Below are 115,343 nucleotides of genomic sequence, written 5' to 3'. Positions count from 1 at the left end.
GGTGGTTTCAATATCTTTGATGGGGTACCCGATGCGGCCCGTTGCCCGCTCCAGTATACGACCAGCCGCATTATGCTGGTTGCGGCAGAGCGACTCAGCCGATTTAAGATTGCCCTGCTGAATAAAATCTTTTACGTTATCCACAAATCCCTGCTCGATCTTGCCGTTGGCGTTGATCGCCAGGAAGCGCTCAATGATCAGAAAAAGTGTTCCCAAAAACAGAAAACCCAGAGGAAGCATAACCCAGCCCCCTTTCATAAGAAGGTCTATGACAGAAAGTCCTTGCCCGGCCGCCTGTGCCGTCGTGGTAGTGTCGGTAAGTGCTTGAAGAAGCATCATAGGAACAGTAAAAGTGAATTAGTAAGAGTAAAAAAACAGATCGACTAAGCTAAACAACTTCTGACAATAAACGGAAGACACCCGCTCTTATTGTTCTAAGGTCAAAGATAGAGAATTTACTTTTTCGGGAAGAATTTAAACGGCTCTTTCCTCAGCACCTGCCCCAAAAAGCCGCCCAACTTTGAAATTAGGGTTATTTTCTGCAAATTAAGCCCCACCCTATTTTCGCCACAGTTATGAAACAATTTTTTACCCCTAACCTTGTACGCCAGCTGCCGGTTGCGGTCATAAGCGGTGGCCTCATCGCCATGATCGGCTTTAAGAGCCAGACGGTCCATATTCCCTTCTTAATCAATGTTGTGCTGAGCCTGGGGCTGGGTTGGCTACAGCCCCGTAAAGGCTGGCTGCTGGCCCTGCTCCAGACGCTTACCATCCTGGTTACCTATTCGCTGTTCAGCAATAGCAGCCTGCTGGTACCCGCCCAGCCGGAAGTAGCCCGCTTTGCGGCGCTGCTGGCGGTATTCCCTACCCTGACCGGCGCGTTTATGGGTGCCTTGCTGGGCCGTACGATCAAGGATAAGCAGTAGGCGGGCTGTTAGTTTTATTTAAAAATTCCAGGTTTTTATTAATCACCTGCAACTGTGTTGCATATAATTAAACCTTGTAGTAGATTTGGTACTGAAAAGAGGCAGAGGAAGCATTATATTGAATTACATTATTTACTGTCCACACCTACTCCATTACTTACTACCTCCATGAATAAACACTTACGGCTCCTGCTTTTTCTCCTCATTACTGGCACCACCCTTAGTTGCTACGACTGCGGCCCTATGGGCGAGCCTCTTGTTGACATAAGCCTATCACCAAGAAATCAATTAGTGCGAGTAAGTGCATTAGGTGCCAGGTCTGACTCGATATTTAACCGGGATACCCCGTCACCATTCAGTTACTATAATAAAATTCCCATTTCCCTGCTTCAGGATAGCACTACCTTTCTTTTCTATTCAAAAGATAAAGTAGATACTCTCACGCTTTACTATAAAAGGGTATTTGATACAAGCAAAAGGTGCGGGTACTATAATGACATTAAAGCTCCGGAGCGGGGCCCTTACTACCGGAGTACCTTTCCGATGGTCGAGGTAGAATATTATTCGTACCTGGGAGCACAGGAACCCAAGCATTACGGTCCGAGAGGCATATCTATCCGAATTCAGAACAACAGATGAAAACACTTGTACATAAACAACTGTGGACGCTGCTGTTGCTACAATTCCTGATTGGGCAAGAAGTTTATGGGCAAGTAATTGAGGTAGACACCAGCTCAAAAAGTACCTTAACCGCTCCTGCCGTAAGCCAGTATTCGGTAGGTATTGACGTATTCAAGAATATCCCCTTCTGGATGCAGGGTAACAAAGCGCCTATTATTTCGTATGACTTAGGTACTCAACGTAACCGGGGCATTTATGAAATCACGTTTCGTAAAAAAATAGACCCGTACTATCACTTTGTTGGTCTGCTTGGCTATACTCATTTAATGATTAGCTACCCGAGTGGCACAGAAGAGGCCAACCGGATTAATGGGTGGTATCTGAAAGCAGGCAGGGAACGCGCAACCGGCAACCGGCAGCGAACCCATTTCGGACTACTTGGTACCGCTACCTTTTGTCAGTACCGCACTGACCTCCGCTACCCGGGCCCTACCTACGGTGACTATACGGAGCACCGCATCATTAATAACCTGGGCGTTGGTATAGAGCCTTACTTTGCTTTTGACTTTTTCCCACAGTCCCGCTGGATGCTTCGCTGGGTTACCCGCCTTAACTTTCAATACCGCCTGTTTGGCGAGGGGTATACTCCCTACTATCCCGGCCTTGGTATTACGAATGGCTACAACCTTGTCACATCGGGGGGTACTACCCTGCAGCTGCACTACCGTTTCCGCGCCCGATAGGTAGGTAGTCAGGTATCCAGGCTGTTTTCTCCCATTTTTTAGGTACCTTTCTCCTGCACACATAACCCTCCTCCTCTATGACCCCCGACCAGGCTTTTCAGTTGGCCAGTACGCTGGTACTGCCGCAGTGGCTGCTCATGATAGTGGCGCCCCGCTGGCGCTATACGCAGTTGCTTGTCAGGTCTTTTATTATTCCGGTGCTGCTGGCGGTTTTATACGGCTACTATCTCTTTGTCGGCGGCCCGGTTGACTTCGGCGCTTTCGGAACGCTTGAGGGCGTAAAAGGCCTGTTTCAGAACGGTGGCGACGGCGTTATACTGGCGGGCTGGATTCACTACCTGGCCTTTGACCTGGTGGTTGGGAGCGTGGTTCTGCGCGACGCGCAGGAGCGGGGCATTGCGCATTGGCTCATTATAGTACCGCTCTTGTTCTGCTTTATGCTGGGGCCGGTGGGTCTGCTGCTGTACTGGCTCATCCGCCTGGTAAAAGTTCGGGCTTTAGTATAAGTACTACCGCTTCACAATATCGCCGCCGCCGGAGGCACTGGTGGTTAGTTTCCTTGGATTTCCGTAGTAGTAAATACTACTGCCCCCCGAAGCGCTGGCGTTTAATTCCATGTCGGCGTAAACGTGGGCATCGGACCCGCCCGAGACTACCACCACAATGTGGTCGCCCCGCAGGTCTTTGGCCTTGATATCGCTGCCGCCCGTGGCCGTGGCCTTCAGCGAAGCTACCAAACCACTCAGGTCGGCATCGGAGCCCCCGGAGGTAGTTACCCGCAGGTCCTTTACGTCCAGCTGTAGCTTCAGGTCACTGCCGCCCGAGGCGTTACAGCTAAGCTTCTCAGCCCGTAGTACCGACTGGGAGTAGACATCCGAACCACCCGATGCATCCAGCCTATTAATAGCCCTGACCGTAAGGTAAGCTCTCAGGGATTTGGTACGCATGAAGTTTTTGTCGTGGGTAATCAGCAGGGTACTTCCCTGTACTTTGGTCGTAATATGTTCCAGCAGGTTTTCATCGGCTTCCAGGGTGAGCCTTTCCTCCTCTCCCTGCGAAATATAGAGGTCGATTCCCCGCTCTACCCGCACCTGTGAGAAATTACCCACGGTACGTTCCTGCTTTGTTACGGTTCCATTGCCCCGTATAGCCGCCCACTGAGCCTGCGCCGTAGTAGTCAGCAACAGCAGCAGGATACCAAATGATACAATATAGTGACGCTTCATAAGCAATTAGTATAGGTTTTGTTTCAGGAAGTAGATGCTGATTCTTCCCAGGAAGTTGCACCACGGGGCCTACTTTTTTTTCCCTCTTACTCAGACAGCTCCCCTCAGATTCCGCTCCTGACTTTTTTCTTTGTAACTTTGTAAATTGTAAAAGCCCCGCCGTCGAAAAACATCGGTCAGGGGTTGGGGTTAAAATGAATAACTGACGATTTATTATTATACATCCATGTTTGAAAGCTTACAGGATAAACTCAATAACGCCTTTCGTACCCTAAAAGGAAAGGACCGCATATCGGATATTAACGTAGCCGCTACGACCAAGGAAGTACGCCGGGCACTGGTCGACGCCGACGTAAACTTCAAAGTAGCCAAGGAAATTACGGACCGGATCAAAGAGAAGGCGCTGGACCGCAAGATTCTGATTTCGGTAGAGCCGGGTCAGATGTTCGTAAAAATTGTGCAGGAAGAGCTGACCGAACTAATGGGCGGGCAGGCCGAAGGTATTAACATCAAAGGCGACCCGGCGGTGATCCTGATCGCTGGTCTGCAGGGGTCGGGTAAGACTACCTTCTCCGGCAAGCTGGCCAGTATGCTCAAAAAGCAGGGCCGCAACGTACTCCTGACCGCCTGCGATATTTACCGTCCGGCGGCCATTGAGCAGCTTAAGGTACTTGGTGAGCAAATTGGCGTGGAAGTTTATTCCGAACCGGAAAACAAAAACGCGGTAGATATAGCCCAGAATGCTATGGCCCACGCCCGTAAGACCGGCAAAAAGATCGTGATCGTGGATACGGCGGGTCGTCTGGCGGTGGACGAGGTGATGATGCAGGAGGTAGAAAATATCAAGAAAGCCGTAAAGCCTACGGAAATTCTGTTTGTGGTGGACTCCATGACCGGGCAGGACGCGGTCAATACAGCCAGAACCTTCAACGAACGCCTGAACTTTGACGGTGTGGTACTTACCAAGCTGGATGGTGATTCCCGTGGTGGAGCGGCTCTGTCTATCCGACAGATCGTGGATAAGCCCATTAAGTTTATCAGTACGGGTGAAAAAATGGAAGCCCTCGACGCCTTTCACCCCGACCGGATGGCGAGCCGTATCCTGGGTATGGGTGACGTTATATCCCTGGTGGAGCGCGCGCAGCAGGCCTTTGACGAAGACGAAGCCAAGCGTATCAACGCTAAAATGCGTCAGAACAAATTTGATTTTGACGACTTCCTGGGGCAGCTGCAGCAGATCAAGAAAATGGGTAACGTCAAAGACCTGATCGGGATGATTCCGGGTATGGGCAACGCCATGAAAGACATGGAAATTGATAATGATTCTTTCAAGCCCATTGAGGCCATTATCCAGTCCATGACCAAGAAGGAGCGGGAGAATCCGGATATTATTGATGGCAGTCGCAAAAAACGGATTGCTACCGGAAGTGGTACTTCTATCCAGCAGGTCAATAACCTGCTCAAGCAATTCGACGAAATGCGCCGGATGATGAAAAAGATGAATACCATGCAGGCGGCGGGCCGCGTCGGTAAAATGATCAAACGCTAACTCGCTTTCTTAACCATACAGACCTCCAACGTTACCTCAACTTTGGAGGTTTTCTTTTTATCTATATGAAACGATCTCTGCTCCTGCTTTGTCTGGTACTTGCTTCCCACGGTATAATGGCGCAGGCTTCGGTAGGGTACTATCCCTGGAGCGGCCTGTTGTCGGTCAGTACCAACCCCCGGCGAATCCTGTGGCTGGACACCCGCGTGCAAACCAACTCCTTGTTCAGTAGCCTGAACCTGGACCTGTTGCCACTTATTAACATCCGGCGGGGCGAAGTAGCTCAATGGTACCTGGGAGGCGGCCTCCGGCTGAACCCGCTCTACCGGATCGTTGACCCCAAAGCCAAGGTTATTACACTGGATGGCTACTCGCTGAATGTTGGCGTACGCGCGGCCCCTTTTGCCAGTGACCGCCGTATTCAGGTAGCACTGGAGCTAAACCCCTACGTCCGGAATGACCTGGCCAATGGAGTACTTAAAAGCCACTTCGGGCTGGTGTACCACTTTGCTGAAAGAAAGAGGGAGTAGTACCTGGTACATCCCACTCCTCCTTTACCGTTTTGTTTATCGGGTTGCATTCATTTTTTAAGTAATAGCTTTTTGCGAATGAACTGGGTTTATCTCATAATAGCAGGCCTGTTTGAGATAGGGTTTACTACCTGCCTCAAGCTGTCCAACAACTTTACCAACCCAAGGTGGAGTATCGGATTCGTAGTGTGTATCAGCCTTAGTTTTTACTTTCTGAATAAAGCCATTCAACAAATCCCGATGGGTACAGCCTACGCGGTATGGACGGGCATCGGTGCGGTGGGTACGGCGGTACTGGGTATTGTTCTTTTTCAGGAGCCAGCCGCCTTCTGGAGAATCTTTTTCATTACTACCTTAATAGCCTCGTTGGTTGGTCTGAAGCTGGTAGCCTCCTAAACAAGAAAAGGGCAGCGCTTTCGCGCTGCCCTTTTCTTATCTGAATCTTTCTATTTACTCTACTTTCTTGGGCAGGTTCAGGCTACTGAAATCACCTCTTTCCAGAGCATGGTTATTTCCTGACGGGCATATTTGCCGCTACTTGCTTCTGCCATTTTTTCAGTAGCGCGGTCAGCTCCTGTTTTTTGGCGGGCAGGGCCGCAGACAGATCCTGGCTTTCTTTGGTATCCTCCCGTAAGTTATAGAGCTCCATTTCTCCGGTTTCGTAGCTTTCGGTAAGCTTAAAGTCACCCAAACGAACGGCCCCGCCCGGGCGGCCCATCTGATTACTAAAATGCGGGTAATGCCAGTACACGGGCCGGTCAGTCAGCGATTGGCCCGGACGCAGCAGGACTGGAAGTAGGCTACGGCTGTCCATCTCAACTTTGGGAAGCGGGTGGTTAAGTAACTCACTGAAGGTAGCGAAATAGTCTACGTTGCTGAAATACTGGTCGCTCGTCTGGCCGGGCGTAATGACTCCTTTCCAGAAAGCTATGGCCGGAATACGAACTCCTCCTTCGTAAATGTGGCCTTTCCACTTGCGCAGAGGCTCCATCGAAGTAGGCACAGGGCCTAGTTCGTCCAGTCCCACACCGCCGTTATCTGACGTAAAAATAACGAGCGTATTTTCCAGCAGGCCTTTGCTTTGCAAGGCCTGCATTACGCGGCCTACACCTTCATCCATGCTTTCCACCATAGCGGCGTAGTTTGGGTTGTACTTCCCTTCGTACTTGTTGTATTTCATGAAGTACTTCCGCAGTTTGTCGCCCCGGGGTACCAGCATGACGTGCGGCGCGGAGTAGGCCAGGTACAGGAAGAAAGGCTTCTGCGCATTATTCTCCACGAACTCTACGGCGTAGTCGGTTAGCTTGTCGGTCAGGTACTTGCTACCATCGTCTTTGAATTCTTTTTTATAACTATCTTCAAAAATGCCGTAGTTGTAGTAGTCAAGCCCATTCCGGCCGATCATGCGGGTATGATCAAAGCCCTGCGACCAGGGAGCCAGACTATCCTGGCCGCCCAGGTGCCATTTACCGATCATGGCTGAGGTATAGCCCAAAGGCTTTATCCACTCGGACAGCGTAGTGGCCGAAGCGGGCAAAAAGGGATTCCAGGGAGCCGGATTAACGGGAGAGGCCTCGTCCGTGCGGTTGCCGGCAATAAAGTTGGTCAGCCTGTACCGCGCCGGGTGACGGCCCGTCAGGATAGCGGCCCGGGAAGGCGAGCAAACCGGACTGGCCGAATACGCCTGCGTAAACCTAAGTCCGTGCCGGGCCAGCGAATCCAGATGGGGTGTTTCGTTGTAGGGATTCCCATAGCAGCCCAGATCGTAGTACCCGAGGTCGTCGGCCAGGATGTATACAATGTTCGGACGCCGCAGAGTACCCGACTGAGCCCAAGCTCCGGCAGAGAGAAGTATTAACCACAGCACGCAGGAAAGCTTTTTCATTCAGGTCGCTTGTTTACATCAAAAGCACCTGTTTTTGGTATTCTACCGTCACAAAAAAATCCCCGCTACGATGTGCAACGGGGATTGGAAGCTTAATCAGTTACAGAAAAGGGATTACCTTACTCGGAACCGCTTTCATGTATATTACTCTACTTTCTTGGGCAGATTCAGGCTACTGAAATCACCCCTTTCCAGCGCCTCGGCTTTGCTGAACTGGTGCAGGGCTTCCCGATAGATGTTATCGGTAGGGTTAATGACCTGGTAAATTTCGTTGCTGAGTCCATCCTTACGCTGACGCCCCCATATATAGCGGCCAATAAGAGCCTTGGTTTGGGCTACAATAACCGGTCTGGACTGAGCCAGTTCTTTGCTGTTTGGCTTGATACCCGATTTGGAAGCATCCTGTACCAGCTCAGTAACCATGGCATCTGTTACCGTAAAGCCAGTCAGGTATTCGTTGAACTTCATCTTCTCGAGTTTCTTCTGGTTGGTATTGGCATAGCGTAGCGCGTACTCGCGGATGATGTTCTTGGCGTACAACTCAAACAGGTACTTGCTGTTCATGCTGGTGTCACGCGGTACAAATACGTCCGGCATAATACCTCCCCCGCCGTATACCACGCGTCCGCCTTCGGTTTTGTAGCGCAGCTTGGGATCAAACTTAATACTATCCTGCACAAACAGCTCGCCGCTTTCAAAGCGCTTGGACATATCTTTCTCGTATTCTTCACCTTTGCCCAGCTCATAGGGCTTCTGAATACTGCGGCCACTCGGTGTGAAGTAGCGCGAAATGGTCAGGCGAAGCTCAGAACCATCCGATAGCTTAACCGGCATCTGAACCAGCCCCTTGCCAAACGTACGGCGACCTACTACCAGCGCCCGGTCGTGATCCTGCAGGGCTCCGGCTACAATCTCGGAGGCCGAAGCACTTCCTTCGTCTACCAGTACTATCACCGGTCCTTCTTCAAACATACCCGTAACATGAGCGCGGGTCTGGCGGTCAAATCGGCTATCCTTGCCGTCGGTATATACCAGGAGCTTATTTCCGGAGAGCATTTCATCGGCAATACTGGTAGCCCGCTCCATGTACCCGCCCGGATTGCCCCGCAGGTCAATAATCAGCTTTTTCAAACCACTGGCTTTCAGAGAAGAAAGCGACTTTTTAAACTCGTCGTAGGTAGTTTCCGAGAACCGGCTTACCTTAATATAGCCAATTTCCTCATCCACCATATAGGCGGCATCGACCGAGTAGGTTGGAATCCGGTCACGTTTTACATTGAACACCAGGTTTTCTTTCACCCCGGTCCGGCCAATTTCCATTTTTACCTCCGTTCCGCGCCGGCCGCGCAGCAGCTTATATACCTTGGCGTTGGACGCACCAGGTCCTGACAACTGCTCCCCGTTTACCTTCAGGAGCCGGTCGCCGCTTTGAATCCCCGCCGTTTCGGAGGGGCCTCCGCTCAGGGGCGTTACCACGTATACGGTATCATTGTATAGGTTAAATTCAACCCCGATTCCGTCAAAGCCTGACTCCAGTTGCGAGCGGGCGGCCGTAGCTTCCTCGGCATTGAAGTAGGACGTATGGGGGTCGAGCTTCTCGAGCATTTTTTCAATGGAATAATCCACTAACTGGTCAGTATTGACCGAGTCCACGTAGTTATTCTCAATGAGCATCAGGACTTCCCTGAATTTTGCGGAGCCTTTGGCTAAATCTGTAAGATTTTTGCCTCCGCTAAAAAAAGTAGCGCCCAGCAGCATACCGGCCGCCATGGTTATACTTAAGAGTATGGGCAAACGTACTACAGTACGTGAATTCTGAACCGGTTTTCCGGGTGTAGGTTCGTTCATGCTATCTTCGTTTCCTTTCGTCATAATCACTAACTTCCCTTTATTACTTTTCTTAACGAGATTTCCGGCGTTTTCGTTGCGAAAAAATAAGATCTTCCCGGCAAAAAGCCCCAAATACTCTTTGGCCGGAAATTCAATCAACAAATTTTTCTCCCGCCATCTCTACAAACACATCCAGTACCTCTGGGTTTCGCATGGTATCCCGGCTGACGACCCGGGCCGGATCATGCCCCAGGAGTATCTTCTTCACCGGGGCTTCCAGCTTTTTCCCGCTGATTGTATAAGGTACTTCCGGTATTTCCAGAATAGCATCGGGTACATGGCGGGGGCTGAACTGCGTTCGAAGTTCATGATTGATACGCCCCCTGAGTTCATCGGTAAGAGTTACCCCCGGGGCCGGTACCACAAATAGAGGCATATAACCACTGCCATCTTCCCGCTCTAGGTAGATAATAAGGCTGTCTTTGATCTCCGGTATGCCTTCGACGGCGCTATAAACCTCAGCGGTACCGATGCGCACCCCTCCGCGGTTGAGGGTTGCGTCGGAGCGGCCGTAAATTATTACGGAGCCGCGCGAGGTAATCTTGATCCAGTCACCGTGGCGCCACACGCCGGGGTACATTTCAAAGTAGCTGCTCCGGTAGCGCTCGTTGCCCTGGTCGTTCCAGAAATAAATGGGCATGGAAGGCATAGGTTGCGTAATGACCATTTCGCCCAATTGATTAAAGACCGGCTGCCCCTCGTCGTTGTAGGCTTCGAGTCTGCAGCCCAGCATCCTGCACTGTATTTCACCCGCGTATACCGGCATAATGGGACAACCGCCCACAAAAGCGCTGCAAACGTCGGTACCTCCGCTGAGGGAAATCAGCCACACGTCTTTTTTTACGTGCTGATAAATCCATTCGTACGCTTCGGGAATCAGGGGCGAGCCCGTAGAACCGATGGTCTGCAGCTGACGAAGGCGCTCGGTAGGTATAGGTACCTCTTCTTTCATGCAGGCAATGAAGTAGGCCGCCCCGCCGCCAAAGTGACTAATCCGGGCCCGGTCGGCCAGCGTCCAGAGTACCTGTAGGTTGGGATAAGCCACCGCACCATCGTATACTACCAGCGTAGCCCCCACCAGCAGGGAGGCCACCGAGTAGTTCCACATCATCCAGCCGGTAGTGGAGTACCAGAAGTAGCGGTCGCCCGCTTTGACATTCTGGTGAAGAGCCAGGGCCTTGTAGTGCTCAAGCAGGCAACCGCCCACACTGTGGGTAATGGCCTTGGGCTTACCCGTAGTACCCGATGAGTACAAGACCCAGATGGGATGGTCAAAGGGAACGGCTTCAAATTCAATGGCGGGGGCTGGCCCTTCCAGTATATCGTCCCAAAGCGTTACCCCTTCCAGGTCGGCTTCTTTGTCGAGGTAGTTGACCAGCACGGGCTCTGCCACTGTGGGCAGGGCATTTAACAGGTCGCGGAGCGAGGAGGTTTTGTCGTAGGACTTGCCGTTATAGGTATAGCCGTCGGCGGCAATAAGTACTTTAGGCTCAATTTGTCGGAAGCGGTCCACTACACTGGCGTGCCCGAAGTCAGGCGAGCAACTGGACCAGACCGCTCCCACCGCGTTAGTGGCCAGAAAAGCGACCACTGCCTCCGGAATATTGGGAAGTACCGAAGCGACGCGGTCGCCGGGCTTGACGCCGCGCTTGCGGAGCCAGGCTGCTACGGCGGCTACCTGTTCTTCAAGCGTAACCCACGAAATTTCGGTCAGTAAGTGCCGCTCCGACTGGAACAGCAGCGCCGGCCGGTCTTTGGTTTTGTTACGAAATATATGCTCCGCATAGTTGAGCGTAGACCGCGAGAACCAGCGGGTCCCTATCATATCATTCTCGTTGGGCCGACGCAGGACCTCGAGGTATATATCGTGCGGCTTTACCTGAAAGTACTGCCACAGGCTTTCCCAAAAGTCTTCAATATCGGTTACCGACCACTCCCACAGATCGTTATAATCACGAAAGTAAAGGCCTTTTTTTACGAAGAGCCAGTCCATGTATTTTTTAAGATTAGACTGCTCTATAAAGGAACCTCTGGGCTTCCAGAGCGGTTGTACGGGTACATGCTGAGACATAAGGCTGGTGTAGGTCAGGGGTAGATTAGGTACTGAATCCAAATTCAGTTATTACTAACGCTGCATATTTGATTTTCGGATAAAAAGGAATAGAAAATTCTTCGTAAATAAAAATCCCCTAACTTTGCTGGCCCGTTACAAAAACAGATACAATTTTCTGAAAATCAGCCTGGTTTACAACAACTACTTCCAGTCAAAAAGTTAAAAACCTATCAATAGTATTCTCCCTGCTCAATTACCAAACAAACAGTTGCAAAAAGGATAATTCATCCAGTAGTGATACTGCATTCCTATGAAAAAACAAAATCGTAATTCAAAGAACACAAGAGCTGCGGGCCCTCGCAAAACGGGTTTTTCTCCTGCTCCGGAAAGCCGGTTCAGTAAGCCGAGTATTAAAAAATCAAGTCTTAAAGCAGGTACCCCGCCTGCTCCCCGCCCGGCGGGAGAGCGCAGCGACCGACCGGCCCGAGATTTTGGAAGTCGCCCGGAGGGGCGTCCAGCAGGCGATAAGCGCTTCGGAAAGCCTGGCTTTGGCAAACCAGGTTTCTCCAAACCGGGTTTCTCCAAACCGGGCTTTTCTAAATCGGGATTCGATAAGCCGCGTTTTGGCAAACCGGGCTTCGATAAACCACGTACAGAGCGCCCTGCCCGTTCCTTTGATCGGAATGAGGGCAACCCTGATAAGCCCAGAGGCGAGTTCCGGCCCCGCCGGGAAGAAGGTACTGACCGGCCACCCCGCTCCTTTGACCGAGGTACGCCTGACAGGGAAAGTAGCAGCCGCGGTCCCAAACGGGAGGGCGAGTTTCGGCCGCGTCGGGAAGAAGGTACTGAGCGGCCACCCCGTTCCTTTGACCGGGGCACGCTTGACCGGGGCACGCCTGACCGGGAAAGAGACAGCCGTGGACCAAGGTCCGAGGGAGACTTCAGACCCCGTCGTGAAGGTGGAGAAGGTAGCTACGATAAACCCAGATTTGGGAAGCCGGGCTTCTCTAAGTCGGGCTTTGGCAAACCAAGCTTCGATAAGCCGCGTTTTGAACGTAACGATCCTGATAAGCCCAGAGGCGAGTTCCGGCCCCGCCGGGAAGAAGGCTCTGACCGCCCGTTTGACAGGGAAAGAAGCAGCCGCGGCTCCCAACGGGAGGGCGAGTTCCGACCCCGCCGGGAAGAAGGCACTGACCGGCCTCCCCGCTCCTTTGACCGGGTCACGCCTGACCGGGTTACGCCTGACCGGAAAAAAAACAGTCGTGGTCCCAGGTCCGAAGGGGATTTCAAACCCCGGCGTGAAGGTGGAGAAGGCAGTTACGATAAACCCAGATTTGGAAAGCCGGGCTTCGACAAGCCGGGCTTCGCTAAGCCGCGTTTTGAGCGGCAGGAAAGCGACCGTCCGGCCCGTAGTACTACCGACGATGATACCGCCGGCGAAGGTCCCAGCCGTCGGGTAGGACGTTTTGACCGGGCACCCCGCTATGACTTGAGTCGGTATGAGGAGGACAAACCCCGTACCAAGCGTCCGGCTGGTGAAGAAGATCTCATGCGCCTCAACCGCTACATATCCAACGCCGGTATTTGCTCACGTCGCGAAGCCGATGATCTGATTGCCTCCGGGCAGATTTCCGTAAACGGCAAGACCATTACCGAAATGGGTTATAAGGTAAAACCTACGGACGTGGTGAAGTACGGCAAGAAAGCACTGAATCCGGAGCGGATGGTGTACATGCTGCTAAACAAACCTAAAGACTATATTACGACTACCGAAGACCCCGAAGACCGCAAGACAGTACTTGACCTTATTGAGGGCGCGTGTCAGGAGCGGGTGTACCCGGTTGGGCGCCTGGACCGGAACACGACCGGACTGCTGCTGCTCACCAACGACGGCGAACTGGCCGAAAAGCTAACGCACCCGTCGAGCGGTGTTAAGAAAGTATACCAGGCTGAACTTGACAAACCCATTACAACGGAAGATTTTGAAGCGCTGCGTGCGGGTGTCGAACTGGAAGATGGTTTTATCAAACCCGATGATGTAGGTATTGTAACCCCGGACGCCCAGGTAATTGGCCTTGAAATCCATAGCGGACGCAACCGTATCGTACGCCGCATGTTTGAACACCTGGGCTACGAAGTCAAAAAACTGGATAGAACTACGTTTGCCGGTCTTAATAAAAAAGATTTACCCCGGGGTAAGTGGCGCTTCCTGACCGAGAAGGAAGTCGTGCGCCTCAAGTACCTATTGTAGTTACCTACCTCCCCTCATACAGAAAGCCCCGGCACAGTGTGTCCGGGGCTTTTCTTATTTTATGACAAGATTATTATTGAACTACTTCGCGCTTACTATTTCTACTTCAAAGGCCATAGGAGCAAAAGGCGGAATGACGTACTGTCCGGTTTGCTGGTTTACCCGGCCGGTACGGCCATAACCCAGGGAAGAGGAGAATATCATTACCGCTTTCTCACCTACCCGAAGCTTGCGAATACCCTGGTCAAAACCGGGAATCATACTACCACTACCGGTAATGAATTCCAGGGTTCCTTTGTCAAACTCAGTCCCTGTCAGTAGTTTTCCGGAATAGTTTACCTTAACCGACTTGCCCCGACCTATGCTGTCACCGCTCACGGTATTCAGGCGTATAATGTGAAGATTAGCGGCTACTTTGTCTGACACGGTGTACTCCTTCTTTACTACATAGTCTTCTATTTGCTTCGCTTCCGAACGTAGTCCGGCCAGCTGCATTTCAATCCGAATTACCGAATAGGCAGGTATATCCTCATAGGCGGTATTGCCCCAGGCCAGGTAGTAAGGCAGTAGAAAGGTAGCCTTTTCGCCGGTACGTATCAGACTCAGGGCTTTTTCCATACCAGGGAGCAGCAGGCTCGTACCCACCGGTATTACCAGCGGCTTCTGCTTGGAGGTTTCGGTACTATCTACCAGGGCTCCGTTCAGGGTATACATCCGGTAGTAAATGCTGGCTTCGTCACCTACTTTGGCCTTTTGACCGGAAGGATTTGCCTGATTAATAATATAATACAAACCAGTTGAATCCTGAGTGGCGCTCAGATTATTTCCTTTCAGATATCTTTGAATCTGCTCTTCATTTTCCTGAAGCTTATTGGCATCCTCGTTCTCCAGAAAACTAGTACAAGCACCCAGCATCACTGCCAGAGCCATACACGCTGCTACTGTCCACTTTTTAAGCATAAAATAATTTGAAAAAAGTTAATAAAAATAAATTGGGTTGATGTTACCGTATTTGGGGGCTCTACTACTTTACGCGGCTGCGTTAAAGGTTGTTGCAAACCCGTTCCGAAATATCCTGCTGGTGCGTACCCTAACCATAAGAGCCCTGTGTGGACAGTATAGTTGGAAACAGCCCCAAAAATTATTCAAAGATTTTCTTCTTTTTCTGCTGCTGCTCGAAGTACTTACAAATAGGAGTCAGCGGGCACTCGTGGCATTTGGGGCTGCGGGCTAGGCAGATATACCGGCCGTGCAGGATCAACCAGTGGTGTGACTTGGGTACCAGCTCCCTGGGTATATAGGGCATGAGGCTTTTCTCTACCGCCAGCGGGGTAGTAGCTGTGCGGGGTACCAGCCCCAACCGGTGCGACACGCGGAATACGTGCGTGTCAACCGCCATAGTAGGTTGATTAAATATAATGGAGGTAATAACGTGGGCGGTTTTGCGGCCTACGCCCGGCATACGCTGTAGCTCCTCCACGGTAGCCGGTATTTCGCCCCCAAACTCCTCCACCAGCATACGGGCCATCCCGACCAGATGTTTACTTTTATTATTAGGGTACGATACCGAGCGTATGTACGTAAATACCTCTTCGGCCGTCGAAGCCGCCAGCGACGGCGGGTCCGGGAAGCGTTCAAACAGCTTGGGAGTAATGGCGTTGATGCGCTTGTCGGTACACTGGGCCGACAGGATCACCGCCACGAGCAGCTCGTAGGCGTTACTAAACTGAAGTTCGGTCTGGGGCTGGGGAAAATGAGTAGTAAAGTAATCGAGGAATAATCGAAAGCGTTCTTTCTTCTGCATGCTAATTGACTAAAAGCAATAAAAGTCTATCTGTCTGCTTGCAGATAGGCTGCAGCAGACAGATAGCCCTAAAAAGAAATCAACCGGTCAGGAATTATCTAAACAGACAGTTCGACCGGTTGAGTAATATGGTAATTACAGGAGTAATTCAGAGCCCGATTAATAACCCGGTCAGAAGGTACCCTAACAATTCGGTTCATCTGCTGCTGCAGTTCGAGCGAATCAAGGTAAAAATTCATCAGGTTGTCGTCAAGGGCGAGTGCCTCAACAATCAGAGCGTTTTCCTGTTGGGTTGTTTCGGCATATAAATACCGTACAACATCATCGTAAGTAAAAGTTTTTGTCATATTGCGGAGTACGTTGGCTAAATTGCTTGCGCAAATTAATCAGCGCGTAACGCATCCTCCCCAATGCCGTATTAATGCTCACACCCGTAGCGTCGGCGATCTCCTGAAAGCTCATGTCCTCATAGTGGCGCATGATGAGTACCTGCCTTTGCACATCGGGTAACCGCTGGATCATCTCCCTCAGTTGTTCATGTGTTTCCTGACGAATCTGGATTGACTCTACCGAGTCTTCCGAAAAGTCAAGTGTATTAAACACACTGCTTCCATCTTCAAACACTACATTGGGGTAGCGTTTATCACGTCTGAAATAATCAATTGCGAGGTTGTGAGCGATTCGGATAATCCATGGCAGAAACTTACCCTCTTCGTTATATTTACCTGACTTTATAGTATCCACTGCCTTGATGAGCGTATCCTGCATCAGATCTTCGGCAACGTATTGGTCTTTTACAATCAGATAAATAGTCGTATAAACTCTGGACTTATGGCGTTGAACCAGCTTTTCAAAGGCTTTTTCGTCTCCACGGATGTACAGCGAAATCAACTCACTGTCGCTAACTTGGACTTTATTATCCATTCTATGTATTCGATTTAGTTAACGTAGAGCCGTGTGTCGATATTGTTCCTCCTTTCTTTTTTAACTGAGTTCCGTATGAAGCTTATTTTATTGTGTCTATTTCTTAGATATATCAAAGAAATATATTTGCTCAATGATTTGCAAGTATTCTATTTGGTTTTTTTCGGGAAATACCGAGGATTAACAATTGTTAACAAGTTTAATCCCGTTTTTGGCCTTTTTTTTCCGATCTATAAAGGTAGACACTATCAATGAAAAAGTTGAACTATTCTACCATTTTTCTTAAAATAATAAACTCTTATTACCCCAAAGTAGTTCAGAAAATCTGACGCAACAATAAAAACTATTTAGTGAACGGTCAAAAAAAAGATACTTTTTTAGATTGATCAGTAGTTAGGACAGGATAAAGTCGCTGGCTGCTGGTCTGTTGGTACCCATAATCCACCGTGGTTTCACTACCTTTGGCTGACTAGCGTTTGGTATACATACGTTGATATATCCAGAAAAGATTATCCTTTATTTATATTAGTAGCATTTATTTGTATTAGTAGCACTTGCTACCTTACCTTATTTACAAATTCTTATGAAGTATAGTAAACACGTATTCGTTTGTACCAACCAGAAAGATGCTCCCAAAAAATGCTGCGGTCGCGAGCACGGACTGGCGCTGGTGGACGCCTTCAAGACATCCATGAAAGAGCGTAAGCTAATGCCCGAAATGCGCGCGCAGGGTACAGCCTGCCTGGATATGTGTGCCTTTGGGCCGACTGTGGTTGTGTATCCCGAAGGTATTTTTTACGGTAACGTACAGCTTTCGGATGTGGAGGAAATTATTGAAAGCCATCTGGTTAATGGAGTACCTGTTGAGCGGCTGAAGCTGGATGTGTAAATAGGGAGTTGTTTTTGCCCCGGGAAGAAAAGAATGAGGAGTTAAAAGTCTGATTTGTGAAGTACAAACATCTTTTTTTTGATCTGGACCACACTCTGTGGGACTTTGAGCGCAATTCATCCGAATCCTTACTGGAAATTTTTGACCGGTTTGCGCTAACCGGACACGGCGTAACATCCTGTGATGAATTTATCAGCACCTTTTCGCGGGTTAATCTGGCGTTGTGGAAGTCTTTTGACCAGGGTACCCACCCCCATTCCTACATCCGGGAAAATCGCTTCCGGATGGTTTTTGAAGCCATGGGACTGGGAGAACCTTCCTGCTGCACGCAGCTCGGGGAAGCCTACCTGGAACTACTCCCCCGGAAGAAGTACCTGCTTGAAGGCGCCACCGAGGTACTGGACTATGCTGCCGGGCGAGGCTACGTGCTGCACATTGTCACCAACGGCTTTGACCATATTCAGGCCAGTAAAATGCAGCATTCGGGTATTCTGCACTATTTCAAAAATATCATTACCAACGAAAAAGCACAGGCCAAGAAACCAGACCCGCGCATATTTGCCTACGCGCTGGAAATGGCCCGCGCCCGGCACCAAGAGTGCATCATGATTGGCGACAACTGGGAAGCGGACATACTGGGAGCCAAGCGCTTTGGTCTGGATACCGTTTACTACAATCCTGTCGGACTCTGCTTTGAGGAAGTACCTACCCACGACATCCGTCAGCTGAACGAACTTAAAACTATTTTATAAAGGAGCGGCTTAACTGGCCGCTCCGTTTATTTCGTTTATCTGCCCCACCCGAAACTCCATAATAGAGGCAATATTCTGGGCACGTACCTTGACTTCGCTGGCTTTGTCTCCTTCAAAGAGTTCATCGGCCGTTTGGTAAAACAGCGCCAGCCACCGTTCAAAGTGGTGGGCTTGTAAGGGATGCTGCTGGGTAAGCCGAAAGTGCGGCGGCATGGGTCGCCCGCGGTACTGCCCCGTTCCGAATAGGATACCTTCCCAGAAATCGTACATTTTGGGCAGGTGCAGGTCCCAGTTGACCCGGGCTACTTCACTAAACAGCGGCCCTATTAGTTCATCCGCTCGCACTTTATTATAAAAAGTATCAACCAGCCGCTCTACGTCGGCCCGGGTAGTTATATCGGAAAGCATAGTTTTTGAATAAATTGTCCGGTACTACTGCCGGAATAGTCTTTCTGTTTTCTGAACATGGCAAAGGTACCTTTACGTTCGGAGCTAACGAATGAAATTGGTCAGTTACGGCGGCGGTTCGGCAAAAAGGTGGGGTTTGTGTACCTTTGTGGCAGTTATAACCATTCCTAATACAGTACCCTATGTCTCATACTCTTCTGGTCGTCAAAATCGGCGGCAACGTCATTGACAACCCCGATGCCTGCACGCGTTTCCTTGCGGCCTTTGCCCAACTCCCCTCTCCCAAAATACTCGTACATGGGGGCGGAAAAGTAGCTACACAGGTAGCCGAACGCCTGGGAGTAAAAACCAAAATGGTCGATGGCCGCCGCATCACTGATCAGTCTATGCTGGACGTAGTGACGATGGTCTACGCCGGACTGGTCAATAAAAACCTGGTAGCCCAGCTGCAGCCTCTGAGCTGCACTGCCATTGGCCTGACTGGTGCCGATGCGGGCATTATACGGTCTGTAAAGCGCCCGGTCCAAGACGTTGATTATGGATATGTAGGTGATATTGTGCAGGTAAGCAAACGGCAGATACGGGCTCTGCTTGATATGTACCTGGTGCCCGTTATTGCGCCGATAACCTACAGCAGCGAGGGCTTGCTGCTCAACACCAACGCCGATACCATGGCTTCAGCTATAGCAGTCGAGATGACCTATTTCTATAAGGTAGAGCTGGTTTATTGTTTTGAGAAAAAGGGGGTACTTTCCGATCCCGACGACGATGCAGCTGTTATTTCTTCGCTTACTCCAACCTCCTACGCCGAATTTAAAGCAAGCGGCGTTATTAACAAAGGCATGATTCCCAAACTGGATAATGCATTTAAGGCCCTGCGCGAAAATGTCAGCCGCGTGACCATCTGCCATGCCGATGACCTGATGGCCGCCACCAGTGGTGAGGCTGGTACCTTACTGTCGCTGGATGAATAGCGGCTACCGTAACGTGTCGTCTACCGCAGCTGATTTTCCAGCAGAATCACCCCCTTATTCTCCCGGTTCCAGCGCTCCTTTATTGCCTTTGGAGTAGGCGTAATGGTCAGCGAGAACGAACCCAGCAGTATATCCAGGTCACCGTCCTGGTCTACATCAGCCACGTCCATGGTCAGCCAGCGGCCCACATTAGGGTCGCTGAAGGTGCGCGGCAGGTATTTGCCGTTCCCCTGATTTTCCAGATAAACAAAGCTCTCCGCTGATTCCTGGTCATAATCTGGAAAGAATGCAATGGCAGCAATATCCAAATCACCGTCCTGGTCAAAGTCGCGGGCCAGCGCCTGGGTAGCGCCGTGCATGGGATAGAAAAAGGTTTCTCTAAACACACCCGATCCGTTATTCGTAAAGATACGGATTCCGTGGTAGGGCTTTTTGGTCTGGGAATGGTCGGCATTGTCGCCGTTGGCGTACAGAATATCCATGTGCCCATCCTTATTAATATCTACCAGCTCAAAGTACCCCGAGCCGTACACGGGCGAAAAACGCAGCAGCACTTTCTTGATGAGGTTACCTCTGCCGTTGTTGAGGTACACGGCAATCTGCTCGTCGCCCTGCGCCCACAGTACCCACAGGTCCTTGCGGCCATCACCGTTGTAGTCGTGCCAGTAGGTTTGGCGGGCACCGGGCTGGTTTTCAATGATGTGCATCCGTGTACTATCGTTCGGCAGATTTTCGTACCAGGCCAGCCGCCCGATGTAGTTGCCGTACTCTGACACGACCATGTCTTCGCGACCGTCGTCGTTGATATCTGCAAAGGAAGCGTGCACCGGACGTTGCAGCCCCTCTACCAGTGGTTTAGCAACCCACTGATTACCCTTTTTGCTAATCCGGATCCAGTCGCCGGTACTTTTATCGTTAGGGTCCATAATTCCCATACTTAACAAGTCCCACTCATTTTTTCGGAAACGTATATCGGAAAAAGGGCTACGGGAGCGAAACAGGGAATCGACCGGCCGAAGGTTTTTATCCAGCACGTAGGTAACTCCCGACCGCAGGCCCGCCCAGACCTGCTGGTGGAGTGAATCGTAGCGTACCGCCGTCACCATAGCCGGTACCGGTTGCCGGGGCGTACGTACCCGAAAGTTCGTCAGAGGCAGCAAAGCTGCCTTCCGGACCGTATCCGGCAACTCATCGGGAGCATTTTTGAGGTAGTAAGCTACTATGCTTTCCCACTCCTGCTGGCTGACCACTGGTTCCACCGGAAATACACCCGCATCCACTACCTGCTGCTCATTGGTACTTTGCAGACTATCCAAATCCATACCCCGATAGGAAATACCCAGACGGGCCGCCATGTGCGGCAGTACTCCTTCGTCCCATACTTTTTGGGGAAGCAGCGAAGGCTCGGGAAACAAGTGACACCCGCCACAGTGTGTACGGGCCAGGACTTCACCGCGCTGCTGAGAGCCGGTACTACAGGACCAATAGCCAATAGCTCCGGTACTAAGTATGACCAGAGCTAACCAAATCTTTCTAAAAGAAATCACGCGTTAAGGAGGTTTTTAAGAGCAGTTTCTACTTTATCAAATCTAAAACGCGAAAGCTCCTGTTCCATGCGCGTTCTGATTGCTTCATTTTGCAGATTTCCTATGCTTCCTTCGTGCGTGTGCTGTAACACGCGCGGAGCCTGATAAGTACCTTCGGCTATTTCCTTTCCCACCTGACGGTAAGCATCGCGGAAGGGTACTCCCTGCATTACCAGCTCATTGACCCGCTCCACGCTGAACAGCAGATCGTACTTTTCGTCTTTCAGCAGGTCAGGCTTCACTTGCATGTGTTCCAGCATAAAAGCGGCGATATCCAAACAATTCAGCATTTCTTCGAAGGCCGGCATGAGTATCTCCTTCAGCAGCTGCATATCGCGGTGGTAACCCGACGGCAGGTTACTAAGTACCAGCGTTACCTCCATCGGCAGAGCCTTCAGGCGGTTGGTCTTGGCACGGAGCAGCTCGGCTACGTCCGGGTTCTTTTTGTGGGGCATAATACTACTTCCCGTTGTGAGGTCGTCGGGTAGGACAATGAAGCCAAAGTTTTGGCTGTTGTACAGGCATACATCCATCGCCAGGCGTGACACCGTGGCCGCCAGCGAGGCGATAGCTGTCAGGGCCGCCTGCTCGGTACGTCCGCGGCTCATCTGGGCGTACACTACATTATGATGCATCCCTTCAAAGCCCAGTAGCTGAGTAGTAAGGGTACGGTTGAGCGGAAAGGACGAGCCGTAACCGGCTCCCGATCCCAGCGGGTTACGGTTAGCTAGCCGATAGGCGGCATTCAATTGCACTACATCGTCAATGAGCGCCTCGGCGTAGGCGCCAAACCACAGCCCAAATGACGACGGCATGGCAATCTGAAGGTGCGTGTAGCCCGGCAGCAAGTCTTCCTTGTGTTGATCAGAACGACGGACGAGTACATCAAACAGATTCTGCGTAGCCTGCACTACCTCCGTAAGCTGGTCCCGGACGTAGAGCTTCATATCGACCAGTACCTGATCGTTGCGGGAACGCCCGCTATGTATTTTCTTACCGACATCGTCCAACTTTCGCGTCAGCATCAGCTCCACCTGCGAGTGTACGTCTTCCACCCCTTCCTCTATCACAAACTCGCCACGCTGTACCTGCTCATGGATAGCTTTGAGTTCGGTACGCAGTGCGGCCAGATCGTCAGAGGTCAGCAAACCTATAGTTTCGAGCATGGTCGCGTGAGCCAAATTGCCCAGCACGTCGAATTCGGCCAGGTGGAGGTCCATCTCACGGTCGCGGCCGACGGTGAAGCGATCTATTTTATCGGAGGTAACGGTATTTTCTTTTTGCCAGAGTTTCAAAGTACTTCTTGAATTACAGATGAGTAGTTAATAAATCGCAAATTTCGGAAGGTTTCAGGAATATAGACGAATTAGTTTTCAGATTGTTGTTCATTAGGTCCCAGTGTCAGTTTACTAAAGTACCCGTGCCACGGTTCAAAACCGTGGCACGGGTTAAGGGGTTAGAGTAAGATTACCATCTCAGGACACATCCAAATGCTTTTAGCAGAAGGTCACCTTTACCATGTTTATAATAGGGGGAATAATAGGCAGCCTATTTTCTTCAAGCCTGAAAACTATCTGTACTTTCTCCGGAAGTTTCGGACCCACCTGCTGCCGCACTGCGATGTACTAGCCTACTGCCTGATGCCTAACCACTTTCACTTTCTGATTCACGCTAACTCAAATACTATAAAAAGCACAAAAAATCACTCTATCAGCCGTAATGTATTTAGTGAAGGTCTTCGCACTTTATTAAGCACTTACACACAGGGCATCAATAAACAGGAGAACAGAACCGGCTCCCTATTTACCCAAAATACCCGCTTCAAATGCCTCACTGATACAACGCATAAAGAGTTATATAGTACCACCTGCTTCCATTACATTCATCAAAACCCAATGAAAGCACAGCTTGTTAATCGTTTGGAGGATTGGGATTTTTCGTCTTTCCGTGATTACGCTGGTTTACGAAAAGGGACTCTTTGTAATCAGGAACTGAGTCAGCAGGTCCTATTGGTTAACTTTGATACCTTTTATGAGGAATCATATCAGGTAATTCAGGATGACCTGGTTAAGCAAATTTTGTAAAATACACCTTATGTCATTATCTATGGCACTGTTTGAAACTGTGCCATAGATTTCAATAGATTTCATAATCACTAACTCTATGAACAACACTTCATCACAGCAACTACAAACCCTGGATACCGTACTGGAAGGGCTCATGGGCCGTTATCAGGAGCGGGTACCTGATGTAAAAGCCATCATCAACGCTATGATTGCCGAAGGCTTAATTGAGAAGCCTGACGATATTGAAAACGACCATATTGCTTTCCGGACTATGGGGGTGCCCCACCTGGGTATTCAGTCATTCGAGAAAATATTCCTGCACTACGGCTACCAGAAGCGCGACTACTACTACTTTGAAGGCAAAAAACTGGATGCCTACTGGTACAGTCCACCGCAGCCGCACTACCCACGGATATTCGTGAGCGAGCTACGCGTGGGTGAGCTGTCGGAAGAAGCCCAGCGCATTATCCGTAGCTATACCGACGAGGTAACCACTGACCCGGTGGACAGCCTGGACCTGGACAACGGTGCTGCCGTGGATGGATTTCTGCACCAGCCCCTCTGGCGTACCCCTATTCTCAGCGATTACCTGACGCTGCTCAAAGAAAGCGAATACGCAGCCTGGGTTATCTACAACCGTTACTACCTCAACCACTTTACCATCAGTGTTCACAACCTGCCCGAAGGGTACAACACGGTAGCCGAATTTAACCAGTTCCTGGAAAAGAATGGCTTTAAGCTCAATGACTCCGGCGGAAAAATAAAAGAAAGCCCCGACGGAGGACTGCTGCAAAGCTCGACCGTGGCCGAGATGCTCGAAGCGGAGTTTGCGGGGGGCGAAAAGCATCGTATTTCTGGTTCCTACGTAGAATTTGCGGAGCGGCGGGTACTTCCTGAGTTTGCGCACCTCCCCACCGAGCAGATAAAGCGTCAGCACCGCCGCGATGGCTTCGAAGCGGGTAACGCCGACAAGATTTTTGAAAGTACCTACACCAGTCAGACTGGAAAGCAGTAGGCTGTATGCCTTAGGCTGTAAGCTATTTACAATGAAAGCCTATTGCTTACAGCATATAGCCTGAAGCATTCATCATTCATTCACCAGAAAATGCACAATCCGGCAAGCGTTCCCCGTGCTTGCCGGATTTTTTGTGTCGGCAATTGTCAGTTTCAGCCTGTGCTTGCCTGGTTTCAGTTCATCGGCCAGCATCAGGTACCAGGGCAGGTGCAGTTGCGTACTCCACTGCGTAAATAGGTCGAGCGTCTGCGGTTTTTTGCCGTCGATGCTGTACGAGATAGTACCAGCGTCAGGACCGGATACTACGGCTATGCCAACGGCCTTGCCTTTAAAATCAAAAGTAAAAGTAGCGCCGGCTTCTTCACCCGTCAGTACAGGTACCTCCACAAATCCGGCCCGGGTCCCGCCGACTCGCGTTCCTACCTTGTCCTGAGGTATCCAGGAAGGATTTATAGTAAAGCCCGGTGAATCTCTGGCTTCACTAATCGGATAGTACCTACCTTTTTCATAGGCGAAGGGGTCCAGCGGCGCGGGCAGTGTGGGGGTTTGAACCGAGGTATTGGCAGAAGGCTCCTGTTTCAGCAGTTCCTTCATAGTCTGAAAGTAAATCTCCTGTCCGAAGGGCGACGGGTGCAGGTCTTTGAAATCGTACTTCCACGAGAATTCCCCCGCCTCCGTACGGTCATATACCTCCCGCGCCAGGTTAATGAAAGGAGCGCCGTAATGCACTGCCACCCGCCGGTGTACCGCTACCTCTACGGGCTCTTTGCCCTGTTTATAATCCCCAAATTTATCCGGGTCAGCGAAGGCCATTAGTACCACGTTCATAGCCGGATTGGCCGCGTAGGCCTGCCGGAGGATACCTTCCAGCGCCCGTACCTGGGCCTGCTCGCTAAATCCGTTGGTGCGGTCGTTGACGGCTGATTCTACAAACAGCAGGTCGGGAGTACCTTTCGCCAGTACATCGCGCTGAAAACGAAAGGCATGCGGTGTACTCCCCAGCGAGGGAATACCTGCGGCAATGAAGGTAAATTGTGTAGTTGGAAAACGCTCCTGCAGGTACTTGTCCACTTTATCCCGCCAGCCCGGATTATGGGTAATTGACCCTCCTAAAAAAGCCACAGTACCTTTGCCTGTAGAGGTGAAAGTCTGGTAGGCGCTAGCAAGACCTTTGTTAGGTACCAGGTAAGTGGCAGAAGGTAGTACCTTCCGCACGGGTACTGAATGCTGGTATATAAAATCCGCAAATCCTTCCGGTTGCTCAATGGGGAAGTGGTGGCCTTCCAGCTTTTGCTCACCCCGCGTCATGGGATACACGCTGATGGGACCGCCCAGCGTCAGGTAGTTCTGCACCAGCGGAAAGGTATTCTCCTCGGGCGGTACAATTTTATCTTTCAGCCCTATGACATGGACAATGGGTACTTTGAAAGCTGCCAGTCCGGCCAGATCATTGAGGGGGATGTCTTTAAACTCAGCCGCCTGCTCCTCAGTCAGGCCGTACAGCTCCCGCCAGCGGGCCCAGTCTTTGGGGGAGCCGCTCCCCTGCCCTTTGCCGCCCGGCCAGCTCTTCGGGTCGAGAACCGGCGCTTCGGCGTAGATACAGCTGACCCGAGCCGGATTGCGCTTGGCCCAGCCGTACACGTACAGCCCGCCCCGGCTTACGCCTTCCAGCGCTACTTTGGGAGCAAAGCCTTTCTCCCGCGTCAGGTAGTCGTAGAACCGGTCCCATAGCAGCATGGCTTTCGGGTGGCCGAACTGGTCGTTGGTATTAATATAGGCCACGTGGAAGCCCCGGCTGAGCAGGATGCTGTCCATCTCGGTATGCCAGGTAGGGAAGTGCGCCCGCCATACCCACGGCTTGCCCGGCAGCGCCTGCTTCGGCTTGACATACCAGGCGGGGGTACTTTGAAAGGTAAAGTCAACCTTTTCAAAGCCTTTCCAGGAGGTGGTGGTTTCGGTGGACTGGGCGTGGGCACCCGTAATTAAGTAAATCAGCAGAAGGTATATGATTGCACATCTTTTCATAGTTTCAGTTTAAAATATATCAGATTTTACTCCGATATAGTACGTATCGTTGGTGTTGAAGAAAGAGGAATTGCTGAAGTACTTGCCTTTAGGAATAAGGAAAGAAGCGGCTGATTGATATAGTAGTTGCTACGTCCAATTTTCTGCTTTATTACAAATCCCTTTTCGGTAAGTAATTCCAGATACCGTGTAGCAGTAATACGCGTCACCCGCAGGTCGTCCATCAAAAATTCAATTTTGGTGTAGGGGTGTTGAAACAAGTTGTTTAGAAGGTCCTGGCTGTATAGCTTAGGGAAATGCCTGCGTAGCTCTTGCTTGTAGTGCTGCATCAATTCTCGAATCTCCTGTACCAAAATAATGGTTTCTCGTGCGGTCTGCTCTACTCCGTCCAGCATGTACAGTATCCAGTTTTCCCAATCCTGCCTATCCCGAACTGCTTGCAGACATTGGTAGTAACCAACCTTATGCTGGATAATATAACGGCTGAGGTACAGTACAGGCAGGTTTAGCAACTCCTTCAGGACCATATACAAGATATTAATAATCCGGCCCGTGCGGCCATTTCCGTCGTAGAATGGGTGAATACTCTCAAACTGATAGTGAATCACTGCCATCTTTACCAGCGGGTCAGCGTCAAGTAAAGAGTCATCATTAATGAAGCGTTCAAGATTCCTCATAAGTTCTACTATCACCTGAGGCTCCTGTGGAGGAGTATATACTACTTCCCCCGTTTGCTGATTTCGGAGAGTTGTCCCTGGCAATCGTCGGAACCCTGCCTGATTATGTTCCAGCTCTTCCTGAATAGCAAGTATATGCCGTTGGGTTAGTAGCTTCTGCTCCCTTACTAGAGCAAATCCTTTCTTTAAGGCACTGGCATAACGCTGCACCTCCTTTGCAGCAGGACTAGTAAGCAAATCCGTAAAAAGCTCGGCTTTAAATAGCTCATCATGGGTAGTAATGATATTTTCAACGGCTGAACTATCCTTGGCTTCTTGTAAGACTAACGTATTTATCAAGATAGACTCATTGGGTATCGTGGCTGCAACTCCTTTTAACTCTGCTAAGTAGCGATGGGCGGAGGCCGCTTTGCGAAGTACAGCACGCGTTTCTAACTCTATGGATGGAGGTAAATGGGGTAGCGTAAAGCTCATAGTAAGTAAAGTCGTCAAAAGCTGCTGAATATATATAGAAAAAGCCTATTTTCTATATATATCCATAGCAACATATATAGAAAATGCTCATTTTCTATATATGTCCTCAACCAGTTGCCGGAATCTTTTCTACTTTAGGGCTACATTCTTAACCTACACTACATGAAACGCGCTTTACTGCTAAGTACCCTCCTCGCTCTTCACTTCTCATTTTTAACTTTTCACTCCCACGCCCAAACCATCCCTGTCATCCTGAAAGAACAGGAACGGGCCCGCGTGGTGGACGAGGTGCTGGAAGACCGCTTCGAAAACCTGCTACCCCAGCTCATGCGGCGCGAGGGTATAGATATGTGGGTGATTATCTCGCGCGAATACAACGAGGATCCGGTTATGCGTACCATGCTGCCCAGTACCTGGCTGTCGGCGCGGCGGCGGACCATCATGGTGTTCTTTGACCCCAGCGTGGATACGCCTGGGGCGGGTAAGCCCCTGGATAAACTAGCCATAGCCCGCTACGACGTAGGTACTTTGCTCAAAGGTGAGTGGGACCTCAGCTCCAACCCCGACCAGTGGGACGCGCTGGTGAAGGTTATCCAACAGAAAAATCCGAAGAAAATAGCGCTCAACTATTCCAAAAACTACGCCCACGCCGACGGCCTGACGCTGACGGAGCATACCGAGCTGATGGAAAAGCTGCCCAAAGTGTACCAGCAGCGACTGGTGTCGGCCGACCGGCTGGCGGTGGCCTGGCTAGAAACCCGTACCGAAAAGGAGATGGCCATATACCCCATGATTTGCCGCATTTCGCACCAGCTTATTCAGGAGGCTTTTTCGGAGAAGGTCATTCAGCCGGGCGTCACGACTACCGACGATGTAGTATGGTACCTGCGCCAGCGCGTGACTGACCTGGGCCTGGGTACCTGGTTTCACCCGACGGTTGATATTCAGCGCGCCGACGCTACCAACTTCGACCATCTGCGGACCTTCGCCAAGCGATCCGGCCAGCAGGTCATCCTGCCCGGTGACCTCATCCATACCGACTTTGGCATTACCTACCTGCGCCTCAACACCGACCAGCAGCAGCACGCCTACATTCTCAAAACCGGCGAAACCGACGTACCCGACTACCTCAAAAAAGCCTTCCGGCAGGGCAACCGCCTGCAGGAAATCCTGACGGAGCAGTTTAAGCCGGGCAAATCAGGCAACCAGATTCTGGCCGATGCGCTGGCGCAGGCCCAGAAGGAAGGTATCAATGGTACCATCTACACCCACCCCATTGGTTTGCACGGCCACGCCGCCGGACCCACCATCGGCATGTGGGACAACCAGGGGGTTACCAAAGGCGCGGGCGATTATCCGCTGTTCGAGAACACCGCCTACTCCATCGAGCTGAATGCCGCCGTCAAAATAGACGAGTGGAACAAGACCATCCGCATCATGCTGGAAGAAGACGGGTACTTCGACCGGAACGGCTTCCGGTACATCGACGGGCGGCAAACGGAGATCTATACCATACCGAGGAAGATTGAGTATGTGCGGTAGGGTACCTGGCTCTTTGTCGCGTCGCAGACGCTACTTGATTCAACGCCTAATTACAAATCGGGGTTAACGAGGAGAATCCTGCATAAAAATTGTTACTTTAATAGAGCATTTTTCAACAGACTTACTAAACCAGATCATAGAGCAATGAAAGACAAGAAAGAACTACTGAGCCGGGTGAAAGCCACTGTCAAAGCAACAGACCCTACGGCCACAGTAATTTTATTCGGCTCTTACGCTCGGGGTGACTACAGGGCAGACTCAGATCTTGATTTGTTAATTCTGATAGATAAGGATACTATCAAACCAGCAGATAAGAAAAAGATAACCTACCCGCTCTACGACATTGAATTTGAAACAGGAACGCTGATTAGCCCCCTGGTTTTCTCGAAAAAGGACTGGGAGTCCCGAAAGGGAAAAACTCCTTTCTACGAAAATGTAAGGAAGGAAGGAAAGATTCTATGAAATCACAAGATCGGATCGAGTTATCTAAATATAGAATCAGGCGAGCCAGAGAAACTTTCGGTGAGGTATCGATCCTGATAGAAAATCGGTTATGGAATACGGCCGTCAATAGGCTCTATTATGCTTGTTACTACGCTGTGATCGCCTTGTTGATCAGGAATGAAATCAGTGTAAATACGCATGCGGGAGTAAGGCAGATGTTCGGTCTTCACTTTGTAAAAACAGGTATCATTGATAACGAGTTAGGGAAGTTTTACTCTAACATTTTCACTACGAGGCAAAGTGCCGACTATGAAGACTACTTAGATTTTTCCGAAGAAGACGTCTTGGATTTGCTGAAACCTGCGGATGAATTGATACAAAAGATTGAAGAACTATTGAAATAGGTGAATAGTACCGAATCCTCCGCATCTTACCGGAAGAAGACGGGTACTTTGGTCGTTATCGCGTCGCAGACGCTATTTGATTCAACGCCTAATTATAAATTAGGGTTAGCAGGTAACTCATTTTATTTACAAAATTCCAAGGTTATGGTGATATTCAAGAAAGCTCTCGTTGTATTGTTATTATGCACGGCAAGCATAGTCAAGGCACAATCAGACTCTACTAGTAGAGATGAATGGATGATATTCGCCGTTGAATCAATGCCTCATTACTCTGGAGGAGTAGAAAAGCTTCAAAAATTTATTCAAAGTCAAATAAAATACGATTCACTTGTAAATTTTGAAAGAGAAGAAATAGTCTATATTTCTTGTTGGGTTGATACTGTTGGTAATACACATTCTCATACTATTATGATGGGGTTTAGAGATGATTTGGACCAAGAGGCTTTACGGGTTAGCCGATTAATTAGGTTTGCTAAGCCTGCCAAGCAAGGGGGAAAACCAGTTGAAGTGAAATATTTTTTTCCTATCAGGTTTAAATTAAAAACGGCTATTAAAGGATAAAGAGATGATGTAATAGCTTAATTATTTTATATTGGTTTAAATACAATTTTTAATGTTTTAGTAATGAAACTTACTTTATTTATAGCCCTGGTTATCTCCTTTACGGGAGCCTGGGCCCAATCCAAAAAAGAGGCCGCCTCCTCTGATGCAGAGGCGAAAGAGCTGCTTAAAATAGATAAAGACAAAAAGGTATACATGCTGACTTACTTTCGTCAGCGCTATCCGACGCGCATTGAGATTGATGCGCAGGGAAAAACCGTGGAGGTACCCCTGGAGAATCCTATGCTGGTAGCGAAGCTGCACATAGCCTTATCCACCGATGGACGGCATTGGACTGCTTTGAACGACAATAACCCGGTATGGGAGCAGCAAATGCGTGACCCTTACGTTCGTCGGGGACCTGATGGGCTTTGGCGCCTGCTGGCAACCGGCGGGGGAAGAGGTAACGACCGGGAGAAAGTAGGGCCAAGCTGTCTTTTTGCCACTTCCAAAGATTTGGTTAACTGGCAGGTTGAGGGCGCTTTGCCCCTGATGAAAGACGCACGGGATGAGTCAGGAGCCTTAGCCAGAAATATCTGGGCGCCCGAATGGTTTTATGACGACGAAACAAAAGAGTATACCCTGGTCTGGTCTTCATCCTATAAAGATGCGGGATGGAAAGAGAGCCGACTTTGGTACTGTAAGACCCGTGACTGGAAAACCTTTTCACCGGCCAAAGAGCTTTTCAATCCCGGGTATTCGGTAATAGACGGAACAATACTGAAACACGAAGGTACCTACTATCTTTATCATAAGGAGGAGGAATTTGGTGCCAGAACTGGTGAAAGGAGAGCCCTCCGGGTAGCTACGTCCAAAAACCTTGAAGGTCCCTACACCATTATAGATGGACCCCTGAATAAGGGGCAGATTGTTCCGGTAATCACCGAAGGCCCAACCGTCATGGCAGATCCCCTCAAACCAGGATGGCTCTTACTCTATGACTACTGTATGACTAACCGTTTTGGCGCTTCTTACTCACCCGATTTAATAAACTGGAAAGTGGAAGAGGACGTCAGCTTTCCGTCGGAAGCCCGGCATGGTTGCGTTTCGCTGTTAACCCCTGAAGAAGCCAGGACTTTGGTTAAGGCTTATGCAGGTACGAGTGGAGATAAATGACCATTCAAAAAATTGGAGTCAAGAGTCATTTAGAGAGCAATAAAAAAACAGGGTGGCCCGCTTCCGGGCCACCCTGTTACTTATAAGCCAAAAAGGTACTGCAATCAGGCCAGGTCAAAGCGGCCAAGATTCATCACCTTGGCCCAGGCGGCTACGAAGTCCCGCACAAACTTCTCCTGTGAATCACTGCATCCGTACACTTCGGCAATGGCGCGTAGTTCGGAGTTGGAACCAAAGATGAGGTCTACGCGGGTACCGGTCCATTTAGGTTCTCCGGTTTTGCGGTCACTCCCTACGAACACCGTCTGCGCATCGGAAGTGGCCCGCCAGGTAGTACTCATGTCGAGCAGGTTCACGAAGTAGTCGGTAGTAAGCGTTTCGGGGCGCTGGGTAAATACGCCGTGCCTCGAATGATCAAAGTTGGTATTAAGTACCCGCATACCGCCCACGAGCACCGTCATTTCGGGCACAGTCAGCGTCAGCAATTGGGCTTTATCGATCAGCATCTCCTCGGCCGCAGACTTGTGTTTGGTGTTCGCGTAGTTGCGGAATCCGTCGGCAGCCGGTTCCATAGCATCAAAGGAGAGCACGTCGGTCTGCTCCTGCGAAGCGTCGGTACGTCCGGGTGTAAAGGGTACCGTCACCTCATGGCCGGCATTACGGGCCGCCTGCTCCACAGCGGCGCAGCCGCCCAGGACAATCAGGTCAGCGAGCGACACCCGCTTACCGCCGGACAGCGTGCCGTCCAACTCCTGTCGGATCACCTCAAGCGTTGCCAGCACGGTCGCCAGCTGAGCCGGGTTATTAACTTCCCAATCCTTCTGCGGAGCCAGGCGAATGCGGGCCCCGTTAGCACCACCACGCTTGTCGGAGCCACGGAAGGTAAAGGCAGACGCCCAGGCGGTTGATACCAATTGGGATATGGATAGTCCCGAAGCCAGTATTCTGGTCTTGATAGCAGCAACATCCTGATCGTCAATCAACGGATGGGCAACGGCCGGGACGGGGTCTTGCCAAACCAACTCTTCGGTAGGTACTTCCGGACCGAGGTACCTTTCTTTGGGGCCCATGTCGCGGTGCGTCAGTTTGAACCAGGCGCGGGCAAAGGCGTCGGCAAACTCATCCGGATTCTCATGGAAGCGTCTTGAAACTTTCTCGTAGTCAGGGTCAAATCGTAGGGCGAGATCGGTGGTGAGCATAAAGGGCGCGTGGCTCTTCGACGGATCGTGCGCGTCGGGAACAGTACCGGCGCCAGCGCCATCCTTGGGTTTCCACTGATGCGCTCCACCCGGACTCTTACTCAATTCCCACTCAAAGCCGAACAGGTTATTGAAGAACTCGTTGCCCCACTTCGTAGGCGTAGTGGTCCAGGCACCTTCGAGACCACTGGTAATGGTATGGGCACCGTGGCCAGGACCGAATGAGTTCTTCCAGCCTGTGCTTTGCTCTTCGATGGTAGCTCCCCCAGGCTCTGAGCTCACGTATTTGTTAGGATCAGCGGCACCGTGGGTTTTACCGAAGGTGTGTCCACCGGCAATAAGGGCCACCGTTTCGTAATCATCCATGGCCATGCGGCCGAAGGTCTCACGAATATCATGGGCAGCAGCAGCCGGATCGGGCTTTCCGCCCGGACCTTCGGGATTTACGTAGATAAGTCCCATGTGCGCGGCCCCAAGCGGATGCTCAAGGGTACGTTTATGTTCTTTGCTACCCGCGTAGCGTACCTCGTCACCCAACCATTCGGTTTCAGATCCCCAATACACATCTTCTTGAGGCTCCCATACATCCTCGCGTCCACCACCAAAGCCGAACGTCTTCAGGCCCATGGATTCAAGAGCGCAGTTACCCGTCAGGATCAACAGATCCGCCCAGGAAAGCTTACGACCGTACTTCTGCTTGATGGGCCACAGCAGCAGGCGTGCCTTGTCGAGGTTGGCGTTGTCGGGCCAGCTGTTGAGGGGGGCAAAGCGCAACGTACCGGCACCTGCCCCGCCCCGGCCATCGCCAATGCGGTAGGTACCCGCGCTATGCCAGGCCATCCGGATAAAGAATGGTCCGTAGTGACCGTAATCTGCGGGCCACCAGTCCTGTGATTGGGTCATTAGATCGAAGATATCCTGCTTTACGGTAGCCAGGTCCAGGGTCTTGAACTCCTCGGCGTAGTTGAATCCCTCGTCCATTGGATCAGAAAGAGACGAGTGCTGACGCAGGACATTCAATTTCAGTTGATTGGGCCACCAGTCGCGGTTGCGCGTGCCACCGCCTGCGGCCTTGTTAAGGGCTCCACTAGTGAAGGGGCACTTGCCTACGGTGTTGACTTTGCTTTCGTCATTAACCTCCCATACATTTGTGTTTGGACCTATACTATTTGACATTTTTTGGTAGATTTATGGTTTCCGATGAGACAAATTTAAACTAATCTTTTCAATAGCTTTTATTTATATTTTTTATAGATTCATAGAAAAAAGCTATTATATTAGTTACGTGAATAAATGTAGATTATAAGGAATGCTGGCCTGATACTATTCGAAAGGTATTCTTTTCAAATGCGCTGGGGAGAACCAGGCGCTTTCGGGCTTTTTAGAATAAAACATAACGCTCCCTTTCATGAAAAGCTGGAAAGCCACCCGAGAAGCCATAGCTTCACTACCTATCGTAAAGCTCCTCGTCCCCGGCCTAGTAGCCGTTCTTGTTCTCGGAGCGTTTATAGCCCGTACTCCCCCTGAAACCGCGCCACCGGCGCAGCCCATGAACGTCCTGTTCATTGCCGTGGATGACCTGCGGCCCCAGCTGGGTGCCTATGGTGATAAACTGGTAAAATCGCCCAACATAGACCGGCTGGCGGCCAATGGACTGCTGTTTGAGCGGGCGTACTGCCAGCAGGCGGTTTGCTCCCCCTCGCGTACCAGTCTGCTGACGGGCCTGCGCCCCGACTCCACCCAGGTATACGACCTGGTAACGCACTTCCGCACTACCGTACCCAATGTAGTAACCCTTCCCCAGCACTTCAAGAACAACGGCTACCAGACCGCCTGGTGGGGAAAATTATTTCATGCGGGCCTGCTCGATACCCTTTCCTGGACGCAGCAGGGGCATGCACAGGAACCGACATCCAACTGGCGGTCCTACGTCACCGACGAAAATATAGAAATAGCTTCCCGGAATAAAGGCGCCGGCCCGGCCTTCGAAATGGCCAATGTACCCGACAATGCCTATCCGGACGGACAGATCGCCGAGAAAGCCATCCAAACCATGCGCCAGCTCAAGGGCAAACCGTTCTTCCTGGCCGTGGGCTTTTTCAAACCGCACCTGCCCTTCAACGCGCCCAAAAAGTACTGGGACCTGTACAATCCATCGGACTTCACCTTACCAGCCTACACCTCTCCGCCCCAAAATGCACCCGCGATGGCTTCAACCGGTTGGGGGGAGCTGCGAAACTACGCCGGACTCCCTGCCGAGGGACCGGTATCAGACGAGCAGGCGCGGCAGTTGATTCATGGCTACCACGCCTGCGTCAGCTACACCGACGCACAGATTGGCAAGGTACTGGACGAGCTAAAGCGACTGGGACTGGACAAGAATACGGTAGTAGTACTATGGGGCGACCACGGCTGGAAGCTGGGCGAATACGGGCAGTGGGCCAAGCACACCAACTTCGAGATCGATACCCGCGTTCCACTGATAGTAAGTACCCCCGGTATGAAAGCACGCGGCAAAAAGACCCGCGCACTGGTGGAGTTTGTAGACATCTATCCTTTTCTGTGCGATGCCGCAGGACTACCCAAACCCGCTCACCTGCAAGGTACCAGCTTTGCTCCTCTGCTCAGCAAACCAACCATGGCGTGGAAGAAAACCGCGTTTAGTCAGTACCCCCGCGGAAAAGTTATGGGGTACTCTATGCGCACGGACCGCTACCGCTACACCAAGTGGCTCCAGCCCGACGGCACCGCCGTAGCTACCGAACTCTATGACCTGCTGAAAGATCCTCACGCTACTGTGAACGTAGCGCAGGACGCCGCCTACGCCAGCGCTCTCCCCGAACTGGATGCTTTGTTCGAAATGAGAAATAAGAAACAAATCGCCTCAGCCAGGTGATCTACTACTTACAGCCGGTACCTGACCTGAAAACTTACATTATTCCCGACAATGGGGTAGTCCGGGAAGATGAACGAGCCTACTTTGACACCGATGAGAATATGGCGGGTAAGGGGAGTGTAGGCTTCGGCAGAAAGGGGAAAGCCTAAATCTGTATTGGAGGTATAGAGGTAGCTTGAGGAGCCATTGCTGTAGTCAATCGCTACTTCCTGTCCCATGGTAAACAGGCCAGCACCCAGGCCAAGCTGCACAGTAAGTACCTTTTGATTTACCACTTTGTATTTGGCCATAAAGTTAGTCTGTATCTCTCCACCACGGTTGATGGGTATCCCACTTAAGGTAGAAGAGCGTGAACCATCCAGCCGGTAGTGGTACTGGGTCGTCAGCAGTCCGGCCGAGAATGCCCACCGCCGGTTGTGGTGGTACTCAAACTCGCCATTAAAAAACTCACCACCAAAAACAGGTACCCGGGAAGGCGTAGCGTAGTAGCCACCGCCTACGACTATGTCAAATTGCTTATTCTGCGCAAAAGCAGTAGAAACGATTAGTAAAAGAAGGAAGACAAGAAAGGTTGTTTTCATGGTTGTAAGAGGTAGAGAGTTTGTCAAAGTTATTGTATAGTAATGTTTTAAAACTGCACGTCAACCCCCACTCAAGTTTAAAACCGGTATCCCACGTTCAAGCCTATGTTAGCTACCGTTTCGCCACTGGTATAATTTTGGAAAGAAGCCCTTATGCCAGTGCTCCACCCGCGATCAAGAGTTAATTCACCTTCAAGTGCTACAGTATATCCCACTGCCCAATAGCTCATGGGACGCATATAATTCAAATTAAAGGCATAAGTGGCCTGTTCAGTGGGATCATCTGGAAGTGGGCCAACTAGAGAATACCCATAGGAAGAAGGCAATGAACTGGATGTATAGCGTAGTGAAGGCCCAATACCCAGACGGATCTTGCTCCGATCAAACCGCATGGGTGATACAAAAAAATTAGGATCAAGAGAGATAGAAGCCTTCGTGAATCGTGCATATCCCTCATCTCTGATGCCGTACCCCACGTGCAGGGATGGAGCAATGGTCATATATGGGTTAAGGCTGTGGTTATATTCGTTGTAGTAATTAATCCCTACCAGATCACCACTTCCAAAAAGTACATAGGATACACCTGCTTTGACACTACTGCGGGTACCCATTTGACAAATACCCCAATAGCTATTAAGTAAAAGTGCAATAACGAGAAATAGCTTTTTCATAAAATAGATTTCGTTGGTAATCTATGTATTTAGTTGAAAGTACTGTAGTATGACGAAATGTATGCTATTCTCTCAAAATTGGCCCACCAGCTGCGTCTGGAGGCTGTACTGTACTGGAAGGTACGCGTAAGACGTAGAGGCATCATTCAAAAACGATTAAAATTTGACTCTACGAAAACTTCGAGGGCAAGTAATCATTTTTGAATCATTTTTGAATCATTTTTGAATCATTTTTGACAATTTATTTTCGTAAAATTTATCATACGGTACCTAAAATATTTTCGGTCTACTACATCCGGGCTTCCGACACATAATTAAGTGTCAGAAGCCCGAATACTGGTTACAGCCCCGCGTCGTCCGAGGCACCCTGTGCAAGAGCGGTCCAGTCGAGGTGGACACGGCCTTTGGCCTGGGCCGAGATGAGGCGGTCGCGGAGCAGGCTGGCCAGGGGCATGGGTGCCTGTACCTCCGCGGCCGTTTGCAACACCAGGTTAATGTCTTTCAGGCCCAGGGGGAGCTTGAAGCCCACGGGTTCGTAGGTATTTTGCGCAATCATGCGCCCGTAGTTCTGGAAGATGGGCGAGGCAAAGAGCGTCTGCGTGAACATCTCGTAAACAGCCTGCCGGGCTACTCCTTCTTTTTCGGCCATCGTAAAGGCCTCCGCCATTAGCTCCATGCTGGCGGCTATCATGAAGTTACCGGCCAGCTTCACCACGTTGGCCGCACCTACTTCTTCGCCAAAATCAAACACGCCTTTTACCAGCGGCCCTACCACGGCCCGGGCCCGCTCCTTCGCCGCCGCTTCACCCGATAAGCACAGCGCGCCCATCCGGGCCGAGACCGCATCAGGACGGGCAAAGATGGGGGCCGCTATGTAGGCTACCCCGTACTGCGCGTGCTGCTCGGCAAGCCGACGGGCCGTAGCGGGGGCAATGGTACTCATGGAGATATGCAGGCTACCTTTACCCAGCTTTTTCAGTACCTCTTTACTCATGGTCTGCTCCACGGCGGCATCATCAGCGAGTACCGATACGACTACCCCGCCGGGACTCACGGCTTCTTCGGGACTACCGGCTTCTCTGGCTCCGGCATCCAGCAGTGACTGCGCTTTTCCCTTGGTACGGTTCCAGGCGGTGAGTTCGTGACCATCCTGGATGAGGTTGGCGGCAATGGGGGTACCCAGGCTTCCCAGGCCCATGAAGGCGATTTTTTCGGACATGGTATTTAGGTATTAATAGTTAGCAGGTAGTTGTTAGTTTAAAAAAGATGAAAATGGCAGCAAGGCTACTGCAAGTTTAAAACGGACCCGTGCCACGGTTCAAAACCGTGGCACGGGTAAAGCAGATCTATGGCACTGTTCAAAACAGTGCCATAGGTATCTACACCTGGATAGCCCCTACGTTAAACCGCTGCGTGATGGGCGCGTGGTTAGCGGCTTCGATTCCCATGGAAATAATTTGTCGCGTTTCGCGCGGGTCAATAATGCCATCTACCCAGAGGCGGGCAGCGGCGTAGTAGGGCGACAGCTCCCGGTTATAACGGTCGGTGATTTCTTTCAGTAGTTCCTGCTCGGCTTCGGGCGTAATGACCTCCCCTTTGGCTTTGAGCGAAGCGGTTTCAATTTGCAACAGGGTTTTGGCCGCCGAAGCTCCGCTCATCACGGCCATCTGGGCCGTAGGCCAGGCGTAAATCAGGCGGGGGTCGTAGGCTTTGCCGCACATGGCGTAGTTGCCGGCGCCGTAGGAGTTGCCCACAATAAAGGTCAACTTAGGTACCACCGAGTTGGCTACGGCGTTCACCATCTTGGCCCCGTCCTTGATGATGCCGCCCTGCTCGGCCCGGCTCCCCACCATAAAGCCCGATACATCGTGGAAGAACAGCAGCGGTATCTTTTTCTGATTACAATTCATGATAAAACGGGTCGCCTTATCAGCCGAGTCGGCGTAGATCACGCCGCCCATTTGCATTTCGCCTTTGCCCGACTTAACCACCTTGCGCTGGTTGGCCACAATACCCACCGCCCAGCCATCCACCCGGGCGTAGGCGCAAAGGATGGTTTTGCCGTAGTCGGGCTTGTATTCGTCCAGCTCGCCTCCGTCGACAATACACTCCAGTACCTGACGCATGTCGTAGGGCTTCATGCGGTCGGCGGGTAGCAGGTCGTAGAGTTCCTCCGGCTGTCGCGCGGGCGCTACCGGCTCCACGCGATCAAAGCCAGCTTTGTCGGAATGTCCTATTTTGTCCATGAGTTTTTTAATGGCGTCGAGGCAGCTCTGGTCGTCGGGGTACTTGTTGTCGGTGACGCCGGATATTTCGCAGTGCATGGTAGCGCCGCCCAGCGTTTCGGCGTCTACGTCTTCACCAATGGACGACTTCACCAGATACGGCCCCGCCAGAAACACCGACCCGGTACCTTCCACGATCAGCGCCTCGTCGGACATGATAGGCAGATAGGCCCCGCCCGCTACGCAGCTGCCCATGATGGCGGCAATCTGCACAATACCCTGGGACGACATGTGGGCATTGTTCCGGAAAATGCGCCCGAAATGTTCCTTGTCCGCAAATACCTCCGACTGCATGGGCAGGTACACCCCCGCGCTGTCCACCAGGTAAATAATCGGCAGGCGGTTTTCCATGGCTATCTCCTGCGCCCGCAGGTTTTTCTTGGCGGCTATGGGAAACCAGGCCCCGGCCTTGACGGTGGCGTCGTTGGCTACCACCACGCACTGCCGGCCCGACACGTACCCGATACCTACCACTACCCCACCCGACGGGCAGCCGCCTTCGGCTTCGTACATACCTTCGCCCACAAAAGCTCCTACTTCCACAAAGCCCGCGCCGGAGTCGAGGAGATAGTCAATCCGTTCGCGGGCGGTGAGTTTTCCTTTTTTGTGCTGGGCTTCTATCTTTTTGGGTCCTCCTCCCAGCTTTACGGTTTCGTAGCGCTGGTTTAATTCTTCAAGTAGTTGCTGAATTATCTGCTGATTGGTCATTGGACTTAATGAAGTGTAATTGGAATACAATACTGAGCTACGGCTCGCATAAGGTACTATACAGTAGTTATACTATAAAACGATATGCAGTACCATTGTTCTAAAAATAAGAAGACGTTCGGTTCCCACCAAACGTCTTCTCCAGGTCAATATCGTATTTTTCTAAAAGCGCAACGCGCGCTCCTCTGTATTTACTGCTGCGGATCGAGCGACTTAATCTGTACGGTTGTATCTATGGCAGCTTCGGCAGTACCTTTATCTTTCTTTCCAAATACCGAGAAATGAAGGTAGCGTTTGGGGTTTTCGCGCAGGTTGGTCATCAGCTTATTCATACTGATGAGCGTATAATTAATATTATTGTACAAAGCCTGATCCGTAGCCAGCTTGCCCAACGTACCATCTCCGCCCTTGATATCCGTCAGCAGGCCCTTCATTTCGGTAATAGTCTGGCGGGTGGCGGTCAGGGTTTCGCCCAGGCGCAGGGCGTTGAGCGAATCAGCGAAGGTGTTGGTTTTGGCCAGTAAAGGTTTCAACTGCTTTTCGGTTTCGGCCAGGGAGGCCGTCAGTTGATTGAGGTTGGCGGTCAGGGCCGCTATGTTGGCGCGGTTTTCCTGTAAAGTACCCCGCAGTACCTGCCCGGTCTGGTCGTAGTTGCGCAGTACCTGGTTCAGTATAGCTCCGGTATCTTTAAAGCCCAGAGCTACCGCGTTCAGGTGAACCATCAGCGAATCGGCCTGCTCAAGCACGGGTAACGCTTTTTCCTGTAAAACCGCCGAGATTCCCGCTTCTTTTCTGGCAATAAGGGTATCGTTGGATGCCAGTACCGGCCCGGAAGGGCTTACCTGTAGCTGTATAACTTTGCCTCCCAGCAGTCCGCCGTCGTCCAGAACGGCCATACTACCCCGGCGTACCTGAATATCTTTCCGGATGTCCAGCGTAACCAGCAGCTGGTTGCCCCGGTCCTGTAAAATTTCGATTGCGTGCACCCGGCCCACGGAGAGGCCGTTGAGCACAACCGGATTAGAGACCGTTAGACCGTCAATATTATCGTAAACAACGAGGTACTTATTGGAGCGGGAAAAAAGATTGGAACCTTTTAAAAAATTGAAGCCGAAGTACAGCATCGTCATTGCGACGACAGCCAGTAATCCGACTTTTGCTTCCTTTGATAATTTCATGGACAGATAGAGATAACAGAACGAATGCTATTTTCGCTACGAAAATACGACTAATATCGTTCCATCTCACTTTTGTATTGCTTAAAAGCACTGAACAGCGACTCGGCTACCTGGTCCTGTCCCCGCTCCGAATTGAGGTAAGCCTCTTCGGTAGGGTTGCTGAGAAATCCGGTTTCTACCAGGGCGCTGGGCATGGTAGTACGCCACAGTACCAGAAAACCCGCCTGCTTAACGCCCCGGCTGGCCCGCTGGGTAATGGTCTGAAACTGGTGTTCAACGTGGTCGGCAAAGCGCAGGCTGCTGGTCAGGAAGGCGCTCTGGTAGTTGGCCAGCATGATGTGGGCCAGCGGTGAGTCGGGGTTGAAGCCCTTGTATTTTTGCTGGTAGTCGGCTTCCTGTAGGATTACAGAGTTCTCACGCTTGGCTACCGCCAGGTTTCCTTCCGACTTGTGTAAGCCCATTACGTAGGTTTCGGTACCCTTAACCCGGCTCGAGCCGGGCGCATAGTTGCAGTGAATGGAAACAAACAAGTCGGCCCGGTTCTTATTGGCGTAGGCCGAGCGGTCGGCCAGGTCCACGAAAACATCGGAGGTACGGGTATAAAGTACTTTTACTTCCGGCATTTCCGCCTTGATTTTGCGCCCCAGAGCCAGGGCTATTTTCAGGGTAGTTCGCGACTCGCGGGCTACGCGGCCGCGGGTACCAATGTCATGACCACCGTGGCCGGCGTCTATTACAACTACATCAATTTTCCGCGGGTCGTTTTCTTGTTCGGGTTCTTTTTGAAAAGCAAAGGCTACACTCATCATCAAACAACCTGCTGCGCCTACGATTTTAAGAACTTTTAACATTAATTTTGGGGTTGGTGCGTTACTTGATAGAGAATTGTCTGCTAATTTTGGCTTCTTATTGCAAAAATAATCTAATTGTACAACTGAAAAAATCTGTAATTATTTTATGGCTGAGCCTGCTGATGGCTTTGTTGTCCGGGCAGGTAAGTGCCCAGCAGCGTTCCCGTCCGCCTGGCAATTCTCGTCAGCCTCCCGTAAACCGTCCGGTCATTAGCCCGACGGACAGACTGGTTGTACCCCGGACGGATGTACCCCGTTCCGACACGCTTCTACCGGATACCAGCCGCAACCAATCGGGCGTTGCCATCACCGCCGATTCTACCCAGGCCGACACCCTGGCTTCTGAGAGCGACTTGCAGTCGGTGGTAGAATATTCCGCTCAGGACTCCACCATCATGGATGTGGAAGGAAAAGAGGTACACCTGTACGGTGAGGCCCAAGTTACATATGGTACCATTAAATTGCAAGCAAGTTACATAAGACTTAACTGGATTACCAACGAAGTTTTTGCCCGGGGTACCTACGACTCCACCGCTAAAAAAGAAATTGGAGAGCCGGTTTTTCAGGATGGTCCCGAAACCTTCAATAGCCGCGAACTACGCTACAACTTCAAGAGCAAGAAGGGAATTAGCCGCGGGGTAGTTACCCAGCAGGGCGAGGGTAATATCCGGGGCGACCGGGTTAAAAGGGACAACGAGGGCAACCTCTATATCCGGGGGTCAATTTATACCACCTGTACCCTCACCCACCCGCATTTTCATATCAATGCGCCCAAACTGAAAGTGATTGAAAACAAGCAGGTTGTGTCGGGGCCGTTTAACCTGGTCATAGCCGATGTACCGCTACCGATTGGTCTGCCCTTTGGCTTTTTCCCTTTTCCCAAAAAGAAAGAAATAGGTACGTCGGGTATCCTGTTTCCGCAGTACGGGGAAGAGCCCAACGGCCGGGGCTTTTTTCTGCGCGACGGTGGCTACTACTTCGCCATCAGTAAGTACATCAATGCGGCCATTACCGGACAAATTTACTCCACGGGTAGCTGGGGAGCGGGGGTAGCCTCCAACTACATAAAGCGGTACCGCTACAACGGTAACTTTGCGTTCCGGTTTAACCGCAACCGCTCCGGCGACGAGATCGACCGCATCCTGAGAGTACCCGGCCGTAATGATTTCAGCCTCCTGTGGTCGCACGCGCCGGTACCCCGGGGCAACTCTACCTTTTCGGCTAACGTGAACATTACCAGCAACAGCTTTAACCAGTTCAATGCCATTGAGACCCAGCGGTACATCTCCAACATTGCTACCTCGTCGGTCCAGTACAACCGGTCGTTTGGGCAGTACGCCCGCGCCGGAGCCAGCGTGCGCGTCAATCAAAACTTCGGACGGGTTGATGAGCGAACCGGTATTCGGGAGGGAGGCAAAACCGCCGTGTCGTCGGACTTCAACTTCGGGGTAAACCAGATAGCGCCCTTCGCCCTCAACGGCGGTACCGGACGCTGGTACGAAAGCTTCCGCCTGGGTATGGAGTTCCTGGGAAACTACACCGTCTCCAATACCCTTACGCCCATTGATACCTCTTTCTCGAGGCTTGGTTTTATTATTGCCAATCCGGTGGATACGGCGCGAATCAGGAGCAGTGAAATTGTAATACCGTTTGAATTTGCCAACCTGCCCACTATGTTGCGCGACGCGCAGTTTGTAGGCCGGTACTCGCTGCCTATTTCGCTGCCTAACTTCAAGCTACTGCGTTTTATTAACCTTACACCTAATATTTCGCTGCAGGGAGAAGTATTTACCAAGAAGTACAACTACGAGTACCTGGGTGGCAACCGCATCCGGATTGATACCGTCAATGCCATTTCGACGGAATACACCTATGGTTTCGGGGCGGGTATGAATACCCGTTTCTACGGTACTTTCTTTGTGGGGGGGCGCCGGCTGGAAGCCATCCGGCATACGGTTATTCCGTCGGTATCATTTAACTACACGCCTGATTTCTCTACCAACAGTGGTTTTTACCAGCGCGTAGCCATCAATGACATTGGCGACACCCGTCTGTTATCGCGCTTTCGCGGATTGAACAGCGGTTTTGGGGGTATTGGCGGAGGGGGGTCGCGCGCGTCGGGTGTGGTTTCATACAGCCTCAACAACTCCTTTGAAATGAAGCTACGATCCAAGAGCGATACCGCGGCTACCCAGTTTGAAAAAGTGTCCTTGCTGGACAACCTTAGCGTCGGGGGGGCCTATAACCTACTGGCTGACTCGCTTAACCTGTCAAACATCAACGTGAATGCCAACGCCCGGATCGGACAGAATCTGAACCTGAACTTCAACATGAACTTTGACCCCTACGCCTACATACCCGATACGCGTGGCTCCTTTATAAGTAATACCGGGATCAAGATCAATGAGTTTGCCATTACCAGGGGACAGGGCCTGGCCCGGCTTCAGAACCTGAACCTGGCCCTGGGTACCAGTTTCTCCCCAAAGAAGAGGAACGAAAACCCTCAGCCCCAGCCCAACACCAGTGGTACTACCCTGGCTACCGAAGAGCAGCTGGAGTTCATAGACCGTAATCCTGACCTGTACGTTGATTTTAACATACCCTGGAACGTAACGCTGAACTATAACTTTGGGTTGTCCCGCATTGGCCTGCAGCAGCCTTCCCTGGTGCAGACGGTAAACATAACGGGCGACCTGAGCCTGACCCCCAACTGGAAAATCAGCGCCCAGTCGGGCTTTGACTTTGTGGCCTTCCGGCCTTCCATTACCACCCTTACGCTCTACCGCGACCTGCACTGCTGGGACATGAGCTTTAACTGGACTCCCTTTGCCGGTAGCCAGTTCCGGGCCAGTAACTACAGCTTTACCCTGAAAGCGAAGTCATCTATCCTTCAGGATCTTAAGCTGACCCGCCGCCGTTCCTTCTACGACCGGGGCGGATTCTAGTACTTAAGTAGCTATTAGAAATTAGCTTTTAGTGGTTAGTTCTCTAAGTTGCTGTATAAGACCGGATTGTAAATAATTCTAATGCAAAGTAATTTTGCGCAAGTTCTTATAAGTTTAAAACAGCCCCTGTATACGAAGAGCGGCCTCCCACCCGGGAGGCCGCTCTTCGTATAAAACTTTATTATTTTTTATTACTTCTGAGTAGAAGGTTTGGCAGCCTGCGCCTTGGAAATTACTTCACCTTTCAGGAATAGTGTAATGGTGGGCGACTCGGCATTGCTGAATACGGTCACTGATTTGTTGAAGGCACCCATGGCAGCGGCGTTGTAAGTAGCCTTAATAGAACCTGTTTTACCGGGCAGTACGGGGTCCTTGGTGTAGCTCGGGGTAGTACATCCGCAAGAAGCACTTACATTGGAAATAACAATAGGATCAGTACCGGTATTGGTAAAAGTAAATTCATGCGTGACCGGTTTGCCCTGCTCAATCTTACTAAAGCTGTGCGTCTCTTCCTTAAACTTCATGACGCCCTTCTGGGCAAAGCTGAATGTTGCTACTGACAACAACACGACCAAAACTGAAAAAAATTTTTTCATGATACCCTCAAAATTTAATTGTGAAAAATTTGTTTGCTAGGACAACAACTGGTTAGTATGCAAAAGATTTGCCAAATTTTTATCTATTTTGGCACTTTCCCAACAAAGAAACGTAAGAATTCGTTTTTTTGAAAGGAGAAAATTTTTAATTTATTTTTGACGTAAAACGTTTAAAGACGTATATTAACTACGGATTAAAGAACCGTGCTGTTTCTGGAAATACTATGCTAATAAACGATATTTTGCCCGAAAATAGTGTACTGAGTCAAGAGAAAATACTTGAAGATTATCGCCTGGTGTGCGAAAGTCGACAGGTAAGTTTGCTGGGGCGAAAGGATGTGATGGGTGGCCGGGGAAAGTTCGGAATATTCGGGGATGGAAAGGAAGTAGCGCAAGCTGCTATGGCACGGGCCTTTCACCTGGGTGACTTTCGGTCGGGTTACTACCGCGACCAGACGGTCGAAGCTGCACTGGGAAACCTGACGTGGCAGCAGTTCTTCGCACAGCTTTACGCCCACGTTGGGATTGACAACGACCCCCATACGGGAGGGCGCTCCATGAATGGACACTATGCTACCCGCTGGCTCGACGAAGCCGGCCAGTGGCGCGACCAAACCAAGCTATACAACGCAGTATGTGATATATCCCCAACGGCCGGCCAGATACCGCGCTCGCTGGGCCTGGCCTATGCTTCCAAGCTGTACCGCCACAACGACGCCCTGCACCAGTATACTACTTTTTCGGACCGGGGCAGGGAGATAGTATTCGCTACTATTGGCGATGCGTCTACTTCGCAGGGGATGTTTTGGGAAACCATGAACGCCGCCGGTGTTTTACAGGTACCGCTGCTCATGTCCGTCTGGGACGATGGCTACGGTATTTCGGTCCCTATTAAGTACCAGACCACCAAAAGCAGTATTTCAAAAGCGCTGGCGGGCCTGCAACGGACCAAAAACGAAGCCGGCATTGAAATATTTACCGTAGCAGGCTGGGACTACCCGGCGCTTATCGACACCTACCAGCGGGCCGCTGCGCTCTGCCGCGACGAACAGGTACCCGTACTGGTACACGTGCAGGAGCTTACCCAGCCGCAGGGCCACTCTACCTCCGGCTCCCACGAGCGCTACAAAAACAAAGAGCGCCTGCAGTGGGAAGCCGCCCACGACTGCAACCTGAAATTCAGAGACTGGATTCTGGAAAATGGCTACGCTACCGAAGAAGAGGTGAACGCCATTGAGCAGGAGGCCAAGGAAACCGCCCGGGAAAGCCGTAATAAAGCCTGGAAAGCCTTTCGTCAGGAAATTGAAGAAGAACAGCAACAGGTAGCCGAACTTATTGAAAAAGCCGCCCGGGAAGTACCTAATGGCACCCCTTTGCGGAACCTGGCTACCGAGCTTCGGAAAACGTATCAGCCCCTGAGGCGGGACAATGTTTCCATAGTTCGTAAGGCCTTACGCGAGCTGGGAACGGCCACCACGGCCGGCCGTCAGGAGCTGCAGGACTGGCTCGGGCAGGAACTGGAAAAAAATGCGCAACGCTACGGCTCGCACCTGTACAGCGAGTCGGAGGAGTCGCCCCTGAAGGTAGAGGCAGTACCTCCTGTATATGAGCAGGACGCCCCGGTACTGGACGGCCGTGATATAATTCGTGCCTGCTTTGATGCGCTCTTTGCCCGGGATGCCCGCGTGGTAGCCTTCGGGGAAGATGTGGGGTACATAGGTGACGTAAATCAGGGCCTGGCCGGATTACAGGAAAAATACGGCGCCAGTCGTATTACCGATACCGGAATTCGTGAAACTACCATCATTGGACAGGGAATAGGCCTGGCTATGCGGGGTCTTCGCCCCATTGTAGAGATTCAGTACTTCGACTATATATTTTACGCCCTGGCTACCCTCACCGACGACCTGGCTACTCTTCGTTACCGTACGGCGGGCGGGCAGAAAGCCCCTCTGATAGTCCGCACCCGGGGACACCGCCTGGAAGGCATCTGGCATTCGGGCTCTCAACTGGGCGCTATGCTGGGTAGTTTGCGGGGAATGCACATACTGGTACCCCGTAATTTCACGCAGGCCGCCGGTTTTTACAATACGCTGATTCAAGGCGACGACCCGGCTCTGGTGATAGAGCCGCTGAACGGCTACCGCCTCAAGGAGCGCCTGCCCGCCAATATTGCAGAAATGTGCCTGCCCCTGGGCGAGCCCGAGGTACTGCGCCCCGGCACCGACCTGACCATAGTAACCTACGGCTCTATGTGCCGTATAGTCATGGAAGCCGCCGCGCAGCTTGAGCAGATGGGTATTGAGGTTGAAGTAATTGACGTACAAACCCTCCTGCCTTTCGATAGTAATCATCGGATTGTTGAATCAATTAAAAAAACCAACCGGGTCTTGTTTGCGGACGAAGATGTACCCGGCGGGGCCTCGGCTTATATGATGCAGCAGGTGATAGAGGGTCAAAACGCCTACCGCTGGCTCGACTCCGCTCCGCAGACGCTGGCGGCTAAGGAGCATCGGCCAGCCTACGGCTCCGATGGCGACTACTTTTCAAAACCCAACATTGAGGATATATTTGAGGCCGCTTATGCCATTATGCACGAAGCCGATCCCCGGCGTTTTCCTTTTTTGTACTGAGCCGGATTAGGTATGTACCAAACGTTTGGTAAAAGACTACTAGATAGTACGGCGGCGGCGACAGGACTCTTTTTCCTGTCGCCGCTTTTTCTGTTACTTACCTTGCTGCTGTGGTTTGCCAACGGCGGTTCTCCGTTTTTCCGGCAGCCCCGGCCCGGTCGGCACGAAAGGCTATTTACCCTGATCAAATTTAAAACCATGAACGACCGGCGCGATGCGCAGGGTCAGCTGCTTCCCGACGCCGAGCGATTGACCAGACTGGGGAAGTTTGTTCGTAAAACCTCACTTGACGAGCTGCCTCAGCTCTGGAACGTACTGGCGGGAGACATGAGCCTCGTTGGGCCGCGCCCCCTGCTGGTCGAGTACCTGCCCTTGTATAGTACCCGCCAGCGCCGACGCCACGAAGTACGCCCCGGTATAACCGGCTGGGCGCAGGTCAACGGCCGTAATACCCTTAGCTGGGCGCAAAAGTTCGACTATGACCTGTGGTACGTAGAGCATCTGTCGCTGGCGCTGGACCTGAAAATCCTTTTCCTGACCCTTGGCAAAACGGTACGCAGTGAAGGCATAAGTTCTCCCACCGCCGCCACCATGGAAAAGTTTCAGGGTAATGGATGAAAATAATTCTGATTTTTTGAATGATGAATTCTGAATTATTTAGTTACTACCATAAAGAGTCAGGTGTATTTACAGAATACATTCATAACTCCGAATCTATTAATTCATAATTCTACCCCTATGCTTCTGTACGGTGCCAGCGGCCACGCAAAAGTGATTATTTCCTGCCTTCACTCCAACGGAAGGACGGTAAAGGCTATCTTTGACGATGATCCGGCCAAGAAAGTACTTGGAAATACTCCGGTAGTAGGGGCGTATAATCCCGATTATGAACACGAACGGGCCATTATTATCGCTATTGGTTATAACGATGTCCGCCGAAAGGTAGTCGGGCAAGTACAGCATCCGTTTGGCCGGGCGGTTCATAGCTCGGCGCTGGTAGACCCCAGCGTGAAGGTAGGCGAAGGTACCGTTGTTATGCACGGCGTTGTGGTGCAGGCTGACACTACCGTGGGGCGTCATGTTATTATCAATACTTCCGCCTCCGTTGACCACGACTGCCGCCTGGCCGATTTTGTTCACGTTGCTCCGGGCGCTGTTCTTTGTGGTAACGTGCAGGTGGGTGAAGGTACCCTCGTGGGAGCCGGCGCAGTAGTGGTACCCAACCTGACCATAGGGCGGGGCTGTAAGATAGCCGCCGGTACTGTAGTAATTTGTGACTTGCCCGATGGCGCAGTAGTACGGGGTAATCCGGGTAAAATAATTGAAATAGCAGATGAGTGGTAGCGGTCAGGAGTCTATTCCTGGTTCAGCGGTACCATTCCCCTCTAATCAACGCCTCATGACTCAGGAAAAAATATGGCTTTCGTCCCCGCATCTGGGCGATAACGAACTGCGGTACGTACAGGAAGCCTTTGCTACCAACTGGATAGCGCCGCTGGGGCCCAACGTCAACGCTTTTGAAGAAGAGTTAGCTACCTACGTAGGTACCGGCCACGCGGCCGCCCTTTCGTCGGGTACGGCAGCGCTTCACCTCGCGCTGGTTATGCTGGGTGTAAGCGCGGGCGACCTGGTACTTTGTCAGTCGTTTACCTTTGCGGCCAGTGCTAATCCTATCGTGTACCAGGGAGCAACGCCCGTATTCATAGACAGCGAGCCTACTACCTGGAACCTCTGCCCCGAAGCGCTGGAAACGGCCCTGAAGTACTATACGGGTAAAGGAAATAAGCCCAAAGCCGTAATAGGGGTACACTTGTACGGTATGCCCGCCCGGCTGGATGAGGTACTTGCCCTCTGCGAAAAATACCAGGTACCCTTTGTTGAAGACGCCGCCGAAGCGCTGGGTTCCAGCTACCGGGGCCGCAAGCTGGGCTCCTTTGGTACCATGAGTCTGCTTTCCTTCAATGGAAACAAAATTATTACGACTTCCGGAGGTGGAGCATTGTTGTCTGCGGATGAATCCCTGGTCAATCAGGCTCGTTTTCTGGCCACTCAGGCACGCGACCCGGCTCCGCATTACCAGCACTCCCGGATTGGCTATAACTACCGCCTCAGCAACGTATGCGCGGGTATCGGGCGCGGACAACTGGAAGTACTCGACGAGCGGGTAGCGCAGCGACGGGCCAACTACGCCTACTATGTCCAGGCAATAGGTACCTTACCGGGTGTACGTTTCCAGCCGGAGCCGGAGGGTTCCTTTTCTAACCGCTGGCTCAGCTGCCTTACCATTGACCCTACTGCCGCAGGTACTACGCGGGAACGGGTAAGGCTCCGGCTGGAACAGGAAAATATCGAGTCACGCCCACTCTGGAAGCCCATGCACCTGCAGCCGGTATTCCGGGAGGCGCCCTACGTGGGGGCACAGGTAGCCGAAACGCTGTTTGAGCAGGGGCTTTGCCTGCCCTCCGGCTCTAACCTTACGGATGCTGACCGGAGCCGAATTGTGGAAGTAATTAGGGAGGCTTTCGTATAAAAAAAGCCCGGCTCTAAGGCCGGGCTTCCGCTGGGTATTTTATATCACTTCTACTGATTCGTTACCAGGCTCTTGCCAATGCTGATGAGCGTTTCGGGCGACTGGTAGCCAATTACCTTTTTGATAACTTTTCCGTTGGGGTCAATAAAGAATAAGGTAGGATACGCTTCCAGGGGGAACATGCGAGCCAGCTGAGGGCCTTCGCCCCGCTCCATATCAACCTTTACATTTACAAAGTTTTTATTAAACAGCTCGCCTACGTCCGGACGGGTGAAAACATTTTTTTGTAGCAATTTGCACGGACCACACCAGCTGGCGTAGGCATCCAGAAAAATGATTTTCTTCTCGGCTTTGGCTTTTTTAACGATTGCCCCCCAGGCAGCTTCTGTAAATTCTATTCCCTTTACAGTGACTATCTTTTCAGGCTTTTTATCTCCCTCAGCCCAGGCCGCTGTAGCTACCAGTAGTACCAGCCCCCCTATCCAGGCTACTTTTTGAAACGTCTTCATTACATTAAGTTTGGTTTAATACTGCTTCAAGTACTCCTATAACGCCTGTACCCGGTCTTTCGTTTTGTCCGGACCAAATTCTTATTTTCAGCCTACAGTCCTGGCTGTATCTACAACAGTAACACCAAGTTATGAAATATGTTTTTACTAGTACCAAAAGTACAAGTACCTTCTCCACCCGCCCAGGAGAGCCCGGTGCGGGGTTAGGGCAAAATCATGTACCTTTGCGTCCAACAAAAAAGGGTGTACCATGAAGATCAAAGAAGCGGTATTTGTAACAAGTAACACGGATTACCTCAAGTGTCCGGCCCCGGATTTGCCGGAATACGCTTTTATCGGCCGTTCCAACGTGGGGAAGTCTTCGCTCATAAATATGCTGACAGCTCGAAAAAATCTGGCCAAAACCTCACAGCAGCCCGGCAAAACCCAGTTGATTAACCATTTTCTGATCAATGGCTCCTGGTACCTCGTAGACTTACCCGGCTACGGCTACGCCAAGGTCAGTAAGGTAGATCGCGAAAACTGGCAGCAGATGATCGATAACTACCTTCGCAACCGCCCCAACCTGGTCTGTATTTTTGTCCTGATAGACAGCCGCCACGATCCGCAGCGGGTTGACCTTGAATTTATGGAGAAGCTGGGGCAGGAAGAACTGCCTTTCCATATTGTATTTACCAAAGCCGATAAACTAAAGAAAAGTAATCAGGTCACTACCCACATAGAGCGCTACCGGCAAAAACTACAGGAAACCTGGGAAGAACTGCCCCCTATGTTTATAACCTCGGCCGAAAAGGGAGAAGGACGTGACCCTCTGCTCGAGGCAATAGAAGCCTACAACCAGGCGTTTGAAGAAGCAGGGCCGCAGTAAAGTTGCTTACCGCCTAATCTTTCCTTTATTTTGTGGGCGCAAATCAAAATCTAAGCCTTGTTTATTGGTCTTAAAGAGGAATATATACAAAGTCTGGTAGTTTCTAATTAATAATTGTTAAGTGTAAAAGTAGCATCTGTACGTATGGATTTGTTAAAAGAGATTGCCAATGTTTCGGGAAAAAGTGGCTTGTTTCGTATCCTCAAACCCAGCCGCGCTGGTGTCATTGTGGAAAGCCTGAACGAAAAAAGAGAGAAAACAATGATCGGGCCCACCGCGCGGGTATCGGTACTGAAAGATGTGTCAGTATTTACCGAGGGTGCGCAGGACTCGGTACCCCTGGCTGAGGTATTCATGCAAATCCATGAAAAGTACGGCAACGAAGTAACCCTGGATACCAAAACAGCCTCAGAAAAAGAACTGGTAGAGTTTCTGGACGATATACTTCCCGAGTTTGACCGCTCGCGCGTGTATGTGTCGGATATCAAAAAGATTATTAGCTGGTATAACCTGCTGGTTCAGTACGCTCCTGAGGCTTTCGTAGCGCCGGAAGAAGATACAACTACCGAGGAAACAGCCACTGTGGACGCAGCCGCTGTTTCGGCAGAGGCAGAAGAAACTACCAATACCGAAGAGGCAACCACAGAAGCAACCAGCAAAGCCGAAAAAACCGGTACTAAAGGCGCAAAAGCTAAGAAAAGCAAATCCTGACAACAGGTTAACCGGCCCGCGCCGAACGATAGACACCACGAAAGCCCCGTCGGCCAGACGGGGTTTTTGCATTATCTTTATTAGTTAAAGAGTGCATCCGTATGAATAGCTTGTCTTCCCATATTGACCACACACTACTGAGCCCTACCGCCAGTGAAACAGACGTCCGGAAGCTTTGTGAAGAAGCCTGGATTCACCAGTTCAAGGCGGTATGTGTGGCACCTACCTACGTAAGCTATACCCGGGATATGCTGGAGTTTTGTCCGGTACGCATTGAGATAGCAACTGTGATCGGATTTCCGCTGGGCTACTCCACCACCGATTCAAAACTCCGGGAAGCAGAAAATGCCCTACACGACGGAGCTACCGAACTGGACGTGGTCATGAATGTTTCGCAGTTTAAGTCAATGGCCTACCTCAGCGTCCGCGAGGAACTCCGGCAGCTGACTACCCTGGCGCGTGACCGCAGCGCGTTACTGAAAGTAATCATCGAGACCGCCTACCTAGACCTTTTTGAACTTCATACCGCCTGCGAAATTTGCGTAGAAGCCGGCGCTGACTTTGTCAAAACCTCCACCGGGTTTGCCCCGCAGGGCGCTGAGGTAGCAACCGTCCGGCAAATGCGCTCCCTGCTGCCCCCTTCGGTCAGAATTAAAGCATCGGGTGGTATCCGTAACCGCGAACAGGCGCTGGCGTTTATTGAAGCCGGAGCGGACCGGATCGGAACATCCGCCGGTGTGTCCATAGTTACCGAAGCATGAGGCCTGCCATCCTTCTTCTCAGTACTGTACATCCGCCCACTGACCCGCGCATTGTTTATAAAATAGCACCGGCGCTGGCCCGGACCTACCAGGTATACTGTGCGCTGCCCCATGCCACGGTTTCCCCCGCTTCCGAAGTACCTGTCACCCTGATCCGGCTGCCCGCGTTCAGCCGCCTGCTGTTCAGGCTGCTGCTTTGCCATCCGGTAGTACTCTGGAAATGCCTGCATCTGCGCCCGCAGGTAGTTCATATCTTTGTTCCGGAGCTTATTCCGATGGCCTTCCTGTTCCGGTGGCTGGGGGCGGAGGTTATTTACGAAGTACAGGAAAATCTGTATAAGAAGTTTTCGCTCAAGCGCTACAACAACGAACCCCTTTTTCAGCAACTGTTCCGCTGGTTTGACCACCTGGCCCGGCGCTACTTTCGCTGTGTGCTGACCGAACACGCCTATCTTGATGAGTACCGCCACCTCAGGTACCCGTCCACGGTAGTTCACAACTATGTTTCTCTGCCTTTCATTGATAAGTTCAAAGGAAAAACAACTCCTGTATCCGCCCCGGCTACTTTCTATTACAGCGGAGTTATATCCATGGAGAGAGCTTTTGATACCCTGGTGGCTGCTTTGGCCCGGCTAAAAGGGGTTTATCCTGAATTTAAAGTACACCTTTTTGGCCCCATTCAATTTGACTGGCAGGAAGCCGAAGCCCTGCCGGGATTTGCCGCTGTTCGCTCTAATCTGACTTTTTACGGTTATACCGATTTGCGGGTAGCCCTACCCTACGCCCAGGGCGCCGTAGCGGGCATTGCCCTGCTTAAACCCGTTGGTGACTACCCCGACTCCTACACCACCAAGCTGTTTGAATACATGGCGCTGGGCCTGCCCGTCATTACGTCTGACTTCCCCCTGTACCGCGATGTTGTCGAGCGGCATCGGTGTGGATTTTGTCTGGCTCCCCATGATGCCGGGGCCGTAGCCCAGGCTTTACAATGGCTGATAGAACATCCGGACGAGGCGGCCGCCATGGGGCAACGCGGGCGGCAGGCGGTTGAAAATGAGTACAATTGGCGTTCGGAAGAAGCCCTCCTGCTAAACCTTTACGGTACCATCAACGTTCCTAAACCCTCGGGGCGGGACTAACCCAAAAAGATTACCAGAACTTTTATAATCATTTGAAGTTTATATTTAATTGTTCAAATATACAATACTATACATTCTACGAAATATTTAACTTTCGAATCCTTAGTAAATTGCCGCTTGTAAAGACCGTTTCCCAACCATGTACATAAATAGAGTTAGTCATTATCTTCCAGAAGAAGTAGTTGGTAATGAATATTTTACAGAGCTTAACAACCTTTCCAGCGAGTGGATAACCGGGCGCACGGGTATCCATGAGCGCCGCAAGGCCGGCGAGGGTGAAAATACCTCCACCATGGCCATTGAGGCAGTAAAGTTGCTGCTTGAAACCATCCCTTACAGTAAGAATCAGATTGACTTAATTGTAGGCGCCACTTATACGCCTTATGATACAATAGTATCCCTGGCCCACGCCGTGCAGCATTATGTTGACATTCCGGATATACCGGTAGTGTCGGTTTCGTCGGCCTGTTCGTCTCTGCTGAATGCCGTTGAGATTGTGGAGGGGTACTTTGCCATGGGAAAAGCGTCTAAGGCCCTACTGGTAGTGTCGGACCATAATACGGCCTACTACAATGAGCGAGATACGGTGTCGGGACACCTGTGGGGAGACGGCGCTTCGGCTATGGTTATTTCCAAAGAGCGCCAAACCGAGTCGGATATGTACATTCGGGAGGTAATAACGGGCGGTGCCGCCACCAGCGGTAAAGCCACAGAGGCCGTAGTACTGCGCCCCAACGACAAGGGGGTAATTATGCCCTACGGGCGCGACGTGTTCCAGTATGCCTGTACGTACATGCCCAAGGTTAGCCAGCAGGTACTACAGCGCTGCGGATTAACCATCGACGATATTGACTACCTTATTCCGCACCAGGCTAACCACCGCATCAGCCTGAACGTGATAGGTACCCTAGGTATCCCGGAGGAAAAACTGCTTTCAAATATTCAACGGTTAGGCAATACCGGCTGCGCCGGCTGTGCTATTGCATTGTCCGAAAACTTTGACCGCTTCAAAAAAGGAGACCGCATAGTCGTGACTGTTTTTGGCGGGGGGTACTCGTTCGGGGCTATGCTGGTAGAGGTATAGTCAAAGGTACCTGGCAGGGGCTGGTTAACCTTTTTATTTGCTGATAACCTGTACACACCTGCTATTGCGGCAGGTGTACCGGTATTTAAATGGTGCGCTTTAGTATAAAACTGATAAATACCAGCTCGTTGCTTCTCATCAATACCAGATTGACTTCTCTTCCTTCCTTGCGTTGCAGTATTTTGTTGATGCCGGTCAGGTTAATATCATTCGCGGAGGTATTATTTATGTACAGCAGCTTGTCGCCTACCTGCACGCCAGCGTAGTAGGCTGGCGAATCCAGAATAACGCGATCCACAAAATATGCGTTGAACTCATCTCCTTTGGCCCGAAAGTCCAGGCCACTCATATCGTGTTCAAAAGTTTCAGCCAGCACTTTCCGAATAGGTTTCAGGATCACGTACTGCTCTTTATAATGGAACGTTACCACAAAGCGACGGAGGAGCTCGCCGCCGAGGTTGCCCTGACGGGCGGCGGGAAAGTTGATTTTTGCCCCAAAGGAAGAGCTATCAGGAAAAGAAGTAAGTACATCGTGCATCTCAAACTGCCCTACCCGCAGCTTGGGTAGTCGCCCCAGGTAGCCACTTACTGCGCCCCCCAGGCCTATTCCCAATTGCACCCGAAGTACCTTATCCGGCAGGGTTACATTGGTCGAATAGGTATTCAGCATGACCGCATGCCCCGCTCCCGTATCCAGCAGCATTTGCACGGTTTTTTCCTCACCCTTTTCCGTTAACTGTACTGCGGGCAGGTAGGGACGCCGGTTTTCGACCCGGAGCGGAAGCTGGTCGCCGTGCCAGCGCCGGTACCTGAAATCCTCGGGCATTTTTATGATCAGCTCTTGTCGGCGATAATCCATAGTAACGACAAACCTTTCAAAAAGGTCATACCCAAATATGCCGTGAATGGGCGTCCCGATAAACTCAGAGAGCTTGAGCAGGTCCTCTTCCAGCACAACCAGGTTCTGGTCATAGGCCCGGACATTTCCCATCCGGAAGGTGTTCCCAATGCTGATACTAGCCTGCCGTCTTTCCTCATTTCCGATGCCATCTATGGTTACGGTACGGGTGTACCCTTTATTGACGTACCTCGCTACGGTTGGGTCCGTAATAATGATAGTACTTACGCCCGTATCGAGGATAAAATGCAGGGTATCGGAGTTATTAATCTGGACCGGAACAATGACCAGGTTAGCGTGTAGCTTGAACGGGATCCGGGTCGTCTTCCGCTTGTTGATAAGGTGAAAGCCAAATACTTTCTCCTGCGCCTGCTCAGGTACCAGAATGAAGAATAGAGCAACGATAAGAAAAAACAGTCTTAACATTTTCACGGCTGTTCTAATGTTCCTAAAGTTGCAAAATATCCAACGAATATCCTACCTGATAAATACAAGTGCCACTCCGTCCTGATGAATGGTGGGTATCAGGCCAAAGTGGCACGTAAGGCAGCGGCTCAGTTACTTAGTTGGTAACGGGCGCACTTAATTGATTAGGCTTCCAGGAATTATTCCGCGGATTAACATCGGGCAGGTTGTTGTCGGGGTCAATAATTACCGACCGCAGGGCCTGCTGGGTATTGGCCCGGAAGGTCCAGGTACCGCCCCGCTGCCAGACCTCTACGGGTAGTTCGACCCGCGTTTTCTGACCACTAACCTCTTCCAGTTCAATGGTAGTCGGCATAGCCCATTGTTCCAGATTCTCAATCGTAATCAGAGAGCCTTTCTGCGGATTCTGGTCCAGGTACGTTACTTCCCTGACGGCCTGATCCAGCTTATAGTTCTCAAAGAACCAGCCTTTCCAGAACCAGCCCAAATCTTCACCGGCGGCATCTTCCATAGAGCGGAAGAAATCATACGGTGTAGGATGTTTGAAAGCCCAGCGTTTCACGTACTGGCGGAAAGCGTAGTCGAAGCGCTCTTTACCCAGGACCTGCTCGCGTAATAATACCAGCCCCAGGGCGGGTTTGTAGTAGGCTTCCCAGCCCAGGTTTCGGGGCTGTACTACGTCAGGAATGGTCATAATAGGATCTGCATTGGGCCGGAATATCATGGGCGCTACCCGGTGCATATCCTCCATCTGCTTATTGCGGTATTCGCCATTATTGAAACTTTCGGTCGACAGGAAGTTAATAAAGGTATTGAAGCCTTCGTCCATCCAGGCGTACTTCCGCTCGTTGTTACCCACAATCATCGGGAACCAGTTGTGCCCAAATTCGTGGTCGGTTACGTTCCAGAGGTCCTCACCACGATCGCTGTGGCTACAGAATATAATACCCGGATACTCCATACCCCCAACAATACCCGCTACGTTGGTAGCCACGGGATAGGTGTATTCGTATACATAGTTGGAGTAGAACTCAACGCTTGCCTTTACGTACTCGGTGGAGCGTCCCCAGGCATTGTTACCGCTGTCTTCAACCGGATACACCGACTGCGCCAGGGCGGTTTTGCCATTGGGAAGATTAATACGGGCCGCGTCCCAGATAAACGCTTTGGAAGTAGCCCAGGCTATATCGCGGGAGTTCTGGCAGCGGAAACGCCAGGTTTGGGTACCGGAGTTTTTCGGCCGCGAAGCCGGGTTGGTTACCTCTTCGGCCGTACGGATCATGACCGTCTTGTCGCTTTTGCGAGCCTGCTCCAGCCGCTTTATCTGCTCACTGGTAAGTACCTCACCAGCATTGACCAGTTCTCCCGAGCCAACTACGATGTGGTCCCAGGGTACCGTAATGGCATATTCGAAGTCCCCGTATTCAAGGTAAAACTCACCGGCACCCAGGTACGGAAGCAGGTTCCAGCCTTCAATATCGTCAAAAACGTTCATCCGCGGGTACCACTGCGCTATTTCATAGATAATCCCGTTGCGGGTTTGTAAGGTACCCATCCGGTCGGAGCCGTACTGGGGAATCTTGAACGAATAGCCTATTTTGATCTTTATCACATCGCCATTGGCTTTGAGCGGGTCCGCCAGGCGTATCTGCATGCGGGTGTCCGTGATGTGAAAGTTAGCGTCAACGGCTTTGCCTTTGCCTTGCTGTATCGTCACTGATTTTATTGTGTTGCCGCCGTCAAAGCCCATGTTTCCAAAACGCCCCCCGGTAACAGGAGTAGTTTTGGCACCCCGCGACGTAGCTCCGAAAGCATTTTGGTCGAGCTGCAGCCACAGGAATTCAAGCGCCTCCGGACTGTTGTTTTTATAGGTAATTTCTACGTCGCCGGTCAGCGTGGCCGCGGCTTCGTCAAGAGCAACATTAATTTTATAATCGGCGCGGTTTTGCCAGTAGCTTGGGCCCGGGGAACCGCCTCCGGTCCGGTACTGGTTGCCAGGCTGAAAATTAAAAAGGGGATGAAACAGTACATAATGGTTGTACTTTGACTTGTCAGCGGCTTCCTGCGCAAAGGCACTTAGTCCGCTTATACAGCAAAAAAGTACAACCCATAAACGATAGGTCTTTATTTTCATTCGAATGTGAAAGGTTAATATGTACTACTAAACGAGCCGGATCCATTTTTTGTCAGCGGGGCAGGCAAATATTTTTCATCTGAACGCTTTCAACAAACAGTCCAATCAGGTACTCTGTCAGGCTTCTCCGCCCGGCCCGCCAAAGCTCATGGGAAAGTTAAAGCTGGGGCCATCGTCGGGTGTCTGCTGAATGGTACCGTGTACCTCCTCGTACTTACGAATGTTATCATTAAGCGCCAACAGGAGCCTCTTGGCGTGCTCAGGCGTGAGAATAATCCGGGCCTTTACCTTGGCTTTGGGTACTCCGGGCATAAGCCGGATAAAGTCTACAATAAACTCGCTGTTGGAATGCGCGATCATGGCCAGGTTGGAATATACTCCCTCCGCCATTTCTTCCGATAACTCTATGTTGATTTGCTGTTCGAAATCCTGATTGTTGTTTTGCATGGTTTCAAGGGTTATTTTTTACAAAGCTATACTTTTCAAACAAAAAGCCAGCCCCAAGTCGGAGGCTGGCTTTTTAGCTGTTGCTTACGGACTGGTTGTTACTGGGCCAGTTCGCGTTTCTTACGCGCAGATTTCTCGCGTGATTCTACTAATGTATCGTATTCTTCTTTTGAACCTACGAGCAGGTCAACATAGCGACGCATACCTGTACCGGCCGGAATGAGGTGACCCACGATCACGTTCTCTTTCAGACCATTCAGTTCGTCGCGCTTACCGCGTACCGCCGCTTCGCTAAGTACCTTGGTAGTTTCCTGGAACGAAGCCGCAGACACGAAGCTCTCGGTACCGAGTGATGCCTGGGTGATACCCATCAGCGTAGGCTTAGCCACGGCCGCCTGGGCGTCGCGGGCTTTCACCAGACTTAGGTCACGGCGCTTCAGGCTGGAGTTCTCGTCACGCAGGCGACGTACCGATACGATCATACCGGGTTTCAGCGTATCCGAATCGCCAGCCTCCTCTACTACTTTCATATCAAGGATCTTGTCGTTCTCCTCGCGGAACACCCAACGATCTACGGGCTGCATCTCCAGGAAGTTGGTATCACCGGCGTCGAGGATTTCTACTTTCTGCATCATCTGGCGTACGATACACTCGATGTGCTTATCGTTGATCTTCACCCCCTGCAGACGGTATACTTCCTGAATTTCGTTTACCAGGTACTCCTGTACGGCGGTTGGTCCTTTGATAGAAAGGATGTCGGCCGGCGTAATGGCTCCGTCAGACAGCGGATCACCTGCTTTCACAAAGTCACCATCCTGTACCAGAATGTGCTTCGACAGGGCCACCATGTAACGACGCTGAACGCCATCCCTTGACTCGATGAGGATTTCACGGTTACCGCGCTTCACTCCACCGTAGCTTACTACGCCATCTATTTCGCTAACGGTAGCGGGGTTAGATGGGTTACGGGCTTCGAAAAGTTCGGTTACGCGTGGCAGACCTCCCGTAATATCGCGGGTTTTACCAACTACACGCGGAATCTTGGCCAGAGGCTGTCCCGCTTTCACGGTAGTTCCGTTTTTGACCACCAGGCGTGCTCCTACCGGTAGGTTATATGATTTCTCGGTCTGGTCTTTCAGCAGGTTACTCTTACCTTTTACAACCAGAGCCGGGTTTTTAGTTTTATCGCGGGTTTCAATGATTACTGCCTCCTGGAAACCAGTTTGCTCATCAAATTCTTCGCGGTAGGTAATACCTTCCTCGATAGCGTCGAACTCAACCGAACCATTGAACTCAGAAAGAATAACCGCGTTGTAAGGGTCCCAGGTACATAGTTCCTGGCCTTTAAACACAGTATCGCCTTCTTTTACCTGCAGGTGCGCACCATAAGGTACGTTGTTGGAAATAAGCAGTTGCTTGGTTTCCGGATGTACGATTTTCACCTCACCCGAACGACCCATCACGACGGTAATCGCATCACCTTCTGAGTTGGTAGACTGAACCAGACGAAGATCTTCGAACTGAATCAATCCTTCAAACTTCGCTTTGATGTTAGCATCTACGGCAATGTTCGAAGCAGTACCACCCACGTGGAAGGTACGCAGCGTAAGCTGGGTACCCGGCTCACCGATAGACTGCGAAGCAATTACACCTACTGCTTCACCATTGTCTACCATACGACCCGAGGCAAGGCTGCGTCCGTAACACTTAGCACAAACACCATTGCGGGTTTCGCAGGTTAGTACGGAGCGAATCTCGACGCTGTCAATACTGGTTTCGTCGATATAAGCCGCAATTTCTTCGGTGATTTCCTGGCCTGATTCAAGAATCATGTGTCCTTGTAACGGGTCAAAGACATCGTGTACACTCACACGACCCAGAATACGCTCTGACAGCGGCTCTACGATATCTTCGTTGTCTTTCAGGGCCGAAATCTGAATACCACGCAGGGTACCGCAGTCTTCTTCCACCACTACTACATCCTGGGCTACGTCATGCAGACGACGGGTCAGATAACCGGCATCGGCGGTTTTAAGCGCCGTATCGGCCAGACCTTTCCGGGCACCGTGGGTAGAGATAAAGTACTCGAGAACGTCCAGACCTTCTTTAAAGTTAGAGAGAATGGGGTTTTCGATAATTTCTCCGGCTCCACCGGCGAGGTTTTTCTGGGGCTTAGCCATCAAACCACGCATACCACCCAACTGACGAATCTGCTCACGCGAACCACGGGCTCCCGAGTGCATCATCATATAGATGGAGTTAAAACCACCCTGGTCAGCTTCGAGCTGCTTCATGAGCGTCTCGGTGATACGGGAGTTTACGCGCGTCCAGATATCAATTACCTGGTTGTAGCGTTCGTTCTCCGTAATAAGACCCATCAGGTAGTTACTCCAAACGCCTTCTACGTCTTTCTTGGCTTCTTCAACCAGCTTCTCTTTCTCGGCAGGTACCATCACGTCACTCAAACCGATAGACAAACCACCTCTGAAAGCCATCTGGAATCCAAGCTCCTTAATATCGTCCAGGAAGTGAGCAGTGCGGGCGCTACCGGCCAGTTTGAATACCTGACCAATGATTTGCTGTAGCTTCTTCTTGGTCAGCAGCTCATTGATATAACCTACCTCGTCGGGTACATTCTGATTGAACAGTACACGTCCGGCTACGGTATCGATCAGTTTGGTTTCAAAGGTACCATCCTCATTGCGTACCCTTACCCGGACCTTGATATGGGCATGCTTCGACACGAGACCTTCGTTGATAGCGATTACTACCTCGTCGGGGCCGTAGAAAGTCATACCTTCTCCGATAATAGGATACTCAGGGGTATTTTTACGTCCTTTGGTTACGTAGTAAAGACCCAACACCATGTCCTGCGAAGGTACCGTAATAGGCGCTCCGTTGGCAGGGTTCAGGATGTTGTGCGAAGAAAGCATCAGCATGGATGCCTCCAGTACGGCTTCCTGTCCCAGCGGCACGTGTACGGCCATCTGGTCACCGTCAAAGTCAGCGTTAAAGGCCGTACATACCAGCGGGTGCAGCTGTATCGCTTTCCCTTCGATCAGCTTAGGCTGGAAGGCCTGAATACCCAGTCGGTGCAGCGTTGGAGCACGGTTCAGCAGAACTGGGTGTCCTTTCAGTACATTTTCCAGAATATCCCAGATCACCGGATCTTTACGATCTACGATTTTCTTGGCTGATTTTACGGTTTTAACAATACCACGTTCGATAAGCTTACGGATAATAAACGGCTTGAATAGCTCAGCCGCCATATCTTTGGGCAGACCACACTCGTGCAGTTTCAGCTCAGGACCTACTACGATTACCGAACGACCTGAGTAGTCAACCCGCTTACCAAGCAGGTTCTGACGGAAACGTCCCTGCTTACCTTTCAGCATATCCGAAAGAGATTTCAGAGCCCGGTTTCCTTCCGAACGTACGGCGTTTACTTTACGGCTGTTATCAAAGAGCGAGTCTACCGCTTCCTGCAGCATCCGCTTTTCGTTGCGAAGAATCACCTCCGGCGCTTTGATCTCGATCAAACGCTTCAGACGATTGTTACGGATAATTACACGACGGTAGAGATCGTTCAGGTCAGAGGTAGCGAAGCGACCACCGTCCAGAGGTACCAACGGGCGCAATTCGGGTGGAATTACGGGTACCATTTTGATCACCATCCACTCGGGACGGTTTTCTACGCGTGTATTGGCATCACGGAAAGCCTCTACTACTTTCAGACGCTTCAGGGCCTCAGCCTTGCGCTGCTGTGAAGTATCCGTAGCGGCCTGGTGGCGCAGTTCGTACGAAAGTTCATCCAGATTGATGCGGTTCAGCAACATTTCCAGGGCGTCAGCGCCCATCTTGGCGATAAACTTATTGGGATCTGTATCCGGCAACATCTGGTTGTCGCGGGGCAGCTTGTCAATAATATCAAGGTACTCGTCTTCGGTCAGGAAGTCCATGTAGTTGACACCATCTTCTCCTTTGATACCCGCCTGCACAACTGCGTACCGCTCGTAATAGATAATCTGGTCGAGTTTCTTGGTAGAAAGTCCCAGCAGGTACCCAATTTTATTAGGTAAGCTACGGAAGTACCAGATGTGAGCTACGGGCACCACCAGTTCGATGTGTCCCATCCGCTCACGACGTACCTTTTTCTCGGTTACTTCTACCCCACAACGGTCGCAGATAATACCCTTATAGCGGATACGCTTGTATTTACCACAATGACATTCCCAGTCCTTAACCGGACCAAAGATCCGCTCGCAGAACAACCCGCCCATTTCCGGCTTGTAGGTCCGGTAGTTGATGGTCTCAGGCTGGGTTACTTCACCATAAGAGCTCTCAAGGATGGACTCCGGTGATGCCAGACTGATGGTTATGCTGGAAAAGTCACTATTGAGTTTTTTGTTCTTTTTGAAAGACATATTGTTGATCGTTATTCTGTGAGTCAATAGTCCTTAGATAAACTTCGGAATTATAGGTTGGGAAAGTCCAGACAGACTTTCCCAACTTGTAACTATTTATTAGTCCAGCGTAATTTCAAGTGCCAGACCACGTAGTTCGTGCACCAATACGTTGAATGATTCCGGTATATTAGGCTTGGGCAGGTTTTCTCCTTTTACAATAGCCTCGTACGCTTTAGCGCGGCCTACCACGTCATCCGACTTCACGGTCAGGATTTCCTGCAGGATGTGCGAAGCGCCGAAGGCTTCCAGGGCCCATACCTCCATCTCACCAAAGCGCTGTCCACCAAACTGGGCTTTACCACCCAAAGGCTGCTGCGTAATGAGCGAGTAAGGTCCAATGGAACGGGCGTGCATCTTATCATCAACCAGGTGACCCAGCTTCATCATATAGATAAGACCGACTGTTACTTTTTGATCAAAGCGATCCCCCGTCAGACCATTGTAGAGGTAGGTACGTCCCCAGTCCGGTAGTCCGGCATCTTTCAGTTCAGCGGCTACTTCATCCTCGGTAGCACCGTCGAAGATAGGCGTAGCGTAGCGACGTCCCAGCTTCAGACCAGCCCACGCCAGAATGGTTTCGTAGATCTGACCGATGTTCATCCGGGAAGGTACCCCCAGTGGGTTGAGTACTATGTCAACCGGTGTACCATCTTCGAGGAATGGCATATCTTCGTCACGTACAATACGGGCTACTACCCCCTTGTTACCGTGGCGACCTGCCATTTTATCCCCAACTTTCAGCTTACGCTTCTTGGCAATATATACTTTGGCCAGTTTTACGATACCTGCTGGTAGTTCATCCCCTACTTCGAGGGCAAAACGGTCCCGCTTGAAGCGTCCCATCAGCTCACTGCGACGGTTGAGGTAGTTACGTACCACGCGCGATACCAGACGGTTCAGGTGAGCGTCTTCGGTCCAGGCATCAGTCAGTACATCACCAATGAGGTTTACTTCTTCGGCTACGGCGTACTGGCTTTCGTCCCGGTACGGGTTAGCAGTCGGGAACAGGTTCTCCGAGATATTTCTCCGGTTAAACTTCACTCCTTTGCTTACCAGCTCGTCACCAAACTTGTGCTTCACGCCCTGGCTTGTTTTACCATCTACCAACTCTATCAGCTTGTCAATCATACGATCGCGCAGCATGTTAAGGTCGCGGCCGTAGCGTTTCATAAGCATTTTCAGCTCATCCTTGTGCTTGGCGCGCTCTTCTTTGGTCGGGCGGGAGAAAAGTTTTGTATCAATAACCACCCCTTTCATGGATGGTGGCGCTTTCTTGGAAGCATCTTTCACGTCACCGGCCTTATCACCGAAAATAGCACGAAGAAGTTTTTCTTCCGGAGTAGGATCCGACTCACCCTTAGGAGTGATCTTTCCAATCAGGATGTCTCCTTCTTTTACCTCAGTACCGATGCGAACGATACCGTTCTCATCCAGGTTTCTTACTGTTTCTTCGCTTACGTTCGGAATTTCGGCGGTTAGTTCTTCCTCACCACGCTTTGTATCGCGTACTTCCAGTTCAAACTCTTCAATGTGGATGGAGGTAAAGATATCCTCACGTACCACCTTCTCCGATATTACAATAGCATCCTCGAAGTTGTAACCCTGCCAGGGCATGAACGCAACCATCATGTTACGACCCAGGGCAAGCTCGCCGCCTTCGGTACCGTAACCCTGACACAGCGCTTCTCCTTTCTTCACTTTCTGGCCTTTAAGTACCATAGGCTGAAGGTTCAGGCAGGTATCCTGGTTGGTCCGGCGGAACTTAATCAGATCGTAAGAAATACAATCATCATCGAAGCTTACCAGACGGTCTTCGTCCGTGCGGTCATAGCGTACTACGATCTTATCAGCGTCAACGTAGTCAATAACGCCATTGCCTTCGGCTACTATCAGGGAACGAGAATCCATAGCTACCCGCTGCTCTAGTCCGGTACCTACGATAGGTGCCTGTGGACGTAGCAATGGTACCGCCTGGCGCTGCATGTTTGAACCCATCAGGGCACGGTTGGCATCATCGTGTTCCAGGAACGGAATCAGCGACGCGGCTACCGATACAATCTGGTTGGCGGCAATATCCATATAGGACGCCTGCTCCGGATCGACCATCGGGAAGTCACCTTCAAACCGCGTTTTGATTTTTTCAACCGTGAAGTTTCCTTTGGCATCTACCGAAGCGTTAGCCTGGGCAATGTACTTGGAATCTTCTTCTTCTGCCGTCATGTATATGATCTCATCGGTCAGCTTACCATTGCCATCAATAACCCGGTAAGGGGTTTCGATGAAGCCCATGCCGTTTACCTTGGCGTAGGTACACAGCGAGGAAATCAGTCCAATGTTTGGTCCTTCGGGAGTTTCGATGGTACACAAACGCCCGTAGTGCGTATAGTGTACGTCACGAACTTCAAATCCGGCACGCTCACGGGAAAGACCACCTGGTCCCAGGGCCGACATACGACGCTTGTGCGTGATCTCGGCCAGCGGGTTGGTCTGGTCCATGAACTGTGACAGCTGGTTGGTACCAAAGAACGAATTGATTACCGACGACAGCGTACGGGCGTTGATCAGGTCAACGGGTTTGAAATCTTCGTTATCCCGAACGTTCATACGCTCTTTGATAGTACGGGCCATACGGGCCAGACCTACACCAAACTGAGCATACAGCTGCTCACCTACCGTACGAACCCGGCGGTTGGAGAGGTGATCTATATCATCCACCACGGCCTTGGCATTGATAAGGCCGATCAGGTACTTCACAATCGAGACAATGTCCTCCGTAGTCAGTACCCGTACATCAAGGCTGGTATCTGAACCCAGCTTCTTATTGATACGGTAACGGCCTACATCACCCAGGTCATATCGCTTATCACTAAAGAACAAGCTCTGAATTACCTCGCGGGCAGTTTGCTCGTCGGGGGCTTCAGCGTTACGAAGCTGACGGTAAATCTGCTCTACCGCCTCCTTCTCTGAGTTAGAGCTATCTTTCTGTAAGGTATTATATATGATGTTGTAGTCAGCCACGTTCATGTCTTCCTTATGCAGGATTATTGACTTCTGGCCCGACTCAACTATTATATCAATATCATCGGCAGTAACGAGCGAGTCGCGTTCCAGCAACACTTCGTTCCGCTGAATAGACACTACCTCGCCGGTATCTTCATCCACAAAGTCCTCGGTCCAGGTACGGAGTACCCGGGCCGCCAAACGACGTCCTACTGCTTTCTTTAGATTGGTTTGCGTAGCGTTGATCTCCTCGGACAGGCCGAACAGATCCAGTATATCTTTGTCAGAACCGAACCCAATGGCACGTAACAAGGTAGTAACCGGGAATTTCTTCTTACGGTCAATGTACGCGTACATGACGTTGTTAACGTCGGTCGAGAATTCAATCCAGGAACCTTTGAAAGGAATAATACGGGCCGAATAAAGCTTAGAGCCGTTGGTATGCTTGCTCATGGAGAAGAACACCCCGGGTGAGCGGTGCAGCTGAGATACAATGACGCGCTCAGCTCCGTTGATAACAAAAGAGCCTTTGTCGGTCATATAAGGAATATTTCCTAAGAAAACCTCCTGCTCAATCGTTTCAAACTCTTCGTGATCCGGATCGTTACAAATCAGGCGTAACTTTGCTTTAAGGGGCACGGCATAAGTCAAACCACGATCAATTGATTCGTCGACTGAGTACTTTGGTGGCTCCAGCAAGTAGTCTACAAATTCGAGTACAAAGTTTTCGCGAGAGTCCGCAATGGGGAAGTTCTCAGCAAATACTTTGTATAGTCCTTCATCCGACCGGTCTTCGGCGGATGTATCAAGACTAAAAAAATCTCTGAATGATTGTACTTGGACGGCCAAAAGGTCAGGGTAATCAATGACCGGATTAATCCGTGCGAAATTTTTTCTGGGAGTTATTTTGTTAGCCAAGGCTATATTTGTTTTGGTTTATTAGAACAAAAAACGGAGTGCTGGTGCGAGAATTTCAAAAGCACAAACACACAAATTAGTTAAAAACCGCAAACGTATGCCTCGTAGGGGATTTATAGAAAGCAGGTCCCTCTTCTTCTTTCCTACGAGTAAGGAAGTGTTTCGGACAAGCTCTCCCAAAAGGAAGAAATAGGAAATAATATGGAATCAGGGTAAAAAACATTCCAGTCTGGGCTGGAAAAGCCTGATTCTCCGTTGTTTAAGCGTTTTCTACCGACAATTTTGCTATAGATAACGCCTACTATTCATACTTAGTTCGCTGTCTGCGTACAAAACAGGAAAAGACCTGACGTTTGTCAGGCCTATTCCTTGAATATTCCGGCAGTGCAGAAAAGCAAATTACTTCACTTCTACTACGGCGCCAGCCTCTTCGAGCTGCTTCTTAAGGGCTTCCGCCTCATCTTTAGCAACACCTTCTTTTACAGGCTTAGGAGCACCGTCTACCAGTTCCTTAGCTTCTTTCAGACCAAGGCCTGTCAGGTCTTTAACCAGTTTAACAACTGCCAGCTTGCTTGCACCTGCTTCTTTCAGGATTACATCAAAAGACGTTTGCTCAGCAGCAACAGGAGCGTCGCCACCACCTGCAGGACCACCTGCTACCATTACCGCGCCAGCAGCTGCAGGCTCGATACCGTACTCGTCTTTCAGAATTGCTGCCAGTTCGTTCACTTCTTTAACCGTCAGGTTAACAAGCTGCTCTGCGAAAGCTTTCAAATCTGCCATTTTTTATTCTTGATTAAGTGATTACACAAAAAGTTAAAAATACATTTACAGCTCTTTTATTGTATGCCGCTGGTGAGCCGGGCCAAACGACCATTCTAATACTATTGGTCTTCTTTCTCCGATAAAGTCTTGAGAATACCCGCCAGTTTGTTACCACCACCCAACAGAGCGGAGAGTACATTTTTGGCAGGGGATTGCAACAAGCCGATTACATCTCCCACAAGTTCCTGCTTCGATTTGAGCGTAGAAAGTGTTTCGAGTTGATCTTCCCCGATAAAGAGAGAATAGTCTACCGATGCTCCTTTGAACGTCAGTTTTTTATTCCCCGCTTTCTTGCGGAATTCTTTAATCAGTTGCGCAGGGACTTTACCTGACTCCGGATGAAACATGACGCCCGATGGTCCTTTTAGTACACTCTCGTCAAAAGGAGCATAGTCGGTGTCTAACGTTTCAAGTGCTTTTCTGATCAGCGTGTTCTTAATTACACGATACTCTATACCACGATCAAAGCACAAGCGGCGAAGTTGGTTAACTTCAGCTACTGACATGCCATCGGCACCGGTAATATAGAAGTATGGCGTGCTGGAGAACTTCTGACTCAGCTCGTCAATTATTTCTGCTTTTTCTTCCCGTGTCATGATTATAATCCTGCTACAGTGTTTTTGTCAATCGTAACACCCGGACTCATCGTGCTTGACAAGTGAATGCTCTTCACGTACGTACCTTTAGCTGATGATGGCTTAAGCCGAACCAGCGTGTTTATAACCTCCTGCGCGTTTTGTACAAGTTTTTCAGGGCCAAACGACACCTTACCTACGCTGGTATGAATAATTCCGGTTTTGTCAACCTTGAAATCAATCTTACCGGCTTTTACTTCCTGTACGGCTTTAGCCACGTCAGTAGTCACAGTGCCTGATTTAGGGTTAGGCATCAGTCCGCGGGGACCCAGGATCTTACCTAGTCGACCCACCTTTGCCATAACACTCGGCATGGTGATGATTACATCCACATCGGTCCAGCCTTTCTCGATCTTTTGGATAAATTCATCCAGACCAACGTAATCAGCTCCGGCTTCTTTCGCTTCCGCTTCTTTATCGGGTGTACACAGCACCAGTACCCGTACTTCTTTACCCGTACCGTGCGGCAAGGTCACTACGCCCCGTACCATCTGATCGGCTTTGCGGGGGTCAACGCCCAAACGAACGTCAATATCCACAGAAGAGTCAAATTTGGTACTTGAGATAGTTTCAAGAATTTCGGCGGCCTGCTGCAGGGAATACGACTGCGATGCGTCATATTTCGAAAGAGCCTCTTTTCTCTTTTTCGTCAATTTTCCCATGTTCTTTTTTTCTTAGGCGTAGAATGCTACGCTCAGTTGTTTTCTTCCCACGGGGCTTTGCCAGAAACGGTAATACCCATACTACGCGCCGTACCTGCGATCATTTTCATAGCTGATTCAACTGTAAAGCAGTTGAGGTCAGGCATCTTGGTTTCGGCTATCTGACGAACCTGATCCCAGGAAACATTACCAACTTTCGTACGGTTAGGCTGAGCCGACCCCGATTTAATTTTGGATGCTTCCATGAGCAGAATCGCAGCTGGAGGAGTCTTAATGACAAAGTCAAAAGACTTATCCTTGTAGTATGTAATAACTACCGGCAAGACCATACCCATTTTGTCCTGTGTACGGCCGTTAAACTGCTTGCAAAACTCCATGATATTCAAACCCTTTGATCCTAAGGCAGGACCGATTGGGGGTGAAGGATTGGCCTGGCCACCCTTCACTTGGAGTTTGACGTATCCAGTTATTTCTTTTGCCATTGTTTTTGAATTTGTCGGTTTGTTGTTTGTCCGGACGGCTCACGTGCAGGTGGAAGCAGTCCTGCCCGTACGTTCACTCAACTTTCCTTTTCTACTTGTGCGTAACTGAGTTCAACGGGCGTACTCCGCCCGAATATTTTGACAACTACATTGAGTTTTTTCTTCTCGTCGAATACCTCTTCTACAGTACCTATAAAACCGCTGAAGGGCCCGTCTACCACCTTCACGCTTTCGCCTTTCAGGAAAGACATGCTTGGGGTTTCTTCTTCCTGCGCGGCCTCGTCTACTCTACCCAGAATACGGTTGATTTCAGACTGGCGCAGCGGTACGGGGACTTTGGAGGCTCCCTGGGCATTGCCTAAAAAGCCAATCACACCCGGGATGCTGGTAATAATGTGGAGTACCTCTCCCTTGGACAGATCGGCCGATATTATGATATACCCCGGAAAAAAGTTCTTTTCCCGAACGCGCTTTTTACCGTTGCGCATTTCGTATACCTTTTCCGCCGGAATCAGGATCTGGGGAACGTATTCGGTGAGGCTCTGCCGGGTGATCTCGTTCTCTATATAAGACTTGATCTTTTTCTCCTGGCCCGACACGGCTCTTAGTACATACCAATTAACACCACTCATGCTATTTTGGGGGTTTCAGACACTACCCGTGCGGGTAACACCTTAGAAAGACTGATAAAACAGATTGAGTGCGTTCTCGAAAACAAAATCCATCACCCCTACGACGAAGGCGAAGATGAGGGATCCTACCAACACCAGCGTTGTGTTAGACTGCAGCTCGTTGAACTGAGGCCAGGTCACATGCTGGGTTATTTCTTCCCAAGAAGCTTTTAGAAATGAGGTAAACTTTTCCATTATCTTTTTAACACTTAGCACGGGTGGAGAGATTCGAACTCCCATCAACGGTTTTGGAGACCGCTATTCTACCCTTGAACTACACCCGTAAACATTCCCACCACGCTTATTTTAACGTTTCGGGCTGCAAAGATACGAATTAATTATAAAAAACAAGTGCATTCCATTGAGAAATGCACTTGTTTTAGGTACTCATTTTATATTAGTCGAGAATCTCGGTCACCTGACCGGCACCTACGGTACGGCCACCTTCGCGGATAGCGAAGCGAAGACCTTTCTCCATCGCAATCTTGTTGATCAATTTTACTTCGATAGTGATGTTATCACCTGGCATAACCATCTCTACGTTAGCCGGAAGAGAGATCTCACCGGTAACGTCAGTGGTACGGAAGTAGAACTGAGGACGGTACTTGTTAAAGAAAGGAGTGTGGCGACCACCTTCTTCTTTTGACAGTACATATACCTCGGCTTTGAAGTGAGCATGTGGCTTCACTGAACCGGGCTTACAAATAACCATACCCCGACGGATATCTTCTTTGTCAATACCACGCAACAGCAGACCTACGTTGTCACCAGCTTCACCACGGTCAAGGATTTTACGGAACATCTCAACCCCTGTTACAACAGACTTGAGGTTTTCAGCACCCATACCCAGGATTTCAACTGCCTCACCCGAGTTAATTACACCACGCTCAATACGACCGGTAGCAACAGTACCACGACCAGTAATTGAGAATACGTCTTCAACCGGCATCAGGAACGGAAGTTCTGTCATACGCGGAGGAATAGGAATGTAGCTATCAACCGCATCCATCAATGACTGTACGGTAGCAACCCACTTATCTTCACCGTTCAGAGCACCAAGTGCCGAACCCTGAATTACGGGAATGTTGTCGCCATCGTATTCGTAGAAGCTTAGAAGCTCACGAATTTCCATTTCAACCAGCTCAAGAAGCTCGGGATCATCCACCATATCCACTTTGTTCATGAATACTACCAGCTGAGGTACACCAACCTGACGAGCCAGAAGAATGTGCTCACGAGTTTGTGGCATAGGACCATCCGTAGCAGCAACTACGATAATAGCACCGTCCATCTGAGCAGCACCCGTAACCATGTTCTTCACATAGTCAGCGTGACCTGGACAGTCAACGTGCGCATAGTGACGACTTTCGGTTTGGTATTCTACGTGTGAAGTATTAATTGTAATACCACGCTCTTTCTCTTCAGGAGCATTATCGATTGATGAGAAGTCGCGTTTCTGTGCGAAACCTTTACTTGCCAGTACAGTCGTGATTGCAGCTGTCAGGGTAGTTTTACCGTGGTCAACGTGCCCGATAGTACCAATATTCACGTGCGGTTTCGAGCGGTCAAACGTCTCTTTTGCCATGTTTATGTACGCTTAAATTTAGAAATTATTACGAATTTGTTAACGTTTGCTGATTTACTTAAACTCCACTGGCACAACTGCTTGTATACTTTCACTAAGCCAGAATATATGAACTTAAAATCAACTTTGCTTTTTTCTAATGGAGTCGCAACGGCGGACCGTCGCAGTGGCGAACCACCTGTGGGGAGATTTGAAGTCACCCGCAACACCTGTTATTTTCTTTTTACCAACCAGAAGTGATCTATATCAACTTCAAAGTGGAGCCTTTGAGCCGGGCCGCCGGAGCGGGGATTTGAAGTCGCCCGCGACACCGTCGCAGCGGCGGACCGTCCCTGACCTCTTCCTTACCAAGGAAGTGCTCTACCAGTTGCTCTATTATGAGCCTTTGAGGGGATTTGAACCCCTGACCTCTTCCTTACCAAGGAAGTGCTCTACCCCTGAGCTACAAAGGCGTAAACTCAATTACAACTAAAAGCGATCAGTGAAAAAGGATTTCTTAAGAACTAATTTTCACTGATCGCCTGTTGCGTATTGAGACTTTAATGAGCGGGCGACGAGGTTCGAACTCGCGACCTATAGCTTGGAAGGCTATCGCTCTACCAGCTGAGCTACACCCGCGTACTTTGGTGGGGGCGGATGGATTCGAACCACCGAAGGTATAAACCAGCAGATTTACAGTCTGCCCCATTTGGCCACTCTGGTACACCCCCATTCACCATTCCAAATCAACTGTGAATACCGGTATCATTCACTTTGGAGGCACAAAATTATATCCTTTTCTAATATTGTCAAATTCTTTTCTGAAAATTTCTTCATAAATAAATAACTGGCTGCCGTGGAGAGAGCCACAACAGCCAGTCAGACAGGCACTAAGCGTCCTACAGCCGGATACCAAAACTTACCATACGAACGGCAGGCCCCCGATTCTCTTCAAACAGGGGAGTAAAGTCATAGTTCACGAATAAGTCGGGAAAATTGCGAATACCTAATTCAAAGGCTGCTCCGTAACGGAAATCGGTCAGGTAAAAGTTGGTACGGTTATGATCTTTCTGCCCGTTACCTGCCAGTTTGGTTTTGGTATACCCTCCCAGGCGGTACCCTCCGTAGACACCAGCGCTGATGTAGGAAATAGTAGACTTGGGGAAGCTTATGGTTGGCATGAGCGACAGGTTTACGTAGGGTACAGTCAGTTTGCTTTTCACCAGGTCGGCCTCAGTACCGTCCCTGTTCAACAGCGGAGTAAACTGGACTCCGGTGGCGGTTTTTTCTACGGTGTTATTGCCATCAAACATCAGGTTATACCAGGATACGTCCAAACCAAAGTCCATGTGCAGGCCCACCGAATTACCCCGCGCTATGGTCGCGCTTCTTACCAGACCCAGGCTAATAAACCGGGAGCCAAAAGGCCGGAGGTCATAGTCGGAGGTAGTATATCCCATGGGTTGGTTGTCTCCGTAGGCGTTTAGTCCCAGATTCACATTAAAGCCTTTCCGGGGGCTCGAGTAGTTTCTTGCTTTCTGTATGCGGGTTATGTGACGATCATCGTCGTCATCCTCATAGGTAGAGTCCCGGTCGGTAGTTCCGATCCGTACCCGCTCACCACCATCTTTAATATCGACGCCCCGACTGGTAATGGTCACCTCGGTCTCCCCGTCTTTGATCCGTATACCCCGCAAGCCTATTCGTACGTAGTTTTTATCCTTATTTGCTTCGGATTTGTCTTTCAGGTAGTCGCGGCCGTCCAGTTCATCATAGTAGATTTTGGTATCGCCCTGAATCGTGTCCAAGCGGGCGTCCAAATCTCTTAAAAGAGCATTGAGATCATACTTCAATAGCTTTTCCAGTTCCTGCCTATCTTCTCCATAGATGATCAGGCGGGTTTTATCACCAAATGTAATGATGATGGAATCTTTACTCATGGTCGGGTTAGCTTTGGCGGCCAAAGTAGACAGGGCAATCAAAGCGCCGATAGCGATCGTTTTCAGGATGTTATTCATGGCTGTACTAGTTATAATTGAATTTTCTCTTTAAGGTTATTATACTGTTTTGATACTTTCTCTTCTTCATTCTTAATCCGTTCGTCGGCCCGCGCCATTATTTTCCGGGGGTTGATACCCACTTCGTTCCAGTTTACCGCTTCGCCTTCTTTGGCATTCTTGAGCTGCCGCAGGACTCGTATCAGCCGCGACGACTTTGGATCTTCATTTTCCTCCTCGTCAATATCTACACGGGCTACTATTACGCGGCTCTCGGCTTTTTGACCTAAGGCGGGGGGTACTTCTGTCAGGGCTGGTTCGGCAGGTACCTTCAGGTCCGGTGTCTGGACGGCCGGGGAAGGTACTTCCTCCCGGGCCAGCTTAGCCACCTCTATATCCAAAACCAGCTCCGGCTCCCTTACCGGTGTAGCTTCGTCGCTCTTTACACGGCTCTGGCTGGCCAGCTCTTGTGTGGGTTTAAAGAGAGGTACCTGAGCTTTTTCCGGGTAGTCTGCGTTGGCTGGCTTACCTGTTTCGGGTAGTACTTCCGTTGCCCGGGGCTGGGCTGGTGCGGCGGGTACCTGATGGGCTGGTACTTGTACCTGAGCCAAAGTACCTTCTGCCAGCCCGGTGGCCGCTCCCGACTGGCCTTTCCATACAATATAGCCCGCTACCAGTACCAGCGCTACGCTGGCTGCGGCATACCAGTACCAACCCGCCAGCCGGCGCTGCTTTTTCTTTTGGCCCGCCTGTATCCGCTGCCAAACCGCTTCGGATGGCTCCGGCTCCCAGGTAGTTAGTTTACGGGCGAACAAATCATCTATTGGATGCTTTTTCATAATTCCCTTTTTTTTTAAATCCATTTTCCCACTCTTTTACAAGTTGCTGCAGCAGGGCCCGGGCCCGGTGCAACTGCGACTTGGATGTACTTTCGGTTATTCCTAACAAAGCTGCTATTTCAGCGTGGGAGTATCCTTCAATGGCGTACAGGTTAAAAACCGTCCGGTAACCCGTTGGCAACCCTTCTATTATTTCCATCAACTCCTGCGCTTCCAGATTCTGGTCTACGATACTGTTATCGGCTATGGCCTGGGCCTCGTCCAGGTCGGCATCATCCAGCAGGCGCTTCCGCTGGCGCAGGTACCCCAGGGCTTCATTGACCATAACCCTACGTATCCAACCTTCCAGACTCCCTTCGCTCTTGAACTGCTCTATTTTATCAAATACCCGCATAAAACCTTCTACCAATACATCTTCCGCCGACATCCGGTCGCCCACGTAGCGCATGCACACCCCCAGCATCCGGGAAGAGTACTTCTCGTACACCTGCCGCTGTGCTTTTGGGTCGGCTTTTTGCAATGCTCTTACAAGCTGCGTTTCCTGGTTGAAGAATGGTAAAATTTTGCCCATACCTTTGGGGTGGTTTCATGAACAAGATGCATATTCGCATCGGTCAGGTTGCATGGCTCCCGCGATTTTTGTTAATTATTTTTAAATTATATGCTTGAATCTTCTGCACCCATCGGGATATTTGATAGCGGCATTGGCGGTATGACGGTCGCCAGTGCGGTAACCCGCTTACTGCCACGCGAAAATACAATCTATTTTGGTGATACGGCCCACCTTCCCTACGGCGATAAGTCCACGGCCGCTATACAGGCTTACGCCATCAAAATCTGCAATGTACTGCTTCAGCAGCAGTGCAAGCTTATTCTGATCGCCTGCAACTCGGCCTCGGCGGCGGCTTTTGAGCTGGTACGCGAGTACGTAGGAAGTAAGGCCAAAGTAATGAATGTGATAGATCCGGTGGTGGATTATATAAAAGAGCGGTACGATGGCAAAACCGTCGGGCTGATTGGTACCAAACAAACGGTACTTTCCAATGTGTACAAAAAGAAGGTAGATGCCCTGGATAAAAATATAACGCTGAAATCCATGGCTACTCCGTTGCTGGCCCCCATGATCGAAGAGGGATTTTTTGATAATTCAATTAGTGAAAGTATTATAGCCAAGTACCTGTCAGACCCCGAACTGGCGGGAATTGAATCACTGATACTAGGGTGTACGCACTACCCGCTCATCAAAAAGCAGATCAGGCACTACTACGGCGAGCAGGTGGAGATACTGGATACTTCCGAAATTGTGGCCCAGTCACTACGCGCCCTGATGGAGCAACACTACCTGCTCAACGAAAAGGGAAGCGGTGAGCGTCGTTTCTATGTTTCGGATTATACCCAATCTTTTGAGGCTTCCACCAGGCTGTTTTTTGGCAAACAAATTCAGTTGTCTCACTATCCGCTCTGGGAATAAAAACAGCCCCGGGTTTTCGGCCCGGGGCTATTCATTTCGTAGTACAAGCTCCTGCTGACTACTGCTTAGGATAGGCTTGGTGTAAGCGCGAAGCCAGCAACTGGCGCTCGGCTTTAAGTTTCTTGCTGTTGCGGTACCAAAGGTACCCTACAACGGCCACCGCCAGGTAGGGCATCACAAATAGGTACACGATACCCGTATTCAGACCCACTCCTACGTTGTTCCGGCCGTTGCCCATGGTACTTTCTACTGACCCGCGGCACATGGCGCATTGTGCCCATATATCGGCGGTTGTCAGCAACAGTACCAGCAACAGGGCGGTACTTCTCATTAGTATCTTTTTCATTGGTAGTACGGACTAATAAGTAAATAAACGATTACTCCGGTCACACTTACATATAACCAAATCGGGAAAGCCCATTTTACTGCTTTCCGGTGCTCGGCAATCTGATTACTAAACGCAAAATATACGGCTCTCAATACAAACCACACTACTACTACCGACAAAACAATGTGGGAGATTAGCAGAAAGTAGTAAACCGGACGGATAAAGCCTTCGCCACCGAATGAAGTGGATTCGTTGGATAAATGGTAGAGTACGTACGACACCAGAAATAACGAACCCAGTACAAAAGCCGCCGTCATGGTTCTACGATGGGCAGCGATATTACCTTGCTTAATAAAGTACCAGCCTACCATCAACAAAACCGAAGTCAGGGTATTAATAACCCCGTTCACATGCGGAAGTACCCGGGTCCATTCTCCCAGGTCAACCTTCTGCCGTATTCCCAGCAGTACGGCTACTACGACAGGAATCAGTACCGCCACTACATTTATCAGTCGGTTGTATTTGGCGCTTTTTTCAAGAATCAGCGTTTCCATGAGGGTTATTGTTTCAAAGAAGTACTATATTCCAATACTTTTATTTCGGCCATAAGCCGGGCTACGTCTTCCGCATCCAGAGCATTATAATACCCTCTGATATGCTTTTGGTTGTCTATAAGAATTAACCTATTGCTCAGCGAAATAGTTTGCTTACCGGCCGGTATGTTTTCGGTCATTCTAAATACCTCAGCTGCTGCTGCTTTTACCTCTTCCTCACTTCCTGTCAATACCCGCCAGGAATCAGTATTCAGGCTGTACTCCTGGTAGAGACTCCTCCTCTCTTCCTGGCGGCCTTCTTCGGTAAGTGTCAGGATTTGTAGTTCCGGAATGGACTGTTGCATGTCATTGATCCGGGCCAGTTGCGTCAGTACCTTCCGACAACTATCGCCACAGGGGGCTGGCAGGTAGCTTACAACGGTAAACTTTTCCTGCAGTACCGTCTCCGTAAGATTTTCTCCACTCTGGCTGTCATTTAATTGTAAGCCCTGAATAGCGTAATAGGCTGTATCGCCGTTGGTCAGTCGTGCCTGGCCTGAAGGATCTTTAACCGGATGAAACGTGGGAAGCTCGAAATGATTGGTCCCAAAAAATTTCAGGAAGAGAAAAATAAAAACCGGTACTACTAACAAAACTATCAGTAGACCGGCTTTTCGGTATTTATACATAGCTACTTATCGCACATCAAAGATGGCGCCGCCCTCCAGAATCAGAGCTACCAGCAGCCACACCACAAAAATACAAGGGATGAGGATCGACCAGATAAGCGATTTTGTCTCGTGCTTCAGGTGCATAAACTCTCCCACGATGTAAAATGCCTTTACAATCGTCATTCCAATAAATATTGCCACTTTCAGAGTACCCGCATCTAAGGTAAAGGCAATCACGAATTCCAGGGCTGTAATTGCCGACAGAATAAAAAAAGTTTTCCAGATGGTTTTCCGCTGCTCTGAGCCATCGCCATGCTCTCCTGCGTGATGACCGTGCTCCTGTACGTGTATCTCTGCCATGTCTACTATTATTAGAGTTAAATATCGTGTTGGAAATTACACCAGGTAGAAGAAGGTAAATACGAATACCCATACCAAGTCCACAAAGTGCCAGTACAATCCTACTTTCTCTACCATTTCGTAATGCCCGCGGCGATCATAAAAGCCGGTGGCACTACGATAAAATATCAGGAAGTTCAACACGACTCCACTAAATACGTGCGTGCCGTGAAATCCGGTGATAAAGAAAAAGAAATCCGCAAACGCCGGAGGACCATATTGATTTTCTATCAGGTTTGCCCCAAAGATAGTTCTCTCCACCCAGGTACCATTTCCAATTTCACGTACTACAGTACCTGTATCGGTACCATGAATAAAGTGCGCCCATTCCCAGGCCTGGCAACTCAAAAAGGTAATACCACCCAGCAAGGTCCAGAGCATATATTTCTCTACTGCCGCACGATCCATCCGGTGTCCGGCTTCTACGGCCAGTACCATGGTCACACTACTAAAAATCAGGATGAAGGTCATGATACCCACAAATACCAGAGGCAATTCTACTCCGTGCAGAAAAGGAACTGCTTCGTATACTTTTTCGGGGATTGGCCAGTACAGATTGGAAAAGGTAAAATCTGCCACCGTTCCCTCATAGGCAGGATAGCTGAATCGAACCATTCCGTAAGATACCAGCAAGGCCGAGAAGGTAAAGGTATCCGAGATGAGGAAGAACCACATCATCAATTTCCCGTAGCTTGCTTTCATCGGCTCGATACCCCCCATCCACATCCGGGGTTTCATCGTGCTTGTTGTCGTTGCAGTAGACGCCATTAGTTAATGAAATTATCAATTAAAGGTCAATAAAAAGAAAAACAGGTATACCCAGAGAATATCAAGAAAATGCCAGTAGGTAGCACAAATTTGTATTCTTCGCAGGTTTTTGGCGTGAACTTTTAGTTTCAATGCTGACACCAGTGCATAAAAGAGCACGATTAAACCCGTAATCAGGTGAAAACCATGCAAGCCGGTGAAGACATAAAAGAAAGACCCGGAGGGATTTCCTACAAAGAAAACTTTCATGTCAACCAGTTCTTTCCAGCCCTGGTACTGCATTACCAAGAATGCCAAACCCAGCACAAAAGTAATAGAAATTGCAATTCTCAGGCTGCTAAAATTATCTTTTTTTGCCGAAAGGTAAGCCCAGTGCATGGAGATGCTACTGGCAACCAGAACGGCAGTACTGTACCAGAATATCTGCGGCATGCTATATTCAAGCCAGTTGCCTTCGGCTCTGCGTACCAGGTAGGCACTAGTCTGGGAGGCAAAAAGCATGATAATACTAACAATGAACAACCAAAGAATAAACTTCTTGGGGTCCATTGAAAGGGTTTCTTCCGGTTCTTGTTGGGCAGTCAGTTGATGAATATTTTCCATGGTTGTAAGCTCTAAAAAGTATGTTACAATTTATCCAGCAAAAAGGCGATTTGAACAATTGGCAGGTAAATGAACGAGCCAAACATAAGTTGCAGGGCGGTTTTGTCCGTACACTTGCGCATGAGGTGGAAAGTCTGCGCTAAGAACAGGACCCCACAAAGGGTCGCGACAAAGGCTGAGTTAATGCCTGTCATGCCCAGGTAGTAGGGTAACCAACCCACCGGCAGCAAAAACAAGGTATAAATCATAATTTGGATGGTTGTATTAATATCCTTTCCTCCTTTTGATGGAAGAAGTTTAAACCCTGCTTTCTTGTAATCTTCGTCCAAAACCCAGGCAATAGCCCAAAAGTGAGGAAACTGCCAGAAGAACTGGATAGCGAACAAAATTCCCGGCTCCAGGCCAAAGTGGTTGGTTGCGGCTATCCAGCCAATCATAGGAGGAAAAGCGCCGGGAATAGCCCCGACAAAAACCGCGATGGGACCCACCCGTTTCAGAGGAGTGTACACAAAGCCGTATAAGATCAACGATAACAGCGAAAGCAGACCGGCCCGAAGATTAAAGTACACCAGGAAGATGTACATGGCCATAACACCCAAAATTACCGCCCAAACTATGGCCTCGTCAACCGAAAGACGGCCGCTGGGAAGCGGGCGCTGGGAAGTACGTTTCATCAGTTTGTCCAGATCTTTTTCAATGACCTGATTGATGATATTAGCGGCACCGGTTATACCAATTGCCGCCATACAAAACAGGATAAGTTTCGGCCAGTCAAGTACCTCGGCTCCCAGACTATATCCAAAAGCTCCGGAAAAAGCTACTAGTGCAGCCAGTCTAAACTTTAAAAGCTCAAAGAGCGCCTTTACTTTTCCACTTATTTTCTCCCCTACTGATAGGCTACTTTCAGATGATATCATTGCAAATTATGGACTGAATTTTCCGATAAAGAAGGTATACTTTATTAATCTATTTGTACTACTTTAAGTTCAGCTTCCTGACTGATTCTGAATACTTTTTCAGCATTTATAAACAGGTAAAGTACAAATTGCGCTCCCAGCATAGCAATGGCAAACGTCAGGTGCAGAGGCTGGGCAAAAGCGGGTACTCCCCAGTAAGCCATTGCTATTCCAGTCACTATTTCTAACCCTATAATCAGCAGCGTAAACCGGCTCAACAGGGCAAGCGGCCCCCGGCCCAGCGAATCCTTTTGGATCCAGTACACCAGCAGCCCGTTAGTGACCAGTACCAGCAGGGAGAAGGAGCGGTGAATATAGTAGGTAATTCCTAAGGACCCGATCCATTCATTTCGGGCCGAGTAGCCCAGGCTGTCAATTACTACATCCATGGCTTCGCGTACCTGGGTACCTATCAGCACCTGCGCCACCGACAGCAAAAGTACTACCAAAAGTAGCTGGTTCACCCTGGCTTTGTTCTTTAAAGCTTCTATCTGTAAAGTACCTGCGTAAGAACGGGCCAGGACGTACAGTAGCACAAAAACAAGGATGATCGCCAGCAGCATGTGGAGTGTTATCATGGCCGGCAGGAGCTCACTGGATACAACCTTGGCACCCAGCCATCCCTGAAATCCAACCAGAAGAAATGCGACCAGACTCAGATAGAAAACTACTTTGTCGGTACGTAAAAAAGAGATCGAAGCTAAGAGAGTACCAAAAATCATGAAACCGGTAAACACTCCCAGCAGGCGGTTTACGTATTCGGTCCAGGTTTTTACGGCGTTAAACTCAACTTCTCCTTTCAGTTTGGCACCGTAAAGCTCCTTATAGTTTAATGGTAGCTGGGACTCCTCCGTCGGAGGAACCCAGCTACCAAAACATGTAGGCCAGTCGGGGCAGCCCATGCCCGCTCCGGTACTTCTTACTACGCCTCCTACCATAATCAGCAGGTAGACGATCGCAACCGTTAGCAGGGCTAAGCGCCGGAACAAGCTATTTGTATTTCTACGCTCAGTGAGCGTTTTTGAACTGGTCATTGTAGTTCTGTGCCTCTATCTCTTTCTCCATAGCTATCTCCTCATTTTCGTGGGGAAGGTTAGATTCAGGAGTTTGAGAATAAGGTACTGTTTGGGGAATAAAATCTTCCGGAGCACCAGGCTTACTGTAATCGTAAGGCCAGCGATATACTGCCGGAATATCACCTACCCAGTTACCATGGCCGGGATGAATTGGGGCCGTCCATTCCAGGGTATTGGAACGCCAGGGGTTTTGAGGAGCCTTTCTTCCTTTAAAGATGCTATAAAAGAAGTTCCATAAAAATATCCACTGAGCCAGGAATGTTAATATCGCGGCAATGGTGATAAACGCATTCAGGTCGGTAAAGCTCTTGGTAAACTCATAGCTAGTAAAAGAATAGTAGCGACGGGGGAAACCCGCTATACCCGTGTAGTGCATGGGGAAAAACACCAGGTACACCCCGACAAAAGTTAACCAGAAATGTATTTGCCCCAGAGCATTGTTCATCATCCTTCCGAACATCTTGGGGAACCAGTGGTATACTCCGGCAAAAAGACCGAAGGCCGAGGCCGCACCCATTACAATGTGGAAGTGAGCAACTACGAAATAAGTATCGTGCAGTTGAATATCCAGCGCACTGTTTCCTAAAATAATACCCGTTAGTCCACCCGTTACGAACAGGGACACCAGACCAATGGAAAAGAGCATGGCAGGTGTGAACACGATATTACCACGCCATAAGGTAGTTGTATAGTTGAAGGCCTTAACCGCCGAAGGCACCGCAATGATCAGCGTCAGGAACATAAATACTGACCCCAGGAAAGGGTTCATACCTGTTACGAACATGTGGTGTGCCCACACAATAAAGGACAGGAATGCAATTCCAATCAGAGAGGCGATCATAGCCCGGTAACCAAAGATTGGCTTACGGGCGTTGGTAGCAATAATCTCGGAAGTAATACCCAGGGCAGGAAGAAGTACTATGTATACCTCAGGGTGGCCCAGGAACCAGAACAAGTGCTGGAACAAAATTGGGCTACCACCTACGTTAGGCAGTGCTTCACCGTTGATATAAATCTCTGACAAATAGAAGCTGGTACCAAACTGACGGTCAAAAATCAGAAGCAGAGCCGCCGAGAACAATACCGGGAACGATATCAGACCCAATATAGCGGTGATAAGGAACGCCCAAATCGTCAAAGGCAGACGGTTAAAGGACATACCACGGGTACGAAGGTTAATTACTGTCGTAATGTAGTTAATACCTCCTAACAGCTGAGATACAATAAACAGCGACATACTAATCAACCACAGGGTCATACCGCCCTGAGAACCTATACTAGCCTGGGGAAGTGCGTTAAGCGGAGGGTAGATTACCCAACCACCCGATGCCGGTCCGGTTTGTAAAAACAGAGACGAGAACATGATTACACTTGCCGTGAAGAAGAACCAGTACGAAAGCATGTTCAGGAAACCTGAGGCCATATCACGGGCACCAATCTGGAGGGGGATCAGGAAGTTACTGAACGTACCACTCAACCCGGCCGTCAACACAAAGAATACCATGATGGTACCGTGCATGGTGACCAGCGCCAGGTAAAAATTAGGATCCAGCTTTCCGGTTTCGTCAATCCACTGACCTAAAACGGGGCGAAGCCATGAAATATCAATGCCCGGAAAACCCAACTGCAACCGGAATATTACCGACATGGCAATTCCGATAAAGGCCCACATGATACCCGTAATCAGGTACTGCTTGGCAATTACTTTATGATCTTCTGAGAAAACATACTTCCGCCAGAAGTTCTGCTCGTGGTGCTCGTGTTCATCATCGTGCACTTTTACGATATCAATTCCTGTCTCTAATGATGACATATCTTCTGCTATTAATTTTATATTCTACTAATTAACGTAATGACGCACTTGCTCCGGGAGCAGCAGCGGCGGCGTCAGGTGCCTGCGCGGTAGTACTATCAGCAGGAGCGGCTGTTGGCTCAGCTGGCAGGTACTTCATAGCCTTGGCTTTCAAATTATCGGGTACTTTGGCTAGATAGGCAGGATAGGTCTGCAAAAATGTCTTCTGCTCCGACACCCATTTCCGGTAAGAAGCTTCATCTTCTACAATTACACGCATCCGCATGGCAAAGTGACCACGTCCACAGATCTCCGTACAAGCCAGTTCGTAATCAAAGTCTGGATCTCCTAACTCCGCCCGAATTTCATTGGTAGTTTTATCGGCCACAAACCAGAATCTGGTAGGCATACCCGGTACCGCATCCATCTTTACCCGCATGTGGGGGATAAATACGCTGTGCAGTACATCGCGGGCCCGGATTTTCAGGAGTACTGGCCTGCCAACTGGAATATGAATTTCAGTATTATTGGTAAAATCATCCAGCGAGTTTTCATCCGTTAAGTCGATCCCAATTTCATTCTGCGCATCAATCAACTTATAGTTGTAGTTACCTAATTGGTTATTCTCCACACCACCATACCGGACTATCCAGTTAAACTGCTTTCCTACAATCTCTATTACTTCGGAGTCACTGGGAGCGTCTGATGTAATATCTGACCAGGCCCTCCAGCCGGTAAATACCAGCAGGGCCATTACCACCGCCGGAATAGCCGTCCAGATAATTTCAAGCCTATGGTTTTCGGGATAGAAAGTCGCTTTACGGCCCGGCTTGTACTGGTACTTATAGGAGAAGAAAAACAACAAGAAATTGACAATCAGGAACGGGATTGCCAACACCCCCATGGAAAACCAGAACAGGTCATCGACCCGCCGTCCATGAATTGAAGATGCCTCGGGCAGGAAGTCTGCCTTGGCGGATACATAGGTAAATATCACCCCCAATATACTAAGGATAGTAAACAGGATGAACAGGTTGGCATTAAGACGGTTGCCCGGAGGGGTACCATCGGTTTTATCGTCCGACTTAACGCCCTTCAGGACATTTTGCAATCGTGCAATCACCATAATGGTGAGTACCAGAAAGACGAGGGTAAGAAATCCAATTATATAAACCATAAGAATTATACAGGTTGTACTAATTATGCAATATCATGATGCAATGACTCTTCCAGCATGGGATGGTTCTTTGGAATCAGGTTAGCTTTGGCTAGCTGAGCAGAAACAAACCAGATGAAAGCACAGGCGAATACTAGGATAAATCCAAATTCTACGGGACCAAAACCTCCGTTAGCACCTACTGTACCCGGCATTATATTATTGTAGAAATCAAAGTAGTGACCTATTAAAATACTCCAGCAGGCCAGCTTCAAAATGTTATGCGTACGCTTCGAATCCCTTGTCATTAGAACGAGGAAGGGAAAGAAAAAGTTTAGCACCAGATTAATAATAAAGGGTGCTCTGTAAATCCCTCCGTAGCCACTAAAACGCTCTTTATAATGGATAGTTTCTTCGGGTAAGTTGGCATAATAAATGAGCAGGAACTGCGCAAACCACACATATGTCCAGAAAATACTGAAAGCAAACATGAACTTGCCTAAGTCCTGAAGATGACTATGATTGACTGCTTTCAAATAGCCTCTTTCCCGTAGGGTAACTACCATCAGTGTAATCACTGCCAGGCCCGACACGTGCCAGCTGGCCAACGTATACCAGCCAAACATGGTGCTGAACCAATGTGTTTCGATTGACATCAAAAAATCCCAGGCTGACGTAGAAGAGGTAACTGCGAAAAATACTAAAAATATAGTACCGTATTTCACTGACTTGTCGTAGTTGGACAAGCCCCCAATCTGGTCTTCTTCCAACGAGGCATTTCTAAGAATCCGCCACAGGAAGTACCAGCCAACAAAGTAAAGTACCAGACGAATCAGGAAAAAAGGTGTATTCAGGAAGCCACTCTTTCCATCAATGATAGCATCGTATCCCTCGTTACTGGCGTCATACAACTCTTCGTGGGTCCAGTGAAACAGGTCATGGCCACCCAGGAAAAAGGTAATCAGCATGATTATTCCGGTAACCGGAAGGAAAGAAGGAAGCGACTCGGGAATACGCTTAAATACGACCGACCACCCCGCTTGTGCCAGGTAGTTGTAGGACATAAAGAACATACCTATCACTGAAATACCGGTAAAATAAACCGCATTCAGCCATATATTAGCCCAGATCCGGGTCATCCAGCTGCTACCACCGTGACCGCCCGCTGCACCTGCTTCGTGCTCCGCGGCCGTAGCGCCGTGTTCTGCGCCCGCCGCAGCATGCTCTGCTCCGTGAGCGGCTTCGTGTCCACTTCCATTGGCTAATAAAAAGGCGCCGATCAGGATCAGAACCAAACCTATGGCTCCGCCGATCAGCAAATTCCGCTTTGCACCGGAAGTGAATTCAAATCGTTCTTCTATGGAAGGAATCGCGTGTACTGATGCCATTATAAATTGTTATTACTCAGTTATCAAAAATTTAGGATCCTTTTTTTAGCTGTTGGACATAGTGGACTATCTCCCAGCGCTCCTCCGGCGTTACCTGTGACTTGTGCGGCCACATCCGACCTTTACCGTGCGTGATAACATGGAAAACATGCCCGTCGGTCATGGTCTGATAAACATCAGCTTTGTAGTTGGGTACCCCTTTGTAAACCTCTCCGACCAGCCCATTACCTTCTCCTTCGGCTCCGTGGCAGTGCTGACAGTATCTTTCGTAAAGTATTTTACCTTCCGCCAGTGTTTTTTCATTGAGGGGAACCGGATTACGAAGTACGCGTGATGCCGTTTCGAGGCTATCCTTGGAGACGTTGTACACCATAATATCAGGCCCTTGTTCAAGCGGAGAACTCTGGTTTACAGCAGCCGTAGAATCACCACCGCCCAGCTCCTCGCCACCTACATTGGTGTAGTGCTGGCGGGCTACAGTACCGGCTACCGGTTCACGCATGTTCATCCCCATGGGATTAATCGGATTCTGTTCTACCTGCTTGAATGGTTCATACCCGACCGGACGGTACATATTAGGGGCAAATTCCCAACCCGTATCATTCGGATCGCGCTGGCAACCTGAACAGGCGATAGCTAGTACCGCCAGAGCTCCTACGTATTTATTTATTCTCTTGAAATTCATTTTTCAACGGTATTAGAATTGTTTGATGTTGACTTCTCCGGCCCCTGAGTCTCTCAGTACCTTTGTGATGTCTTCTTCGCTCATCTTGTTCTTTCCCAGTTCAATAGCCATCACGAACTTGTTGTCGGTAGAGCGGGGGTCAAACATGACAGGAGTAGGGTTAGGACTTAATCCGTTGGTTACGAAAAAAGTAGTCACCATTCCGAATGCGGTAAAGAGTACGGTCAACTCGAAGGTAATCGGGATAAAGTTGGGTAGCGAAATATAGTCTTTCCCACCGATGTTCATGGGCCAGTCGATACCCATCATCCAGGTCATCATGGTAAGGGCACAGGTAGTACCTGTCAATCCAAAAAGAAAAGCAGCGATACCAATGCGGGTGCGGGGAAGGCCCAACGCATCATCCAGTCCGTGAATGGGAAATGGGGAATATACATCGTGTATTTTTACGCCTGCTCTACGGATCTGAGGTACTGCGTGGAGTATAACGTCGTCATCATCAAATACTCCTACTAAATATTTTCCGGTTAGCTCTGCCATAGTAAGTTTATATTTTAAGTCAGGCCCGCTGGATGTCTTTTCCGTCGAACCTGACTCTTTAAGTGTTATTCAGCGTCTTTATTAAATGATGGATTCGTTACCCGTGTGCCTTTGGCCACTCCCGATACGTTCTTTGGCAAGCGCTCAGACGACGATTTAATGACGGCTTTTACTTCGGCCATGTTAACTACCGGCAGGTATTTGGAGAACAATAGGAACAGCGTAAAGAATAAGCCAAACGAGAAGATGTAATCACTGATATCAAAGATGGTCGGTGAAAACATAGCCCAGCTCGACGGCAGGTAGTCGCGGTGCAGCGAGGTTACGATAATTACGAAGCGCTCAAACCACATCCCGATGTTTACGATTACCGAAATAAAGAACGTCCAGGTTACACTACGACGGATACTGCGAGACCAGAACAGCTGCGGAGAGATTACGTTACAGGTCATCATGGCCCAGTAAGCCCACCAATAAGGACCGGTAGCGCGGTTAATGAACGCATAGCTTTCGTATTCTACTCCCGAGTACCAGGCAATAAAGAACTCGGTCAGATAGGCTACCCCTACAATAGATCCTGTCAAAGTAATGATCTTGTTCATTGACTCAATGTGCTCAATCGTGATATAGTCTTCCAGACGGTACACCACCCGGGTAATCAGCATCAGGTTCTGCACCATGGCAAAGCCGGAGAAAATAGCCCCTGCCACAAAGTAAGGAGGGAAGATAGTCGTGTGCCAACCCGGAATCACCGAGGTAGCAAAGTCCATACTTACAATGGTATGTACAGAAAGTACCAGTGGAGTTGACAGACCTGCCAGAATTAAGCTGATGTATTCGTAACGGGCCCAGGTTCTGGCTGAACCATTCCAACCCATGGAAAGCGTACCATAAATAAAGCGGGATACTTTATTCTGAGCGCGGTCACGGATGGTAGCCAGGTCAGGAATAAGACCAATGTACCAGAACACCAGCGAAACCGAGAAATAAGTACTAATCGCGAATACGTCCCATACCAGTGGTGAATTGAAGTTTACCCACAAGGAGCCAAAGGTATTGGGAAGCGGAAGCGCCCAGTAAGCCAGCCAGGGACGTCCCATGTGCATCACGATAAACGAAGCCGCACAAAGTACCGCGAAGATAGTCATCGCTTCGGCGGCACGGTTGATGGACGTTCTCCACTTCTGGCGGAAAAGCAAGAGAATAGCTGAGATAAGCGTACCGGCGTGACCAATACCTACCCACCACACGAAGTTGGTGATGTCCCAGGCCCAGCCAACGGTTTTATTAAGGCCCCATACGCCCAGACCTTCCCACCAGGTCCAGAAAACGCAGGCTGTCCCGTATATTAAAACAATTACGGATACGATAAAGGCAATCTTCCACTCTTTGGTTGGCTTCCCTTCTACGTGACGACATACGTCTTCCGTTACATCGGCGTACGTTTTGCCGCCAGTAACCAGCGGTGGTCTTACGGGTGAAGTAACATGCATATGACTAATTAGTTATAATGATTTAAACTTTCGTTGTTCAATAAATAAGGACCACTTATGCTTCTGCCTAGGTGTCTACGGTATGCGGGGTAACTACTTCACCCTCTTCATCGCGACTAGCCGAGGCATCTGCATCAACGTTTTTAACCTTCACCAGGTAAGTAATCTGTGGCCGCGTGTTGATCTCTTCAATCACATGGAAACCACGTCCTTTTCTCTCTACCTGTGTCAACTGATTAACAAGGCTGTTCGGATCACTCAAATCACCGAATATAATGGCACTCGTCGGGCACGACTGGGCGCAAGCCGTAACGATTTCGCCATCAATCGGGCGTCTTCTTTCTTTCTTAGCCGTAAGTTTTCCGGCCTGAATACGCTGCACGCAGAATGAACACTTTTCTATAACCCCACGTGAACGAACCGTAACGTCAGGGTTGATTACCATTTTACCCAGGTCATTGTTAAAATGGTAATCGAAATTGTCGTTGTCAAAGTACTTGAACCAGTTGAAGCGGCGTACTTTGTACGGACAGTTATTGGCGCAGTAACGGGTACCTACGCAACGGTTGTAGGCCATCTGGTTTAATCCTTCGTGGCTGTGCGTAGTAGCGGCCACCGGACATACCGTCTCGCAGGGAGCATTGCTACAGTGCTGGCAAAGCATAGGCTGGAACACTACGGCCGGATTCTCGGAGGCAATTTCCTGCTCGTTGAAGCTTCCCGTTTCGCCATCAGCGTCACTGCTGTAGTAGCGGTCAATCCGTATCCAGTGCATTTCACGGCGCCGGACTACTTCCTGGCGTCCTACGACGGGTACGTTATTTTCAGCCTGACAGCTAATTACACAGGAGCCACAACCGGTACATGAGTTCAGGTCAATGACCATTCCCCACGAGTGGTTCGGATACTTGTGTCCGTTCCACAAAGATATATCAGGTGCATGCACGGGGCCTTCCGAAGTTTCTACTTCCGGAATAAAGCGTCCCGCCATATTGTCTTTCTGGTAAGCACTCAGGATAGTTTCCTGTAGTACCGACTCACGGCTCATTACGGTGTCGTGGGTCTGGGTTTTGGCTATCTCACGATTGCCCCCCGCCTTGGCTACATTGACCGCGCCGGGATAGAAGGACAAGTGGCCGCCTACAAAACTGGCCATGGGATATACATTTACCCCTACGCCGTTACCCGCCTTTCCTGCTTTTACCCGTCCATACCCAACGGCAATAGCCACGGTACCCTGCGCCTGACCGGGTTGTATCAATACGGGCAGTTCTACGGCATAGCCTCTGGACTCTACCCGTACCAGATCTCCTTCGTCAACGCCCAAGTCAGCGGCTGTCTTTTTGGAAACCTTCGCGTAGTTGTCCCAGGTAGCCTTAGTTACCGGATCCGGGAATTCCTGCAACCAGGGACTGTTGGCCCACCGTCCTGTACCCATACCTACTTTTTGGTAAAGAACGAGTTCAAGTCCGGAGGTAGATGGCTGAGCACTTCCGGCTCTTGCAATGGCCGAAGCCGCAGTATCTATATTTCCTCCAAAAGAGGCGGCGGAAACAGTTGTTCCTTTACGTGGTTCAAAAACTCCGTCGTGCAGGGATTTAATCCAGAAATCGTCAAAACTACCTGTTCCACCCTGGGTGAAGATACTTCTGCGCCAGTAGGTCTTGAGGTACTCGTGGTAGTCAGCCGGAAGGCCTGCCCATAAAAGGAGACTTTCCTGCCCCTGACGCGTATTATATATGCGGCTAATGGTTGGCTGCATCAAGCTGAAGTGCCCGGCTTTGGGTTCAGCGTCACCCCACGACTCGAGGTAGTGTGGTGCCGGACAGATATATTTTACCAGAGAAGCAGTTTCGTCCGCCCGGTCAGCCAGCGAAATACTGAGTGGTACCTTGGGAAGTGCTTCGGCCAGTTCAGCGCCACGTGGGTGATCGTAAACAGGATTGGCATTATAGAAAATAACGGCACCTGCCCGGCCACCTTTCACTTCGTCAATGAAAGCATTCATGGCCAGGTCGTCGCCCTGGTATACATTCAAAGGAGTACCCAGGTCAATAGTTGAACCGTAGCTACCAAGGAGACTGTTAAGCGCGTTGGTTACTACCTGAGCCGCCGGATCGTTCAAACCGCAAAGTACTACGGCACTGCCCCGGGCCGCTACCAGGTCAGTAGCCGCTTTGTCAAGATTCGCCACTTCTATGGCCGGAGCGGTAATGGTTTTGCCACCTAGCCTTGCCGCCACCCTGTTATATAGGGCTGTCACAACCAAAGCCATTTGTGAAGGCTTTACGGCTGTGCGGTAGTCAGCATTGGATCCGGTAAGCGAAAGATCGGCCTCGAACTGGTAGTGACGGGACATGTCTTTCTTACCGTTGGGGGCGCTGCTGAGCTTGCGCGTTGCGGCGTATTGGGTATCAAAAAAGGCCGGATTAACCCAGGTACCCAGGAAATCGGCCTCTATACCAACTATTACTTTAGCTTTGGTTAAATCATAAGAAGGAAATACCGCCTGTCCAAACGACTCCTGGTTGGCTCTTCGGACAGCCGACAAAGAATTGGCATCATAGGTAATATGACGGGTCGAAGGGTACTTAGCGGTGAAGTCTGCGATAACTGCCCTGGTAGAGGGGCTAAGAAGGGTAGAAGTAATAATCCGGATCCCCCCGTTTCTTCCGGCTGTCTGGCCCAGCAAAGAAACAATTTCACGATCTATGGCATCCCAGCTTACTTTGGTGTCGTCTCCTTTTTGGGGGCCTTTCAGCTTTTCGACATCATACAACCCCAGCAGCGACGACTGTACCCGGGCACTAACACCCCGCGTTATGCTGGACAAGGTATTAGGCTCAAATTTGACCGGACGGCCTTCGCGGGTTCTTACCAGAATACTGGAGTAGTCGGCTCCTTCCGCATAGGTAGAAGCATACCAGTTATCCAGGGTAGGGAATTCTCCTTCGGGTTTATTAAGATAAGGTACTGCCTTGGTAACTGGAGCATCACAGGCAGCCAGGGAAACAGCTGCCATTCCAAAACCTAGTACCTTAAGGAAGTCGCGGCGATGAGTACCCGTACCGTCGACTATACTTTCATATTGTTCCTGCTCACCGGGAGTAAGCTCAGCAAATTCTCTATCGGCGTTCTTAACAAAGTCTTCGTCGTTACGCAACTCTTCAAGACCCCGCCAGTACCTTTTTTTATTATTTTTCATATTATTTTAAATACAAAATAGATGTATTCGGATCTTTTTTCGGGTGATTAGTAGTGACACTTCGAACATTCCAAACCACCAATATCCGCTACTTTCAAGGCGCCGTCGCTTTCCTTGGCGTGGAGCTGTACCAGGTTGTCGTAATACGCGTTGCCTTTGGTATTTACATCCGTCTTCCGGTGACAATCAATACACCATCCCATGGTCAGCGAAGACCGCTGCTCCACTACCTCCATTTGCTGGATTTCACCGTGGCACTGCTGACATTCCAGACCAGCTACGTTGACGTGCTGTGAGTGGTTGAAGTAAGCAAAATCAGGAAGATTGTGAACCCGTACCCACTCAATAGGCTGGTTGTTTTCAATGGCGGCGTAAATCTTCTGGACTTCGGGTGATTCGTTTTTGATTACCCCGTGGCAATTCATACAAATGTTAGCCGCCGGAATATGAGCTGACTTACCCCGGTTGACGCCGGTGTGGCAGTAGTTACAGTTAATCTCGTACTGGCCCGCGTGCAGCTTGTGTGAAAAAGCAATGGGCTGCTTGGGCGCATAGCCCTGCTGAATTCCTATGCTGTAGGCACCATCAATGGAAGCCTTTGCCACCAGCAGAATAAATACCCAGATGGTAGCGGAACGAACAGCGGGGCTACCGGCTACTTTGGTCAGGTTGCCTTTCAACCGGTCCATGAAGCTAACGCCATCGCCTTCCGGTGTGGCTGTAGTACCACTTACCGCCTTGGAAAGAATAGTTACGATTACCAGCAGAACGCCCAATACCAGTAACATTACTACCAGCAACGCTACAAGTACTAAGGTGAAAAGATCCGAGGGAGCTCCCGACTGCACCGTAGCGGCTCCGCCACCGGCTCCACCGGCCGGAGCCGCTGATGCGGCGGGCGCGGCGTTGGCCTGGTCAACGTAAGCAAGAATTCCCCTGATGTCGTCTTCGGACAAGTTAGGGAACGGAGTCATCTGCGCCTTGTTGTACTCGTTATAGAGCTTAACGGCGTAAGGGTCCCCAGTGGCAATAACCGCCTGTGAGTTGTGGATCCAGTCTACCAGCCAGGGAAAATCACGACGCTGGTTGATGCCTTTCAACCCCGGACCTACTGATTTCTCAGCGGTTACGTTGTGACAGGCAGCACAGTTGTTTTTGAAAAGTGCTTCACCCTTGGCAGCATCCCCTGATGCACCACCGCCAGCTGCTGCCGGGGCATCTGCAGCGGGAGCAGCGGCGGTAGCCGCCGTATCCTGAGCCGAGACTTGCGCAAAACCCACCAGAAGGGCCAACAGGAAGGTTAACAGAGAGCTTTTAACTGATATTTTTGGGCCTAAAAGAGACATTTTTTTTAATTGTTTATTCATAATCAGCTATTCTATTGATTCTTCATCATACAAATCTACTGCACGATTTTTTATCCACAAAAGTATTTTATTGATATTTTGTATTGGTCACCTATTTATACTTTTTCTAATCTGCACCGCCAAATTCCAGGAAGTTTTAAATATGCAAAGACGGTTTGCTTTTCAATGACTTACAAAAAAAATACCATTTGTGCCAGTACAATTGTACAATCAACACAAATGGTATTTTTCCGTTTATAGATAAGCGTTTCAAGGTCATCAAAACCCGCTGCTTGTTGGGAGGTTCCGAGCGGATTCGAACCGCTGTACGAGGTTTTGCAGACCTCTGCCTAGCCGCTCGGCCACGGAACCTTATGAGCCGCTTAGCTGATTGTAACTTTGGTACTTTCAGCTAAGCTGGCGCAAAATTATAAATTATTCAGATTACTCCACGTCTTTTGCTTCTTTTTTGGAAGCTTTTTTGTCTTTCTTCTCTGTCTCTTCCATTTGCTCTTTCAGAGCAGACAGAACATCCAGGTCACCAAAGGTAGACTTCTCAGCTTCTTTCGGCGCAGGAGCGTCGGCTTTGGCAGCTGATTTCTTAGGAGCTTTATCTTCTTTCTTTTCTTCTACCGGACCGCCCTGCCATACTTTCGTATGCGACAGCACGATTTTCTTCTCATCCTTCGAGAATTCAAGTACCGTAAAGTCTAAGCTTTCACCTACTTCGGCCACGTTACCGTCTTCTTTCGCCAGGTTTTTCAGGGCTACAACGCCTTCAATACCGTAGGGGAGTTCGAGGGTAGCAAATTTCTCACCTTTGGATACGATAGTACAACGATGTACCGAACCTATCGCAAAAATAGACTCAAAGGTATCCCAGGGGTTTTCTTCCAGTTGCTTATGACCCAGAGCCAGACGACGATTGGCAGCGTCGAGTTCAAGTACGACTACTTCCAGTTCCTCACCTACCTTGATGAAGTCAGAAGGATGTTTGATTTTCTTGGTCCAGGAAAGGTCTGAAACGTGTACAAGTCCGTCGATACCTTCTTCCAGTTCAATGAACAAGCCGAAGTTAGTCAGGTTGCGTACAATACCTTTGTGACGGGTACCAATAGCGTACTTGTCTTTCAGATCAGCCTGGGTCCAGGGGTCTTCGGTCAGTTGCTTGATGCCGAGTGACATCTTGCGCTCCTGACGGTCCAGCGTAAGTACTACCGCTTCGATTTCGTCGCCTACGGTCATGAACTCCTGCGGGTTACGCAGATGCTGCGACCATGACATTTCGGAAACGTGAATTAGACCTTCTACACCCGGACGAATTTCGAGGAATGCGCCGTAGTCGGCTACATTCACGATGCGGCCTGTAACTTTGGAACCCACCTGAATTTCTTCTGACAGTGAGTCCCAAGGATGTGCCTGAAGCTGCTTCAGACCCAGAGAGATACGCTTCTTCTCTTCGTCGAAATCCAACACTACTACGTTGAGTTTCTGGTCGAGGTTCAGCAGCTCGGAAGGGTGGTTGATACGGCCCCACGAAATATCTGTAATGTGCAACAGACCGTCTACACCACCCAGGTCAATAAATACCCCGAAGTTGGTCATGTTCTTGATGACACCTTCGAGTACCTGACCTTTTTCGAGGTTGTTGAGTATCTGCTGACGCTGTGCTTCGAGGTCTTTCTCGATCAGGATCTTGTGCGATACCACTACGTTATCGTTAGCGTAGTTAATCTTCACTACCTTCACCTCCATGCGCTTACCGACAAATACGTCAAAGTCGCGGATCGGCTTCACGTCAATCTGTGAACCTGGCAAGAAGGCCTCAATACCGAAGATATCTACGATAAGACCACCCTTGGTACGGCGTTTCACCGTGGCGTCGATCACCAGATCCTCGTCAAATGATTTCTGAATATTATCCCAGGCAGTAATTACTTTCGCTTTCTTGCGTGAAAGTACCAGCTGTCCCTGGGCATCTTCCTGATTTTCTACGTAAACTTCTACTTCATCACCAATCTTTAGATTAGGAATGTCACGGAATTCATTGAACGACACAAGGCCATCCGACTTGAATCCAATGTTCAAAATAACTTCGCGGTCAGTAATACCTACTACCTGTCCTTTAACTACCTCTTTCTCTGTAATGGGTGAAAGAGTATTCTCGTACATTTCCTCCAGGCGGGTACGTTCGCTGGATGAATAACCGGTACCGAATCCTTTGTCGTCGGCTTTATCCCAATCAAAATCGGGCAGTGCTTGGCTTTGTCTTCCTTTTGCCATAAATAGTTTAAAGAATCGCTCTTTGGATACATCAGCCCACGAGCTAACAGGCTGAAAATTAGTTAAACATGGTATTAGTCCTAAAAAATAGACCGCAAAGATAGGAAATTTTGAAAAAAGAAAACACTAAGGCTCAAGTTTTTACCTGATTTGTAAAAACTTGAGCCTTAGTGCGGTCCGAAAACAGAAGGGTATTTTAGAATGCTACTTCCTTGGCCCCCAGGTAAGGTAGCCAGCCCTCGTCTACAACGCCCGAAAAATCGCGCAGGAACATCAAAAATGAAGGCTTAAACGGGCGCTGGCGCAGCGACATACCTGCTTCTTCGGGCGTATAGTCGCCTTTACGCGAATTGCAGCGTTTGCAGGCGGTAGCCAGGTTATCCCAGTTGGTCTTGCCGCCCCGCGACTTGGGCATTACATGGTCCAGGGTCAGGTCATCGCCAATTCCGCAGTATTGGCAGCGGTTTCCGTCGCGCTTGAAAATATTCTGACGGGTCATCATGACGCCCCGGTAAGGCAGGTGAACATAACGGTGCAGGCGGATAACCGTGGGCATTGGAAATACTTCACTGACGCTCCGTAGTACATGGGTGGGTGACTGGGCCAGTAATTCAGCCTTATTCATATAGACCAGCAAAAAGGCCTTGGGTACCGAACAAACGCTAAGCGCACTGTAATCTTGATTGAGAACCAAAACTTTCCTGCCCATGGATTAAAGATGATTTCTTCTTAGCAATATAGGAATTTCCCGTATTTAAAACGTCGGAATACGATTAAATGTTGGTAAAATTGCCAGTATAATAGAAGAAGGAGCTGCCGGGGCAAAAGGTCCAGGATAGTACTGTGGCTCAGTACCCTATCCGGTCGGTTTCGCGCTTTATGTCGCGTTCTTTGATAGAATCCCGTTTATCGTACAGCTTTTTACCCTTTGCCAGGGCTATTTCCAGTTTGGCCAGTCCGCGGTCGCTGGTAAAGAGCCGAACCGGAATAATGGTAAGTCCCTGATCTTTGAGCTTGTCGGTCAGGCGGCGCAGTTCCCGCTTGGTCAGGAGCAGCTTGCGGTCGCGGAGTGGCTCATGGTTGTAGTGGGTACCTTCGGTATAAGGTGAAATGTGCATGTTCCGGATGAATAGCTCCGCTCCCTGAAAAAGGCAGTAGGCATCCTGCAGGTTGACCTTGCCCTGCCGGATGGATTTGATTTCGGTGCCGGTGAGCATCATACCGGCGGAGAAAGTTTCCAGAAAAAAATACTCAAACGAGGCGCGGCGATTCTCGATATTTACCTTTTTAGCTATTTTGTCGGACATTTTGTGGTTGCTCAGGAAAGATTACAAAATTACTATATCGAAAAAACTATACCAATTTCTATGAATCTGTCACTTTTCAGGGCGGTGCTGGTGGGTTGTACCCTGGCCGCTACGGTACTACTTACTACAACTACCCAGGCCCAAACGGATGAAACGGCAGCACGGGCCGTAGTAGACCAGCTTTTTACCGGCATGCGTTCCGGCGACTCCTCCCTGGTCCGGCGGGCCTTTTTACCGGATGCCTCGCTGCAGTCGGTCACTACGGCACCCGACGGGGCCGTAAAGGTACGCAAAGATGCCATTCAGGGATTTATCAATGCCGTAGGTACTCCGCACGATGAGGTGTGGGACGAACGCATCTATGACCTGAAGGTACAGGTAGACGGCCCCATGGCTATTGTGTGGGTACCTTATAAGTTTTACCTGGGGAGTAAATTCAGCCATTGCGGCGTTAATGCCTTTACGCTCGTCCGGACTACCGAGGGCTGGAAAATTGCCGGCATAACAGATACCCGCCGACGCGACAACTGCCTGTAAAGGCTCTAGAACCGGAGCATCTGCTTCCAGGTACCTTTCATGCGGTTGTACTTGAGGGTACTTGGGAGCGCTTTCCACCAGTACTTATTTATTTCTACGGCAAAGGAAGGTTGCATGTAGCAGTTGATGGCGCAGCCTTCGCAGCCCGGAAGCCGCCCTTCCAGCGCTACTAGCTGCTGTACTTCGTCGGATAAGTACAGGCTGTGCAACTTGCCTTCAATGGGATGTTCTTTTAACCCCAGGTGGTAACAGGGCAGTACCAGTTTGTTTTCGGGTGAAATAACCACCGTAGTACTGCCCGCTTTGCATATCGGCTTCTCCACGTGGTTGCCGCCGTCGAGCCGCAGCTGCACAAAGGCTTCGTTGAGGTATACATTCTTCTGCTTTCCCCAGCCCACCAGTTCATCCAGTGACTGCTTTGACAGGTTGCCCCCTACGGTATTGTACTCAAACACGGGGTTCAGGATCAGGACCAGGTTGTTGGGCAGGCAAATCTCCTCCCACACCTGCCGGATTTGGTGAACATTACTTTCAAAAACGGTAAAGATAATGTCCGGCCGCTCGCCCAGGTGCCGGGCTACCTCAATGGATTCCATTACTTTGTCGTAGCACTTCACGCCGCGGGAAAGGTCGTGTTCGTCGCGGTTGGGAGAGTCCAGGGACAGGTGCAGCATATCAATCAGCCCCCGCAGCTTTTCGGCGTACTTGGGGTACAACAGGCCGTTGGTCGTCACGGTCGTGATCATGCCCTGAGCTTTGGCCTCCCGCAGTAGCTCGTCGAGCTGACGGTGCAACAGGGGTTCGCCGCCGGTAAAGTCTACTACTTTTACGCCTAGTCGTTTCAGGTCCTGCAGGTTTTGGCGCGCGTTCTCGGTGGTAACGTACGGAGAAGGCCGCTCCCAGATGTCGCAGAAACTACAGGTAGCGTTACAGCGGTACGTTACGTAGTAGTTGCACAGCACGGGGTGGGAAACCAGGCGCATAAGGTCAGTAGAGTATCTTCAGCAGGCTGCTCAACTTGTCTTTCAGGTCTTTGCGGTCCACGATAAAATCAAGGAAGCCATGCTCCAGTACGAATTCGGCGCTCTGGAAACCTTTGGGGAGATCTTTGCCAATTGTTTCCCGGATAACCCGGGGCCCGGCAAAGCCGATCAGCGCACCCGGTTCAGAAATATTGAAGTCGCCCAGCATGGCGTAAGAGGCCGTAACGCCACCCGTAGTAGGGTCAGTCAGCAACGAGATGTAAGGTACCTTCCCCTCCGAGAGCAACGCCAGCTTGGCGGATGTCTTGGCCATCTGCATCAGCGACAGCCCCGCTTCCATCATACGGGCTCCGCCCGAGCGCGATATCATCAGGAAAGGCTGCTTGTTCTGCAGGGAGTAGTCAATGGCACGGGCTATTTTTTCTCCTACCACCGACCCCATCGAGCCCCCAATGAAGTTGAAGTCCATACAGGCAATGGTAATATCTATCTCATTCATTTTACCATGGGCGGTGCGAACGGCATCCTTCAGGCCGGTTTTCAGCATCGTAGCCCGTATCCGGTCCGGATAGGGTTTGGTGTCAATAAAATTCAACGGATCGCCCGAGTGTAGATTTGCATCCAGTTCGGTAAATTCATTATTATCAAAAAGGAGCTCAAAATAAGCCTCTGACCCTACTTTGTCGTGGTAGTTGCAGTGCGCACAGGTATAGGCGCTCAGCTTGTGCTCGCGGGTGTGCATAATTTTTTTACAACTGGGACACTGGTACCAAAGCCCGTCGGGGGCTTCGCGCTTCATTTCAGTGGGGGTATTGATTCCTTTTTCTTTCCGGACAAACCAAGACATAAGCAGTAGTAGGTTAATCGTACGACGCTAAGAGTAGCGTATTCTGACTCTTATTGCTAAAATTACGGTGTATTAAGGCTTCAAATATAGTAATAAATGTATTGTAACCTCACAGTGTAAGGTAGTATTGACGCCGCGCGGGAGGAAGCCGCTCAATGGCATAACGCAGGGTGGTGCGCGGTAAGCCGCCTATATAATGGTGCAAAAACTCTTCCAGGGTGTCCAGGTCGCGGTTACCTACTTCCCGTAGCATCCAGCCCACAGCTTTGTGAATAAGGTGGTGCTTATGGGATAGAAGTACCCCGGCTACCGCGAGCGTATCGGCATATTGCCCCTTGCGGATATAGTAGTGCGTAGCTACTATGGCTACCCGCTGGGTCCACAAGTGGGGCTGCCGGGCCATTTCCAGCAGCGAACTTCGATCTTTGTCATACAGGTACCTGCCTACAATATCCCGGGCCGAGGCGTCAACCAGGTCCCAGTTGTTGATGTAGTCCAGGTGGCTCAGGTACATCTCATACAGTAGATGTTTCCCGTCTTCTTTTGCCTTCGCGAACTGATCCACCATAATCAGTAACGCCGCTAACCGGCACTCGTGAACGGGGTCCCGAAGCAGCAGCTGCAGCTGGTCTGCCGGGAGGGTACGCCACTGGCGGGCTACCTGCCGCACCTGCGGATTGCTTACCCCCCAGAACTGATCGCCTTCGGCGTACTGGCCGGGTCCGGTTTGAAAGTACCCCGCCACAAAAGCCGCCCTATCGGCAGCAGCAAAGGCCCGGAGGTCGGCCCGAACTCCCTGAACCAAATCCATAAGAAATTGTTTTTTTAGTTAAATCATCCTTCCGGCACTATTGCCCCTACTTTTTACCTTGATCATTACAGGAAAATATGACCGATCCTGTCACCCCTATCGTGATTATTGTAGGTACTAACCGGCCCCATTCCATGTCACGCCGCATTGCCGACTACTACCAACAACTCCTGCTCCGCCACAATACCCCCAGTACTGTACTAGACCTGCACGAGCTGCCCGCTGACTTCACGGTGTCGGCTTTGTACGGAAATAACGGAAAAAACAGTGAGTTTAACCAACTAAGGCAACTGATTGACCAGGCCCATAAGTTTGTATTTATAGTACCTGAGTACAACGGCTCTTACCCGGGAGTACTGAAAGCCTTTATTGACGGGCTGCCTTACCCGAATAGCTTTGCCAATAAAAAAGCGGCTTTGGTGGGATTATCCTCAAATATGCAGGGGGCTTCGTCCGCGTTGAGCCATATGACGGATATATTCAGCTACCTCGGTATGCATACGTTGGCACTACGGGTGAAGTTAGGGCAAATCCGCACCTATTTTTCGGACGGCGTGTTTACCAATGAGCTTTACAATGAGTTGCTGGACATGCAGGCGCGTCAGCTGATATCGTTTTAGTTTCAGCAGTAGGTGTAAATTAAAAAGAGGAACCGTAGCCAGCTCCTCTTTTTAGTATCAGTTAAGACGATGTTGTTCCATTTCGTGGGCAGGAATACTGGGGCGTTTCCAGAGTTCAATCTGGCTGCGGCGGTAGGCCGGTGACTCCAGCTCCGAGGACTTGATGGCTCCTTCCCGAAAGCGCCGGACCATGTCCCGTATTCTATTGTACTCTTCGGCTGACCATCCGTCACCTACCTCATCATACTGGTAAGATATTCCGGCAGTTCCCTCCTCTACTATTGCGGCGGGTTCATCTACTACCACCACTATACCTCCCGTAGGAGTTTCCAGCTCTGCTTTGGTAGCAGCAACGCGCTGTTCCTCTTCGGCGGGTGATACCCAACGGGAATCTTCTATGACTTCCACCGGAGTAAAGGCTTCTTCTATTTTTGTATTCTCTGGCTGGTATAATTCAGGTTTCACCTCCCGGCGGCGGGGCAGCTCTATTCCCGGAATAGGCGACTCAATACTGTCAAAGCCGGCCGCAACAATGGTTACACGAAGCCGGTCGCCGAGTGAGTCATCGGTAATGGTACCGAGCTTGAACATGCGGGCTTCGCCCTGTACCTGAGAAAGTACATACTTCCATATTTCACGCTGCTCGCGCATGGTTGCCTCCTTCTTTTTGCTTGAGGCCAGGGTAACCAGTATACGCTTGGCTCCGGTAATGGTACGGTCGTTCAACAGGGGCGAATCAAGCGCCTGCTTAATGGCCTGGAAAGCCCGGTCTTCGCCTTCGGCGTCGGCGGTACCCATTACCGACTGGCCGGCGCTTTTAAGTACCTTCTCAACATCCTTGAAGTCGGTGTTGATATTACCACTGGTCGTAATAATCTCAGAAATACTCTTGACCGCATTAAGCAGGATACTGTCTGCTTCGGCAAAGGCCTGCGTCAGGGTCATATCTTCGAACAGCTCTTCGAGCTTGTCGTTAAGTACTACCAGTACGGTATCGCTGTACTGCTTAAGCTGCTCAATACCTTCCATCGCCTGCTCTTTCTTGTCGAGGCCTTCCCAGGTATAGGGGGCCGTAACAACCGCTACCGTAAGTTTTCCTAATTCTTTGGCTACCTGAGCTATAACGGGAGCAGCTCCGGTACCGGTACCTCCTCCCATACCTGCGGTGATGAATACCATTTGGGTAGCTCCTCCCAGAAGAGCCTTTATTTCCTCAATGGTTTCAAGGGCGGCTTCGCGTCCTTTAGTAGCATCCGTACCCGCTCCCAGACCCTGGGTCAGGCTGGCACCGAGCTGAATTTTGATGGGGACGGGGCTTTTATGGAGTGCTTGCCGGTCTGTATTACAAATAGCAAATTCTACATCTTTGATTTTCTTTTCAAACATGTAGTTGACGGCATTGCTCCCACCTCCCCCTACTCCTATCACTTTTATGATGGAGGGGTCAAGTGATGCGCTGCCATTTGCAATGGTATTTTTCACGATATCATTCACAATGTAATCCTGGTCTAAGGCGCTGAGTAAATTCTTATTCATGGTCCTAATTATGTAGGCTGAATGTTACATTCTGTGATTATTCATACTCCCCTATCTGGTCAGAATCCTTACGGCCAAATAACTTTTCAAATAACCCAACTCCGCTGCTACTACTTTCTTTTGCCGTTCCTTTGGCTGGTTGTGTTTCTACTACACGCTGACTGGCCGTTTCGGTAGGTTTACAAACCGACTTAATTCGGGAATCAATCGGTCTCAGACTTGCCCAGGCTAATCCCAGCGCCGTTGCGTAGGATGTATTACTAACGGCGTCGGCTTTGGGCGTATGCGCCAGACGGTCGGGAATACCTACCCGCACGGGCATATCGTCGGCCACCCGACTAAATAACTTTTCTATGTCAAAGATGTTTGCGGTACCTCCAGTTAATACCATTCCACCAATGAGTTCGTCGGCATAGCCAGAATCCAGAATCTTGGCGTATACCATCGCCGCTATCTCTTTCAGCCTTTCTTCGATAATAAGCGCAATGTTTTTTCTCAGCACCTGCTTGGGCGCCCGGCCCGCCAGATAATTGACCAATACCTCTATGTTAAGCGGGGTATCTTCCGACAGGGCTACGCCGAATTCTTTTTTCAGTTGCTCCGCATTTTCGAACTGAATACCACAGCCTACCCGCAGGTCGGAAGTAATGTGGCGTCCGGCAATGGGTATGGTAGCTATATAACGCAAAATGCCTTCGTGGTATATGGCCAGGTCAGTAGTATGGTCGCCAATGTCCACCAGGGCAATACCGGCTTTCATTTCTTCTTCTTCCAGCACCGCCAGCCCCGTCGCCACCGGTGCGTACAGCATTTTGTCAAACCGAAGCTTGGGGTCGGCCTGAAACAGACTCTTGCGGGTCCGGTCGATGGACTGGCTGTTGGCCGATACCACCAGAAAATCGCCTCCCAGCTTTATACCCGTACGCCCAACAGGCTCACGTACACCACGCGCACCGTCAACTACGAACTCCTTAGGGAATACGTGCATGATGTCCAGGTTGGGTTCGGTCCGGGCGCGGTAGATATTCTCCACCAGCTGGTCAACGTCCCACTGCGTTACTTCATCACTTGTCGAAGAAGAGGGACGCATAAATCCGTCATTCTGCTCGCTTACCTTTACGTGTAAGCCACCAAAGCTTACATTAACCAGTCCAATATCCAGATTAGACAGCTGCGCTACTTCCTGTAGGGCCTCGCGGATGGCGTCGCCTACCTGCTTTACATTTTCTACCGATCCGTTGATTACAGCACTTGGTGCTATGGGTACTTCGCTGAATCCTAGTACCTCAATAGTTCCCCTCTTAGAATTCGTAGAGCCCTGGGCAGCCACGACGGCCACCTTGGTACTACCAATATCTACCCCTACTACAATGCTGCCGTTTGTCATGCTTATTGGTGTGTTTATTTTATTCGCAAACAATTTGATCCTGGAACTTAACACTGATTCGGGAATAGCGGCTCCAGTCGGATGCCAGTACTTTTTCGTAAAAAATGTGAAGCTTATCCAGCTTTGATCTAAAATTATCGGCTGGTCCTAGCTCGATGCGCTGATCCCCCAGCGCGGTTAATAAATGTATTTCTCCGTCGGCCGCTACCATCATCTGGGTAATCTGGGCATTCCAGAACTCATCAGTATGGAGGTAACGTATAAGGTCTAGTACCGATTGCCCCCGCCTGGTACGAAGGTGGTTCCGCTCCTGAAAAAATGCGCCCGAAACCAGCAACGTACGCGCAGTGAAGCGCTCACTGAGCGGTAAAAAATCTCCCTCTTCGTTGATATAAAACCCGGCGGTTTTACGCCATTCTCCGGCCCGGGAGCTTGCAATCCAACGGGCCAGCGGCTTTTCCTGCTCAACTTCCACCACCAAGTTTCCCTGGAGGTCCCGGTAGGCCTGGCAATTCTTTACCAATTTATTGCTTTTTACACGATTTTCTAAACTTCTCAGATCTAAATCGCGCTGGCGGCTGCCCTGTAACGGGTCGCTTCCGTGTTCAGTAAGGAGCGTCTGGATATCAATTTGATTGATAAAACGCATCCCCGAATTATAATCAACCTTCACAATCAGATTCTTACACCGCTGCCTGCTCAGCTTGCTCTCGGCCATACTTACACAAAACACAGGTACAAGTAACCAGATACCCCTTCGCAACCATTTTCCGGAATAGTCAAATTTACGTAACATGGCAGCAATTTAAAAAATGCTTTGCGTATTAATTAGTAAAAGGAGTTACAAGTACTTCCTTAATGGGCAAAACTAATTTGTCAATATCTCCTGCTCCGATGGTTACTACGATATCTGTATCTAAGTTGAGCAATTTTTCCAATAGTTCCTCTTTTGATACAATACTTTTATCCAAAATGGATACTTTCTCCAGCAGCATGGCTGAAGTAACGCCTTCAATGGGCTGCTCGCGGGCGGGGTATATGTCCAGCAACAGGAGCCGGTCGGCCAGGGAAAGGCTCTGCCCGAAGCCATCGGCGAAGTCGCGGGTACGGGTAAACAGATGCGGCTGAAAGACGGCCGTCAGGTGCCGACCCGGATACAGCGCCCGAACCGAAGACAAAAAGGCTTCTACCTCGGCCGGGTGGTGGGCGTAGTCATCTATAAATACTTTCGAGCGGCTTTCCAGGATATATTCAAACCGGCGCTTAACGCCCCGGTAGGTATGCAGCCCATGCCGAATCTGGTCCGGTGAAACGCCTACCCTGAGCGCCACGGCCGTGGCCGCCAGCGCGTTTTCTACGTTATGATACCCGGGAATCTGCATGGCTATGTGGTCAATAACGCCACCCGGATATACGATATCAAAGACAAAGCGGGCGTTTTCGATTCGCAGGTTGCGACTGTGGTAGTCGCCTTCGTGCAGCGAATACTCCTGCACGTCGGCCGTGGCACTGTCGGCAACAGGCAGCCCCCGCTTCATAATGAGCGAACCACCGGGTTTTATCTGTTTTACGTAAGCGCGGAAAGACTCCAGTACGGCATCGTGCTCCCCGTAAATATCCAGATGATCGGCATCGGTAGAGGTGACTATGGCCAGGTCCGGATACAGCGTCAGGAATGATCGGTCAAACTCATCGGCTTCTACTACACACACAATGTCTTCGGGGGTTTCGGTAGGGCTGTTGAGCAGGAAATTGGTACCGTAGTTTTGGGTAATCCCTCCTAAAAAAGCAGTACAGTTTATACCTGCGTTGCGTAGTAAGTGGGCTACCATAGAGGAGGTGGTGGTTTTGCCGTGGGTACCTGCTACGCCAATGGTGCGCAGGTTACGGGTCAGCCAGCCCAGTACCTGTGAGCGCTTCTGAATAGTAAAGCCGTTGGCCCGGAAATAGGCCATCTGCTGGTGGTTGGCGGGTACAGCGGGCGTATAAACGACCAGGGTCTGCGTAGGATCAACCAGAAAACCGGAAGGTATATGGGCTACGTCGTCTTCAAAGTGAACGGAAATATTTTCCTGCTCAAGACTATCCGTAAGCGTAGTGGGAGTACGGTCGTAACCGGCAACAGAAAAGCCATTCGTATTGAACCAGCGGGCCAGAGCACTCATGCCTATACCGCCTATACCGACAAAATAAATGTACTTCCAGTCTGAAGTAAAATGCATGCTAAAGAGTTTATCGCGCTTACTAAAAAAAGGATTCAGAGCCCTTACTATTAAGGCTGTATTAGCTTCAGTACCTCCCGGGCTATGTCCCGAGCCGCTTCCGGTCGTGCCAGCGTTTGAATGTTCTTTCTGAGTTCGGCCTGCTTAGGGTGGTCCTCCATCAGCCTTAGGGCCGTCTCCACCAGTTCGCGACCCGCGTTGGCGTCCTGAACGAGCAAAGCGGCATTTTCCCGCACCAGACTCATGGCGTTTTTGGTCTGGTGGTCTTCGGATGCCGCCGGGAAAGGTACCAGTATGGCGGGCTTAGCCGCTAGGCACAATTCCGACACCGACAAAGCTCCCGCCCGTGATACTACTACATCGGCTACGGCATAGGCCAAATCCATTTCGTAGACAAATTCGTAGGCTTTTATCCGCTCCGTACGCGCCTGCTGTATATGCTCGAGGGCGGTGTTTATATAGAGCTTACCCGTTTGCCAAAGTACCTGATAACCCGCGTCACTCAGCTTTTTCAATCCGGCACTGACGCTCTCGTTGATTGTGCGGGCGCCCAGGCTTCCGCCCATTACAAAGAGGGTTTTCCGGTGGGCCTCTAATCCGAAATGTTTCAGTCCTTCCGCCCGCTTCGCGCTGGCATGTATTATATCACTCCGGACCGGGTTGCCCAGCAATTTGGTTTTACTCTTTTCAAAGAAGACCTCCATGCCCGGATACGCTACGCAGATGGTACGTGCTCGTTTAGCAAGTATTTTATTGGTAACTCCGGCATATGAATTTTGTTCCTGAATCAGCGTGGGAATTCCCATTAAAGAAGCAATCATTAGCAAAGGCCCGCTCGCGAATCCGCCTACGCCAACGGCCACGTCGGGGCGAAACTGCTTAATGACCGAGCGGGCTTTCAGCAGGCTGCGCGTCAGCTTGATGGGGAAAGCCAGGTTGTCCGGTGAAAGCTCCCGTTTAATTCCAACGATAGGTAACGCTATTATCTCGTAGCCAGCCCTGGGTACCTTCTCCATTTCCATTTTACCTTCGGCTCCTACGAAAAGAATCTCGATGGACGGGTCCTGTTCTTTAAGAGCATGGGCAATGGCAATGGCCGGATAAATATGACCACCGGTTCCTCCTCCGCTTATAATTACACGCTTTGGCATGGTTGATTAAATTGTTTTTTCGTCGAGCTCTCCCCGGCTTACACTCAAAATCATGCCCATGGCCAGGGCCGTAAAAAGCATAGAAGTACCTCCCTGGCTAAAAAAGGGCAGATTTTGCCCCGTAACCGGCAAAAGTCCTACCGTAACGGCCATGGTGGATAGAGCCTGAAAGACGATACTAAAGGTAAGCCCCGCTGAGAGCAGCCCCCCAAAGGGGCGTTTGGTTTTTTCGATGGCTTTGAGGCCCCGGTACAGCAGCACCAGATAGGCCACTATTAACAAAAATCCGCCAATGGTACCGCATTCTTCCACGGTCACCGCATAAATAAAATCCTTCTGAGGCTCGGGCAGGAAACGCCGCTGCCGACTCTTGGCTATTCCTTCTCCGTACACACCACCCCGGGCCATAGCCATGTAGGACTGTTGGGACTGGTACACTACAGTATCTTTATTAAAAAATGTACTAATACGGCTTTGGGCCGTGCCTGAGCGTTGGGTAGTCCGTAAGAGTATGGCCATGGAGGCAAAGAAAATCAGCCCTACGCCCGTAAAGACCAGGTACCTAACCGGTACCTTGCCCACGTACATCAGGAAAAAACACACCCCTACCAACAGAACTGCCGTCGAAACATTACTGGGAAAAATAAGTCCGCACACCATGCCTATCAAAAAGACGGGTTCGGTGAGTAGCTCCCGGGTACTCCAGCCGCCCTTGATGTGCCGCGCCAGTACCAGCGAAAGATGGGTGATCAGGGCTACCTTGGCAAATTCTGAGGGTTGGAAGCGTTGCCCGATCAGGGGTATCTCTATCCAGCGGGAGGCTTCGTTTACGGTTTTTCCGTTGAAGGCGGCAAACAGCAGCAGCGGTACGCTGATCCAGACGCCAATCCGGGATACGCGCACAAACCGGGTATACGGAATGCGGTGTACCAGAATCATCACGAGCAGCGCCAGTATACTCAGGACAATCTGTTTGTAGAGGTAGTACTCGGTGTTGCCCTGCCGGTAGGTGTAGGCATCTTTAACGGCCGCACTGTACACAATAGGTATGCTACAAAGCAACAGCCCCACGCTGATGATCCAGATATACGGATCGCCTTTCAGGTTGCGGGCAAACCAGGCCTGGGTATCTTCCTTTATTTGTTGCAGTAGCTCCATGCGCTTTTCCGGTACTTAAGACTGACGGGGTTTTAACTGCTCCACGGCTTCCCGGAATTTTTGACCGCGGTCTTCGTAATTGCGAAACAGGTCAAAACTGGCACAGGCCGGTGACAAAAGTACCACATCGCCGGGTACCGCCCACTCGTACGCTTTATTGAGCGCATCCTGAATATCCTGCGTCTTGTATACGGCAGGTACGGTATCCTGAAAGTAGCTGGTTAGTTTGTCGGTAGCTGTTCCCAGCGCAATCAGGCCCTTTACCTTTTGCCGGACCTGAGGTTCTATCTGACTATAATCATTACCTTTATCTACTCCACCCGCAATCAGGATTATGGGGCTGTCAAAACTACCCAACGCATAGTAAACCGAGTCAACGTTGGTAGCTTTGGAATCATTGATATAACTCACGCCATGGATGGTCGCTACCGGCTCGAGGCGGTGGGGGGCATTCTGAAAACTGAGTAGCCCCTGCCGTATCTGTTCTGGCGCCACCCCTACCGACTGCGCTACCAGCACAGCGGCCATGGCGTTAATGGCGTTGTGGGGGCCTTTGATAGGTAACTCCTCCATTGGCTGCTCCAGTACCTGTCCGTGGCTCTGGACGCGCAGGGTACCTTGCTGCAGGTACCCTCCTTCTTCCATGACCTGGCTGAGTGAAATGGGCCACTGACGCGCCGGTACCTCCCGCTTTGAGAGCTCAGCCATGATTGGCTCGTTCTCGGTGAAGTATATGAAATCGTCGGCTTCGGTCTGGTTTTGAATAATCCTGAACTTGGAGTTGACGTATTTTTGAAAATCGTATTCGTAGCGGTCGAGGTGGTCAGGGGTAATATTAAGCAGGACGGCTACATTGGCCCGAAAGCCATACATATTGTCTAACTGAAAGCTACTTAGCTCCAGTACATAGTAGTCGTGTCTTTCTTCGATGACCTGCCGGGCAAAGCTGTCGCCGATATTACCCGCCAACCCGACCGAAAAGCCCGCCTGCTTCAGCAAATGGTAGGTCAGTAAGGTAGTGGTGGTTTTGCCGTTACTGCCGGTAATAGCAATAAGTTGGGCATCAGTATAGCGGGCGGCCAGCTCTATTTCTGATAGCACGGGAATGCCTTTCTTGGACAGCTCCTGCACCAGGGGTACCTTATCCGGAATACCAGGACTCTTGACTACCTCGTCGGCATCAAGAATCAACTCAGGCGTATGATCACCTTCCTCGTAGGGAATGCCTTCCTTCTCAAGTACCTGCCGGTACTTCTCCTGCAGGAGACCTTTGTCCGATAAAAAAACGCTAAACCCTTTGGCTTTACCCAGTAAGGCCGCGCCAACTCCACTTTCTCCACCACCCAGTATTGCCAGCTTTTTCTGCGCCATTCAAATAGATTATTTCAGGTAGTAAAGTTCGGCTTTTTTTTACCTCTAATGCAAAAAAGCGCTTTCCTTTCCGTAAAAGTTTACTGAAAAAGGCCGCCTGGCAGCGACCTCTCCTGATTTCTTTACGTTTAATTTTTCAGGGTTTCTTCTCGGGATCCTTAACTAACTGAATCCGATTGGACACTTTTACCACCATAAAAATAACCCAGGCCACTATCAGAAACTGAATGACAACCTGTATGAAGTTTCCGTACCGGATGGCTACTTCCGGTACATCGCCTGCGGCTTCTTTGAGTACAATTTTTAAATTCTGAAAATCAATTCCGCCTATTAGCAATCCTAATATGGGATTGATGATATCTTCTACCAGGGAGGTGGTTATTTTGGCAAAAGCAACCCCTATAATAATACCAATGGCCAGTTCCAGTACATTGCCTCTGGAAATAAAGGCTTTAAATTCTCCTAGCATATATATTTAGTTTTTAAATTGATTTATAGTTTGTAAAGAAATCCAACCGAGAGGGATTGAGCGTACTGTATTTTTTCGCTTTGGTCTTCATCATAAATTACTATCGCTCCCAAATTAACATTGATGTATTTGTTGACCTTGGCGGTCAGTACCGCATCCAGCCGGTTATCAATAGCCCCCAGATTGCGGTAGTTGGCGAAGAGGCTATACCGAAAATTCAGATTTACATTGGTAGCAATATCCCTTTTGAAATTAGCGACAATTTGAATCAGCGCTAATTCGGAGCGCACAGTTCGTCCGATAGGAACCCCGTAGTTTTTTTGTTCGGGCGTGTTAAGATAAAGCCTTTTATCTGCTACTATGGTTTGACGAACGGCCCCCGGCGAAAAAGTAATAAAAAAATAGGGGACCGGCCTATATTCCAGCCCTAGGGCTTCGGTAATATAGGCCGGAGCAAAAAAACCGGACACTTTCCTGGCGATAATATCGCCATCAATGCCTTCTTCGTAAATATACCCGGGTGCAAACTGAGTCAATAAATTGAGGTTCCCGACGAAGCTCCAGGTATCGGTCAGTTGCCGCCCGTATTTAGTGTCAAAAAATAACCTATCCAGATTTTTACGGCTCGCCTGCCCCCGGTTCTTCACTATTCCGTACTGACTTTGTAGTTCATTTCGCCAGGAGTTGCGATCTTTCTTGTACTCAAACACGCTGTTGAAGAATAAACCCAACGCTATCGAATTTACGCCGCCGCCCGTCCAGTTACTACTGAACGAGCCCTGGTTCAGATTAGCTCCAAACTCCGTTTTCTTTTTCCAGGAAGTATCTTTTACAACTTCAATGGGCGGGATAAGTAAGGTATCGGGTAATACAAATATAGAATCGTTCTGAGCGAACAGCAGTAATGACTTTAAGAGCAGTAAGAGTATGCATAATAGGGTAATAGAAGACTTTTGCATGAGTGAGGGGATTGGTAACACAACAGAAGCCAGCCGGTTTGTCTGCTTCTTGTACAGTAGCTACAGAAGCTCTATTCCACGGCCAGCTTACTAATATATTTATTATTCTCTATTCATTTAAATTTGCCCAATTAATTATAAAAAATCGCCCCGCAGTATGGGTGCGGGGCGATGTATTTAAAACAAGCTTTAACTCATCTGGTACACTAGCTACCAATGGCTACACGCTTGAAGGTTTTTACGGTTAACCCTTTGGATGTTTTTTCCAGCAGCTGACGGATGGTCAGGGACGAATCCTTCACGAATTCCTGGTTCAGCAGGGTGTTGTCTTTGTAGAATTTGTTAAGCTTACCCATGGCGATTTTCTCAAGCATAGCTTCCGGCTTACCTTCGGCCCGGGCCTGCTCTTTGCCCACTTCGATTTCGCGCTCAACAGTAGCGGCATCTACTTCGTCCTTATCAACGGCAACCGGGCGCATAGCCGCAATCTGCATGGCTACGTCTTTGCCCAAATCTGTTACATCAGTGCCATTAACTCCTTCGAAAGCCACCAGTACGCCTAACTTTCCATTGGAGTGGATGTAGGAAACAACTTCGTCGGCGGTTACGTTTTCGTAAGCTACTACGTCCAGCTTTTCACCCATTTTACCTACGAGCTCCGTGATATGCTCGTTCAGAGTTTGTCCATCTTCCAGGGTAGAAGCCAGCAGTTCTTCTTTAGTAGCAGGATTCTTGGCTACTGCCTGGGTCAGGATAGTCTGAGCCAGATTTTTGAAGTCTTCAACGTTGGATACGGGCTCTGTTTCGCAAGCCAGTGCAATCAGTTTTCCGTTGGTTTTGTCATCACTGATTTGTACTAGTACTTTACCTTCGGAAGTAGCGTTATCTGCCCGCTTAGCGGCTACTTTTTGTCCCTGCTTGCGAAGAATATCTACCGCTTTGTCAAAGTCGCCATCCGCTTCCGAGAGAGCCTTTTTGCAGTCCATCATTCCGGCGCCGGTCATCTGGCGAAGTTTGTTCACGTCTTGCGCAGTAATTGCCATGATTTCTGTAATTGATAGTAGTGTTAAGTTTTGATCAAATTTTTGTGTTCTGGCCTTCTATTTTTAGAAAGTACCATATTTTAAATACAGTAGCCCATAGCGGAGAGGCTACGGGCTACTTATCTATTGCTCAGATTGGATAGTTAATCCTTGGTGCCTGAACCATTCGCTTTCATTCTGTATTCTTACGCTTCGTCGCTATCTTCAACTACAGCGCTGGGAGCTTCGGCTTGTACAGTTTCTTCTTCACCACCCTGGTCAACCTGACGCTTAGCCTCTTCTTCATCAGCCAGACGCTGGTCATCTTTATCCTGCTTGCGCTCCATAAGACCTTCTTCAATGGCCTTACCAATCGCCAGCGTGATCAGTGAGATAGACTTGTAGGCATCGTCGTTACCGGGAATCGGGAAGTCAACGAGGTCAGGATTAGAGTTGGTATCGCAGATAGCAAATACGGGGATACCGAGCCGCTTGGCTTCCGAAACGGCAATATGCTCGCGCTTTACGTCAATTACGAATAGAGCAGCGGGGAGACGGGTAAGATCAGCTACACCTCCTAGCACTCTCTCCAGCTTCTCTTTTTCGCGGGAAAGCATCAGGCGCTCGCGCTTCGCTATGTTGTTAACCGTGGTTTCGTCTTTGAGCATCTTTTCGAGGCTCTGCAACTTCTTGAGCGATTTGCGAATAGTACCGAAGTTGGTGAGCATACCACCCAGCCAACGTTCCGTAACGTACGGCATTTTAAGGCGCTTGGCCTCTTCCGTTACGATTTCCTGTGCTTGCTTTTTCGTAGCAACGAACATAATCTTACGACCTGAACGCACAATCTGCTTCATAGCGGCTTCGGCCTGCTCAATGCAGTTCAGCGTTTTGTTCAGGTCAATAATATGGATACCGTTTTTCTCCATAAAGATATACGGAGCCATATGGGGATCCCACTTGCGGGTGAGGTGGCCGAAGTGCACACCTGCATCCAGGAGGTCTTTGTATTCTACTTGTGCCATTTAATAAGTTAGATTTAAAATGTTTGGGTTTGCAGCGCGATACACCGGACACAGTAAGTATCGCCTGGACAACTATTTGAAGTACTAAAAAGGGTTGGGAATTGTGCCGTGTCAGGCGGCTTACCTAAGTACCTGCCTCTGATCCCAACTGGTATTAGCGCTTCGAGAACTGGAATCTTCTGCGGGCCTTGCGACGACCGTATTTCTTACGTTCAACCATACGAGGGTCGCGCGTCAGAAATCCTTCTTTCTTCAAAGCCGGGCGGAATTCGCCGTTGTATTCTACCAATGCCCGGGAAATAGCCATACGAACGGCTTCGGCTTGTCCTGTAATACCGCCTCCGCGTACATTTACTTTTACATCGTAGCTTCCGCCACCATTAATGGTGCTGAACGGTTGCTGCAATACGATCTGGTGTACTTCAAAAGGGAAATACTCTTTGTAGTCCCGTCCGTTCACCTGAATTTCACCTTTTCCGGGCGTCATGTAGATCCGCGCTACGGCGGTTTTTCTTCTACCTATCTTGTTGATAACTTCCATGAGTTCGCTTTTGCGTTATTCGTTGTCAAGACTTACAACTTAACTTCTTTTGGTTGCTGGGCAACGTGCGGGTGCTCAGCACCGGCATAAACGTACAGATTGGTGTAGAGGCGACGTCCCAGTCGGCTCTTGGGGAGCATGCCTTTCACGGCCTTCTCGATAACACGCTCCGGGTGCTTTGACAGCAGCTCACGAGGCGTTTGAAAACGCTGACCACCTGGGTACCCTGTATGACGGACATAGATCTTGTCGGTCATTTTGTTACCGGTCAGCTTTACTTTGTCGGCGTTGATAACGATAACGTTATCACCACAGTCCACATGGGGAGTGAAGCTTGGCTTGTGTTTGCCACGGATGATCTTAGCGATCTGGCTGGCCAGACGACCGAGCACTTCTCCTTTGGCATCAACCACAATCCACTCCTTGTTTACTGTGTTTTTGTTCGCCGAGATGGTTTTGTAGCTTAACGTATCCACGATTAACAAAAAAGATTTATAAATTGATTTTCAGTAAATTACTGCACAAAAAACAGTCCCACCTCAAAATGGGACTGCAAATATAGAGCTTAACAAATTGAATTACAAGTGGCTGTTAAGAAATTATCCCTCAACAGCCACTTGTCTGGATTACCGGCTAATAACTATTTTCTTCGTTTCTAAATTGTTAGCCTTTTTTAGCTGAATAATATAAATTCCTTCTACTTTATCGGACAGATTGATTTTCTCTTTGTGCTGTCCGGCGCCGGTTATCTTTTGGGCATGCCAGCTTACGCCCAGCATGTCCACCACCGATAGTACAGCCTCTTGCTTATCCTCTAGGTAGAAGCTCACCTCAAAGTCGCCCATAGTTGGATTGGGCCAGGCAGTCATACTTTGTTGGGGCAAAATCTCAAGCTCCGCATTAGGCCTGCTCACCTCTTCTTCCGGGATTCCCATTCGTCCGTTGCCACACCTGATTGTCATGGGCGAATTGCTTAGCTGTACGCTGGCACAGCCGGTTACACGTATTGAGATATTCCTGTTCTGGCCGTTCTTGAGCTCAGCCGGGGTGGCAATGATAAAGGCGTGGCTACCGTTACCCTTGCCCGCGTTGAGCACGTCCTGGCGGAAGATACCGGCCGCAAAACCTCCTTTTATCAGGGTGGAGCCTTCGTAGATGTCTACCAGTACGGCTGCGTTGGGATTGCTCCGGTCGTAGGCCCAGCCTCCCAGGTTATTGCAG

General features: G+C 50.0%; 105 protein-coding genes and 5 tRNA genes (1 of these 110 running past the window's edge). 31 read left to right on the top strand and 79 right to left on the bottom strand.

The genetic code is table 11. The features are described from left to right. Nucleotides 1-339 carry the beginning of a MotA/TolQ/ExbB proton channel family protein gene (locus VGN67_RS00680; RefSeq protein WP_327484828.1) on the bottom strand. 342 nt of this gene lie to the left of the window's left edge, so only the first 339 of its 681 coding nucleotides appear in the window; the start codon lies at nt 337-339; its stop codon lies off the left edge, out of view. A 236-nt stretch (nt 340-575) separates the two neighbouring features. On the opposite strand from VGN67_RS00680, the gene VGN67_RS00675 reads away from it, so the two are divergent. The 3 genes from VGN67_RS00675 (at nt 576) to VGN67_RS00665 (ending at nt 2,796) form a co-directional block, all read left to right on the top strand. Further along, complete coding sequence (locus VGN67_RS00675; protein WP_327484827.1) at nt 576-926, top strand: hypothetical protein; 351 nt, start codon at nt 576-578, stop codon at nt 924-926. A gap of 635 nt (nt 927-1,561) precedes the next feature. Beyond that, nucleotides 1,562-2,290, top strand: a complete 729-nt coding sequence (locus VGN67_RS00670) for a hypothetical protein (protein WP_327484826.1) — start codon at nt 1,562-1,564, stop codon at nt 2,288-2,290. 77 nt (nt 2,291-2,367) lie between these two features. Next, on the top strand, nt 2,368-2,796 hold the full coding sequence (locus VGN67_RS00665) for an ABA4-like family protein (RefSeq protein WP_327484825.1): 429 nt from the start codon (nt 2,368-2,370) through the stop codon (nt 2,794-2,796). Between the two features lie 3 nt (nt 2,797-2,799). Here the strand turns inward: VGN67_RS00665 and VGN67_RS00660 are convergent, their stop codons facing one another. Continuing rightward, entirely contained in the window at nt 2,800-3,516 is a 717-nt protein-coding gene (locus tag VGN67_RS00660; RefSeq protein WP_327484824.1) for a head GIN domain-containing protein, read from the bottom strand. A 226-nt stretch (nt 3,517-3,742) separates the two neighbouring features. On the opposite strand from VGN67_RS00660, the gene ffh reads away from it, so the two are divergent. The 3 genes from ffh (at nt 3,743) to VGN67_RS00645 (ending at nt 5,991) form a co-directional block, all read left to right on the top strand. After that, nucleotides 3,743-5,065 (top strand): signal recognition particle protein, encoded by a 1,323-nt coding sequence (gene ffh / locus VGN67_RS00655; protein ID WP_327484823.1) that lies wholly within the window; start codon nt 3,743-3,745, stop codon nt 5,063-5,065. Nucleotides 5,066-5,130: 65 nt separating this feature from the next. Further along, nucleotides 5,131-5,595 (top strand): hypothetical protein, encoded by a 465-nt coding sequence (locus VGN67_RS00650; RefSeq protein WP_327484822.1) that lies wholly within the window; start codon nt 5,131-5,133, stop codon nt 5,593-5,595. A gap of 78 nt (nt 5,596-5,673) precedes the next feature. Continuing rightward, a complete protein-coding gene (locus tag VGN67_RS00645) occupies nt 5,674-5,991 on the top strand; it encodes a multidrug efflux SMR transporter (RefSeq protein ID WP_327484821.1) in 318 nt (105 codons plus the stop codon). Between the two features lie 112 nt (nt 5,992-6,103). On the opposite strand, the gene VGN67_RS00640 is transcribed toward VGN67_RS00645, so the two are convergent. The 3 genes from VGN67_RS00640 to VGN67_RS00630 all read right to left on the bottom strand — a co-directional run bounded on the left by VGN67_RS00640 (nt 6,104) and on the right by VGN67_RS00630 (nt 11,441). Next, nucleotides 6,104-7,480 carry a sulfatase gene (locus VGN67_RS00640; RefSeq protein WP_327484820.1) on the bottom strand — a complete coding sequence of 459 codons (1,377 nt, stop codon included), beginning with the start codon at nt 7,478-7,480 and terminating at the stop codon, nt 6,104-6,106. 144 nt (nt 7,481-7,624) lie between these two features. After that, a complete protein-coding gene (locus VGN67_RS00635; RefSeq protein ID WP_327484819.1) occupies nt 7,625-9,352 on the bottom strand; it encodes a S41 family peptidase in 1,728 nt (575 codons plus the stop codon). Nucleotides 9,353-9,461: 109 nt separating this feature from the next. Next, nucleotides 9,462-11,441 (bottom strand): acetoacetate--CoA ligase, encoded by a 1,980-nt coding sequence (locus tag VGN67_RS00630; protein WP_327484818.1) that lies wholly within the window; start codon nt 11,439-11,441, stop codon nt 9,462-9,464. A gap of 292 nt (nt 11,442-11,733) precedes the next feature. Here VGN67_RS00630 and VGN67_RS00625 point away from each other — a divergent pair, with 292 nt between their 5' ends. Further along, entirely contained in the window at nt 11,734-13,674 is a 1,941-nt protein-coding gene (locus VGN67_RS00625; RefSeq protein WP_327484817.1) for a pseudouridine synthase, read from the top strand. 81 nt (nt 13,675-13,755) lie between these two features. Here VGN67_RS00625 and VGN67_RS00620 read toward each other — a convergent pair whose 3' ends face one another. From VGN67_RS00620 to VGN67_RS00605, 4 genes are all read right to left on the bottom strand, one after another. After that, complete coding sequence (locus VGN67_RS00620) at nt 13,756-14,604, bottom strand: FKBP-type peptidyl-prolyl cis-trans isomerase (protein WP_327484816.1); 849 nt, start codon at nt 14,602-14,604, stop codon at nt 13,756-13,758. A gap of 211 nt (nt 14,605-14,815) precedes the next feature. After that, entirely contained in the window at nt 14,816-15,478 is a 663-nt protein-coding gene (gene nth / locus VGN67_RS00615; protein ID WP_327484815.1) for an endonuclease III, read from the bottom strand. 98 nt (nt 15,479-15,576) lie between these two features. Then, entirely contained in the window at nt 15,577-15,825 is a 249-nt protein-coding gene (locus VGN67_RS00610) for a hypothetical protein (protein WP_327484814.1), read from the bottom strand. Beyond that, nucleotides 15,800-16,402, bottom strand: coding sequence for an RNA polymerase sigma factor (locus VGN67_RS00605; protein WP_327484813.1), 603 nt, complete (start codon nt 16,400-16,402; stop codon nt 15,800-15,802). Before VGN67_RS00605 ends, VGN67_RS00610 begins: the two co-directional genes overlap by 26 nt. 583 nt (nt 16,403-16,985) lie before the next feature. Here VGN67_RS00605 and VGN67_RS00600 point away from each other — a divergent pair. Further along, the gene (locus tag VGN67_RS00600) at nt 16,986-17,291 is read left to right on the top strand and encodes a (2Fe-2S) ferredoxin domain-containing protein (RefSeq protein ID WP_327484812.1); all 306 of its coding nucleotides are present in this window, start codon (nt 16,986-16,988) and stop codon (nt 17,289-17,291) included. 56 nt (nt 17,292-17,347) lie between these two features. Further along, the gene (locus VGN67_RS00595; RefSeq protein WP_327484811.1) at nt 17,348-18,043 is read left to right on the top strand and encodes a YjjG family noncanonical pyrimidine nucleotidase; all 696 of its coding nucleotides are present in this window, start codon (nt 17,348-17,350) and stop codon (nt 18,041-18,043) included. A gap of 9 nt (nt 18,044-18,052) precedes the next feature. Here the strand turns inward: VGN67_RS00595 and VGN67_RS00590 are convergent, their stop codons facing one another. Then, the gene (locus VGN67_RS00590; RefSeq protein ID WP_327484810.1) at nt 18,053-18,451 is read right to left on the bottom strand and encodes a group III truncated hemoglobin; all 399 of its coding nucleotides are present in this window, start codon (nt 18,449-18,451) and stop codon (nt 18,053-18,055) included. Between the two features lie 182 nt (nt 18,452-18,633). On the opposite strand from VGN67_RS00590, the gene argB reads away from it, so the two are divergent. Further along, a complete protein-coding gene (argB, locus tag VGN67_RS00585) occupies nt 18,634-19,425 on the top strand; it encodes an acetylglutamate kinase (RefSeq protein ID WP_327484809.1) in 792 nt (263 codons plus the stop codon). 20 nt (nt 19,426-19,445) lie between these two features. Here argB and VGN67_RS00580 read toward each other — a convergent pair whose 3' ends face one another. Beyond that, a complete protein-coding gene (locus VGN67_RS00580; RefSeq protein WP_327484808.1) occupies nt 19,446-20,972 on the bottom strand; it encodes a VCBS repeat-containing protein in 1,527 nt (508 codons plus the stop codon). Then, complete coding sequence (argH, locus tag VGN67_RS00575; RefSeq protein ID WP_327484807.1) at nt 20,969-22,306, bottom strand: argininosuccinate lyase; 1,338 nt, start codon at nt 22,304-22,306, stop codon at nt 20,969-20,971. Before argH ends, VGN67_RS00580 begins: the two co-directional genes overlap by 4 nt. A gap of 600 nt (nt 22,307-22,906) precedes the next feature. On the opposite strand from argH, the gene VGN67_RS00570 reads away from it, so the two are divergent. Beyond that, nucleotides 22,907-23,095: a hypothetical protein gene (locus VGN67_RS00570; RefSeq protein WP_327484806.1), complete on the top strand. Its 189-nt coding sequence runs from the start codon at nt 22,907-22,909 to the stop codon at nt 23,093-23,095. Between the two features lie 79 nt (nt 23,096-23,174). Next, nucleotides 23,175-24,092: a DUF1338 domain-containing protein gene (locus tag VGN67_RS00565; RefSeq protein ID WP_327484805.1), complete on the top strand. Its 918-nt coding sequence runs from the start codon at nt 23,175-23,177 to the stop codon at nt 24,090-24,092. A gap of 72 nt (nt 24,093-24,164) precedes the next feature. Here the strand turns inward: VGN67_RS00565 and VGN67_RS00560 are convergent, their stop codons facing one another. Together VGN67_RS00560 and VGN67_RS00555 are read right to left on the bottom strand one after the other, a co-directional pair. Next, a complete protein-coding gene (locus tag VGN67_RS00560) occupies nt 24,165-26,117 on the bottom strand; it encodes a GDSL-type esterase/lipase family protein (protein ID WP_327484804.1) in 1,953 nt (650 codons plus the stop codon). A 26-nt stretch (nt 26,118-26,143) separates the two neighbouring features. Continuing rightward, nucleotides 26,144-27,268 carry a Fic family protein gene (locus VGN67_RS00555; RefSeq protein WP_327484803.1) on the bottom strand — a complete coding sequence of 375 codons (1,125 nt, stop codon included), beginning with the start codon at nt 27,266-27,268 and terminating at the stop codon, nt 26,144-26,146. Nucleotides 27,269-27,430: 162 nt separating this feature from the next. Here VGN67_RS00555 and VGN67_RS00550 point away from each other — a divergent pair, with 162 nt between their 5' ends. From VGN67_RS00550 to VGN67_RS00530, 5 genes are all read left to right on the top strand, one after another. Beyond that, nucleotides 27,431-28,810 (top strand): M24 family metallopeptidase, encoded by a 1,380-nt coding sequence (locus VGN67_RS00550; RefSeq protein WP_327484802.1) that lies wholly within the window; start codon nt 27,431-27,433, stop codon nt 28,808-28,810. A gap of 75 nt (nt 28,811-28,885) precedes the next feature. Then, entirely contained in the window at nt 28,886-29,272 is a 387-nt protein-coding gene (locus VGN67_RS00545; RefSeq protein ID WP_414717276.1) for a nucleotidyltransferase domain-containing protein, read from the top strand. Then, nucleotides 29,269-29,658, top strand: a complete 390-nt coding sequence (locus VGN67_RS00540) for a HEPN domain-containing protein (protein WP_327484800.1) — start codon at nt 29,269-29,271, stop codon at nt 29,656-29,658. The genes VGN67_RS00545 and VGN67_RS00540 overlap by 4 nt, the downstream gene beginning before the upstream one ends. Then, the gene (locus VGN67_RS00535) at nt 29,659-30,219 is read left to right on the top strand and encodes an energy transducer TonB (RefSeq protein ID WP_327484799.1); all 561 of its coding nucleotides are present in this window, start codon (nt 29,659-29,661) and stop codon (nt 30,217-30,219) included. A 63-nt stretch (nt 30,220-30,282) separates the two neighbouring features. Next, the gene (locus VGN67_RS00530; protein WP_327484798.1) at nt 30,283-31,374 is read left to right on the top strand and encodes a glycoside hydrolase family 43 protein; all 1,092 of its coding nucleotides are present in this window, start codon (nt 30,283-30,285) and stop codon (nt 31,372-31,374) included. 104 nt (nt 31,375-31,478) lie between these two features. On the opposite strand, the gene katG is transcribed toward VGN67_RS00530, so the two are convergent. Beyond that, the gene (katG, locus tag VGN67_RS00525; RefSeq protein WP_327484797.1) at nt 31,479-33,749 is read right to left on the bottom strand and encodes a catalase/peroxidase HPI; all 2,271 of its coding nucleotides are present in this window, start codon (nt 33,747-33,749) and stop codon (nt 31,479-31,481) included. 232 nt (nt 33,750-33,981) lie between these two features. On the opposite strand from katG, the gene VGN67_RS00520 reads away from it, so the two are divergent. Further along, complete coding sequence (locus VGN67_RS00520; RefSeq protein ID WP_327484796.1) at nt 33,982-35,469, top strand: sulfatase; 1,488 nt, start codon at nt 33,982-33,984, stop codon at nt 35,467-35,469. Nucleotides 35,470-35,477: 8 nt separating this feature from the next. Here the strand turns inward: VGN67_RS00520 and VGN67_RS00515 are convergent, their stop codons facing one another. The 6 genes from VGN67_RS00515 to VGN67_RS00490 all read right to left on the bottom strand — a co-directional run bounded on the left by VGN67_RS00515 (nt 35,478) and on the right by VGN67_RS00490 (nt 41,743). After that, nucleotides 35,478-36,050 (bottom strand): hypothetical protein, encoded by a 573-nt coding sequence (locus VGN67_RS00515; protein ID WP_327484795.1) that lies wholly within the window; start codon nt 36,048-36,050, stop codon nt 35,478-35,480. Between the two features lie 77 nt (nt 36,051-36,127). Beyond that, nucleotides 36,128-36,721 (bottom strand): hypothetical protein, encoded by a 594-nt coding sequence (locus VGN67_RS00510; RefSeq protein ID WP_327484794.1) that lies wholly within the window; start codon nt 36,719-36,721, stop codon nt 36,128-36,130. 340 nt (nt 36,722-37,061) lie between these two features. Then, nucleotides 37,062-37,940 (bottom strand): NAD(P)-dependent oxidoreductase, encoded by an 879-nt coding sequence (locus VGN67_RS00505; protein ID WP_327484793.1) that lies wholly within the window; start codon nt 37,938-37,940, stop codon nt 37,062-37,064. A 160-nt stretch (nt 37,941-38,100) separates the two neighbouring features. Beyond that, a complete protein-coding gene (locus VGN67_RS00500) occupies nt 38,101-39,714 on the bottom strand; it encodes an acyl-CoA carboxylase subunit beta (RefSeq protein ID WP_327484792.1) in 1,614 nt (537 codons plus the stop codon). A gap of 191 nt (nt 39,715-39,905) precedes the next feature. Beyond that, entirely contained in the window at nt 39,906-40,892 is a 987-nt protein-coding gene (locus VGN67_RS00495; protein WP_327484791.1) for an MlaD family protein, read from the bottom strand. A gap of 50 nt (nt 40,893-40,942) precedes the next feature. Further along, on the bottom strand, nt 40,943-41,743 hold the full coding sequence (locus tag VGN67_RS00490; protein WP_327484790.1) for an N-acetylmuramoyl-L-alanine amidase: 801 nt from the start codon (nt 41,741-41,743) through the stop codon (nt 40,943-40,945). A 122-nt stretch (nt 41,744-41,865) separates the two neighbouring features. On the opposite strand from VGN67_RS00490, the gene VGN67_RS00485 reads away from it, so the two are divergent. Continuing rightward, the gene (locus VGN67_RS00485) at nt 41,866-44,688 is read left to right on the top strand and encodes a putative LPS assembly protein LptD (RefSeq protein ID WP_327484789.1); all 2,823 of its coding nucleotides are present in this window, start codon (nt 41,866-41,868) and stop codon (nt 44,686-44,688) included. A 191-nt stretch (nt 44,689-44,879) separates the two neighbouring features. Here VGN67_RS00485 and VGN67_RS00480 read toward each other — a convergent pair whose 3' ends face one another. Further along, complete coding sequence (locus VGN67_RS00480) at nt 44,880-45,284, bottom strand: DUF1573 domain-containing protein (RefSeq protein WP_327484788.1); 405 nt, start codon at nt 45,282-45,284, stop codon at nt 44,880-44,882. A gap of 224 nt (nt 45,285-45,508) precedes the next feature. Between VGN67_RS00480 and VGN67_RS00475 the strand changes: the two genes are divergently transcribed. The 4 genes from VGN67_RS00475 (at nt 45,509) to VGN67_RS00460 (ending at nt 50,447) form a co-directional block, all read left to right on the top strand. After that, nucleotides 45,509-47,917 carry an alpha-ketoacid dehydrogenase subunit alpha/beta gene (locus VGN67_RS00475; RefSeq protein ID WP_327484787.1) on the top strand — a complete coding sequence of 803 codons (2,409 nt, stop codon included), beginning with the start codon at nt 45,509-45,511 and terminating at the stop codon, nt 47,915-47,917. Nucleotides 47,918-47,929: 12 nt separating this feature from the next. Further along, a complete protein-coding gene (locus tag VGN67_RS00470) occupies nt 47,930-48,535 on the top strand; it encodes a sugar transferase (RefSeq protein WP_327484786.1) in 606 nt (201 codons plus the stop codon). 120 nt (nt 48,536-48,655) lie between these two features. Next, entirely contained in the window at nt 48,656-49,261 is a 606-nt protein-coding gene (locus VGN67_RS00465; protein ID WP_327484785.1) for an acetyltransferase, read from the top strand. Between the two features lie 55 nt (nt 49,262-49,316). Further along, a complete protein-coding gene (locus VGN67_RS00460) occupies nt 49,317-50,447 on the top strand; it encodes a DegT/DnrJ/EryC1/StrS family aminotransferase (RefSeq protein WP_327484907.1) in 1,131 nt (376 codons plus the stop codon). A gap of 50 nt (nt 50,448-50,497) precedes the next feature. On the opposite strand, the gene VGN67_RS00455 is transcribed toward VGN67_RS00460, so the two are convergent. Next, nucleotides 50,498-50,956 carry a thioredoxin family protein gene (locus VGN67_RS00455; RefSeq protein WP_327484784.1) on the bottom strand — a complete coding sequence of 153 codons (459 nt, stop codon included), beginning with the start codon at nt 50,954-50,956 and terminating at the stop codon, nt 50,498-50,500. Nucleotides 50,957-51,206: 250 nt separating this feature from the next. Between VGN67_RS00455 and yihA the strand changes: the two genes are divergently transcribed. The 5 genes from yihA (at nt 51,207) to VGN67_RS00430 (ending at nt 55,519) form a co-directional block, all read left to right on the top strand. Beyond that, a complete protein-coding gene (gene yihA, locus VGN67_RS00450; protein ID WP_327484783.1) occupies nt 51,207-51,824 on the top strand; it encodes a ribosome biogenesis GTP-binding protein YihA/YsxC in 618 nt (205 codons plus the stop codon). A 144-nt stretch (nt 51,825-51,968) separates the two neighbouring features. Further along, the gene (locus VGN67_RS00445) at nt 51,969-52,535 is read left to right on the top strand and encodes a DUF5606 domain-containing protein (protein WP_327484782.1); all 567 of its coding nucleotides are present in this window, start codon (nt 51,969-51,971) and stop codon (nt 52,533-52,535) included. A 101-nt stretch (nt 52,536-52,636) separates the two neighbouring features. After that, nucleotides 52,637-53,296: a deoxyribose-phosphate aldolase gene (gene deoC / locus VGN67_RS00440; RefSeq protein ID WP_327484781.1), complete on the top strand. Its 660-nt coding sequence runs from the start codon at nt 52,637-52,639 to the stop codon at nt 53,294-53,296. Beyond that, nucleotides 53,293-54,435 (top strand): glycosyltransferase, encoded by a 1,143-nt coding sequence (locus VGN67_RS00435; RefSeq protein ID WP_327484780.1) that lies wholly within the window; start codon nt 53,293-53,295, stop codon nt 54,433-54,435. The genes deoC and VGN67_RS00435 overlap by 4 nt, the downstream gene beginning before the upstream one ends. Before the next feature lie 139 nt (nt 54,436-54,574). Next, nucleotides 54,575-55,519: a ketoacyl-ACP synthase III gene (locus VGN67_RS00430; RefSeq protein ID WP_327484779.1), complete on the top strand. Its 945-nt coding sequence runs from the start codon at nt 54,575-54,577 to the stop codon at nt 55,517-55,519. 85 nt (nt 55,520-55,604) lie between these two features. Here the strand turns inward: VGN67_RS00430 and VGN67_RS00425 are convergent, their stop codons facing one another. From VGN67_RS00425 to VGN67_RS00335, 19 genes are all read right to left on the bottom strand, one after another. After that, nucleotides 55,605-56,843: an aspartyl protease family protein gene (locus tag VGN67_RS00425; RefSeq protein WP_327484778.1), complete on the bottom strand. Its 1,239-nt coding sequence runs from the start codon at nt 56,841-56,843 to the stop codon at nt 55,605-55,607. Nucleotides 56,844-56,979: 136 nt separating this feature from the next. Continuing rightward, complete coding sequence (locus tag VGN67_RS00420) at nt 56,980-58,977, bottom strand: M1 family metallopeptidase (protein ID WP_327484777.1); 1,998 nt, start codon at nt 58,975-58,977, stop codon at nt 56,980-56,982. A gap of 117 nt (nt 58,978-59,094) precedes the next feature. Then, nucleotides 59,095-59,424, bottom strand: coding sequence for a DUF3467 domain-containing protein (locus tag VGN67_RS00415; RefSeq protein ID WP_327484776.1), 330 nt, complete (start codon nt 59,422-59,424; stop codon nt 59,095-59,097). Nucleotides 59,425-59,522: 98 nt separating this feature from the next. Next, complete coding sequence (gene rpoC, locus VGN67_RS00410) at nt 59,523-63,848, bottom strand: DNA-directed RNA polymerase subunit beta' (RefSeq protein ID WP_327484775.1); 4,326 nt, start codon at nt 63,846-63,848, stop codon at nt 59,523-59,525. 99 nt (nt 63,849-63,947) lie between these two features. Then, entirely contained in the window at nt 63,948-67,808 is a 3,861-nt protein-coding gene (gene rpoB, locus VGN67_RS00405; protein ID WP_414717272.1) for a DNA-directed RNA polymerase subunit beta, read from the bottom strand. A gap of 399 nt (nt 67,809-68,207) precedes the next feature. Continuing rightward, a complete protein-coding gene (rplL, locus tag VGN67_RS00400) occupies nt 68,208-68,591 on the bottom strand; it encodes a 50S ribosomal protein L7/L12 (protein ID WP_327484774.1) in 384 nt (127 codons plus the stop codon). Nucleotides 68,592-68,692: 101 nt separating this feature from the next. Further along, a complete protein-coding gene (gene rplJ, locus VGN67_RS00395) occupies nt 68,693-69,229 on the bottom strand; it encodes a 50S ribosomal protein L10 (RefSeq protein WP_327484773.1) in 537 nt (178 codons plus the stop codon). A 2-nt stretch (nt 69,230-69,231) separates the two neighbouring features. Then, the gene (rplA, locus tag VGN67_RS00390) at nt 69,232-69,930 is read right to left on the bottom strand and encodes a 50S ribosomal protein L1 (RefSeq protein ID WP_327484772.1); all 699 of its coding nucleotides are present in this window, start codon (nt 69,928-69,930) and stop codon (nt 69,232-69,234) included. Between the two features lie 32 nt (nt 69,931-69,962). Further along, nucleotides 69,963-70,412, bottom strand: a complete 450-nt coding sequence (gene rplK / locus VGN67_RS00385; protein WP_327484771.1) for a 50S ribosomal protein L11 — start codon at nt 70,410-70,412, stop codon at nt 69,963-69,965. A gap of 77 nt (nt 70,413-70,489) precedes the next feature. After that, on the bottom strand, nt 70,490-71,044 hold the full coding sequence (gene nusG, locus VGN67_RS00380; RefSeq protein ID WP_327484770.1) for a transcription termination/antitermination protein NusG: 555 nt from the start codon (nt 71,042-71,044) through the stop codon (nt 70,490-70,492). A gap of 42 nt (nt 71,045-71,086) precedes the next feature. Beyond that, the gene (gene secE / locus VGN67_RS00375; RefSeq protein WP_327484769.1) at nt 71,087-71,278 is read right to left on the bottom strand and encodes a preprotein translocase subunit SecE; all 192 of its coding nucleotides are present in this window, start codon (nt 71,276-71,278) and stop codon (nt 71,087-71,089) included. 18 nt (nt 71,279-71,296) lie between these two features. Next, nucleotides 71,297-71,367, bottom strand: a tRNA-Trp gene (locus tag VGN67_RS00370). A 113-nt stretch (nt 71,368-71,480) separates the two neighbouring features. Further along, nucleotides 71,481-72,668: an elongation factor Tu gene (gene tuf, locus VGN67_RS00365; protein WP_327484768.1), complete on the bottom strand. Its 1,188-nt coding sequence runs from the start codon at nt 72,666-72,668 to the stop codon at nt 71,481-71,483. 380 nt (nt 72,669-73,048) lie between these two features. Further along, nucleotides 73,049-73,120, bottom strand: a tRNA-Thr gene (locus VGN67_RS00360). A 93-nt stretch (nt 73,121-73,213) separates the two neighbouring features. Continuing rightward, nucleotides 73,214-73,286, bottom strand: a tRNA-Gly gene (locus VGN67_RS00355). A gap of 6 nt (nt 73,287-73,292) precedes the next feature. After that, a tRNA-Tyr gene (locus VGN67_RS00350) sits at nt 73,293-73,378 on the bottom strand. Nucleotides 73,379-73,546: 168 nt separating this feature from the next. Further along, entirely contained in the window at nt 73,547-74,665 is a 1,119-nt protein-coding gene (locus VGN67_RS00345; RefSeq protein WP_327484767.1) for an outer membrane beta-barrel protein, read from the bottom strand. An 11-nt stretch (nt 74,666-74,676) separates the two neighbouring features. Next, the gene (locus VGN67_RS00340; RefSeq protein ID WP_327484766.1) at nt 74,677-75,483 is read right to left on the bottom strand and encodes a hypothetical protein; all 807 of its coding nucleotides are present in this window, start codon (nt 75,481-75,483) and stop codon (nt 74,677-74,679) included. Further along, on the bottom strand, nt 75,461-76,054 hold the full coding sequence (locus tag VGN67_RS00335) for an RNA polymerase sigma factor (RefSeq protein WP_327484765.1): 594 nt from the start codon (nt 76,052-76,054) through the stop codon (nt 75,461-75,463). Before VGN67_RS00335 ends, VGN67_RS00340 begins: the two co-directional genes overlap by 23 nt. A 90-nt stretch (nt 76,055-76,144) precedes the next feature. Here VGN67_RS00335 and murI point away from each other — a divergent pair, with 90 nt between their 5' ends. Then, the gene (gene murI / locus VGN67_RS00330; protein WP_327484764.1) at nt 76,145-76,954 is read left to right on the top strand and encodes a glutamate racemase; all 810 of its coding nucleotides are present in this window, start codon (nt 76,145-76,147) and stop codon (nt 76,952-76,954) included. A gap of 58 nt (nt 76,955-77,012) precedes the next feature. On the opposite strand, the gene VGN67_RS00325 is transcribed toward murI, so the two are convergent. From VGN67_RS00325 to smpB, 20 genes are all read right to left on the bottom strand, one after another. After that, entirely contained in the window at nt 77,013-77,300 is a 288-nt protein-coding gene (locus VGN67_RS00325; protein WP_327484763.1) for a hypothetical protein, read from the bottom strand. After that, nucleotides 77,297-77,836, bottom strand: coding sequence for a DUF420 domain-containing protein (locus VGN67_RS00320; protein ID WP_327484762.1), 540 nt, complete (start codon nt 77,834-77,836; stop codon nt 77,297-77,299). Before VGN67_RS00320 ends, VGN67_RS00325 begins: the two co-directional genes overlap by 4 nt. Nucleotides 77,837-77,841: 5 nt before the next feature. Next, nucleotides 77,842-78,504 (bottom strand): SCO family protein, encoded by a 663-nt coding sequence (locus VGN67_RS00315; protein WP_327484761.1) that lies wholly within the window; start codon nt 78,502-78,504, stop codon nt 77,842-77,844. 6 nt (nt 78,505-78,510) lie between these two features. Continuing rightward, nucleotides 78,511-78,846 carry a cytochrome C oxidase subunit IV family protein gene (locus VGN67_RS00310; protein ID WP_327484760.1) on the bottom strand — a complete coding sequence of 112 codons (336 nt, stop codon included), beginning with the start codon at nt 78,844-78,846 and terminating at the stop codon, nt 78,511-78,513. 36 nt (nt 78,847-78,882) lie between these two features. Continuing rightward, entirely contained in the window at nt 78,883-79,653 is a 771-nt protein-coding gene (locus tag VGN67_RS00305; RefSeq protein WP_327484759.1) for a cytochrome c oxidase subunit 3, read from the bottom strand. A gap of 15 nt (nt 79,654-79,668) precedes the next feature. Next, nucleotides 79,669-80,256 carry a cytochrome c oxidase subunit 3 gene (locus VGN67_RS00300; protein ID WP_327484758.1) on the bottom strand — a complete coding sequence of 196 codons (588 nt, stop codon included), beginning with the start codon at nt 80,254-80,256 and terminating at the stop codon, nt 79,669-79,671. Nucleotides 80,257-80,279: 23 nt separating this feature from the next. Continuing rightward, nucleotides 80,280-81,173, bottom strand: coding sequence for a heme o synthase (gene cyoE, locus VGN67_RS00295; protein WP_327484757.1), 894 nt, complete (start codon nt 81,171-81,173; stop codon nt 80,280-80,282). A gap of 44 nt (nt 81,174-81,217) precedes the next feature. Then, complete coding sequence (locus VGN67_RS00290; RefSeq protein ID WP_327484756.1) at nt 81,218-82,246, bottom strand: COX15/CtaA family protein; 1,029 nt, start codon at nt 82,244-82,246, stop codon at nt 81,218-81,220. After that, nucleotides 82,221-84,101 (bottom strand): cytochrome c oxidase subunit I, encoded by a 1,881-nt coding sequence (locus VGN67_RS00285; protein WP_327484755.1) that lies wholly within the window; start codon nt 84,099-84,101, stop codon nt 82,221-82,223. Before VGN67_RS00285 ends, VGN67_RS00290 begins: the two co-directional genes overlap by 26 nt. A 31-nt stretch (nt 84,102-84,132) precedes the next feature. Then, the gene (locus tag VGN67_RS00280) at nt 84,133-85,257 is read right to left on the bottom strand and encodes a cytochrome c oxidase subunit II (RefSeq protein ID WP_327484754.1); all 1,125 of its coding nucleotides are present in this window, start codon (nt 85,255-85,257) and stop codon (nt 84,133-84,135) included. A 23-nt stretch (nt 85,258-85,280) separates the two neighbouring features. Next, nucleotides 85,281-86,624, bottom strand: coding sequence for a quinol:cytochrome C oxidoreductase (locus VGN67_RS00275; protein WP_327484753.1), 1,344 nt, complete (start codon nt 86,622-86,624; stop codon nt 85,281-85,283). A gap of 31 nt (nt 86,625-86,655) precedes the next feature. Beyond that, nucleotides 86,656-87,309: a cytochrome c gene (locus VGN67_RS00270; protein WP_327484752.1), complete on the bottom strand. Its 654-nt coding sequence runs from the start codon at nt 87,307-87,309 to the stop codon at nt 86,656-86,658. A gap of 12 nt (nt 87,310-87,321) precedes the next feature. Then, nucleotides 87,322-87,849 carry a DUF3341 domain-containing protein gene (locus VGN67_RS00265; protein ID WP_327484751.1) on the bottom strand — a complete coding sequence of 176 codons (528 nt, stop codon included), beginning with the start codon at nt 87,847-87,849 and terminating at the stop codon, nt 87,322-87,324. Nucleotides 87,850-87,914: 65 nt separating this feature from the next. Further along, nucleotides 87,915-89,342: an NrfD/PsrC family molybdoenzyme membrane anchor subunit gene (gene nrfD, locus VGN67_RS00260; protein ID WP_327484750.1), complete on the bottom strand. Its 1,428-nt coding sequence runs from the start codon at nt 89,340-89,342 to the stop codon at nt 87,915-87,917. A gap of 67 nt (nt 89,343-89,409) precedes the next feature. Beyond that, nucleotides 89,410-92,547: a TAT-variant-translocated molybdopterin oxidoreductase gene (locus tag VGN67_RS00255; RefSeq protein ID WP_327484749.1), complete on the bottom strand. Its 3,138-nt coding sequence runs from the start codon at nt 92,545-92,547 to the stop codon at nt 89,410-89,412. A 47-nt stretch (nt 92,548-92,594) separates the two neighbouring features. Then, nucleotides 92,595-93,893: a c-type cytochrome gene (locus VGN67_RS00250; protein ID WP_327484748.1), complete on the bottom strand. Its 1,299-nt coding sequence runs from the start codon at nt 93,891-93,893 to the stop codon at nt 92,595-92,597. Between the two features lie 301 nt (nt 93,894-94,194). Beyond that, a tRNA-Cys gene (locus VGN67_RS00245) sits at nt 94,195-94,265 on the bottom strand. 72 nt (nt 94,266-94,337) lie between these two features. Beyond that, nucleotides 94,338-96,176: a 30S ribosomal protein S1 gene (rpsA, locus tag VGN67_RS00240; RefSeq protein ID WP_327484747.1), complete on the bottom strand. Its 1,839-nt coding sequence runs from the start codon at nt 96,174-96,176 to the stop codon at nt 94,338-94,340. 196 nt (nt 96,177-96,372) lie between these two features. Continuing rightward, nucleotides 96,373-96,885: an HNH endonuclease gene (locus tag VGN67_RS00235; RefSeq protein ID WP_327484746.1), complete on the bottom strand. Its 513-nt coding sequence runs from the start codon at nt 96,883-96,885 to the stop codon at nt 96,373-96,375. Nucleotides 96,886-97,024: 139 nt separating this feature from the next. Then, nucleotides 97,025-97,483, bottom strand: a complete 459-nt coding sequence (gene smpB, locus VGN67_RS00230; protein ID WP_327484745.1) for an SsrA-binding protein SmpB — start codon at nt 97,481-97,483, stop codon at nt 97,025-97,027. A gap of 60 nt (nt 97,484-97,543) precedes the next feature. Between smpB and VGN67_RS00225 the strand changes: the two genes are divergently transcribed. Then, the gene (locus VGN67_RS00225) at nt 97,544-98,020 is read left to right on the top strand and encodes a nuclear transport factor 2 family protein (RefSeq protein WP_327484744.1); all 477 of its coding nucleotides are present in this window, start codon (nt 97,544-97,546) and stop codon (nt 98,018-98,020) included. A gap of 5 nt (nt 98,021-98,025) precedes the next feature. Here the strand turns inward: VGN67_RS00225 and VGN67_RS00220 are convergent, their stop codons facing one another. The 3 genes from VGN67_RS00220 to VGN67_RS00210 all read right to left on the bottom strand — a co-directional run bounded on the left by VGN67_RS00220 (nt 98,026) and on the right by VGN67_RS00210 (nt 100,661). Beyond that, nucleotides 98,026-99,003: a radical SAM protein gene (locus VGN67_RS00220; RefSeq protein ID WP_327484743.1), complete on the bottom strand. Its 978-nt coding sequence runs from the start codon at nt 99,001-99,003 to the stop codon at nt 98,026-98,028. Nucleotides 99,004-99,007: 4 nt separating this feature from the next. Beyond that, nucleotides 99,008-99,850 (bottom strand): acetyl-CoA carboxylase, carboxyltransferase subunit beta, encoded by an 843-nt coding sequence (accD, locus tag VGN67_RS00215; protein WP_327484742.1) that lies wholly within the window; start codon nt 99,848-99,850, stop codon nt 99,008-99,010. A gap of 109 nt (nt 99,851-99,959) precedes the next feature. After that, nucleotides 99,960-100,661 carry a DNA alkylation repair protein gene (locus tag VGN67_RS00210; RefSeq protein ID WP_327484741.1) on the bottom strand — a complete coding sequence of 234 codons (702 nt, stop codon included), beginning with the start codon at nt 100,659-100,661 and terminating at the stop codon, nt 99,960-99,962. Nucleotides 100,662-100,738: 77 nt separating this feature from the next. On the opposite strand from VGN67_RS00210, the gene VGN67_RS00205 reads away from it, so the two are divergent. After that, nucleotides 100,739-101,281, top strand: a complete 543-nt coding sequence (locus VGN67_RS00205; protein ID WP_327484740.1) for an NAD(P)H-dependent oxidoreductase — start codon at nt 100,739-100,741, stop codon at nt 101,279-101,281. Nucleotides 101,282-101,338: 57 nt separating this feature from the next. On the opposite strand, the gene ftsZ is transcribed toward VGN67_RS00205, so the two are convergent. The 14 genes from ftsZ to VGN67_RS00135 all read right to left on the bottom strand — a co-directional run. Next, nucleotides 101,339-102,817, bottom strand: a complete 1,479-nt coding sequence (gene ftsZ, locus VGN67_RS00200) for a cell division protein FtsZ (protein ID WP_327484739.1) — start codon at nt 102,815-102,817, stop codon at nt 101,339-101,341. A 37-nt stretch (nt 102,818-102,854) separates the two neighbouring features. Beyond that, the gene (gene ftsA / locus VGN67_RS00195) at nt 102,855-104,204 is read right to left on the bottom strand and encodes a cell division protein FtsA (RefSeq protein ID WP_327484738.1); all 1,350 of its coding nucleotides are present in this window, start codon (nt 104,202-104,204) and stop codon (nt 102,855-102,857) included. A gap of 19 nt (nt 104,205-104,223) precedes the next feature. Next, entirely contained in the window at nt 104,224-105,000 is a 777-nt protein-coding gene (locus tag VGN67_RS00190) for a hypothetical protein (RefSeq protein ID WP_327484737.1), read from the bottom strand. A gap of 28 nt (nt 105,001-105,028) precedes the next feature. Next, on the bottom strand, nt 105,029-106,426 hold the full coding sequence (gene murC / locus VGN67_RS00185; RefSeq protein ID WP_327484736.1) for a UDP-N-acetylmuramate--L-alanine ligase: 1,398 nt from the start codon (nt 106,424-106,426) through the stop codon (nt 105,029-105,031). A 50-nt stretch (nt 106,427-106,476) separates the two neighbouring features. Further along, nucleotides 106,477-107,577 (bottom strand): undecaprenyldiphospho-muramoylpentapeptide beta-N-acetylglucosaminyltransferase, encoded by a 1,101-nt coding sequence (gene murG / locus VGN67_RS00180; RefSeq protein ID WP_327484735.1) that lies wholly within the window; start codon nt 107,575-107,577, stop codon nt 106,477-106,479. Nucleotides 107,578-107,583: 6 nt separating this feature from the next. Further along, nucleotides 107,584-108,735 (bottom strand): FtsW/RodA/SpoVE family cell cycle protein, encoded by a 1,152-nt coding sequence (locus VGN67_RS00175; RefSeq protein WP_327484734.1) that lies wholly within the window; start codon nt 108,733-108,735, stop codon nt 107,584-107,586. Between the two features lie 15 nt (nt 108,736-108,750). Next, nucleotides 108,751-110,106: a UDP-N-acetylmuramoyl-L-alanine--D-glutamate ligase gene (murD, locus tag VGN67_RS00170; protein ID WP_327484733.1), complete on the bottom strand. Its 1,356-nt coding sequence runs from the start codon at nt 110,104-110,106 to the stop codon at nt 108,751-108,753. Between the two features lie 136 nt (nt 110,107-110,242). Further along, a complete protein-coding gene (gene mscL / locus VGN67_RS00165) occupies nt 110,243-110,575 on the bottom strand; it encodes a large-conductance mechanosensitive channel protein MscL (RefSeq protein ID WP_327484732.1) in 333 nt (110 codons plus the stop codon). A 23-nt stretch (nt 110,576-110,598) separates the two neighbouring features. Next, complete coding sequence (locus tag VGN67_RS00160) at nt 110,599-111,534, bottom strand: DUF3078 domain-containing protein (RefSeq protein WP_327484731.1); 936 nt, start codon at nt 111,532-111,534, stop codon at nt 110,599-110,601. 206 nt (nt 111,535-111,740) lie between these two features. Then, entirely contained in the window at nt 111,741-112,577 is an 837-nt protein-coding gene (gene tsf, locus VGN67_RS00155) for a translation elongation factor Ts (RefSeq protein ID WP_327484730.1), read from the bottom strand. A gap of 185 nt (nt 112,578-112,762) precedes the next feature. Further along, complete coding sequence (rpsB, locus tag VGN67_RS00150; protein WP_327484729.1) at nt 112,763-113,581, bottom strand: 30S ribosomal protein S2; 819 nt, start codon at nt 113,579-113,581, stop codon at nt 112,763-112,765. Nucleotides 113,582-113,735: 154 nt separating this feature from the next. After that, nucleotides 113,736-114,122 carry a 30S ribosomal protein S9 gene (gene rpsI, locus VGN67_RS00145; protein ID WP_327484728.1) on the bottom strand — a complete coding sequence of 129 codons (387 nt, stop codon included), beginning with the start codon at nt 114,120-114,122 and terminating at the stop codon, nt 113,736-113,738. Nucleotides 114,123-114,154: 32 nt separating this feature from the next. Further along, nucleotides 114,155-114,598, bottom strand: a complete 444-nt coding sequence (rplM, locus tag VGN67_RS00140; protein ID WP_327484727.1) for a 50S ribosomal protein L13 — start codon at nt 114,596-114,598, stop codon at nt 114,155-114,157. A gap of 150 nt (nt 114,599-114,748) precedes the next feature. Then, nucleotides 114,749-115,343: T9SS type A sorting domain-containing protein (locus VGN67_RS00135; protein ID WP_327484726.1), on the bottom strand; the 595-nt coding region annotated here is incomplete at its 5' end.

This window comes from Telluribacter sp. (assembly GCF_035998675.1).
GTDB lineage: Bacteria > Bacteroidota > Bacteroidia > Cytophagales > Spirosomataceae > Telluribacter.
This window is presented reverse-complemented; position numbering and strand designations above follow the sequence as displayed.

Bases quoted from the DNA above. Each gene is read 5' to 3' on its own strand.
- VGN67_RS00275 (WP_327484753.1), bottom strand. From the start codon at position 86,624: ATGGCATCAGTACACGCGATTCCTTCCATAGAAGAACGATTTGAATTC.
- VGN67_RS00300 (WP_327484758.1), bottom strand. From the start codon at position 80,256: ATGGAAAATATTCATCAACTGACTGCCCAACAAGAACCGGAAGAAACC.
- VGN67_RS00285 (WP_327484755.1), bottom strand. From the start codon at position 84,101: ATGTCATCATTAGAGACAGGAATTGATATCGTAAAAGTGCACGATGAT.
- VGN67_RS00505 (WP_327484793.1), bottom strand. From the start codon at position 37,940: ATGTCCGAAAAAATCGCCTTCATGGGCCTGGGAAGCCTGGGTACCCCC.
- murD (WP_327484733.1), bottom strand. From the start codon at position 110,106: ATGGCGCAGAAAAAGCTGGCAATACTGGGTGGTGGAGAAAGTGGAGTT.
- ftsZ (WP_327484739.1), bottom strand. From the start codon at position 102,817: ATGAATAAGAATTTACTCAGCGCCTTAGACCAGGATTACATTGTGAAT.
- VGN67_RS00475 (WP_327484787.1), top strand. From the start codon at position 45,509: ATGCTAATAAACGATATTTTGCCCGAAAATAGTGTACTGAGTCAAGAG.
- VGN67_RS00540 (WP_327484800.1), top strand. From the start codon at position 29,269: ATGAAATCACAAGATCGGATCGAGTTATCTAAATATAGAATCAGGCGA.
- VGN67_RS00320 (WP_327484762.1), bottom strand. From the start codon at position 77,836: ATGGAAACGCTGATTCTTGAAAAAAGCGCCAAATACAACCGACTGATA.
- VGN67_RS00250 (WP_327484748.1), bottom strand. From the start codon at position 93,893: ATGTCTCTTTTAGGCCCAAAAATATCAGTTAAAAGCTCTCTGTTAACC.
- VGN67_RS00415 (WP_327484776.1), bottom strand. From the start codon at position 59,424: ATGCAAAACAACAATCAGGATTTCGAACAGCAAATCAACATAGAGTTA.
- smpB (WP_327484745.1), bottom strand. From the start codon at position 97,483: ATGTCCGACAAAATAGCTAAAAAGGTAAATATCGAGAATCGCCGCGCC.
- ffh (WP_327484823.1), top strand. From the start codon at position 3,743: ATGTTTGAAAGCTTACAGGATAAACTCAATAACGCCTTTCGTACCCTA.
- rpsA (WP_327484747.1), bottom strand. From the start codon at position 96,176: ATGGCAAAAGGAAGACAAAGCCAAGCACTGCCCGATTTTGATTGGGAT.
- VGN67_RS00500 (WP_327484792.1), bottom strand. From the start codon at position 39,714: ATGACCAATCAGCAGATAATTCAGCAACTACTTGAAGAATTAAACCAG.
- VGN67_RS00305 (WP_327484759.1), bottom strand. From the start codon at position 79,653: ATGGCGTCTACTGCAACGACAACAAGCACGATGAAACCCCGGATGTGG.
- VGN67_RS00435 (WP_327484780.1), top strand. From the start codon at position 53,293: ATGAGGCCTGCCATCCTTCTTCTCAGTACTGTACATCCGCCCACTGAC.
- murI (WP_327484764.1), top strand. From the start codon at position 76,145: ATGCTTGAATCTTCTGCACCCATCGGGATATTTGATAGCGGCATTGGC.
- VGN67_RS00205 (WP_327484740.1), top strand. From the start codon at position 100,739: ATGACCGATCCTGTCACCCCTATCGTGATTATTGTAGGTACTAACCGG.
- VGN67_RS00600 (WP_327484812.1), top strand. From the start codon at position 16,986: ATGAAGTATAGTAAACACGTATTCGTTTGTACCAACCAGAAAGATGCT.
- VGN67_RS00455 (WP_327484784.1), bottom strand. From the start codon at position 50,956: ATGAAGACGTTTCAAAAAGTAGCCTGGATAGGGGGGCTGGTACTACTG.
- tsf (WP_327484730.1), bottom strand. From the start codon at position 112,577: ATGGCAATTACTGCGCAAGACGTGAACAAACTTCGCCAGATGACCGGC.
- VGN67_RS00570 (WP_327484806.1), top strand. From the start codon at position 22,907: ATGAAAGCACAGCTTGTTAATCGTTTGGAGGATTGGGATTTTTCGTCT.
- VGN67_RS00550 (WP_327484802.1), top strand. From the start codon at position 27,431: ATGAAACGCGCTTTACTGCTAAGTACCCTCCTCGCTCTTCACTTCTCA.
- VGN67_RS00515 (WP_327484795.1), bottom strand. From the start codon at position 36,050: ATGAAAACAACCTTTCTTGTCTTCCTTCTTTTACTAATCGTTTCTACT.
- VGN67_RS00660 (WP_327484824.1), bottom strand. From the start codon at position 3,516: ATGAAGCGTCACTATATTGTATCATTTGGTATCCTGCTGCTGTTGCTG.
- VGN67_RS00420 (WP_327484777.1), bottom strand. From the start codon at position 58,977: ATGAAAATAAAGACCTATCGTTTATGGGTTGTACTTTTTTGCTGTATA.
- VGN67_RS00485 (WP_327484789.1), top strand. From the start codon at position 41,866: ATGGCTTTGTTGTCCGGGCAGGTAAGTGCCCAGCAGCGTTCCCGTCCG.
- VGN67_RS00445 (WP_327484782.1), top strand. From the start codon at position 51,969: ATGGATTTGTTAAAAGAGATTGCCAATGTTTCGGGAAAAAGTGGCTTG.
- VGN67_RS00225 (WP_327484744.1), top strand. From the start codon at position 97,544: ATGAATCTGTCACTTTTCAGGGCGGTGCTGGTGGGTTGTACCCTGGCC.
- VGN67_RS00530 (WP_327484798.1), top strand. From the start codon at position 30,283: ATGAAACTTACTTTATTTATAGCCCTGGTTATCTCCTTTACGGGAGCC.
- deoC (WP_327484781.1), top strand. From the start codon at position 52,637: ATGAATAGCTTGTCTTCCCATATTGACCACACACTACTGAGCCCTACC.
- VGN67_RS00675 (WP_327484827.1), top strand. From the start codon at position 576: ATGAAACAATTTTTTACCCCTAACCTTGTACGCCAGCTGCCGGTTGCG.
- VGN67_RS00510 (WP_327484794.1), bottom strand. From the start codon at position 36,721: ATGAAAAAGCTATTTCTCGTTATTGCACTTTTACTTAATAGCTATTGG.
- VGN67_RS00310 (WP_327484760.1), bottom strand. From the start codon at position 78,846: ATGGCAGAGATACACGTACAGGAGCACGGTCATCACGCAGGAGAGCAT.
- VGN67_RS00650 (WP_327484822.1), top strand. From the start codon at position 5,131: ATGAAACGATCTCTGCTCCTGCTTTGTCTGGTACTTGCTTCCCACGGT.
- VGN67_RS00270 (WP_327484752.1), bottom strand. From the start codon at position 87,309: ATGAATTTCAAGAGAATAAATAAATACGTAGGAGCTCTGGCGGTACTA.
- VGN67_RS00460 (WP_327484907.1), top strand. From the start codon at position 49,317: ATGACTCAGGAAAAAATATGGCTTTCGTCCCCGCATCTGGGCGATAAC.
- VGN67_RS00190 (WP_327484737.1), bottom strand. From the start codon at position 105,000: ATGTTACGTAAATTTGACTATTCCGGAAAATGGTTGCGAAGGGGTATC.
- VGN67_RS00520 (WP_327484796.1), top strand. From the start codon at position 33,982: ATGAAAAGCTGGAAAGCCACCCGAGAAGCCATAGCTTCACTACCTATC.
- VGN67_RS00335 (WP_327484765.1), bottom strand. From the start codon at position 76,054: ATGGGCAAAATTTTACCATTCTTCAACCAGGAAACGCAGCTTGTAAGA.
- VGN67_RS00645 (WP_327484821.1), top strand. From the start codon at position 5,674: ATGAACTGGGTTTATCTCATAATAGCAGGCCTGTTTGAGATAGGGTTT.
- ftsA (WP_327484738.1), bottom strand. From the start codon at position 104,204: ATGACAAACGGCAGCATTGTAGTAGGGGTAGATATTGGTAGTACCAAG.
- VGN67_RS00340 (WP_327484766.1), bottom strand. From the start codon at position 75,483: ATGAAAAAGCATCCAATAGATGATTTGTTCGCCCGTAAACTAACTACC.
- secE (WP_327484769.1), bottom strand. From the start codon at position 71,278: ATGGAAAAGTTTACCTCATTTCTAAAAGCTTCTTGGGAAGAAATAACC.
- mscL (WP_327484732.1), bottom strand. From the start codon at position 110,575: ATGCTAGGAGAATTTAAAGCCTTTATTTCCAGAGGCAATGTACTGGAA.
- rpsB (WP_327484729.1), bottom strand. From the start codon at position 113,581: ATGGCACAAGTAGAATACAAAGACCTCCTGGATGCAGGTGTGCACTTC.
- rplK (WP_327484771.1), bottom strand. From the start codon at position 70,412: ATGGCAAAAGAAATAACTGGATACGTCAAACTCCAAGTGAAGGGTGGC.
- VGN67_RS00490 (WP_327484790.1), bottom strand. From the start codon at position 41,743: ATGTTAAAAGTTCTTAAAATCGTAGGCGCAGCAGGTTGTTTGATGATG.
- VGN67_RS00265 (WP_327484751.1), bottom strand. From the start codon at position 87,849: ATGGCAGAGCTAACCGGAAAATATTTAGTAGGAGTATTTGATGATGAC.
- VGN67_RS00315 (WP_327484761.1), bottom strand. From the start codon at position 78,504: ATGTATAAATACCGAAAAGCCGGTCTACTGATAGTTTTGTTAGTAGTA.
- VGN67_RS00665 (WP_327484825.1), top strand. From the start codon at position 2,368: ATGACCCCCGACCAGGCTTTTCAGTTGGCCAGTACGCTGGTACTGCCG.
- rplA (WP_327484772.1), bottom strand. From the start codon at position 69,930: ATGGGAAAATTGACGAAAAAGAGAAAAGAGGCTCTTTCGAAATATGAC.
- argB (WP_327484809.1), top strand. From the start codon at position 18,634: ATGTCTCATACTCTTCTGGTCGTCAAAATCGGCGGCAACGTCATTGAC.
- VGN67_RS00430 (WP_327484779.1), top strand. From the start codon at position 54,575: ATGTACATAAATAGAGTTAGTCATTATCTTCCAGAAGAAGTAGTTGGT.
- nrfD (WP_327484750.1), bottom strand. From the start codon at position 89,342: ATGCATGTTACTTCACCCGTAAGACCACCGCTGGTTACTGGCGGCAAA.
- VGN67_RS00625 (WP_327484817.1), top strand. From the start codon at position 11,734: ATGAAAAAACAAAATCGTAATTCAAAGAACACAAGAGCTGCGGGCCCT.
- VGN67_RS00565 (WP_327484805.1), top strand. From the start codon at position 23,175: ATGAACAACACTTCATCACAGCAACTACAAACCCTGGATACCGTACTG.
- VGN67_RS00670 (WP_327484826.1), top strand. From the start codon at position 1,562: ATGAAAACACTTGTACATAAACAACTGTGGACGCTGCTGTTGCTACAA.
- VGN67_RS00620 (WP_327484816.1), bottom strand. From the start codon at position 14,604: ATGGCTCTGGCAGTGATGCTGGGTGCTTGTACTAGTTTTCTGGAGAAC.
- VGN67_RS00560 (WP_327484804.1), bottom strand. From the start codon at position 26,117: ATGAAAAGATGTGCAATCATATACCTTCTGCTGATTTACTTAATTACG.
- VGN67_RS00175 (WP_327484734.1), bottom strand. From the start codon at position 108,735: ATGGAGCTACTGCAACAAATAAAGGAAGATACCCAGGCCTGGTTTGCC.
- yihA (WP_327484783.1), top strand. From the start codon at position 51,207: ATGAAGATCAAAGAAGCGGTATTTGTAACAAGTAACACGGATTACCTC.
- VGN67_RS00290 (WP_327484756.1), bottom strand. From the start codon at position 82,246: ATGACCAGTTCAAAAACGCTCACTGAGCGTAGAAATACAAATAGCTTG.
- VGN67_RS00605 (WP_327484813.1), bottom strand. From the start codon at position 16,402: ATGGATAATAAAGTCCAAGTTAGCGACAGTGAGTTGATTTCGCTGTAC.
- VGN67_RS00480 (WP_327484788.1), bottom strand. From the start codon at position 45,284: ATGAAAAAATTTTTTTCAGTTTTGGTCGTGTTGTTGTCAGTAGCAACA.
- rpoC (WP_327484775.1), bottom strand. From the start codon at position 63,848: ATGTCTTTCAAAAAGAACAAAAAACTCAATAGTGACTTTTCCAGCATA.
- VGN67_RS00640 (WP_327484820.1), bottom strand. From the start codon at position 7,480: ATGAAAAAGCTTTCCTGCGTGCTGTGGTTAATACTTCTCTCTGCCGGA.
- VGN67_RS00470 (WP_327484786.1), top strand. From the start codon at position 47,930: ATGTACCAAACGTTTGGTAAAAGACTACTAGATAGTACGGCGGCGGCG.
- nusG (WP_327484770.1), bottom strand. From the start codon at position 71,044: ATGAGTGGTGTTAATTGGTATGTACTAAGAGCCGTGTCGGGCCAGGAG.
- VGN67_RS00465 (WP_327484785.1), top strand. From the start codon at position 48,656: ATGCTTCTGTACGGTGCCAGCGGCCACGCAAAAGTGATTATTTCCTGC.
- VGN67_RS00325 (WP_327484763.1), bottom strand. From the start codon at position 77,300: ATGAAAAAGATACTAATGAGAAGTACCGCCCTGTTGCTGGTACTGTTG.
- murG (WP_327484735.1), bottom strand. From the start codon at position 107,577: ATGCCAAAGCGTGTAATTATAAGCGGAGGAGGAACCGGTGGTCATATT.
- VGN67_RS00635 (WP_327484819.1), bottom strand. From the start codon at position 9,352: ATGACGAAAGGAAACGAAGATAGCATGAACGAACCTACACCCGGAAAA.
- accD (WP_327484742.1), bottom strand. From the start codon at position 99,850: ATGTCTTGGTTTGTCCGGAAAGAAAAAGGAATCAATACCCCCACTGAA.
- murC (WP_327484736.1), bottom strand. From the start codon at position 106,426: ATGCATTTTACTTCAGACTGGAAGTACATTTATTTTGTCGGTATAGGC.
- VGN67_RS00255 (WP_327484749.1), bottom strand. From the start codon at position 92,547: ATGAAAAATAATAAAAAAAGGTACTGGCGGGGTCTTGAAGAGTTGCGT.
- VGN67_RS00220 (WP_327484743.1), bottom strand. From the start codon at position 99,003: ATGCGCCTGGTTTCCCACCCCGTGCTGTGCAACTACTACGTAACGTAC.
- VGN67_RS00425 (WP_327484778.1), bottom strand. From the start codon at position 56,843: ATGTTAAGACTGTTTTTTCTTATCGTTGCTCTATTCTTCATTCTGGTA.
- tuf (WP_327484768.1), bottom strand. From the start codon at position 72,668: ATGGCAAAAGAGACGTTTGACCGCTCGAAACCGCACGTGAATATTGGT.
- VGN67_RS00345 (WP_327484767.1), bottom strand. From the start codon at position 74,665: ATGAATAACATCCTGAAAACGATCGCTATCGGCGCTTTGATTGCCCTG.
- VGN67_RS00630 (WP_327484818.1), bottom strand. From the start codon at position 11,441: ATGTCTCAGCATGTACCCGTACAACCGCTCTGGAAGCCCAGAGGTTCC.
- rpsI (WP_327484728.1), bottom strand. From the start codon at position 114,122: ATGGAAGTTATCAACAAGATAGGTAGAAGAAAAACCGCCGTAGCGCGG.
- VGN67_RS00160 (WP_327484731.1), bottom strand. From the start codon at position 111,534: ATGCAAAAGTCTTCTATTACCCTATTATGCATACTCTTACTGCTCTTA.
- cyoE (WP_327484757.1), bottom strand. From the start codon at position 81,173: ATGATATCATCTGAAAGTAGCCTATCAGTAGGGGAGAAAATAAGTGGA.
- rplL (WP_327484774.1), bottom strand. From the start codon at position 68,591: ATGGCAGATTTGAAAGCTTTCGCAGAGCAGCTTGTTAACCTGACGGTT.
- nth (WP_327484815.1), bottom strand. From the start codon at position 15,478: ATGCAGAAGAAAGAACGCTTTCGATTATTCCTCGATTACTTTACTACT.
- VGN67_RS00235 (WP_327484746.1), bottom strand. From the start codon at position 96,885: ATGGGCAGGAAAGTTTTGGTTCTCAATCAAGATTACAGTGCGCTTAGC.
- VGN67_RS00555 (WP_327484803.1), bottom strand. From the start codon at position 27,268: ATGAGCTTTACGCTACCCCATTTACCTCCATCCATAGAGTTAGAAACG.
- VGN67_RS00280 (WP_327484754.1), bottom strand. From the start codon at position 85,257: ATGGTTTATATAATTGGATTTCTTACCCTCGTCTTTCTGGTACTCACC.
- katG (WP_327484797.1), bottom strand. From the start codon at position 33,749: ATGTCAAATAGTATAGGTCCAAACACAAATGTATGGGAGGTTAATGAC.
- VGN67_RS00610 (WP_327484814.1), bottom strand. From the start codon at position 15,825: ATGACAAAAACTTTTACTTACGATGATGTTGTACGGTATTTATATGCC.
- VGN67_RS00495 (WP_327484791.1), bottom strand. From the start codon at position 40,892: ATGAAATTATCAAAGGAAGCAAAAGTCGGATTACTGGCTGTCGTCGCA.
- VGN67_RS00590 (WP_327484810.1), bottom strand. From the start codon at position 18,451: ATGCTTTCCGATATAACTACCCGGGCCGACGTAGAGCGGCTGGTTGAT.
- rplJ (WP_327484773.1), bottom strand. From the start codon at position 69,229: ATGACACGGGAAGAAAAAGCAGAAATAATTGACGAGCTGAGTCAGAAG.
- VGN67_RS00210 (WP_327484741.1), bottom strand. From the start codon at position 100,661: ATGGATTTGGTTCAGGGAGTTCGGGCCGACCTCCGGGCCTTTGCTGCT.